67 protein-coding genes are annotated in these 91368 nt (G+C 67.3%); 29 read left to right on the plus strand and 38 right to left on the minus strand.

The features are described 5' to 3' along the window. The first annotated feature begins 131 nt into the window (after positions 1 to 131). Positions 132 to 773, plus strand: a complete 642-nt coding sequence (locus tag ACZ6QQ_RS23540; RefSeq protein ID WP_465879068.1) for a M15 family metallopeptidase — start codon at positions 132 to 134, stop codon at positions 771 to 773. A gap of 1058 nt (positions 774 to 1831) precedes the next feature. On the opposite strand, the gene ACZ6QQ_RS23545 is transcribed toward ACZ6QQ_RS23540, so the two are convergent. Further along, on the minus strand, positions 1832 to 2230 hold the full coding sequence (locus ACZ6QQ_RS23545; protein WP_465879069.1) for a MerR family transcriptional regulator: 399 nt from the start codon (positions 2228 to 2230) through the stop codon (positions 1832 to 1834). A gap of 59 nt (positions 2231 to 2289) precedes the next feature. Here ACZ6QQ_RS23545 and ACZ6QQ_RS23550 point away from each other — a divergent pair, with 59 nt between their 5' ends. Beyond that, on the plus strand, positions 2290 to 3486 hold the full coding sequence (locus ACZ6QQ_RS23550) for an MFS transporter (protein ID WP_465879071.1): 1197 nt from the start codon (positions 2290 to 2292) through the stop codon (positions 3484 to 3486). Positions 3487 to 3890: 404 nt separating this feature from the next. Here ACZ6QQ_RS23550 and ACZ6QQ_RS23555 read toward each other — a convergent pair whose 3' ends face one another. The 3 genes from ACZ6QQ_RS23555 to ACZ6QQ_RS23565 all read right to left on the minus strand — a co-directional run bounded on the left by ACZ6QQ_RS23555 (position 3891) and on the right by ACZ6QQ_RS23565 (position 8056). Continuing rightward, entirely contained in the window at positions 3891 to 6590 is a 2700-nt protein-coding gene (locus ACZ6QQ_RS23555) for an RICIN domain-containing protein (protein WP_465879072.1), read from the minus strand. 210 nt (positions 6591 to 6800) lie between these two features. Next, on the minus strand, positions 6801 to 7280 hold the full coding sequence (locus ACZ6QQ_RS23560) for a nitroreductase/quinone reductase family protein (RefSeq protein WP_465879077.1): 480 nt from the start codon (positions 7278 to 7280) through the stop codon (positions 6801 to 6803). Further along, the gene (locus tag ACZ6QQ_RS23565; protein ID WP_465879080.1) at positions 7277 to 8056 is read right to left on the minus strand and encodes an SDR family NAD(P)-dependent oxidoreductase; all 780 of its coding nucleotides are present in this window, start codon (positions 8054 to 8056) and stop codon (positions 7277 to 7279) included. Before ACZ6QQ_RS23565 ends, ACZ6QQ_RS23560 begins: the two co-directional genes overlap by 4 nt. A gap of 128 nt (positions 8057 to 8184) precedes the next feature. Here ACZ6QQ_RS23565 and ACZ6QQ_RS23570 point away from each other — a divergent pair, with 128 nt between their 5' ends. Beyond that, a complete protein-coding gene (locus ACZ6QQ_RS23570; protein WP_465879082.1) occupies positions 8185 to 8802 on the plus strand; it encodes a TetR/AcrR family transcriptional regulator in 618 nt (205 codons plus the stop codon). Positions 8803 to 9339: 537 nt separating this feature from the next. Here the strand turns inward: ACZ6QQ_RS23570 and ACZ6QQ_RS23575 are convergent. Further along, positions 9340 to 9702, minus strand: coding sequence for a hypothetical protein (locus tag ACZ6QQ_RS23575; RefSeq protein ID WP_465879083.1), 363 nt, complete (start codon positions 9700 to 9702; stop codon positions 9340 to 9342). Positions 9703 to 9946: 244 nt separating this feature from the next. Next, positions 9947 to 10378 carry a hypothetical protein gene (locus tag ACZ6QQ_RS23580; RefSeq protein ID WP_465879085.1) on the minus strand — a complete coding sequence of 144 codons (432 nt, stop codon included), beginning with the start codon at positions 10376 to 10378 and terminating at the stop codon, positions 9947 to 9949. Positions 10379 to 10933: 555 nt separating this feature from the next. Between ACZ6QQ_RS23580 and ACZ6QQ_RS23585 the strand changes: the two genes are divergently transcribed. Both ACZ6QQ_RS23585 and ACZ6QQ_RS23590 read left to right on the plus strand, forming a co-directional pair. Then, a complete protein-coding gene (locus tag ACZ6QQ_RS23585) occupies positions 10934 to 11143 on the plus strand; it encodes a hypothetical protein (protein ID WP_465879087.1) in 210 nt (69 codons plus the stop codon). 533 nt (positions 11144 to 11676) lie between these two features. Beyond that, a complete protein-coding gene (locus ACZ6QQ_RS23590) occupies positions 11677 to 11937 on the plus strand; it encodes a hypothetical protein (protein WP_465879089.1) in 261 nt (86 codons plus the stop codon). Positions 11938 to 12261: 324 nt separating this feature from the next. Here the strand turns inward: ACZ6QQ_RS23590 and ACZ6QQ_RS23595 are convergent, their stop codons facing one another. Continuing rightward, positions 12262 to 12414: a hypothetical protein gene (locus ACZ6QQ_RS23595; RefSeq protein WP_465879090.1), complete on the minus strand. Its 153-nt coding sequence runs from the start codon at positions 12412 to 12414 to the stop codon at positions 12262 to 12264. A 141-nt stretch (positions 12415 to 12555) separates the two neighbouring features. Between ACZ6QQ_RS23595 and ACZ6QQ_RS23600 the strand changes: the two genes are divergently transcribed. The 5 genes from ACZ6QQ_RS23600 to ACZ6QQ_RS23620 all read left to right on the plus strand — a co-directional run bounded on the left by ACZ6QQ_RS23600 (position 12556) and on the right by ACZ6QQ_RS23620 (position 18924). Further along, entirely contained in the window at positions 12556 to 13437 is an 882-nt protein-coding gene (locus tag ACZ6QQ_RS23600) for a hypothetical protein (RefSeq protein WP_465879093.1), read from the plus strand. A gap of 433 nt (positions 13438 to 13870) precedes the next feature. Next, positions 13871 to 15940 carry a GmrSD restriction endonuclease domain-containing protein gene (locus ACZ6QQ_RS23605; protein WP_465879094.1) on the plus strand — a complete coding sequence of 690 codons (2070 nt, stop codon included), beginning with the start codon at positions 13871 to 13873 and terminating at the stop codon, positions 15938 to 15940. Beyond that, positions 15937 to 16923, plus strand: coding sequence for an NAD-dependent epimerase/dehydratase family protein (locus tag ACZ6QQ_RS23610; RefSeq protein ID WP_465879096.1), 987 nt, complete (start codon positions 15937 to 15939; stop codon positions 16921 to 16923). The genes ACZ6QQ_RS23605 and ACZ6QQ_RS23610 overlap by 4 nt, the downstream gene beginning before the upstream one ends. 4 nt (positions 16924 to 16927) lie before the next feature. Next, a complete protein-coding gene (locus ACZ6QQ_RS23615; RefSeq protein ID WP_465879097.1) occupies positions 16928 to 17551 on the plus strand; it encodes an FkbM family methyltransferase in 624 nt (207 codons plus the stop codon). Continuing rightward, positions 17533 to 18924, plus strand: a complete 1392-nt coding sequence (locus ACZ6QQ_RS23620) for a hypothetical protein (RefSeq protein WP_465879098.1) — start codon at positions 17533 to 17535, stop codon at positions 18922 to 18924. The genes ACZ6QQ_RS23615 and ACZ6QQ_RS23620 overlap by 19 nt, the downstream gene beginning before the upstream one ends. A 275-nt stretch (positions 18925 to 19199) precedes the next feature. Here ACZ6QQ_RS23620 and ACZ6QQ_RS23625 read toward each other — a convergent pair whose 3' ends face one another. The 5 genes from ACZ6QQ_RS23625 to ACZ6QQ_RS23645 all read right to left on the minus strand — a co-directional run bounded on the left by ACZ6QQ_RS23625 (position 19200) and on the right by ACZ6QQ_RS23645 (position 27259). After that, positions 19200 to 20486 (minus strand): DUF6602 domain-containing protein, encoded by a 1287-nt coding sequence (locus ACZ6QQ_RS23625; RefSeq protein WP_465879099.1) that lies wholly within the window; start codon positions 20484 to 20486, stop codon positions 19200 to 19202. A 250-nt stretch (positions 20487 to 20736) separates the two neighbouring features. Further along, positions 20737 to 22602: a UvrD-helicase domain-containing protein gene (locus ACZ6QQ_RS23630; RefSeq protein WP_465879101.1), complete on the minus strand. Its 1866-nt coding sequence runs from the start codon at positions 22600 to 22602 to the stop codon at positions 20737 to 20739. Then, entirely contained in the window at positions 22599 to 24851 is a 2253-nt protein-coding gene (locus tag ACZ6QQ_RS23635) for an ATP-dependent nuclease (RefSeq protein ID WP_465879103.1), read from the minus strand. Before ACZ6QQ_RS23635 ends, ACZ6QQ_RS23630 begins: the two co-directional genes overlap by 4 nt. A gap of 215 nt (positions 24852 to 25066) precedes the next feature. Then, positions 25067 to 26470, minus strand: coding sequence for a glutamate--tRNA ligase (gene gltX, locus ACZ6QQ_RS23640; RefSeq protein ID WP_465879105.1), 1404 nt, complete (start codon positions 26468 to 26470; stop codon positions 25067 to 25069). A 414-nt stretch (positions 26471 to 26884) separates the two neighbouring features. Then, positions 26885 to 27259, minus strand: a complete 375-nt coding sequence (locus ACZ6QQ_RS23645) for a hypothetical protein (RefSeq protein ID WP_465879106.1) — start codon at positions 27257 to 27259, stop codon at positions 26885 to 26887. Between the two features lie 1874 nt (positions 27260 to 29133). Between ACZ6QQ_RS23645 and ACZ6QQ_RS23650 the strand changes: the two genes are divergently transcribed. Together ACZ6QQ_RS23650 and ACZ6QQ_RS23655 are read left to right on the plus strand one after the other, a co-directional pair. Further along, positions 29134 to 30069, plus strand: coding sequence for a replication-relaxation family protein (locus ACZ6QQ_RS23650; protein WP_465879107.1), 936 nt, complete (start codon positions 29134 to 29136; stop codon positions 30067 to 30069). Between the two features lie 124 nt (positions 30070 to 30193). Then, positions 30194 to 30532, plus strand: a complete 339-nt coding sequence (locus ACZ6QQ_RS23655; RefSeq protein WP_465879108.1) for a DNA-binding protein — start codon at positions 30194 to 30196, stop codon at positions 30530 to 30532. A gap of 124 nt (positions 30533 to 30656) precedes the next feature. Here the strand turns inward: ACZ6QQ_RS23655 and ACZ6QQ_RS23660 are convergent, their stop codons facing one another. After that, positions 30657 to 32591, minus strand: coding sequence for a HEAT repeat domain-containing protein (locus tag ACZ6QQ_RS23660; protein ID WP_465879111.1), 1935 nt, complete (start codon positions 32589 to 32591; stop codon positions 30657 to 30659). 97 nt (positions 32592 to 32688) lie between these two features. On the opposite strand from ACZ6QQ_RS23660, the gene ACZ6QQ_RS23665 reads away from it, so the two are divergent. Both ACZ6QQ_RS23665 and ACZ6QQ_RS23670 read left to right on the plus strand, forming a co-directional pair. Continuing rightward, complete coding sequence (locus ACZ6QQ_RS23665; RefSeq protein WP_465879113.1) at positions 32689 to 32859, plus strand: hypothetical protein; 171 nt, start codon at positions 32689 to 32691, stop codon at positions 32857 to 32859. Positions 32860 to 32995: 136 nt separating this feature from the next. Further along, entirely contained in the window at positions 32996 to 34459 is a 1464-nt protein-coding gene (locus tag ACZ6QQ_RS23670) for a tyrosine-type recombinase/integrase (RefSeq protein WP_465879114.1), read from the plus strand. Between the two features lie 67 nt (positions 34460 to 34526). Here ACZ6QQ_RS23670 and ACZ6QQ_RS23675 read toward each other — a convergent pair whose 3' ends face one another. Next, positions 34527 to 34904 carry a hypothetical protein gene (locus ACZ6QQ_RS23675; protein WP_465879115.1) on the minus strand — a complete coding sequence of 126 codons (378 nt, stop codon included), beginning with the start codon at positions 34902 to 34904 and terminating at the stop codon, positions 34527 to 34529. An 81-nt stretch (positions 34905 to 34985) separates the two neighbouring features. Here ACZ6QQ_RS23675 and ACZ6QQ_RS23680 point away from each other — a divergent pair, with 81 nt between their 5' ends. Together ACZ6QQ_RS23680 and ACZ6QQ_RS23685 are read left to right on the plus strand one after the other, a co-directional pair. Continuing rightward, positions 34986 to 36509: an ATP-binding protein gene (locus ACZ6QQ_RS23680; RefSeq protein ID WP_465879116.1), complete on the plus strand. Its 1524-nt coding sequence runs from the start codon at positions 34986 to 34988 to the stop codon at positions 36507 to 36509. 10 nt (positions 36510 to 36519) lie between these two features. After that, positions 36520 to 38493, plus strand: a complete 1974-nt coding sequence (locus tag ACZ6QQ_RS23685; protein ID WP_465879117.1) for a Druantia anti-phage system protein DruA — start codon at positions 36520 to 36522, stop codon at positions 38491 to 38493. Positions 38494 to 38497: 4 nt separating this feature from the next. Here the strand turns inward: ACZ6QQ_RS23685 and ACZ6QQ_RS23690 are convergent, their stop codons facing one another. Genes ACZ6QQ_RS23690 through ACZ6QQ_RS23700 form a run of 3 tightly spaced genes read right to left on the minus strand, consistent with a single transcriptional unit; the run spans position 38498 to position 46265 of the window. Beyond that, positions 38498 to 43201: an ATP-binding protein gene (locus tag ACZ6QQ_RS23690; RefSeq protein WP_465879118.1), complete on the minus strand. Its 4704-nt coding sequence runs from the start codon at positions 43199 to 43201 to the stop codon at positions 38498 to 38500. Next, positions 43198 to 44706 (minus strand): hypothetical protein, encoded by a 1509-nt coding sequence (locus ACZ6QQ_RS23695; RefSeq protein WP_465879119.1) that lies wholly within the window; start codon positions 44704 to 44706, stop codon positions 43198 to 43200. Before ACZ6QQ_RS23695 ends, ACZ6QQ_RS23690 begins: the two co-directional genes overlap by 4 nt. Next, positions 44703 to 46265 carry a hypothetical protein gene (locus tag ACZ6QQ_RS23700; protein ID WP_465879123.1) on the minus strand — a complete coding sequence of 521 codons (1563 nt, stop codon included), beginning with the start codon at positions 46263 to 46265 and terminating at the stop codon, positions 44703 to 44705. Before ACZ6QQ_RS23700 ends, ACZ6QQ_RS23695 begins: the two co-directional genes overlap by 4 nt. A gap of 572 nt (positions 46266 to 46837) precedes the next feature. Between ACZ6QQ_RS23700 and ACZ6QQ_RS23705 the strand changes: the two genes are divergently transcribed. Then, the gene (locus tag ACZ6QQ_RS23705; RefSeq protein WP_465879125.1) at positions 46838 to 47221 is read left to right on the plus strand and encodes a hypothetical protein; all 384 of its coding nucleotides are present in this window, start codon (positions 46838 to 46840) and stop codon (positions 47219 to 47221) included. A gap of 407 nt (positions 47222 to 47628) precedes the next feature. Next, positions 47629 to 48483, plus strand: coding sequence for a hypothetical protein (locus ACZ6QQ_RS23710; RefSeq protein WP_465879128.1), 855 nt, complete (start codon positions 47629 to 47631; stop codon positions 48481 to 48483). On the opposite strand, the gene ACZ6QQ_RS23715 is transcribed toward ACZ6QQ_RS23710, so the two are convergent. The 4 genes from ACZ6QQ_RS23715 to ACZ6QQ_RS23730 form a co-directional block, all read right to left on the minus strand. Continuing rightward, a complete protein-coding gene (locus tag ACZ6QQ_RS23715; protein ID WP_465879130.1) occupies positions 48480 to 49574 on the minus strand; it encodes a hypothetical protein in 1095 nt (364 codons plus the stop codon). The two genes, ACZ6QQ_RS23710 and ACZ6QQ_RS23715, sit on opposite strands and share 4 nt — an antisense overlap. A gap of 236 nt (positions 49575 to 49810) precedes the next feature. Next, positions 49811 to 52933 (minus strand): tetratricopeptide repeat protein, encoded by a 3123-nt coding sequence (locus tag ACZ6QQ_RS23720; RefSeq protein ID WP_465879132.1) that lies wholly within the window; start codon positions 52931 to 52933, stop codon positions 49811 to 49813. A 388-nt stretch (positions 52934 to 53321) separates the two neighbouring features. Then, positions 53322 to 53768 carry a hypothetical protein gene (locus ACZ6QQ_RS23725; RefSeq protein ID WP_465879135.1) on the minus strand — a complete coding sequence of 149 codons (447 nt, stop codon included), beginning with the start codon at positions 53766 to 53768 and terminating at the stop codon, positions 53322 to 53324. Beyond that, entirely contained in the window at positions 53765 to 55219 is a 1455-nt protein-coding gene (locus ACZ6QQ_RS23730; RefSeq protein WP_465879136.1) for a hypothetical protein, read from the minus strand. The genes ACZ6QQ_RS23725 and ACZ6QQ_RS23730 overlap by 4 nt, the downstream gene beginning before the upstream one ends. Positions 55220 to 55590: 371 nt before the next feature. Here ACZ6QQ_RS23730 and ACZ6QQ_RS23735 point away from each other — a divergent pair, with 371 nt between their 5' ends. From ACZ6QQ_RS23735 to ACZ6QQ_RS23755, 5 genes are all read left to right on the plus strand, one after another. Beyond that, a complete protein-coding gene (locus ACZ6QQ_RS23735) occupies positions 55591 to 57318 on the plus strand; it encodes an OLD family protein (protein WP_465879138.1) in 1728 nt (575 codons plus the stop codon). Continuing rightward, a complete protein-coding gene (locus ACZ6QQ_RS23740; protein WP_465879139.1) occupies positions 57315 to 58964 on the plus strand; it encodes a UvrD-helicase domain-containing protein in 1650 nt (549 codons plus the stop codon). The genes ACZ6QQ_RS23735 and ACZ6QQ_RS23740 overlap by 4 nt, the downstream gene beginning before the upstream one ends. 203 nt (positions 58965 to 59167) lie before the next feature. Continuing rightward, positions 59168 to 59470, plus strand: coding sequence for a transposase (locus ACZ6QQ_RS23745; protein WP_465879141.1), 303 nt, complete (start codon positions 59168 to 59170; stop codon positions 59468 to 59470). Then, positions 59467 to 60432 carry an IS3 family transposase gene (locus ACZ6QQ_RS23750; RefSeq protein WP_465879142.1) on the plus strand — a complete coding sequence of 322 codons (966 nt, stop codon included), beginning with the start codon at positions 59467 to 59469 and terminating at the stop codon, positions 60430 to 60432. The genes ACZ6QQ_RS23745 and ACZ6QQ_RS23750 overlap by 4 nt, the downstream gene beginning before the upstream one ends. Before the next feature lie 575 nt (positions 60433 to 61007). Beyond that, positions 61008 to 61157 (plus strand): hypothetical protein, encoded by a 150-nt coding sequence (locus ACZ6QQ_RS23755; RefSeq protein ID WP_465879280.1) that lies wholly within the window; start codon positions 61008 to 61010, stop codon positions 61155 to 61157. A gap of 4 nt (positions 61158 to 61161) precedes the next feature. Here the strand turns inward: ACZ6QQ_RS23755 and ACZ6QQ_RS23760 are convergent, their stop codons facing one another. Beyond that, positions 61162 to 62064, minus strand: coding sequence for a LysR substrate-binding domain-containing protein (locus tag ACZ6QQ_RS23760; RefSeq protein WP_465879143.1), 903 nt, complete (start codon positions 62062 to 62064; stop codon positions 61162 to 61164). Positions 62065 to 62206: 142 nt separating this feature from the next. Between ACZ6QQ_RS23760 and ACZ6QQ_RS23765 the strand changes: the two genes are divergently transcribed. Further along, positions 62207 to 63112, plus strand: a complete 906-nt coding sequence (locus ACZ6QQ_RS23765) for an SDR family NAD(P)-dependent oxidoreductase (RefSeq protein ID WP_465879144.1) — start codon at positions 62207 to 62209, stop codon at positions 63110 to 63112. 482 nt (positions 63113 to 63594) lie between these two features. Next, positions 63595 to 64065, plus strand: coding sequence for a YybH family protein (locus ACZ6QQ_RS23770; RefSeq protein ID WP_465879146.1), 471 nt, complete (start codon positions 63595 to 63597; stop codon positions 64063 to 64065). 112 nt (positions 64066 to 64177) lie between these two features. On the opposite strand, the gene ACZ6QQ_RS23775 is transcribed toward ACZ6QQ_RS23770, so the two are convergent. Genes ACZ6QQ_RS23775 through ACZ6QQ_RS23790 form a run of 4 tightly spaced genes read right to left on the minus strand, consistent with a single transcriptional unit; the run spans position 64178 to position 68603 of the window. Beyond that, complete coding sequence (locus tag ACZ6QQ_RS23775) at positions 64178 to 65623, minus strand: NDP-hexose 2,3-dehydratase family protein (protein WP_465879148.1); 1446 nt, start codon at positions 65621 to 65623, stop codon at positions 64178 to 64180. After that, positions 65620 to 66342, minus strand: a complete 723-nt coding sequence (locus tag ACZ6QQ_RS23780) for a class I SAM-dependent methyltransferase (protein ID WP_465879150.1) — start codon at positions 66340 to 66342, stop codon at positions 65620 to 65622. Before ACZ6QQ_RS23780 ends, ACZ6QQ_RS23775 begins: the two co-directional genes overlap by 4 nt. A 57-nt stretch (positions 66343 to 66399) precedes the next feature. Next, positions 66400 to 67458 carry a glucose-1-phosphate thymidylyltransferase gene (locus ACZ6QQ_RS23785; protein ID WP_465879152.1) on the minus strand — a complete coding sequence of 353 codons (1059 nt, stop codon included), beginning with the start codon at positions 67456 to 67458 and terminating at the stop codon, positions 66400 to 66402. Then, positions 67455 to 68603, minus strand: coding sequence for a DegT/DnrJ/EryC1/StrS family aminotransferase (locus tag ACZ6QQ_RS23790; protein WP_465879154.1), 1149 nt, complete (start codon positions 68601 to 68603; stop codon positions 67455 to 67457). The genes ACZ6QQ_RS23785 and ACZ6QQ_RS23790 overlap by 4 nt, the downstream gene beginning before the upstream one ends. A 364-nt stretch (positions 68604 to 68967) precedes the next feature. Here ACZ6QQ_RS23790 and ACZ6QQ_RS23795 point away from each other — a divergent pair, with 364 nt between their 5' ends. After that, positions 68968 to 70212, plus strand: a complete 1245-nt coding sequence (locus ACZ6QQ_RS23795) for a methyltransferase (RefSeq protein WP_465879155.1) — start codon at positions 68968 to 68970, stop codon at positions 70210 to 70212. Between the two features lie 141 nt (positions 70213 to 70353). Here ACZ6QQ_RS23795 and ACZ6QQ_RS23800 read toward each other — a convergent pair whose 3' ends face one another. Then, positions 70354 to 71496, minus strand: coding sequence for a nucleotide disphospho-sugar-binding domain-containing protein (locus ACZ6QQ_RS23800; protein WP_465879156.1), 1143 nt, complete (start codon positions 71494 to 71496; stop codon positions 70354 to 70356). Positions 71497 to 71834: 338 nt separating this feature from the next. Between ACZ6QQ_RS23800 and ACZ6QQ_RS23805 the strand changes: the two genes are divergently transcribed. Then, positions 71835 to 75053 carry a ThuA domain-containing protein gene (locus tag ACZ6QQ_RS23805; RefSeq protein ID WP_465879158.1) on the plus strand — a complete coding sequence of 1073 codons (3219 nt, stop codon included), beginning with the start codon at positions 71835 to 71837 and terminating at the stop codon, positions 75051 to 75053. 102 nt (positions 75054 to 75155) lie between these two features. On the opposite strand, the gene ACZ6QQ_RS23810 is transcribed toward ACZ6QQ_RS23805, so the two are convergent. The 4 genes from ACZ6QQ_RS23810 to ACZ6QQ_RS23825 all read right to left on the minus strand — a co-directional run bounded on the left by ACZ6QQ_RS23810 (position 75156) and on the right by ACZ6QQ_RS23825 (position 79177). After that, positions 75156 to 75842: an alpha/beta hydrolase gene (locus tag ACZ6QQ_RS23810; protein ID WP_465879160.1), complete on the minus strand. Its 687-nt coding sequence runs from the start codon at positions 75840 to 75842 to the stop codon at positions 75156 to 75158. A 142-nt stretch (positions 75843 to 75984) separates the two neighbouring features. Then, positions 75985 to 77304 (minus strand): nucleotide disphospho-sugar-binding domain-containing protein, encoded by a 1320-nt coding sequence (locus ACZ6QQ_RS23815; RefSeq protein WP_465879162.1) that lies wholly within the window; start codon positions 77302 to 77304, stop codon positions 75985 to 75987. 172 nt (positions 77305 to 77476) lie between these two features. Then, complete coding sequence (locus ACZ6QQ_RS23820) at positions 77477 to 78499, minus strand: alcohol dehydrogenase catalytic domain-containing protein (RefSeq protein ID WP_465879164.1); 1023 nt, start codon at positions 78497 to 78499, stop codon at positions 77477 to 77479. A 48-nt stretch (positions 78500 to 78547) separates the two neighbouring features. Next, complete coding sequence (locus ACZ6QQ_RS23825) at positions 78548 to 79177, minus strand: DUF2306 domain-containing protein (RefSeq protein WP_465879167.1); 630 nt, start codon at positions 79175 to 79177, stop codon at positions 78548 to 78550. Positions 79178 to 80064: 887 nt separating this feature from the next. Here ACZ6QQ_RS23825 and ACZ6QQ_RS23830 point away from each other — a divergent pair. Beyond that, positions 80065 to 81669 carry a GMC family oxidoreductase gene (locus tag ACZ6QQ_RS23830; protein WP_465879168.1) on the plus strand — a complete coding sequence of 535 codons (1605 nt, stop codon included), beginning with the start codon at positions 80065 to 80067 and terminating at the stop codon, positions 81667 to 81669. A 313-nt stretch (positions 81670 to 81982) separates the two neighbouring features. On the opposite strand, the gene ACZ6QQ_RS23835 is transcribed toward ACZ6QQ_RS23830, so the two are convergent. The 5 genes from ACZ6QQ_RS23835 to ACZ6QQ_RS23855 all read right to left on the minus strand — a co-directional run bounded on the left by ACZ6QQ_RS23835 (position 81983) and on the right by ACZ6QQ_RS23855 (position 87473). Then, a complete protein-coding gene (locus tag ACZ6QQ_RS23835; RefSeq protein WP_465879170.1) occupies positions 81983 to 83578 on the minus strand; it encodes an MFS transporter in 1596 nt (531 codons plus the stop codon). 53 nt (positions 83579 to 83631) lie between these two features. After that, positions 83632 to 83805, minus strand: coding sequence for a DUF899 family protein (locus ACZ6QQ_RS23840; protein WP_465879172.1), 174 nt, complete (start codon positions 83803 to 83805; stop codon positions 83632 to 83634). A gap of 295 nt (positions 83806 to 84100) precedes the next feature. After that, positions 84101 to 85147, minus strand: a complete 1047-nt coding sequence (locus tag ACZ6QQ_RS23845) for a sigma-70 family RNA polymerase sigma factor (protein ID WP_465879281.1) — start codon at positions 85145 to 85147, stop codon at positions 84101 to 84103. Between the two features lie 527 nt (positions 85148 to 85674). Then, positions 85675 to 86799, minus strand: a complete 1125-nt coding sequence (locus ACZ6QQ_RS23850; protein WP_465879173.1) for an XRE family transcriptional regulator — start codon at positions 86797 to 86799, stop codon at positions 85675 to 85677. Then, positions 86796 to 87473 carry a hypothetical protein gene (locus ACZ6QQ_RS23855; RefSeq protein ID WP_465879174.1) on the minus strand — a complete coding sequence of 226 codons (678 nt, stop codon included), beginning with the start codon at positions 87471 to 87473 and terminating at the stop codon, positions 86796 to 86798. The genes ACZ6QQ_RS23850 and ACZ6QQ_RS23855 overlap by 4 nt, the downstream gene beginning before the upstream one ends. A gap of 140 nt (positions 87474 to 87613) precedes the next feature. Here ACZ6QQ_RS23855 and ACZ6QQ_RS23860 point away from each other — a divergent pair, with 140 nt between their 5' ends. Beyond that, positions 87614 to 89215, plus strand: a complete 1602-nt coding sequence (locus ACZ6QQ_RS23860) for a protein kinase domain-containing protein (protein ID WP_465879282.1) — start codon at positions 87614 to 87616, stop codon at positions 89213 to 89215. Positions 89216 to 89292: 77 nt separating this feature from the next. Here the strand turns inward: ACZ6QQ_RS23860 and ACZ6QQ_RS23865 are convergent, their stop codons facing one another. Together ACZ6QQ_RS23865 and ACZ6QQ_RS23870 are read right to left on the minus strand one after the other, a co-directional pair. Further along, positions 89293 to 90612, minus strand: a complete 1320-nt coding sequence (locus ACZ6QQ_RS23865; RefSeq protein ID WP_465879175.1) for a hypothetical protein — start codon at positions 90610 to 90612, stop codon at positions 89293 to 89295. Between the two features lie 3 nt (positions 90613 to 90615). Further along, a complete protein-coding gene (locus ACZ6QQ_RS23870; protein WP_465879178.1) occupies positions 90616 to 91170 on the minus strand; it encodes a SigE family RNA polymerase sigma factor in 555 nt (184 codons plus the stop codon). Positions 91171 to 91368 lie beyond the last annotated feature (198 nt).

A 91368-nucleotide genomic window follows, 5' to 3' on the forward strand; every position in this document is an offset into this window, starting at 1 on the left:
GCGTCATCGGCAACAACTGGTCCGCCTTCGACCTCGTCTTCTGAGCCTGCTCCGCGATCCGACCCGGTGACCCGGGCCGCCCACGGCGGCCTGGGCGCCGGGTCCGTACCGCCCCATGTCCCGGAGGCCCCATGTCCGACATCGTGCTGCCGGTCGAGCAGACCCTCGCCGAGATACCCGTCGTCGAGAACGGCGAGCCACTCGTGGACCTCGACACGGTCGACGCGCTCCGGGTCGACCGCCGCCCCGCCTTCGGCGCGCCCGGTGTCTGCCTGCGGGTCGGCCTGGTCGACCGTCTCATCGCGGCGCAGACCCTACTTCCGGCCGGCCTGCTGCTCCTGGTCGTCGACGGTCACCGGCCCCTCACCGACCATCGTCGCCGCGTCGCCATGGCCGTCGAGGAATTGCGCCAGGCACGACCGGACTGGCCGGAGGAGAGGGTACGGGCGACCGTACGGCAACGGATCCAGCCCGGCGAGTTCGGCTCACACCTGACCGGCGGGGCGGTTGACCTCACCCTGTGCCACCGGTCCGGCGAACCGCTGTGGCTCGGAACCGAGCTCTACACCAGCCCGGAGGCCAGCTCGGGCGCGTGTTACGCCGCCTCACCCTGGGTCTCGCCGGACGCGCGGGCCCGCCGTCTGATCATCCGTCAGGTGCTCGCCGCGGTGGACCTGGTCAACCGACCCACTGCCTGGTGGCACTGGTCGTACGGCGACCGCTACTGGGCGTACGTCTGCGGGACGGAGTCGGCGCGGTACGGCCCGGTCTGACCCCCCGCCACAGATTCTGAAAGGCCAGGTCCGTCTGTTGTGGAGTTGATCCTCGTGTGACCTCGCGGTGATGGGCAGCGGACGGATCGTCGCCGAGGGCTCACCGCGTGAGTTGATCAATCGCTACGCCACCCGCGAGTTGGCGCCCACGTCGTCGTGACCCAGGGTGACAGCTAGCGGTTCAACCAAGCCACCGCCGGACAGGGCGTCAAAGCCTTGCACTGACCTCAGCACCACCCCACGGCGGGGAAACTATCTGGCCGCCACTGCCGTACCGGCGCGTCGGGCGCGGCGGTGCGGCAACCCCGCTCACCGCCCCGGCATCCACGTCGGCGGTCGACCCGGGCGCAGGCAGACGGAATTCGACGAACGCCGACGACCGCAGCCAGCACCAGCACTCGGGGCGGCAACGCATCGGCCGGGACCAACAGCGCAACGACGACAGCGGCGGCTACCACCACCGCACAGCCCGCCACGAGCCAGAGACCCCAGGCCCGAATTTTCGGATAGGTCATCTTCCGAAGCGGCCTCGCGACGCATGACCATCGTCTTCCTTCACCACCACCGGCCGCTCGCGCGCCCTCTCGCTACCTATGGGGGCTCGCCCCGTGTCCGCTGCCAAGGGGTCTTGACGAATCCGATACGCATTCGGCCGATTCCTTCACACGGACATCACGACCGGACTACCTGCGTCAGACACGTCCCGAAGGTCGGGTTCGTATGCGTGAGCCAGCCAGACCCTCATCCGCTCATCTGCAACGGAGTACAGCCACGAAGACCGACGGGGCGATTCTTGGCTGTGTGCCGATCCAATCCGGCAACCCGCGGCGGGCCGACCTCACACAGCCGACCGGTCATCGTCTCGGATAGCCGGAACGGCAGGGTCGGCCGTACCCGGCGATGGAGCCGGGCGCCGCGATGGCCGGTCGCTCCCGCGGGCCGCTACTGGTCCGCCCAATCGACCCGCCAAGCACCAGGATCTCCCCGGTCGCGGACACGGGACGTAACACGGTGGCGGACAGCAGATTTCCCCGCAGATGACGGGATCAGTCCTGGCTTCAACTGTGGAGGGCGGCGAGGTTGGCGCGGGCGCGGGCGGCGACGTCGTCGGGTGCGGCGTTGATCACGGTGTCGAGCATGGCGCGCGATGCCTGTAGTTCGGTGATGCCGGCGGTGATTCGGTCGCGTTCCTGGCAGAGTTCGGTGACGAGGTCAGAGCAGATCGGTACCAGGCGTTGGTTGTCGTCGCGGAGGCAGGGCAGCACGGTGGCGATGGTGTTGGTGCTCAGGCCTGCGGCGAGCAGGCTTCGGATGCGTCGGACGGTTTCGACATCAGCGTCGGAGTATTCGCGGTAGCCACTGGGGCGGCGGGTGGGCTGGAGTAGTCCTTGTTGTTCGTAGTAGCGCAGTAGCCGCTCGTGGACGCCGGTGCGGCGCGACAGTTCCCCGATGCGCATGTGACCCCACTCACTCAAGTTTGACTCTGACATCCGTGTCAGAGTCTAGCGTCCGGTTCATGAGGAAGAGTTATCTACTTCTGGCGGCGTTGTGCGCCAGTGTGTTCGTGGTCGGGACTTCCGAGTATCTGATTGCCGGACTGTTGCCTCAGGTGGGTGGGGATCTCGGAGTATCGGTCGGGACGGCCGGGCAGGCCGTGACCGCCTACGCGCTTGGCGTGGTGATCGGCGGTCCGCTGGTGACGATCGCGACCGCACGACTGCCGCGCAAGGGCGTGGCACTGGGGTTGATGCTGCTGTTCGCCGCCGGTAGCGCGCTGAGCGCGTGGGCGCCGGTGTTTGCGGTGCTGCTGGCCGGGCGAGTGGTGTCGTCGCTGAGCCACGCCGCGTTCCTGGCGTTGGCGCTGGTGACGGCGACGCAGGTGGTGCCGGCCGAGCGGGTGGGTCGTGCGGTCGCGACCGTGGCGTCGGGGTTCACCGTCGCCACCCTGCTCGGCGTGCCGTTGGGTGCGCTGCTCGGTGAGCGCGCCGGGTGGCGGGCGCCGTTTGTGGTTTTGACGGCGCTGGCATTGGCGGGCGCCGCGCTGTTGGCAGCGGTGCTGCCACGGCAGGCCGCTCAACGCACCAGCAGCATCCGGGAGGAGTTGCGGGTGGTGACGCGGCGGCCGGTACTGGTGACGGTCGCCACAACAGCGGTCGGGTTCGCAGGTGTCATGTTGGTCTTCACCTATATCGCACCGCTGCTGACGCAGGTCACCGGGTTCACCACGCCGGTGGTGTCACTGCTGCTGTTGGCATACGGGGCGGGCAGTTTCGCGGGAAACCTGGCCGCGGGACGGCTCACCGACTGGTCGCTGAGTGCGACGGTGCGTGGCGTGTTCGGTGGCTTGGTCGGGGTGCTCGTAGTGTTCCCGGTGGCCGTTACCTGGAAGCCGTCCGCGATCGTCGCGGTGCTGCTGCTCGGGTTGTTGGCGACCGCGACGATCGCCCCGCTACAGGGCCTGATCCTCAAGCACGCCGGCGCGGCGCCGACGCTGGCTGTGTCGGTCAACGTCGGTGCGTTCAACCTGGGAGCCGCTGCGGGCTCAGCGCTCGGCGGCGCGATCGTCGCCGCCGGCGGCCTGCGGTGGACCGGGCTGGCGGGCGCACTGTTCAGCCTGCTCGGGCTGGCGCTGTCCTACCTCGCCGTTCCCCGCAACTCCTCGACGGCCGAACCGGCCGCGCAAGCGGCACCGAAACCGGCTCCGGTGTCCTGACCCGACTCCACGTCGTCGGATTCAACGAACAGGAGAACTCGTGCGCGCTGTCCGTATCGATCGCCACGGCGGTCCCGAGGTGCTCACCGTCGCCATCACGCCCGATCCACGGCCCGCCGCGGCGGGTGTGGCGCCACACGTGCTCGTCTACCCCGATCGAGTCGACACCGTCGAAGCGGTTCTCGTCGTTGATCAGCACCCGCTTGCTAGACGCCGGCGGCGTTCATCAGTCGAGCGGAGGCGAGGGCTCGATGCAGGCCGTCGCAGGATAGTGATTTCTGTCTATTCCACCGAGAGTGGGTCGAGGTCCACTCGGGCACGGGAATCCCCATGCCCGAGTAGACCTCAGCACAATCGTCAGTTGGTCACCGGCGGTCGGACTTGTCAACCGCTTCTGGTGCTGGTCAAACGCGTACGAACTGCCACTGTTGGTTGGTCCCGCTGTTGGCGGTCCACTGTACGACCTGCGCGCCGTCACCGGTTGCTGCGGCGTAGACGTCGGCCACCAGTCCGCTGGCCTGGTTGACGATGGTGTAGTAGCCGTCACCGGTGGGCCGCAGGTACCACGACTGGTTGGTGCCGCCATTTGCCGACCACTGCTGCAGTTGCAGGCCCGTCGTGGTGCTGCCGCCGTTGACGTCGAGCACCTTTCCAGAGGCGGTGTAGCGCAGGGTGTAGGCGTCCTGGGTGGCGCTGATCGTCCAGGTGGGGGTGCCGCTCTGCTGGACCGTCTTGGCGCCGTCGGCGGTGGAGTTGCCGGCGATGGCGAGGGGCTTTCCGCTGTTGCGGTTGACGATGCGGTAGGCGCCGGGAGTGGGCCCGGTTCCACCGCTTCCGCCGAGGTTCAGGTATTGGGCCGAGTCGGTGAAGGTGGTGCTGCCGGACTTGGCGGTCGACAGCTGCACGTACACGCGGCTGCCGGTGGCGGGGGTGGTGAAGGACACCGGTTGGGTCACCCGCGAGCCGAGTGGGATGGTCAGGCTGCTGCTGCCGGACGCGACGACCGTGCCGGTCGGGCTGTCGAGCCGGGCGGTCCAGGCGAAGTCCACCGAGGTGTTGGTGAGGTCGTCGTTGAACACGGTGATGTTGCGGGTCACCGTGGCGTTTCGGGCGTAGCTGGGCACCGCCTGCGGCAGCGGGAAGCTGCCGTTCGAGTCCGAGGCGCCGGAGGCGGACCAGTAGGGGAGGTCGACCGCCGCCACCGGGTTGAACGCCGCCTGCACGCGCTGGATCTGCGAGTTGCTCCACGGGTCGGGCAGATTGTCGGCGCCGTAGACCGGGCGAGTGCCCTCCTCCGTGGTGAAGTCGGTGGTTCGCACGCCCGGCACCACGCTGGCCCAGGCAGACAGCAGCGTGTACGGGCGCAGGTCGCTGGCGTCCTTGCCGCGCTTGGCAGCAGTTGCGGTGGCGAACCACGTGAAGCCCTGCTTGGTGCTGCAGGCGGGCCAGATGTACTCGCCTTCGCCGTCCGGACGTCCGGAATGGCGATTCAGGGCCTCGCCGTAGCGGCCGACGCCGTCCAGGTAGTGCGCGAAGATGGCGAAGTTGGGGTAGTTCATGGCCGGGTACCGGCTGGGCGAGTCCGCGCCAATGCCGGCGTCGATGCTGATCGGCCGGGTGCCGTCGTTGCCGTTTATCGCCGCGTACAGGTCCTGTTGGAACTGCTGCGAGTCGTTGTTGTTGGAGCTGGGCTCGTTGATCTGGCTCCAGCGGATGATCGCCGGATGGTTGCGGTCGCGCAGGGTCAGCGCACGAGCGTGGGCCACCATGTTGTCGCGTCCGGACACGAAGTCCTGGGAACCACTGCGGATGGCGGTCTCGTCGATGACCATCAGGCCCATCTCGTCGGCCACGTCGAGCATGTACGGGCTGGCCGGTTCCATGTGCATGCGTACCACGTTGTAGTTGAGACGCTGGTAGTTGTTCACCGCCGCGGGCCAGCCGCCGTTGCCGGACGACGGCGGCAGGAAACCGGGCAGGGTGTCGTACGCGTCGCCCTTACCGCCGTAGTCGACCCGGTCGTAGTCGGCGCCCTGCAAGCTGTCGCCACGGAAGTTCACCCGCACGCCGTTGAGGTAGTAGTACTCGCCGTTCTGCGTGCTCTCCCGGAACCCGAAGCGGTACGTGGCGTCACTGGTGCGGCCGTCGTCAACGGTGGCGTGGATCGCCAGGCGGTGCAGTTGGGCCCGGTATCCGGACCGGTACGGCACATTGGGCCACCAGTACGAGGTGGCGCCGAGGTCCCACGCCACGGGGCCCACCGTGACCTTCGCCGTCGAACGGGCCGCCACCGTCACGGTCCGCTGCGGCAGCTGCGGGTAGCCGAAGGAGCCCGGGCCGTCGGACGTGATCGACCCGCTCAGGGTGACGGTTCTGGTCGCGGCCGAGGAGTTGGTCACCGACACGTCGTAGCTGAGGGTGCGGTTCGCCACCGAGGTACGGACGAACGCGTCGCTGACATACACCGCCGGGTACACCCGCAGGGACGCGGACCGGTAGATGCCCTGCGGTATGGCCTCGGACCAGTCGGCCGCTATCGGGACCAGGTACTTGCCGTCGGACGACCTCAACGCACCGCGGCCCTTCACCTGCACACTGACCGTGTGGGTGGTGCCCGGCGCCGCGTATGCGCTGATGTCGAAGTTCGACGGGGTGAACGCGGTGGTCTGGGTCGCGACCACGCGGCCGTCGACGGAGAGTGTCGCCTGGTGGTTGACGGCGCCGAACTCGATCCAGGTTGACTGCGGCTGCCCCGAGTCCGGCACGGTGATGCTGCGCGAGTACACCGCCTCGGTCACGTCGGTGAAGCCCTGCTTGTACCAGCCGCCACCGGGCACCGTGATCGATGTCGTTCCCCGACCCGAGGGCGTGAAGCTCCACGTACCACTCAGATCGACCGAGGCGATCGCGGCGTTACCGGCCGCCACACCGTCAAGTCCGGCGGCCGCGACACTCTGCGTCGCGACCGGCACGGCCAAGGCCGACCCAGGAGTCGCCAGGGTCAGGCCACCCAGCGTCAGGGGCAGGCCGAGCGCCACGGCCGCAGCCAGCCCTCTGACCGACGCCGACAATCGGCCACCCCAGCGGACGTTCGTACGATGCACGGTAACCTCCTGTGACTCACCCGAGAGCCTCATGACTTCGAGTCAAGGCATACGTGCCAGATGATCATCGAATCGATTCGACGACCCGCCGACGCCGTCGACCACCCGGGAGGGTGAACACAGTCGACATGTAGATGTGATTAACCTGCAACACGGACAATGAGTCAAGGATTCGCACTCATCTATCTTGTGTTGAAGCCTGAAATTAGATCAATCTACACAAAAGCCGCAGCAAAAGACGATTCGCATCAGCCTACTGGCGGCCCAGTCGTCTAGTCGGGTCGGCCTGATGGTGCCGGGGTCGTGGGGCTGGTTGAGGTCGTCGACGATGGCTCCGATCACTGTGGCCCGTTCGGTCGGATCGGTGACCGTTGTTGCGTGCGCCGGCAGGTCTGCTCTAGTGCCGCTCTTGAGGTGGAAGGTGAAAGCGGGGTTCGCTCGTAGGTTCGCGTACCAGCCGGTCGCGCCTCCGCCCGCACCACTGCAAAGGTAGGTTGCGCCGTTGGCGCGATAGAAGAAAATCTCAATGCGACGGGGTCGTCCGGTACGCCGCCCGGTGGTGGTGATGTCCACGATTCGTTCGCGGGTTCCGGCCGCGGGTGTGATCTCGATGGCGCGCCTGATCTCGTGCGGCAGGTGCGCAAGTGGATCAGGCGCGCGGCGCTCACCATGCTGGTCTGCGGGGTTCATGCGGCTTCCTTCTGTAAGGCGGGGCCGAGGAGCAGCCCCCCGTCGATGACATACTCGGCGCCGGTGATGAAGGCCGCGTGTGGCGAGATGAGGAACAACAGCAGCGCAGTGATGTCGGCGGGCTGCCCGAGTCGCGGGACGGCGAACGGCTCGGGCGAGTAGAAGTCGGAGATCGGGGCTTGGCTGCCGGCCGCCGGCTCGGTGATGAACGGGGTGGCGACAACGCCGGGGTGGATGGCATTGACGCGGATGTTGTCGCGGCCCAACTCAAGGGCAGCGGTCTGAGTGAGCCCTCGGACCGCCCACTTGCTGGCGACATAGGGCGCGTAGAAGGCAGTACCGCCGATGCCCATGGTGGAGGCGATGTTGACGATTGCTCCTCCCCCAGCGCGCCGCAGCGCCGGTGCGGCCGCCTTGATGCCGAGGAAGGTGCCGGTGAGATTGATGTCGAGGATGCGAGCCCACGTAGCCCGGTGGGTGGACTCGATGAGGGCCGGCGGGTTCTGCACCCCGGCGTTGTTGACCAGGACAGTGAGCGCACCGAAGGCCTTCTCGGTCTCCGCGATGGCGGCGGCCCACGACTCCTCCTGGGAGACGTCGAGGTGGACGAAACGCGCCCCGCCTCCCAACTCGGCAGCGAGGCCGGCGCCGCGCTCGGCATCGATGTCGCCGATGACGACGTTGGCGCCTTCGGCGTGCAGGGCCCGAACGTGGCTGGCTCCCTGCCCACCGGTGCCGCCGGTCACGAGTACGGTCTGATTGGCGAAGCGGGGCATCTGATCCTCCGAGTACGAGCGAGAGACGACAACCCGCAGGGCCGGGTGGTGAGTCGGGCGACTCACCTTGCCGAAGCTACGCCCCGGCGAGTGGTGAGTCAACCCACTCACCTCGCTATGATGGGCGCATGACCCCAGCGCCGTCGGCCTATCACCAGCGCGTGGCGCAGGAGAAGCGTGCACTCATCGTGCAGGCCGCTACCGAGCTTTTCCTCCAGTTGGGCTACGACCGGGCATCACTAGCGCGTGTTGCCGAGAGCGCCGGGGTGTCGAAAGCGACGCTGTTCAAGCAGTTTCCAACTAAGGCGGCGTTGTTCGATGCCATCGTCATCGACTCGTGGGCCGAGAACGACGTCGCAGACGCGCCGCCCGCCGGTGACCTGACGGCCGGCCTGACGGTGCTCGGCCGGCGCTACGCGACGCTGTTGAGCCAGCCAGAGATGACGGACCTGTTCCGCATCGTCATCGCCGAACTGCCACGCTTTCCCGAACTGGCCAAGGCGCATTTCTCACGCGGCAAACTGCCATACTTCGAGTCCGTCCGGATCTACCTCATGACCGAGCGCGACGCGGGGGCCGCTGACATCGCTGATCCGGAGATGGCCGCTACGCAGTTCCTCGGGATGATCTCCAACTACCTGTTCTGGCCGAGTCTGGTGCTCCCCGACTGGACGGTGACCCCTGCCCGCACGACCGCAGTTGTGGACGAAGCCGTCCGCACCATGGTTGCGCGGTACGGCGCCTAGGTTGACCGCCCGGGCTTGTGAAGTCCTTGCCGGCCGCCGCATCGAACAGGGAATATCGAATTCTGTCGATGACAAGTCGATCTTGGCGGACAAATTCTCTACCACCGCTCCCACGCGGCTCCCACCACGGCACAGAAAACGGACATCCTGGACCAGGAGAATCGCTGCCCAGGTAGCGTTTCGGCTGCTCAGCGGGGGTGCCCCCAGCAGGATTCGAACCTGCGACACACGGTTACCAACCGTCACCCCTTCGAGCTTGTCGTCGCTAGTCATGCTATGGCGTTAAGCTGCACAAACGCCGTCGAGCGTTGATCGGGGCTTGTCACTGGTAGTCAACTCTTGGGAAGGGTTTTCGGGGGGTAAACGGGGGCAGGTTGCCCGCTGCCGCCAGCGAGCGGATACACCTACCCCCACTGCGTCGGGAAGAAGCCTGACGGTTGGCAGGCGGCCGAATCACCCCCACCGCTATGGGAGTGGAGTACCGTACCGTGACCGGCGGTGACGGGCGGCGGTGGTTGACCGCTCCGCCCCGGCCGCTCATGAGGGGCACGGCGGCCTGCCGGTGTAGGACGCGGCGATGGCCCGTACGGCGAGCTGGAGACCCTCGACGCGGCCGGCGGCCTCCTGGGCGTGGGCGGCGCGGTGGCGGTGCGCCTGGGCGGCGTACTCCGGGTCGCCGTGGACCGGCTTGTTCAGATGGGCGGCAAGGCGGGTGGTGGCTTGCTCCAGGTCGACGGCCGCCTGCCGGTAGGCGTCGATGGCGGCCCGGTGGGCGGCGATCCGGGCCAGGACGGCCGGCTGGTCGTTGGCGACAATGTGCCAGACCAGGGCGTCGGCTTCCTCGGCAGGCACGGTCCGGTGGGTCTGCGGGTCGACGGTGCCGGGCTGGTCGTGGTGCACGGACGCGATTGCGACGGTCGGCTCGCATACGTGGCCTCCGTCGATGGACTCCACATCCTGGTATGTCCACGGCCCTGCGGGTGCCGCCAGCGCTGCTCCCTGCTCGGAGAGGCGTTGGCGGCGTACGGTAAGCAGCAGCGCGGCGGCCGCTCCGCTGGCCGCGAACAGGCCGATACCGAACTTGATCGCCTCGATTTGTAACTTGGCCTTCTCGGTGGCGGTAAGCCTGCCGCGACTAGCAGCATCACGACCAAGGCCGCGATGCCGAGGGCCGCCAGGATGCCGACGACTGTGAGGACACCGGGTCCGACAGCAGCCAGGGCCATCGAAGCGTTGGTGTTTCAGTGGATGGAGCGGCCTGGGCGGGGCGTGAGCGCCGCAGGGCTACCGCCGCCGTCACCAGCAGCGTGAGGGCCGGCAGGCCCAGCCCGATGAGCACAAGGTGCCCGGTGATGGCATCCGCCAGCCCACCCCACGGCGCCCATCTCCACGGCTGGGTTTCGAGTAGCACCGCGACCGCGAGCACGGCGGAGCCAACACCCAGCGAGATCTTGGCGGACTGTCGACTCATCACCCACGCATGGTGGCTGATCGCCGCCATGCGGGTCACGCCGTAAGCAAAGCCAGCCCGCCGCCGTCGGCACGACGACCATTCGATCACCGGCCAGTCCTGCACCAGCCGCGCACACCGAACCGAGGATGACGCCGTCCGGGAACCACGAACCCTGCGCCCTCCTCCGAAGAAAAAGCGTAGGGCAGGGGCACTGTGACTCACGCGTCACGTCACGCGTGAAAGACCTGCTGCACTCCGACGGCATGGCCGACAGCCAGGTGCATCCGGTGCCCGGCCGGGGCCGCCTCCTCAACGCCAAAGCCGACGACCTGCTACTCCCGTGGCCAACGCGCTACACGACATCAAGCTCTACCCGTGGGAGATCCTGCAGCAAGGCGTAGCCCGCCCAGAACCGTCACCCCGAGCCCCATTCCGGTGACGACCAGGGAATCCGGCGTTCGGGCCACTCACGGCTGCGGCCGGGGCGGCACGCGACGTCGCTGATTGTGTGCCGTCTGCGGCGTGTCAGGAGTCAAAGGTGTCGCGGTTGGACCGTACCGTCATTGCCCAGCACCACACACACATGCACAGGCACCACGCTCCACGCTCGGCTCCCGCTCCTCGGGGCGGACGCGCGGCGCCCCGGACGAACGCTCCGGGGGCCGATCAGGAGTGCAGGTGCAGGTGCAAGTGCAAGACGAGGAACCGGAACCATCACGGCCCGTCCCGCTCGCCGAGCGGATCTGGCGGATCGTGGGGCCCGTGCTTGAGGTGGTCGCGCTGGTCGCGGCCCATCAACAGCACGAGGGCCTCGCCGTGGCGGCTAAGGCCCTCGCGGTGCTGGGGCAGTCATCGGCAGCGATGTATATATGTAGAGTGCGCCGTTGACCGCCTGAGTGAGTGGAGGGGTGGGACGTGGCGCGTCCTGCCCCTCTGCACTTACCCGCCATCACACGCTGCGGTTTTATTCCTCGTCGTGTTCGGCTGACCGAACGGTACGTCAACGCTGACGGGAAGGCCACAACCAACACGGTGTTGACTCACTCCGCACAGGGCGGTAGTCGACGGGGCGGAATCAGGCCCCCAGACAACCTTCCACCGGCGGACTCGCCACCACGCCCGACAATGGCAGAACATCAGCCCTCCGGAGCGACCGGTGCTGACACCTCTGCGGCTGCCGCGACGGTGCCCGTGACGTGATTGATCGACAGGATCCGGTGGACGGTCGAGCCGGGTGCCCTCCACTGGACGTCCGGCCAGCACCCTGAACGGCGGGGGCGGCATTCTGTACTCCTTGATCGACGATCGGCACGCCTGTCGCCTGCTGCAACGGATTGGGTCGTGGTAGCAGGCGCGGCGTGATGGCCGCCACAAGCCCAGTCTCAACGTCACCGATGCGATCCCGGACTACCCTCGCCCGCATGACTACCTACGACGGGCCCGCCGTCCTCGTCGATCAGGACGGCAACGAGCACGACACGACAGCCACTCTGAGCACCGGACCCTCAGGGCGTCTCAGTAACTGGAGTGGTCGCCTTGATCTTCCCGGGGAGATTGCCTGGCGCGCGTTCGAGGTGTCGGACCCGCTCACGCTGCGACTGCCCAGCGGCCGTGAGGGGAAGGTCCTGGTGCAGGCAGACGGTTCGGTCACCGGCTCTGGCGAGCCGCCGTTCGGGGGATGATTCGGGTTCGAGGGTCCTCGAACGACGGCTTCTCGCGGTCTTCCACTGCGGTCACCGTATCCAGTCTGTCGAGGAGGGGCTTCGCGGCGGCCAGTCCGACCGTATCGAGGGTATGGGGCCTGACGACTGAGCGGCGATCGATGGGGCGCTGGGCAGGTTCACGGCTGCGTCCGTGATTCCGTTGCTGGACCACGCCGAGCAGCAACGACGCGGCGGCCGGCACAGCGAGGCCGGAGCCGACACCGCCGAGAGCGAGCAGCCCGGCGGCGATCATTTGGGACCCGCCTGACTCGGCGGGTCCCTCATCCTCGGATCGTGGCCACTTCACAGCATCTTCGTGATCATGTAGGCGACGCCCGCCGCGCTAATCGCCTTCTGCCACCCTTTGGGCAGGAAGCCGAGGGCGGCCAGCGCGCTGGCCAGAGCCAGCCACTTGCCCAAGTCCCCGGAAGGCGCACCGCTAGATGTCTTTGGCATCGTGAAATCACCTCCTGTCTCTGGTCTTGGGATCGGCAGCCGCGATCGGCGCAAAACCGCTCCTCCTCCAAACGATTGTTACGTGCGAAGACGCCCGGGTACATCCTCGCCGCACCACCAAGCAGGTGTAATCTCCATAGCGTGGAGCCCATCACGCAGTCGGGCACGATTGAACAGCTCGTGACCGATGCGGCAACGCACGGCCACGCTGTCAGCGTGCGCCTTGTTCGCGACTGGACCGAGCTGGGACTGCTTGCCTACCCGCAACGCCGCCCCGCCGGCAAGGGTCACGGCTCCCACCCGGCCTTGTACTCCGCCAACCAGCGCAACCTATTCCTGACCCTCCTGCACCACAGGGCGAACAACAAGATCAAGAGTCTGGCCCGCATCCCGGTGGGCATCTGGATGTACTGGGGTGACGAGTTCGTTTCCACGAGCCAGGCCCGACGAGCGATGATCACCTGGCTGGGCGACCCCCGCGTCAGCAAGAAGCAGGCCAGACAAACCGCGCAGGAACTCCTCCGGCAGCTCGACAACCCCGACGCGAGCATCGCCGCAAGACGCGAGCTTCTCGATGCCCTGACCGACATCGCCTACACCGGCCGGGCGGACTACCCGCGCCTGGAACACGCGGTGCGTAACGTCTTCGAGCCCGCAGGAGGCAAGATTCGCAAAGCTGTCGGCCATCCCGCTGCTCCGATGATGGCGGACTCGATAGTCGACCTAACCAAGGCTCGTCTCGCCGCCGTCGCTCGCCTGTGCGCCGGCAAGGTAACGGACGAAGAGTTCCTGCGAGCCCGCCATCTACACCTGGTGACCTACGCCGAGTACGCCATCCAGCAGCCCAGACTTGCCGCCGAGGCACCTGCAACCGCCCCGGACATGTACGAGCCCGTCACGGCCGAAGCCGCGCTGAACAACTCATGCGGCAACCTCCTCACCACCCTGGGGCTAGCCGAACTACACCCGGAACACGCCACCCGTATCACGGCAACACCTGCACCCCGGATCAACTTCTCGTAGGAGCCGACGGTCGACCCCAATGGCGCATAGTCGCCCGGTCCTCACGGCGGCCAGTCACGCGACGATGTACGCGACGGTGATCGGCCTGCTTCTTTTGGCCGCCGTTGCAGGGCTGTCCACCCGAACTGCCCATTACGGCGCAGCGGTGGGCGCTGAGCCGCTGTGCGTTCCAAGGCACGTCACCGGTGGCCGGAGGTCACGGAGACTCCGAAAGCTGTGTACCAGGGTCACGGGTCGCCTACACCCGCAACTAGCTACAGCGAGCGCGCCACCGCCATGCTCAAGTGCTGTGTTCAACCCGTTGCCGCCGGTCTACGCTGTGCCGCGAGGCCCGCCAGGCACCCGATATCCGCACCCTGGAAGCGATGTCTCGCGTCGCCGTGACGCGCTAGACGGAACACAGGCGGCGAGTGCCAGCAACTGAGAGGCAGGTATGAGAGCAGACACGGTCCAACTCGTCCACGTCTTCGGCACCGACCGCCGGCACGTCGTGCCGGTCTTCCAGCGCCCCTACGTGTGGGAGGAGGAGCGCAACTGGGAACCTCTCTGGTCCGATGTCCGGATGGCGGCCGAGGAGGTCGAGGCGGAGATCAGTGGGGCCACGATGACCTTCGCCGGCTCGCCCCGCACGCATTTCCTCGGGGCGATCGTACTGGAGCGGCTGCCCCCGGCCCCCGGGCGGATCCTCGCCATGAATGTCATCGATGGGCAGCAACGCCTCACGACCCTTCAGGTGTTACTCGCCTCATGTTGGGCGGCGGCGCAGGAGCATGCCGCAGACAACGCCGAAGCCCTGCTGAAACTATTCCTCCACAACACCGCGCAGCTCGTCCACAAGGACCATCCTTACGAGCGGTACAAAATCTGGCCATCCCTGCCGGACCGCGACGGATTCAAGAAAGTTTTCGCAGCCGAGCTCCCAGCAAGGCGACCCGACGATCACCGCCTGCTGACGGCACGCCGGTACTTCGACGACGAAGTACGCGCCTGGCTCTCGGAGTCAAGCAAGCCCGTTGAGCGAGCGGACGCCCTTGTCATCGCCCTGCGGGAGCGGCTGGGTCTCGTGGAGATCCAGCTGGAGGCCCAGGACGACGCTCAGGTCATCTTCGAGACGTTGAACGACCGCGGCACCCGTCTTCGGGCCTCCGATCTCGTGAAGAACACCCTCCTTCGGATCGCGGAGCAACAAGGACAGGACGTAGCGACCCTGCACGCCGAGTACTGGACGTCCTTCGACACCGCGTGGTGGGGCAAGGAGGTGACGACGGGTCGAATCAAGCGAGCCCGCATCGACCTGCTGCTGTCGTACTGGCTGTCCATCCAGACCGGACATGAGGTGCCAGTCGAGCGGTTGTTCGCCGACTTCCGCCGCTGGCAGGCCAGCACCCAGATGTCCGCAGCGGAGATTTTCGCTGACCTGGCCCACCACGGTCGGGCCATGCGAAAAATGGAGAACCTTTTGGGGAACGACCCCACCGGACGGCTGCTCCAGACACTCAACATGCTCAACACCACGACTCCAGTGCCAATCCTGCTACACCTGCAAGCCCGAGAAGGGGTGAGCGCCGAACAGCGGTCCATCGCAGCGCGCGCAATCGAATCCATGATCGTGCGCAGGTTTGTCTGCGGCCTCACCACCAAGGACTACAATCGGCTCTTCCTGTCCATCCTCCAGAAGATCCGTACAGCTGACGATGCCGTGGTGGGTGATTATCCCGATCGCCACGAAGGGCGGTGCCGCATGACCTCGCCGATCACGCCGGCTGTATCCGCGCAGCAGATCAACCGCTTCGCCGTCCACGGGTACCTCGTCCTCCCCGGCCTGTTCCCGCCCGCCACCATCCAGGACCTCCGGGTCGAAGCCGACACCCTGCTGGACCACCGACTCGCCCAGATGGTCGCCACCAGAACCACCGACCCGAGGGTGACTTGGTGGCGCCTGGCCAGCGGGCAACCGTACGTCCTCAAGGTCAAGCCGGTCGTCGACCTGTCTCCGACCGCCGCCACGGTGGCCGACGACCCGCGCCTGCGCGGCGTCGTCGCGGATCTGCTCGACACCGCCGCGCCGAGGCTGATGGACAACAAGCTCATGTACAAGCGGACCGTCGACATCGCCGCCGGGTGGGCCACGCTGCCCGTACTCGGGGAGGAGGTCCGCAAGCACACGGACGCCGCCTACTACGCCGCCCGCGGCTACCCCCGCGTCCTCACCGTCGCCGTCTGCCTCGACCCCTGCACAGAGTCGGCCGGTGCGCTGCGGGTCTGGCCCGGCAGCCACCGCCGGACGGTCGAAATGATCCCGACCGACAACCAGGGGCCAGTCGTACCCGACGACGGGGCTCCCGATGACGCGGCCGTGACCCTCGTCGCCGCGCCCGGAACCGTACTGATCTGGGACGCCGCGCTGGTCCACGCCAGCGGCCCGAACACCTCCGGCCACCCCCGCCGGCTGCTCGTGCTCGGCTACAGCCCCACACCAGCAGGCGGCGGCGAGCCACGATGAAAAAGATCCTTGTCCTCGGCGGTACCCGTTTCATCGGGCGGCACATCGTCGAGAGATGCATCGCACAGGACGACGAGGTCACCGTGCTGTATCGGGGCCGCTCACCGTCACCCTTCGCCAGCATCGCCCGACACATGCTGACCGACCGGCGAGCACCGACCGCCGAGGCCGCCGCCGTCCTCGCTGAGCCGTGGGACGCGGTCATCGACACCAGCGCCCACGATCCCGACGACCTACGACCCGTGCTCCCCCTGCTCGGCGACACCGGCCTCTATGTCCTGATCTCCATCTGCGGCGTCTACCGCCGCGAGCCCAGCCGGCACGGACTCACCGAACGCTCGCCCACCATCCCGGCCGACGCCTCCCACCCGGTACGCGCCTCCGCCATCCGGAAACTGCGCTGCGAGCGGTACCTCAAACGCCGCCTCGACCGCCTGCCCATACCGCTGCTCATCGCCCGCCTGGGCCTGGTCATCGGCCGGTACGACGACAGCGAACGCCTCGCCTGCTGGCTCGAACGCGCGCTGCGCGGAGGTGACGTACTCGTCCCTATGCACGACTACCAGCCGCTCCAGCTCATCGATGCCACCGACCTCGCCCGGTTCCTGCGCGCCGCCATCGAGCGACAGATGTCCGGCGTCGTCAACATTGCCGGACCCACCACGACCGCTCGCACGCTGGTCGACACCGTCCTCACCCGTGCCGGGCGGGCCGTCACACCTTGCCGGGTCGGCGAGGACTTCGCGCTCACCAACGGCGTACGCCCCTGGACCGAAATCCCCCTCTGGCTCCCCGCCGCCAGTCCAGAGATCGGCCTCATGTCGGTCAACACCACTCGCGCCACCAAGGCCGGCCTGACCCACCGCCCACTCGGCGACAGCGTCGCCGACGCCCTCGCCTGGCAGGCCCTTCGCCGCGGGTGGTCTCAGCGCTGGCTCGATCACAACCGTGAGCGGACCCTCCTGCAGAAGTGGCGCGGGTGAACGCGTGCTCCCCTACACCCAACCCGCGCCGTACCACTCCCAATGGGGCGAGGATCGCTGGCTCGCCGACAACTACCACCTGCCCACGTACGGCGTCTTCGTCGACATCGGTGCCGGCGACGGCGTACGCGGCAGCAACAGCCTCTACTTCGAGAACCTCGGCTGGCGCGGCCTCTGCGTCGACGCCGACCCCCGCAACCACGAACGTCTCCGCCAACGCTGCTGCGCCGTGGACACCTGCGCCGTCTCCGCCACACCCGGCCTGTGGCCCTTCGGCATGTACCGTCACAAGCCGTCCTGGTCCGGCCTCCACCGCACCGGCGACGACTACCAGGAGATCCTCGTCAACTGCCGAACCCTCGAAGACCTCTTCGACCGGTGGTGCATCGACCAGATCGACCTGCTCAGCATCGACGTCGAGGGCACCGAAATCGACGTCTGGAACTCCTACGACCCGGACAGGCATCAACCCGCGATGGTCATCGTCGAGTACGACGACGACCACCCCGACCGGCACCGCCGCACCATTCACCGCCACCTCGGCCCGGACACCTACAAACTCGTCCACGAGACACCAGCGAACCTGATCCTGGAGCGAACAGACCGGCCATGGCGGCGACGCCGATGATGACCAGGCCCAGTCTGCCGATCAATCAACTACTCCCCGACGGCAAGGTGATCGTTGTCTGCGGTCGCGCCGACGACGCGCGGGCCTGGCAAGCCCTGCTCGGCCCGACCCGTTGCCTCGCCCTCGCTCTGGACGACGCACCGCCCGAGACCCGACGTCGGACACTACGCGGAGCGTCCGACCACTTGGCGTGGCAACACCACACCATTGGCGGCCTCGACGGCTCCGGCTGGCTCGCCGAGCTGGCGAACGCCTTCGACCCCGACAACACCGCGACGCTCGTCCTGCCCGATCCGCTCGATCCGCCGCATGCCGGCATCCGGAGGCGGATCGGCGTGAGACAGCCCGCGTGGCGGCTCTTCGAGGACAAGACCGTGGTCGACACGCTCTGGGACGCCGCCGGTGTACCCCGGGCCCGGTCGATCGTCAGCGACGGCACCGCCGACCTCGCCATGCTCGGGGCGATCGTCGACCAGGGCAGCGGAGTCGTCTGCTCCTGCCAGCCCGTAGGCGCCGGACCATCGGCCGGCGGCGACGGTATCTGGTGGTGGCGCGACAGCCCACCACCGGCAACCATCCCCACGGCCAAGCCCGGAACCTGGCGGGTCCGGCTGATGCCACTCCTCGAAGGAGTCCCGGTACGCCTACACGGGCTGGCCCTCACCACCAGGGTCATCCCATTCCCGCCCATGGAACTCGTGACGCTTCCCCGACCTGGACAAGGGACTTTCCTCTGCGCAGGTGCCGTTCCCACGCTCGGGCACGCCGCCGAGCTAATCGCGCAGACCGAACTGATCGGGGCTGGTCTGCGCGAGTGTCTCGGCTATCGCGGTGGCTTCTCCGTTGACGGCATCCTCACCGCCAACGGGTTCCTCCCCACCGACTTCAACGCCCGGCTCACCTCCGCCATGGAGGCGGCGCCCTCCGAACGTCGAGTCCTGCTCCACACGGTCAATCTGCTCGCGCGCGACGGAATCGAGCCCGACACCAGCGCCGTCGAGCAACTGGCGGAAGAAATCTTCACCCCTGGCGCCACCTGCACGATCTTCGGCGCCGCCACGCACGCCGACGAGAGGGCCCCTCGGGTGACGTCCGCTCGCTGGGATGGTGACCGGCTAGTCGCCGATCCGAGGGGAACGACTGGAACTCTCATCGTCACCCCATTCCCGCGCGGTTGGCTACTGACCGCGACCCTCATCACCGCCCGGCTTCCGAGCGGTGGCCAAGTCGGACCCTGGGCACCCGAGGTCTTCCGGCTCAGCGACGAGGCCCTCGGCACCAACTTCGGCCACCTCGCACCGCCATTCGACACACGGCCAACCTCTCGCCGGCCAGTAGCCAATCCAGCTCGACGTAGGCGGGTTGCTTTGTAGCGCGACGCGTCTCTCCGCTATAGGGCCGTATGAACCCGCGGACGAACGGCGATCGGGTCGCAGCAGGTGACCGCTCCAACGTAGCCAAGCGCGGATCGCGGCAGATGACTTTGGCTGGTGGTGCCCGAAGTGCAAACTATGTGAGCAGCCTTGCCCCGTGTCTCAGCGCCCTTTCGGCAACGATGCCAGCCCATTTGATGACGACTACAAGAAGGTGGGCTCGTTCGAGCTCGGTAGCGCGGCGCGCCCTTGTCGGCGACACGAGGGCATGCGCCTTATTCCTCTGCCTGCTCTCGATTGGCAAGCTGGCTGATCCACCGGCTCAGCCTTCCGGTGTTGTTTTCTGCGACCACGTACTCACCGGTCGGCAGTATGGCACCTAGAGCATCGACTGCGATGAGTCGCATCTCTGCTCCTTCCATCGCTATGAGGCCCGTGGCGACAAGCCGCTTCCGCGCATCTTCAGGATCGACTTTCCTTTCGCCGAGCCACCGGATGAGCTTCGAGTCTTCCATGCTAACGGGGTGGCCGGCACATAACCTCTGGAAGATAACGAACTCCTCCTTAGAAAGAAATGCCGGACTCCATGCTTCAGTGGCAGGCAGGGAGGCGAGATCTTTCTCTGGCGGATCCACGAAACGGAGGTGCCATCCGTTCGTCTCTGCCTTCGCGGACAGAAGGGTTCGTGGAACCTCAAGATCGAGATCATCACCCCATAGATTTGGCACCCCGAACATTTCATCAAGTCGAGTCCAAATTAGCTCGAGGAGCATCAGCATTGGGTTGACTGGCGTCGAGACGTAGAACGGCCACCATCCGTCAACAAGCCGAGAGGAGTACGGCCTTCCGTTCATCTTCGCAATCGAATAGCTGCCGGAGATGACGAGTTGCGGCAGGGATCCGGGACTGAAGCCTCGCTTGCCAACGTTTTCGCTGAGCAGATCAATGAAGGCCTTACGGAACGATGACTCGCTCTTAAACCCGTGATAACCCAGGGCCACACGAACGATCGAGTGCTGCTCGCTGACGAGGGTATGGAAAATCATCTGGTTCTCTATGGATAGGCTATCGATTTGATCGTACGGAGGCGCCACCAACCCAGTTGTCTCAGAGAATGCTCTCCGCGCCAATTGAATGGAAATTGGATCGGTCGGCATTTCGACGGATCGAAGCTTTCCGTCACTCCCCTCCAGTTCCCAGAGTGATCTCAATAGATCGAGCGACTCGGCCATCTGTGCGCTATACAGCGTTTTTTTGACCTCGATAACGGCTACAATATTTTCTATTGGCCATACGAAAGAATTCGTGTATGGAATCGACTCACCTCTGCCGTGAACGAGCATGCAATCGAGTTGGTTTGATATGTTTCCGCCGCGATCCTTGGCGAAACCCGTGACGACGCTCAACTCGATACCTTCGGGGAGAGATCGAGACAACAGATCGGATGACAGCCCTTCGTACATGTCTCCGATTGTTGGGCCGTGCTTAACCTCAGCAGCGTCCAGCTTTGGGATATTCTCATTCGTAATGCTCAAGAGTAGCTCGGCGACCGTTCGGATCATAATGGCACTCTAGTGGAGTGCATCGCCGGCTGTACATGGGTGCGGCTCACATTTGTTATCCGATACGACACCGAGCACGCACTCAATTCGGCATGTCCGGACGCCCTCCCACCAGCGCGCACCAGCGACTAGGGCTACCGAGGGTGACGGGCGCTCCCGGTGCGGGCGCGCGCGGTCGGCGGCATGAGAGTGCATTGAGCCGATATTGATAGGCGCTCTTCAGCAGTGAGGCGTGATGACGCGGCTGCCGTCAGGTCGCCGATAGGTCGTCCATCGTCAGTGGCTGGTCTGCCAGACCTGCGGCCTTGAGAGACAAGATCGCGGCGTCCACGTCCGTGGCGTAGAGGACGACGGCGAGTTCGTTTCGCGCTCGTGAGACGCAGACATACAGGAGTCGCCGGCTCCGATCGACGGTGGTGTCCTGGCCGCTGGCCTTGTTACGACGATCGGTGTCGGAAAGCTCTGCGAGTCCGAGAAGCTTATCGTAGGAGTGGGCTGGCAGTGTTCCTTCGGAGTCGTCGAGCAGGACAATGACGTTCGGAAATTCGGCGCCTTTGGTCCCATGCTGTGTGGAGTAGGGGGACTCGCGTCTAACGTATCGCAGGTATCCGTCGAGCTCATGGACGTCGCACGCCATGAATGCGTCCAGAACTTCCCGGGTTTTTTCACCGAGCACCTGGTCGCTGTGCGTCCCGTCGGGGTCGAGGTAGCGGGAGAGCAGCGGGACCGCTTCAATGAGTCCTTTCTGGTACGCGTGCCGCAGCGCCTTTCCCACCGAGCCTGCACCAGCCTCGGCTACCAGCGTTCGGAGCTCCCGCACTGCTTCGCGTGCCGTGGCAAGGCGCTGACGCGCAATTCCCGGTTCGGCGATGCCGTCTCGCAGGGTGGTGCTGTGCTTGCGCAGGATCCGCGGCGTTATGGCGGCATTCGTTGCCTCGCACAGTGGCAGAATGACGTTCACGAACGGTGCGATGGGCCAGGCTGTGCCTTCGTCGAAGCCAGCGGACAGCGCGGCTGGGGCTTTTGAAGGGTGGAAGGCGGCGTATAGGCCAGCGAAACCGAGCCGCCGAGCCGCGAGTTTATGCATGGCCACAAGAATTTTGGCGCCGCCGGGCGCATCACTGGTCCAGGCGTCATTGGATGTGCGATGCGCGAGCCACCGGCGGACGGTGTCCATGCTGGCGGTGCGGTCGGCATCTGCGGGCAGGACGAAGAAGTAGGCGTGTCCTTCCGGGGTCAGTTCGCCCGGCCGGCCCGGGATTTGCTGATCTCCGTCGCCGGCGGCCCGGACGCGGTTGACAACCTCGAGAACCTGCCGTGACGAACGGAAGTTCTCCGGTTTGTTGATCAGGGTCCAGTCGGGCTCCGCCGGGATTCGGCCTATGCCTGTGGCATAGATCTGCTGCATAGTGTCACCGAAGAATCCCAGGAGGAAGTCACCCGAAACGGTCCGGTACAGGTGGATAAGGCTCCTGACGACTCCTGTCTCCGTGTCCTGGCTCTCGTCGACAAAGATGATCGGGAACCGTGCAGCCACAACCTTCGCCAGAAGCGGCTGGCTCATCAGCATGTTTGGCACCATCTTGAGGATGTCCGCGTGCCCGATCTGCCCCTTGCCGTAGTCAGGTCCGACGCCGTAGGTGAATCTGCGAACCGATCGTAGGCCGTCGCGCTGACGCTGGTAGCGGTCACGGTCCTGCTCCGCTGACTCGCGCTTGGCGGACGTCCTAGCCCTGTCGATCTTCTCGGCGGTCTCAGCGAGCTTGGCCGTGAGCTGGCCCTCAATCCAGGCGCCTATGTCGGACTGGAACGGTGCGACCAAATCCCATAGGAAGCCGTGGATCGTGGAAACGTAGACGAGCGGATCGTCGTGAACGTCGTCGTGGATCTCGGCAGCAGCGACTTCCGTGTAGGTAATGCAGGCAACCTGCTGGGTACGTGCACGTAGCTGCTCGCGGCGTTGGCCGGCGACATACGCCAGCGCCTTGACCAGCGAGGTCGTCTTTCCGGATCCCGCCCCGGCGTTTACTACAAACCCGCTCTTACCGCGCTGGTCGAGAATCGCACGCAGGGCCCGGTCGGCGTCGGTGTCCCGGGCGTCGATGCGCCTGGTCATCCGCCCACCTCAGCTTCGATCTCAGTCAACCGTGAAGTGTCAGACGTCTCCACCGTAAGTTGATCACGCAACCAATCGAGGCCTTCTACGATGTAGCGCGGCCCGGTCCACTCTGCCGGGTTCGCGGTGATCAGCGCGAGGGCGAAGTTCGTCTTGTCGAGGTTCTTCACGCGTCGGTGGATCGCTTCGTGTAGCTGATCCAACGACATCGTTGCTGCCTTCCGCACGCACAGGCCGAGGTCTGCTTGTTTCGGGTCTTGGCACCAGGTCAGATTCTCCAAGGCGAAGGCCTCTTCAAAAGTACGGCCGGCTCGATCGTCGCGCTCGCCGTTCCACTCGACTGCCTGGCGCGTCTCGTACGCGACCCGAACGTGGCCGGGACTGCCGCCTGACGGCGGACACTTGTCCTTGTCGGGCAGGTTGAGGAGATCGGCGATCGTCCGCATGCCTGGAATCCAGGTCGCCAGCGTCTCGTTGCTCGTAACGGCGTCGTCCTTCGTGGTCATACACGACGCCCGGCATTCCTGCCCGTCGGCATCATCCGGCCCGCTCGCATCAGGCGCGGCAGCAGCATCGTCTGCTTTCGGTCCGTGGACGCTGTCGATATCGGTGATGACCAACGTCGGCAGGCCGAGGAATTCGACGAGTTCCCGGAACTTGTGGGCGAAGGCCCCACCGACTTCCAGGATTGTCAGGTGGCACGACTGCAGCTCTGGTGCCGACTGCTGGATCATCAACGGAAGAAGCAGGCGCTCGACGTTCCCCTCGACCAAAACTGCAGCATCAGCGAAGAACAGGTCGCAGTGAGTGAGCTTCAGATACTGCCGGAGGAAGTGCCGCGTGGCTTCCTCCGCGGCGCCCCTGAACGTCATCAGGTCCCTGACGTCGGTGTGGTGGATGTTGCCGTCCAGACCGGTTCGTTTAAAGTAGCGGATCGGCTCGAACGACTTCTCGTAGATGACGTGCGCGGAGTGGGTAGTGACGACCATCTGTGTGGTGAAGGCCGGGTCGGCGTCGGGAAGGATTTCACGGATCTTCCGGATGAACACCTGCTGGAGCTGGGCGTGTAGATGAGCTTCCGGCTCCTCGATGAACACCAGGTGGATCGGCGGGCGGTCGCCGTCTGCGTCGATCCACCGGTGATGGAAGTCCAGGACCTCGACGACCATGTAGATGAGGTTCTTGAAGCCCAGCCCGTTGTACTGGTCAGGCAGTGTTCGCTCCGCCCCGCCACCAGAGCCGTCGCCCGCAGGCAGCGCGTAGTGGACCCGCGCTCCGCTACTGAGAACGGTCTGCGCGTTGAATGATGCCTTCACCACCAGACGCGGATGCTGGAAGCCCGGGTAGCCGAGGTCGGAGAGCTTGTCCAGGGTCGACTCGAAGACTTCCGCGAAGTGCTGGTTAAGCCGAAGTTCCGAGTCCGCGATAGCCGCGACCGCCGCCAGGTCAGCCTCCCGCTGTTCGAGGTTTCGAGCATAAAAGCCGCTCAGCTTCCGAGAAAGATCCTCCGCCCGGCCACGACTCTCCCCATCAACCAGGTGGCGCTGGGCATCGAGGAAGTCTATCCTGATTAGGCCATCGAGCTTGCCGCCGAGCTTGCTCTCGCCACCGCTGACCCAATCCGGGCTATAGCCATCAATGAACTCGAAGTTCTCATCGCACTGGCTAGCGTCCAGGACCGCATAGGCGATCTCGTATTCACGTTGCAGCTCGCGCGTCAAGTAGTCGGTCAGTGAACGCGGCCACGGCTCATACGACGAGCCCTCCGCGCGACTGGCCGCCGTGATCTTGCTACGGCACTCCTCGAAATTCTCGACCAGCTGCTTGCCGCTCCTGGGCCGGTAGGATAGCCGAACGCCGACCAACTCCGAAGACCAGCTCAGATCGGGAAGGAAGTCGATCACCCGGTGCAGGTTGACATCGTCACCTTTCAGATCCAGCCAGATGTCAAGCTCGATACGCGGGAGTTCGTCAGGATCGTCCGACGCGGTGTCGAAAGCATCGAACGCATCCCAGCAGTCAGCCGTGAAGTCGTAAAGCTGGAAACGGCCTTTGCCCTCGCCGAGGAACAGCCTGAAGACCTGCGCCGCAGACGTCTTTCCACTGTTGTTCGCTCCGACGAAGACCGTCGTCTCCGGGTCGAGATCGATGCCGACCTTGCGCAGCCGGCGGAAGTTCCTCACCCGGAAGGTCTTGATGTACAACACCGCTCCGCTCTGACAGACGCGCCACAGGAGCGCGCGGGCCATCGAATGATAGACCCTCCTCGCGATCGGCGTTTCGCCAGATCAGCACCACCCGTTACGATGGAAGTAGAAGATCGAGGTAAAGCACCAAAACCATCGATAATGATCGCATCATTGCTACGACATTCACCCGTTCGGGTGACAATGAGCTGTCTCCGAGTCGGGCCGGGCAACGCACTCTTCTCGGCATTTGCGGGCGGCGTCTGCTACGAGAAGGGTCAGCTCAGGCGGTCGAGGGCGGCTCGCAGGCGAGCCAAGGTTCGCTCACGTCCGAGGATCTCGATCGACTCGAACAGCGGTAGCCCGACGGTGCGGCCGGTCACCGCGACCCGTACCGGCGCCTGCGCCTTGCCGAGCTTGAGTCCCCGCTCGGCGCCGATCGCCTCCAGCGTCGGCTTGAGCGTCTCGGCCCGCCACTCGCACGTCTCATACGCCTCGGCCACGGCGGCCAGCAGCACCGGGGCCTCGGCGTTCATCGCCTTCGCCCACGCTGCCTCATCGGCGACCGGCTCGTCGAGGAACAGGAAGTCGACCATCGGCACGACCTCGGAGAGCACCGCGATCCGGGTCTGCGCCAGTTCGGCGACAGCAACGAACGTGCTGGCGTCGTACGCCTCTGGCCGCCACGGTACGGTCTCGCCGCTCAACCACGGCTGACATGCCTCGACAAACGCCTCCACCGACAACGCCCGGATGTAGTCCCCGTTAAAGGCCCGGAGCTTCTTCACGTCGAAGAACGCTGGCGAGGGGTTGACGTCCTCCAGCCGGAACTCGGCGACGATGTCGTCCCAGGGCAGGATCTCCCGATCACCGGACGGCGCCCAGCCGAGCAACATCAGGTAGTTGCGCATCGCCTCGGCGAGGTACCCCTCGGCCCGGAAGTCTTCCAAGGCGACCCGGTCCCGGCGCTTTGATAACTTCTGCCGCTTCTCGTTGACGAGGATCGGCGCGTGTACCCACACCGGCGGCTCCGCTCCCAGCGCCTCCCAGAGCAACTGCTGTTTCGGCGCGTTGGGCAGGTGCTCCTCGGCCCGGATCACGTGGGTGATGCCCATGACCATGTCGTCGACCACGTTTGCCAGCAGGAACACCGGCGACCCGTCGCCGCGGGCGATCACGAAGTCCTCGATCAGCTTGTTGTCAAAGGTCGGCTTGCCGCGCACCAGGTCAACGATCACTGTCGAGCCGTCGTCCGGCGTGCGGAAGCGCAACGCGCGACCTTCCCCGGCGGGCAGGCCACGTTCCCGGCAGAAGCCGTCGTAGCCCTTGTGCTCGCTGCCCGTCCGGGCGACGACCTGATCCCGGGCGCAGTCGCAGTAGTAGGCGAGCCCTGCGGCGAGGAGCCGGCCGATGGCCTCACGGTGATGCTCGGCGTAGTCGGACTGGAACAGCGGACCCTCGTACTCGCTCGGGCCGATGCCAAGCCACTCCATCGCGTCGAGGATGCCCTGGACCCACTCCGGGCGGTTCCGCGCCGCGTCCGTGTCCTCGATCCGCAGCACCATGGTTCCGCCCGACTGTCGGGCCAGCACCCAGTTGAACAGGACGGACCGGGCATTGCCGACGTGGAACATGCCGGTCGGGGAGGGCGCGAAGCGTACGCGGAGATCGGAATTGGTCACGGATAGCAGGCTACCGAATCACCCGCGTACAGCCTGACTGATATCCGGCTCGCCGCTTTCAGGACGGCGAGGAGCCGCCCGCGCTGGGCTCCGGCGCCAAATGATCGACCTGCCGCTACCGGTTGCGGCTACTTGCGTCACCAGTGGGCCGTCCACGCAGGCCATGGTGCCAGGTGTCGGCCTGGAGTCGGACGTTGTTGATGGCCTGTTGGTCGCGTTTGGATCGGTATCCGCGGCGGGGCTCGTATGGGCTCCAATGGCCGGTGAAGGGCCGTAGGTCGCCGGGCTTGGGCTCGATGTCAAAGTGATGGTGGCGAGGGCCGGGGTTCCTCGGGTGGGGTCGAGATAGTCGGCGGAGACTCGTGCCCAGGCCCCTGGACGCGGAACCCGGCCCAGGGGCCTGAGTCGGCGGGTTCACGTGACCCCGACCAGTTGCGCCGCCGGAAGAGCAGCGGAGCGCCGTGCCGGCGGGACCCGGTGCGAGTCGATCGCCATGCGGATCGCGGTGGACCAGTCGGCGAACCGGTGGCGCGGCGGGCGGGCGCCACCGGATTGGCCGGGGGTCGTCACGGCGGCCCGGCCGGTCGCGGGCGTCTCGGAGGCGGGTGTCTCCGACGTCACGGATGTGCCGGTGCGGCTGAGTCGCTGGGCGCGGTGGGCGGCGCGGGCCGGTAGGCACGGGTAGTGCTGTCCGGTACAGAGCAGGCTCGCGCAGCGGGTCGGCCCGTCGGGCTCGGGTTGGTGGGCGGCGAGGACCCTTTCGGCCAGGCGCCAGAGCAGTACGTCCACGACGGTTCCGCGGGACGTCTTCGAGTTGCTCGACCGAGTGGCTGGTGTTCATGTTCGACCTCCTGCGGCGACGGGTTGGGCGGGGTCGTCGTCGGAGTGCCCCGGTTCCGGCGCGGCTGGTTCGACGTCGACCGGAACGATCCACGCTCATCTCTTCCCGGAGGTCAAGTCGTTCGCGACGGTGGCCGGCGCCGTCGCCCCTGTCTCTCAATCGCGGTTTGTCAGACGTGGCGAACACTTGGCGATCTCACAGCGTCTGACAGCGGCCGCCGGAGCCGACGCGGCGGGCTTCGCCAGCCTCCCGCCCCGTTCGCCGTCCGCCTCGGGTTCCGCAGTCCCGTTGCGGTCCAGACACCGAGCCGGTCCTCGATCGGGCCGCGAGCGGCACGGGCCGGGTCGCCTAGCACACGACTCTCACAGGAAAATGATCTGCGGTTTCCGCACCTCTCCGGCCCGGGTGGCCATTGACCTGCGTTGTGAGAGGTTGAGAGGGGCGCGGTGCGTCTTTCCGACACCGGGGCGTTGGGTTTCCCACCGTGGCCTGACAGTGGTGGAGCCACCGTCTCGCGGGGGCGGGCACTCGCGGGGCGACCCGCGTCGTGAGGTGGCGGCGGCACCGTCTCGGGACCGCGACAGGTCACCCTCGGTGACCAGCGTACCCGGGCGGCACAGCCTCTGACAGAGGCGGGTTCAGCACTGACAGACCGGGCGCCGTGGCGCAGGTTACGCTCCGTCTCTGTCAGCGTCTGGGCGGCGGGGCCTGTCAGACCGCTGTCAGATGCGAAAGTGTTCGCTACGTCTGACAAAGCGCGATTGGTAGGTGGCGGGACAGGCGGATCTCGCCGGGGACCGAGGTCCCACGGCGTACGGGCGGCGGTGTCACTCCCGCGCAGCCCGTACGGCTCGGACGCGACGCGCAGGTTTTGACACCGGCGGCCCTGTGGCAGAGGTGGCCGCGTCACTGGCACGGGTGGCGGTGACACTAGCGGTGACCGGCCCTTTGACACCTTTGACACCACCCGTGTCAAAGGTGCTCGTCGATGACACAGGTTGGATGCCCACACTTGTCAATAGCCATGCCTCGATGTCATAGGTGCCAGTGACAGAGCTCGTGTCATCGACGCGCACGAGTGTCATGGGTGTCCGCGCTGGGGCGCCGTCCAGTGCGCGGCGGTGGTTCGAAGCGGTGGCGTTTCGTACGGTAGACGGCGCGGTCGTGCGCCGCCGGAGCGGAGGCGCTGGCGGCGGGTCGATCCGCTGCTATGACGAAAAGCTACGCACCGCAGCCGCCGAGATCCTCGTCCGAGGACCGCCGACGTCTCACAACCAGGCTCCCCCGCCGACAGACACGGAGCGTAACTCTCACGGCGGGTCGGGCCGCCGAACCGGCAACGCTTGTGAGCCGGTGTGAGTCCGGCAAGTGTTCGCCAGGGCTCACAAACACCGGTTTGGGTATGGAGGCGGATCAGGAGCCGCTCCGATACCACGGCCCGGCCGGGTACGCCGACGGCCGCAGCGGCGTCGTCCGGCCCTGCGGCGTCGACAGCGGACGGGGCGGACGGCAGCCACATACCGCTGTCGTGTCTCTCCCGGCTCCATCCAGGAGAGAGCTCTCTGCCTGCCTGCGGCGGTGGGTACCCGTCTTCAGCCTGGTGAGGCTGTCTGCGGGGAAGCTCCAACCCGGTCCGGGGTCGGTGTCACCGTCGGTGTCTGCCGCCGTTACCGGGTCGGTCTTGAGACTGACCCGGCAACTGACCCCGACCACCTCTGTCATCCCCGCTCACCGCGCTGTCACCAGGGTCCGTCCGTGCCCATAAAGAGACCCCTCAGGTCTCTCCCCTACCCGGAAACACACACAGAAGGAAACGAGACCAGTGTCCGACCAGGTCCTGCGTACGCAGTCCACCCTGACCGCCCGCGACCACGTACTCCTCGGCTGGCTGGCCGACCACGGCGTACTCACCACCCCGCAGATCGCCCACGCCCTGTTCCCCTCGCTGGACTTCGCCCAGCGCCGGCTCCACCGCCTCCGCAAGCTCACCCTCATCGACCGGTTCCGCCCACTCAAACTCGACGGCGGCACCTACCCCTACCACCACGTCCTCGACCAACTCGGCGCCGAGATCACCGCCTCCCAACGCGACCAGCCACCACCACCCCCCAGCCACACCAAACTCCGACGCCGCCGCTGGACCGTCGCCCGCACCCTCGAACACCGACTCGGCGTCAACCAGTTCTTCACCGACCTCGCCGGCCACGCCCGCACCCACCCCGACCACGAACTGCAACGGTGGTGGTCGGAATCCCGATGCCGCGAACCCGGCGCGTTCGCCGGCCCCGACGCCCTGGTCGAACTACGCGGCTACCCCGCACCCGTCCGCCCCGACGGCCACGGCGTCTGGCGGGCGGGCGCCCGCCGGGTGCCGTTCTTCCTGGAGTACGACACCGGCACCGAACCACTCACCGAACTGGTACGCAAACTCGCCGCCTACGAGCGGATGATCCAGTACCGAGGCCCTCGCTGGCCGGTCCTGTTCTGGCTCCACTCCGCCCAACGCGCACACCACCTCCACCAGCGCCTGACCGGCGAGAAGCTCCCCGTACCCGTCGCCACCGCAAGCCGCGACCACGCCACCCACGCCGACCTCGGCCCCGCCGGGCCCCTGTGGTGGCTCCACGGCCACAACGGCCTCCTCACCCTCGCCGACCTCGCCGACGCCCTCCCCCACCTCCAGCACCCGGAGTACGGGCCCGACGCCATCGCTCACACGGCCGTCGAAACTCGCCGGGGCAACGCCGCACAGTCATAGCCCCGGACCCCGGTGGCGTCGTCGATGCGGCTGCCGCCTGGCGAGTCGCCCGGCCAGAGCAAGCGTCACGCCACCAGCCAGCACCCAGACCCAGCCGTCCACATCCGCCCGCATGGAGCCTCACGTGACCACCCACCCACGTACCCGCACCCGCCACTCAGACAAGAATGCCGACGACCGCCCGGTCTGGAACGCCGAGACGATCCACGCCCTCGGCGTCAGCACCGACCTCGCCACCGCCGCCCAGATCTTCAACCTCTCCCTGGCCACCGCCTACCGGCTCGTCAAACGCGACGCCTTCCCCGTACCGGTCATCCGCGCCGGCGGCCACTACCGCGTACCCGTCGCCCCCATCCTGACCACCCTCGGCCTCACTCCGGGCCCCCAGAATAGGACCCCCGGCCCGCCGTCAACGCCGGCCGACCCGCTCCCGCCCGACCACGGCAACACCGGAACGGACTGACACCCAACCCGCCGATCGACGTCCGCCGTCCCGCGCAAGATTGAGCGGCGGACATCTAATGGCCTCCTGTCGTCAGGGCCTGGCGAAGCCGAGATCGCCTCGGAGCAGGATCCTTTTCACGGACTCATCCGGCGATCCGCTCGCGTGCGTCGATTGTCGCGGCGAGCAGCATCTCGTCCGCGCGCATCTCGGCGTCGTCGTCGCCGATGTCGAACCCCGCTCGACGCCGCGAGGCTATGAACCGATCGAGCCGGTCGAGTATCGGCCGCGCATGCAACCCCATCGCGGCGAACACCCGCAACGCCCTGGGCCCGCGCAGGTCGTCGGACAGGTACTTCGGCAGGACCTCAAGCAGTTCGGCGGCTACCGCCGGACCTTCCTGGAGCCACAGTGCGCCAGCCGATTCCACCTGCCCGAATCCGGGAACCCTGAACAGATTCCGCAGCTGCCTGTGCTGGCGGACGGTGAGCCCGCCGTGCTCGGCGAGCCACGTCAGCATCTCCGGTGCGAAGCGGTCACGGCGAAGTTCCTCCGGACGCCCGGCGAGATACCGTTCGGCCACCGTCCGGTCCGACGTGATTTTGAGCAGCGCGGACGTAGCGCCTCGCGTCGAGTACTCCCGCAGCTCCGGGACCGCGGCCGCAGCGGCCGGGCCGATCTGTCCCAGGACGTGGATCGCCCAGTCCGGGGTGTCGTTCTCGGCCCCCTTGAGCCTGGCGATGAGCTCCGGCACCGCGGCAGCCGCCGCCGGACCGAATGCGGCCAGCACCCGCATCGGCAGTTCCGACGCACAGGAACTCGGAAGCGCGGCCAGGGTCTGCCGGGCGGCGGCCACCAGCCCATCCGGGTCAGCGCCCGCCCGGGCAACGGCCCTGATCGCCCCGGCCAGGCGGGGCTCGTCGCTGCCGGTGAGCATCAGCCGTACCAGATGCGGCACCGCCCGGTCGTCGCCGACGCTGCCCGAAGCGGTGGCGGCCACATTACCGAGGTCAGGATCGTCCAGCACCGCCGCGAGATCGTCGGCCGCCAGCCGGGACGCGGTCAACGACGCCGCCAGGGCGTGCAGCGCCGCCAGCCGGACCTCGGAAGACTCCCCCTTCAGCAGGGCGGCCAGCACCGGCGTCACCCGGCCGGGCGCGGCGCCCCACTCACGCATCGCCGCGACCGCCATTCGTACGCCTTCGCGCCTGACCTCCGGGCGTTCGGCCGGGTGTGCGAGCCGTTGCGCCCAGGCACAGCAGTCGTCCTCTCGGTCGAGGCGGGTCAGCGCTCTTGCCCAGCGCTGACCCGCCGTCTGCGCGAGACGGGAACCCGGCGCGTCCAGAACACCCGCGCAGGCTTCGAGATCGGTACGGATCGCGGCGTCCAGCGCTGGCCAGGCCGCTGAATCCTCTTTGCTGAACACCGCGATGTTGGCCAGCAGCCGGACGGCCGGAACGGAATCCGACCGCAGGCGTTCCAGGATGACTTCATGTTGCGGGACCTGGCGCCAGGGCATGGCCTCCACGAGAGCGGTCCGGACGACCGGATCGGTCGAGGCGGTCAACGCCGCCATGGCCCGATCAGCTCCGGCGGTGTTCACCAGCAACGTCGCCGCGCTACGCCGCACCTGCGGGTCCACGTCGTTCAGGGCCGGCTCGGCGGCGTCTGCCACCAGAGGCCAGTCGGAGTTCTGAAGGCACAACTGGCCCAGCAACTCGAAGATCGTCCGGCGCGCCGGCACGCGGGGGTCGATCGTGAAGATCAACAGTTGCCGGGTCATCGGCCCGTCCCTGTCAGCCCGGACAAAGTAGAAAATGTGTTGCCGCTCATCGTTGCCGGGGACCAGGACATCACCGGAGGCGATATCCCGCTCCAACCATTCCCAGGTGGTCGGCGACGCCGCCGGCGCCGGGCCGTTCACTCTGTGAGGCGCGGGGCGCCCTTCCCGTACGTCACGGGACGGATCATGCCGAGGAATGTTCCAGTGCGCAACGCGCGGGCTTGTACGGCACACGTTTGAGTCGATCCTGCTCATCTGGACGAGGTCGTCGACGCTGCCGGCGGCCAGGTTGGCCACACCGCGTTTTAGACCGAACCACACGTTCTCGGTCGGATTCAGCTCCGACGCCCAGCGGCGGCCGGGAGGCGACGAGCCGGCGCATCTTGACGGACGCGTGCGCGGGAAGACCGTCGCAGACGAGCACCAGCTGCCCGCCCAACTGCCGGTATACGGCGTCCAGCAGATCAGCGAACTGGTCCTCACCGAAGCCTTCCGGTTGGCCGTGCCCGCAGTCAGGAGCCACTACACAGGCGCGCGCTGGCTCGGTCGGTCCGCCCCGCCGTGACCGCACACGGCGCGTTCAACGCCGTGACGACTTGATCCGTTGCGCGAGGCACGCGTCCATGTCCACCAACGAATCCGCTGCTCACCCGAGCACGACAACCAGCGAACACCCATCCCACAAGGAGAGCTCGACTCCCATGCCCGACGGATCGATTTTCAAACGATGCGGCTGCCGCGACACCGAAACCGGCAAGCTCATCGGCACCCACTGCCCCAAACTCCGGCGCGTCAACGGCTCCTGGAGTTCCGACCACGGCCACTGGCACTACCAACTCGAACTCCCCCGGACCGCCGGCGCACCCCGCCGTCAACTCCGCCGAGGAGGATTCGACACCCGCACCGAAGCCGCCGACGAACTCGACCAGGCCCGCTCCCTGCTCACCCTCGCCCGCCGCGACCGCGCCCGCGGCATCGAGATCGGCGACATGCTGCAAAACGCCGCCCGAACCTGCGGCCCCCTACCCGACCCCGACGAAATCCGACGGCGCCTACGCGCCGGCGGGCCGCTCGCCGACGCCCCCACCGTCGCCGAGTACCTGACCACCTGGCTCACCGGCCTCCAGATCGACGAGAACACGATCCTCAGCTACGAATCCCACGTCCGTAACTACCTGATCCCCCACCTCGGGACCATCCCCCTCGACAAACTCCGCCCCCACCACATCAAGAACATGTTCGCCGCCATCGAACAACGCGCAGCCGAGGTCCACGCCGCCAAGACAAGCCCCGACCCGAAGGTCCGGGCCACCGTCAAGGGCATCCGGGCCTGCGGCCCCGCCACCCGCCGACTCATCCGCGCCACCCTGCGCAAAGCCATCAACGACGCCCTCGCCGAAGAGATCATCGTCGGCGTCACCAACCCCGCCACCCTCGTCAAAACCCGAGGCGACCGCCCACACCCCATCGTCTGGGAACCCGAACGCGTCGAACACTGGAAAACCACCGGCAAGATCCCCGGCCCGGTCATGGTCTGGACCGATGAACTCCTCGCCCAGTTCCTCGACCACGCCGCCGAACACGACCCCGACCTACACCCCCTCTTCCACTTCATGGCGTACCGCGGACCCCGCCGCGGCGAAGCCTGCGGCCTACGAGACTCCGAAGTCCGCCTCGACAAACGAGAAGTCACCATCAACAACCAGATCGCCACCCACGGCCACCGGACGCGGCAGAAACCACCCAAGAGCAGAGCCGGCAACCGCGACCTCACCATCGACGCCGACACCGCCACCGTCCTCACCGCCTACCGCGCCCGTCGCGCCGCCCAACGCCTCAAAGCCGGACCCGCCTGGCCCGACACCGGACTCTTCTTCGTCCGCCCCAACGGACACCCCTGGCACCCCAACCTCGTCACCCAACGCTTCAACAAACTCATCCGACGAGCCGGACTACCACCCATCCGCCTCCACGACCTCCGCCACGGCGCCGCCACCATCGCCCTCGACGCCGGCATCGACATCAAAGTCGTCTCCGAACAACTCGGCCACACCACCACCACACTCACCCGCGACACCTACCAAAGCGTCACCAAAGAACTCCACCACAAGGCCGCCACCGCAGTCGCCGAGAGAATCAACGAGAAGCGACGCAGAACCGCCTGAAGAGGCACTTGGATCTACGGGGATTCCTGCACCGATTACCGGCGTTCCTGGCCAGGTGCACAAGGGCTCAGCAGAGTCGGCGACCGGGGCGAGGTCCGGGACGGTGGGACCGGATCGGGACAGTAGCGCCGCCGTCGTTGCTGCTACTGAGCCGCGCAGCCCAGGCCTTGGCCCGCCTGTTGGCGTGCAACAGCCACGCCAGATCCTCACCTGCCGTTGGCGCACCAAAGATGAGCGAAGCCACGAGTTCTTTGCAGCTTGTGGGTTCGCTCATCTCCTCAACGAGCGTCACGAGATCGTCAAGTCGATCGTTGATGGGAGCCGGCAAGGAAAGGCCGATGCGTTTCTCAAGCCACTTAGGCAGCGTCATGTTGACGCTAATTCGTCGCCGCGTGGTCATGTACCTGCCCCGCACATCGAGGTAGTCTATCACCAAGACGCGCACCTAAACATCTTTACCACATTTTGACTTGGCAATGTACGATCACACATCCGGCGAATGGGCCGGCAGGAGGTGGCATTACTGATGGCGACGCAGATCGACAACGGTCCGGTCTTTCGGCCTCGGCTCGTGAACCCCGCCAACTTCCTCTTCGCAACCCGCGACACTGGCTATAAGACGACCGGCCTGGCGATCGCGGAGCTGATCGATAACTCCCTGCAGGCTGGAGCGCGGCAGGTCGGGGTTGAGGTGGCTGCCAAGCGGAGCCCCGAACAGCAAATTGAAATCATGGTCGTTGACGACGGCGTGGGCATGGATGCTGAGACACTCACGGAGGCGCTGAGCTTCGGCGGGACGAGCCGGTTCAACGACCGGAGGTCGCTGGGACGCTACGGCATGGGGCTGCCGAACGGTGCCCTCAGCCGAAGCCGGCGCGTTGAGGTCTACACGTGGCGACCTGGTGTCGGCGTCCTCTGGTCGAGGCTAGACATCGACGAATTGGCCCACTCTGGTGATGCTGCGCTGCCTCCCGTCGAGCACATCGACCGGCCGGCGTTTGTGCCCAGCACCGGCTCCGGTACGGTGGTGCGGCTGACGCGCTGCGACAGGGTGGAATACAAGCGTTCTTCTGCACTCGCGCGGCGACTCAAGGAGGATCTAGGGCGGATCTACCGACACTTCCTTGCCGATGGCGTGAGCCTGCAGGTGAACGGGCAACCTGTGGCAGCAAACGATCCCCTGTGTCTGCAACCTGTGTCGAAGATCACCGGCGGCAGACGATTCGGCGACGATCTACTCTATGAGGTCCCGGTAGATTCCAGGACCGGCATCATATCGGTTACTTTTAGTGAACTTCCGATCGATCGCTGGCACGGGTTATCGACGGAGGAGAAGCGGGTAATGGGCGTTACAGCTGGCCCGCCGGTCTCTATCGTCCGGGCGGGCCGCGAGATCGATCGTGGATGGTTCTTCATGGGCGGTAAACGTCGCGAGAACTACGACGACTGGTGGCGGTGCGAGATCAGGTTCGATCCAGTCCTCGACGAACTATTTGGGATCACCCATGCCAAACAGGCGATCTCGCCGCGACCAGAACTGTTGGAGATTATCTCACCAGATCTGGAAACGATCGCTCGCGCGCTGAACGGCCGAGTCCGAAACCGATTCATGCTCGTCAAGGCGACAGAGCCGCTGAGCGCGGCGGAACGGCAGGCAGCACGCGCTGAAGCCTCACTGCCATCCTTGCCGCACGGGCGCCGGCCAATCCCTGACGAACTCAAAGACTTGGTGGATGGCCTGAGCCGACACGAGGCGCCGTACCAGATTGCAGCCGCAGAATTGCCAACGATGGGCGCGTTTGAGGTCGTCGTGCGAGATCGGCAGATCATCGTGTTACTCAACACGAAGCATCCCTGGTATCGCGATCTATATGGTCCGCTCGCGATGAGCGACCTAGGCAGAGACCGCGATCTTGCTCGTCAGGTTGCTCTGACTCTTCTGGCCTCCGCCCGCGCCGAGGCAACGCTCCGGCGTGGTGCCGAGCGGTGGCATGCACAGACCCTGCGCCAGGCGTGGGCCGACATACTCGCCACCTTCATGAATGCCTAACATGATCGAGATGTGGTACTCACTCCCCTGCCCGCCAGGGTGTCAACCCGCTGAGCGGCGGGCCTTTGCCGCGCTTGGCCGCGCGCTGGCAACCGATGACGCTTCGGCACGTCAGGCCGCACGGGAACGCTGCCTCGCGAAGGACAACGCCGCGCTCACAGCCGCCACCCACGTTCTGATTGATCTTGTCGGCCAAGGCTGGAACGTACGGGTCGATGACCACCAGGTGGCCATCGCTCCGCCGCTTGGAGTCGCCGATCCGGTCGAGGAAAAGGGTCGAGTACGGCGACAGGAACTCATCAAGCGAGATGAGCAGCTGTCCATCCCGTCGGTGCGTCGTTTCATCGCCGCCATGGAGAAGCCGCGGGAGTACGAGGGTAAGTTCGTATCGATCTTCAGCCTTATGAGAGATGGCAAGGAACTTTCGACGGCTCTTCAGGCCCTCGAGATCGACGGCGACGCGGATCTTGCTCGGTTGCGCGGAGTGATCGACCCGTACGTACAGGTAGTGTCCAGTAGTGAGCGCTGCGCGCAGACCGGGTTCAGGCTTATGGATATATGGCGGTACTTTCGTCATACCTGGTCTAATCAGTACACAAGCACTCCCGGGCGCACCATGATGATTCTAATTCGGGACCGCGCAGCCTCATTCCACCCGGTAATCGGGATCGCCGCACTTGGCAGCGCTGTTGTACAACTAGCGGAACGCGATGACTGGATCGGTTGGCAACCGACGGTGTTCCTGGAAAATCTGCGTGCGGCCCCGACTCTGCGGATGGCTCGGTGGATTACCGCCCGGCTGCAGACAGCCCTGGAAGAACTGTATATCGATGATTTGGTTAAGGACGGCTTGTACTGGCCGTCGCTATGGGAAAACCCTGCCGCCGATGCAATCGAGCGATTGCTGAAGGAGGCGGAAACTCGCCGCCGAGATCATCACCGGTTCGTCAAGGCGACGGACTTCAAAAAGGTTCACGATGCCGACGATGTCAAAAGCTGGCGTCGACGTGCCGAATCCGACCTCTTCCGCAGCAAGCGTTGTCTGGCACTGGCCGATCTTCTCAGCGCTCGACAAGCGCTCGCGCCCTACCTATACCCAAAGGCCAGCCGCACCGGGCTGTCCGACGCGCTCGACAGCCCGAAGGCCCGGCGGGCGATCATGTCTGTACTGCGTAGGGCGAAAGCTGATGCTGTAGGAACCGAGATTGCCGATCTCACCGTCTGCGGCGCTGTCGCTCCCTATAATGCATTGCTGGGGGGCAAGCTCGTCAGCATGTTGGCGGTCAGCCCAACGGTCGTCAAGGCCTACCACCGGCGCTATTCGACCTATGCCAGTGAGATCGCGTCATCAATGGCTGGTCGGCCGATCCGTCGGCGGTCAAACCTCGTTTTCGTCGGAACGACCTCGCTCTACGGCTCGGGCGCTAGCCAGTACAACCGGATCCGGATCCCGCCCGAAGTCCTCGGCGGACTCTCTCCTATCGAGTTCCGCCAGCTTGGCCGGTCGAAGTCGTTCGGCACCTCGCACCTATCGGCGGAGTCGGTGCGAGCGTTGGTGCGTCTTGCAGAGCAGACCGCACGTGGTGCGCGGGTCAACAGCATCTTTGGCGAAGGGGTAAACCCGAAGTTCCGCAAGGTCCGTCACGGCTTCGACCTCCTGCAGTGGCCGTCGGACACCCTGCTGCAGCATGGGCGTCAACGCATCATCTACGGCATCAGCTTGGTGGACAACCTTCTGCCCTACCTACTCGGTAGCGACGCGGAGCCGAGCTACAAGTTCCGTCGTCGTCAGAGCACCGCGGACGTGGACGCCATCTCCGCATGGTGGATGCGTCGGTGGTGCCACCCACGCAGCAAGTCGACGGCGGTGCTGGAGGCGGTCGCGGCGCATCGCCTAACCAGACCGGTCAGGCACGGTGCACGCGTTACACTGCCAGATTTGCCACTTGCCGCCGGTGAACATGAGCAGTTGGAGCTGTACTGACTGCCTAGAAGAGGCGATCGTGTGGCACCGGGTCAACATCGATGATGCGCTCGTAGTAGGGACGAACTGAGGTTCGTGTGTACGGCGTCTGGTGGGCGTTCTGCACAAAGCAGGTAAGGGGAGCCATCGTTCTTACTGCCTCGGCTAAGCGTTCGGCCTCAGGACCGCTGGTCTTTCCGACCAGGGCTTTCTGGACCGCACGGACCTGGTCGACTTGGGTCTGGCTGAAAAACAGCCTCGTCGCCGTAGCGCCAGACACTGCATCGGGCAGATCCTTGGGGTACTGCGTGGCAATGACGACGCCCGCGCCGAACGCCCTGCCCTCTCGCATGAGAGGCTCCAGGAAGGGTGATTGGACGAGACGCCATGCCTCGTCCAGCACGACAAGCCGCTTCAGCACCCGCGGCTGTGGCCGTCGGATGAGCTGGTTGTAGAGGGCCATCAGCAGGAATTCCGCCACCGCATTCTTGACCTCCTCGCCGGGCAGTTGGCTGAGGCGGACCACGGAACGCCCGTCGAGCAGCTGCTCGAGCGTGGCGCCGTCTCCATCGCCGGCGAACAACCCAAGATCAAAGATGGGCGACAGGCGCCCGATGAGCGCATCGTGGCCTTCACGTTCGAGCACCTCAGGGATGGCGTCAAACGGTAGATAGCTCTGGTCCGATGCCGGCGTGAAGGCTTTACCGTCGAGCCCAAGGATCGTATAGGTCTCTTTCATTGCTTCACGCAGGTGGTACGCCTGCTGATCCCCAAGGCGATAGATCCGCTTGAGGATGCCGACGAGTTGATGCACGTGCGACATGGGGTTTGCCCGCCCTGAGGTGGGATCGGTTGGCGGTACCAACGGGTTGAAGGGCAGCCCCCCAATACTGGCGTCGAACATGGACAGCTGCTCGGTACGCGTGTATTCCGCGCCCGCGTAGTCATCTTTAAAGTCGAGAATCAGGGCTGGTAGACTGTTTGGCGCCGCCATGAGTTCGCGCAGGATCGCTTTGGTGGCTTGGGTCTTGCCACTGCCTGTCTCACCAGTGATTGCAATGTGGCCGTTGGCCAGCGGACGGTCGGGACGCTGCGGGTCGTACCAAACCTCGACCGGCCTACCGTACTGCCCGGCAGCTTCACCAAGAAACACGCGCGGCCGGTCAGCCGACGACGACGCTGCTGCTGCTACCGAGGCCTCAGGGGCTGCGACTCTGTTAGACGCCGACCTCGCAACGGTCGTCTCGGCGGAAGCAGAGACTGAACGCCCCACTTCAGGAGGTAAAGGGCTGTCCGATTCCGCTCTTGGTGGCGTCTCTTGTTCCGGCGGACTGGGCACCTCACGTATGGGCGGGATGCCCTGCTGAAGCGCGCCTACCTCGGATTCGTTCAGTTGCGTCACGGTGAGCGGGAACGTATGACCCTTGGTGGACCGGGCGCTCACACGCCTGGGCGGTCGTAGTGACTCCGTGTCCACACCGATGGAGACCTCGACGAGATGCAGCTCGATAGTGAAAGGCACCTCGCCTTCGAACAGCCGTTGCGAGGCACTCGCCCAGGCCCGTCGTTCGTCGGTGTCGTGGCTGCGTTTCGCGAGTTCGCGATACACGTGCGCTCGGAGGATCTCCCGGCGAGCTGGCGTAGTGATGAGCTCATCCGCCCGGTCGGGATTGAACACGTCACGAAGCAGCATGCCGGTGGACAGGGCCTGATTGACTGCCGGCCCCGTGGCGGTGTCACCATCAATATGAAACTCAGCCGAGGTGTCCTGCATCGTCTTCACCTCGAAGACGGTGATGATGCACCCTTCTTCGCTGTACTCGATCCCGAGCAGGTCGGCTCTTCGGGCGTCTTCGTGCAGGTGCAGCCACCTGCGGGCCATGTCATCATCAAGGCTGATGAGCAGACGCTTGCGATCCGCGGGCCGGTTCTTCTTGAACCACCGCGCCACGATGAGCGTTCCAAGCAAGCCCTTGGTCCGGTTCTGGTCAACTTGGCGCTCGAGGTCAGGCGTGAGTGTCAAGGCACCCACGTCGAGAAGTTCTGTTAGCTCCTGCAGGAGTTCGTCAAGGTCAGCGTCACTGACGGCAGTGTTGTACTGACGGACGACCTCGCGGAGCGCTCGTCGAAACGGGTCTGTGGCGTCGGCGAATGCAACTACCTCACGGGTGCGATCGCGACCGCTGAAGACTTGGAGCTTCCCGAGCATGAGGTCTCGGTCGACGTGCCGATCGGCCAGGACGAACCACGGTGCCGTTGCCGCTACGGCCTTGAGGCGTTCCCGCACGTCGCCGTCCTGTCGCACGGCCAGGCGTGACGCGGGTGCCTGCTTGGCAATCAGTTGGGCAACCGTGAAGTAGGCGGCGAAGGGCCCGCCTGGCGCGGGTTCTAGGTCCACAGTCTTGGCAAATACGCGGTACTTAAGTCGCTGAGGCATCGCGAGGGGCTGGACCGGCTGCTCGATGAAGCTGAGCGCATCCTGCATGCCCGCTGATTGGTCGAATGCTACCAGGACGTGTGCGAGCATGCCTACCGGTGGCTTCACCGTGTCGGCTGGCAGCGCGCGCACTTCGAAACTGAAGCGCCGATCTTCTGCGGTTGCGTGGAAGAGTTGTGCTACCCGCGCCTCGTCGTCGTCATCAAGTTCGAGCGACTGGATTCCAGCGTTGCGGCCCTTGTAGAGCACGGTGAGGTGAGCGCCCTGGATCTTCTCGCTGTACGCCAGGTCGGTCAGCAGCTTCAGGTAGGGCCCTGGGCCGGGCGGGTCCAGCAACGCAAGGCGGAGCCCGTGGCGCGCTGGAGGGTGTGCTTCAAGGAACGCCTCGACGATGCGACGAATTTGCGCATAGCCGTCTTGGCCCACGCTGCGTTCTTGCTTGACCGCGAAGTACGGAAGATGCCCGATGTCGCTGACGTGAGGCAGAACCTGTGGCGTGTCAGGCGTCAGATCTGGGAGGCAAAGACTGGTCAGAAAGTTAGGTAGCTTTCCCGCCGAGTCTCTCACCAGTTGGAGGTCGCGTGCGCTGAGTCGATCACGCTGAGCGACAACGATGCGCGCGAATTCGGAGTACCGCCACAGGTATAGGGGATGCAGGGGCGTGAGCATCGCGATCGCAGTCAGGCCAGACCCAAAGGCAATGGTATCGAGCTTCAAGATCTGGGAGATAACCTGGTTTACATCTTGGGTGTACTCTGCAAAAAGCTTCCCGTACGTGCTGCCGATGCACGTTAATAGGTCGTGATACCGCTCGACGTAGTCGCAGATCGCGACCCGTGAATTCCGCGCCGCGGCCACCGCAAGGGGCTCGACTGTCAGTCGACCCGCATACCCCACGATCTTGTCTCGAGCCTTGTCGAATGACTCGAACCGCGCACGTAGTTCCCGGCCGGCGTCGTCGTCGAGGCTGTCGAGGAACTCAAGGATCTGTTGGCTGGTCCATTCTGCCTTGAGGTCATCTTCACCCCGGTAGCCGCGGATTCTCTCCCAGATGTCGCCGTCGTTCCCGTCGATCCAGCCCCCGTAACGACCGACGCCGACGAGCCGGGTGACGATGTCGACGACTTCGCCGGAGACCTGCCCCTGGACGATGATCCCGGAGGGAAGCTCGTCCTCCCATCGTTCCGTGCCGACGGGAGTTCCCCCGCTGTCGAGTTCGCTGACCCCTGCAGCCGACTCTACGGCCGCGTCGAGATCATCCTGAAGAGACGCGTCACCGGAAAGCAATGCGTCCGCAGCGACAGTCGAGGCCGAAACCGGCGTGTCGAGCGGCCGATTGCCGCTCCCATCATCCGCGACGCCGTCCGAGGGGTGAGAGCCTTGGGTGCTGCCATCTGGCGGTATGATGGGGCCAGTTTGCGGTACCGCGTCATGGCCTGCTGGCAGGGGCGGGGGTTGCCACCGGCGGACCGAGAAGAGATCTTCGGCGTCAGCGACGGTGAGCTGATCCGCCGACTCGCCGCGGCGCAGCTGCCGAAGGAGGCGAAGACTGCGCCGAAGAGCCGCGCGTCGGTTCGGATCGGCCTCCTTAGCGATGTTCTCGGCGATTGCACGCCGGTCTTTTTCCGTCAGCGCTTGGAGCCGACCGACCAGATCGCGGTTCCTCTGAATACGATTGGCGACCGCCCGGTCGCTCGCGTCGTCAAACAGCTTCGGGTCTGCCAGCAGGCCTAAGCGCGGAAGTTCCCGGCTCGACTTCAGTTTGAACTTCATCGCCTGGTCAGGCCCGTCTGGCAATGAGGTGTAGTAGTCGAGAAGTTGGCCAAAAGAGATGTTCCGGTCGCCACCGAGCCTTTTCCACCAACTGATGAGTACATCGTTGGCGCCAGCGAGCTGCTGCTGTGCTTGCCTGATAAGTAGACCCTTGAGCTCGACCGGGCCGATGGGAGCGAAATCTTGCAGCGAGGAAAGCCGCGCCTGATCGCCGGTCGCGATCACCACGATCGTCGCCTCAAGGCTTCTGTCATTACGCCATTGCTCGGCTTGCTGGACACTGCTGGTGAACTTATCTGCTGGCATGCCGACCTCGGTGGCCAGATCCAGGGCACCACTGGACAGCAACGCAATCCGCAAGTCGGACGTGTCTAGGATCCCGCTCAGCTGAGCTAGCACAGTGCGTGCATTAAAATGCGGTATGTCCCGGACAAGGACGCCCACCGATCCGTATAGCTCAATGACCTTGCGACACAGCAGCTCGCTGACTAGCTGTTCTCGAGGGTCGACCATCGTCATAGCAGCGCCAAACTCTTTGGGTCGGTAGTGATGACCGTCTGTCCGTCGGCGAACGCCTTCGCGAAGCCAGCTTCAAGCATTGCCCTGCGCAATGCCTCGACGTTGAGTCGCAACTCCTCCTCGCTTACGGAAGTTGGCGTCCCGAACGGCTTCTGTGCCAGGTTGTTGCATCGCACGATCTGGTCATCAGAGCGCTGGCCAACTACGATTCCATAATTCGTGCGAATTTCGTCAAGAAACTCCGGAAAGTCAAGCGGCCTTTCTGGATCGACAGTGGCCGCAACGAGCGTTTCGAGGAATTCGGCGTTGATCCCATAGCGCTTTTGCTGCTTGCCGCCACGGCCGGCGACGGACCAAGGGGTGAGGTAACCAGCGCGGCGGCCAAGGTCCGCCAGGAAGCCTCGCGGATGGTTTTTCTCTTCCGCGGCAACTTGCCAGAACGCCTCGGCGATGGCTTCCAATTCGGACACTTGGTCGTCGTGACGGTACGCATCGAAGCCCTGCCGGACCCGGTCCTGAACCTTGGTTGGGAGGCCTGCGATCACTTGTTCAGCCCCGAGGTCGCTGACCTGCGGCTGAAGCCTTTCTCGAATACGAAGCAGCATCAACGCCTCGATCGTGTCGCCCGCAGCCCGGAAAGATGCTCGCGATGCATTACGCAGGGATGTGCGGGAGCCATCGAACATGTCGAGCAGGATCGGGGATCGTGGAGCGCCTTCTACAGCCTCGGAGTAACGGGAGATCAGATGGACGTGTACGGCGAAGCAGGCGAATGTCACCAGCCTTCGAAGGGAATTCAACTTCGAACCGCTGTTTCGCTCGAAACGGGCGAGACGGTCGAATGAGCGGCGAAGATGGGTGAGGGTAGGTGAAGCAAGAGCAGGTGTGCTCGCCTCATCAACGATCATGGGAGCATAGGCGTGCTGCATCGCAGCTTCGGTTGCGGTGTCAACGGCCTGCGGTTTAGCGAGCTTCGCCATCGGCATTGCCAGCATCGACCACGGGTCCTCGTCAGTTGACAGCAATTTACGGATGTGGGTGGCGGCATCCGCTTCATGCCCAGCCGTCAGTAAGCGCGCCAGAAAGATTCCGCAGCGATGATCCGATGGGTCACGGGTGAGGAGTGTTTCGTTCGACAGGGTGTATGAGGAGCGTGCCGCTTCGCCGAATACGGCCTTGTCTGTGCCCAACACACCTTCGGCAAGGTTCCGCAACGTGCTCAGTGAGTCTCGATCGATGACTTCACCATCTCGACCGGTGATCGCCTCGCCGTAACGCTCAAGGATTGCGCTATTCGGATTGCGTTCGACTTTTTCACGTGTCTTCTGATTCAGAATTGATGGCCGAAGAAATTCGGCTAGTGCGTCCGAGTCATATGCGCGTCCCGTCAACGCCCGTCCGAGGCCGTTGGCTACGTGCACGGGTTTGATCGAGTTGTTGGTGGGAACAAATCCAAACTCGGCGATGTAGAGGTCATTCAGGAACGTCTTCAGGTCCGTTGTCACAGTCGGTACCTCGCCGGATGACGTTGAATTTCGAACCTCGCTTCGATATTTTTCTCCACGTTGCGGATTCGCACATCGACAACTTCTGTCTTGCTCGGCCCCACGGAATTGTGCACGCTGTCGACAAATCGTGTGATGCGCCGAGTAGCGCTCCGCGACCAACTCGTTCGCCCGAGACCCCACCTGGCCTCGGTAAGCGTTAGGTACAACGCGCGATCGACCAAGAGGCTGGCGACCGCCACGCCGTACTCGTCTGTAGCGGTGAGAGCGAAGGTCCGGACGAGACGCTGCTCATCGGGCAACCACTCGTTCACCCACGGAGCCAGCTTGGGTGGGTCTACCTCGAATCGGCCATGGTGAACCTCGTGCAGGGAGAGGAACGTGCTTGGGGCCCTGACGTCGAAACGGTGGCTTTGCCAGAGGACGAGGCGTTCGCGGTCGCTATCGGGGCAGTCTGGCTCGTAGAACCTGTTGATTGCTAGAAGCAGTTGCCGGACAACGCCCCCGCCTGCTCCGTTACCGTCCGTGACCATCCTGTCGAAACTGCGTTCGTCGCTCGGCAAGAGATCGAGAAGCGACCGACCGTCGCGGTGCTCAAAGAAGAACCGCCGCTTGAGCGCGCGATACTCGTTATCTCGGTCATCCGCCGGCATCGGCTGTATGGCAGACGGGCGGAGCCCGTTGATCCACTCTTCTGCCTTTGTGGTCCCCTGCCAGAGCTCCGTGTCGCGCCGGGGGTGCGTTACGGCAGCGGGGTCGAAAACCTCCCGGACAGCATCGAACAGCGGTCCGACGCCGCCTTCGAAGGCAAGCTGCGCGTAGTGGTATCGGTGCGAACCCTGGCTCGCGAGCCGGACCGCAGCCGTTGCCCCTCCGGCGATCAGGAACGCCACGAAGCCGACCAACTGCCGCATTGTTGCGTGGTGGCCTCGCCGTGCAACCTCCGCAAGCATCAAGGCGATCCGCTCTCGAACCTGAGGATGGCGCAATGCCTCGCGGTTGACGACGGCCGGGTCTGTTGGTGACAAGCTGGCATAGAAACGATCATCGGTTAGACGGGCGATGACCTTGAGTGTGATGGGCGCAGCAAGCACATTTCGCAGGCTAAGGTCGAGGACTCGAACGAGGCCCTCAACATCCTTCACAGGCTCCCGGCCATATGACGCCGCCTGCTGCACCTGCCGAAGCGCTGCCTTGAGTGGCTCGAAGTCGACAGCCAACGGATGGCGACGCAGCACGAAAAGCGGCCACTCATTGATAGCTAGCACCATGGCTCGACGGTCGCGGTCGCAGTCGCGCCAGCGAGAGAGGATGCTGTCATCGGACAATTCGTTGGCATCGGTAAGAACAACCGCCCCGGCCGCCTCTAACGCTGGCCTCAGCCGCTCGATGAGGTGCGTCTTTCCGTCACCGGGGTTACCCGTGATGATGATCTGATGGTGGGCGCGAGCCAGACCCAGGACATGATCGTTGAGACCGAGGTCCACATCGATCCAAGCGAGTTCTTCGGCGGTCAAGCGGTCCGCATAGCTGTTGGTGCTGCGGTACAGGCGTTCCACGAACTCACTGGTCTGAAGAGAGGTCGGCGAGGTTCCGAGGAACCCGGTGGCGTCCCTGCCGCCCGAAACTGGCGCACTCTCACCGCCCGGTGTCACCCAGCAACCGCCCGTTCCCAGGTACATGCTGAGAGGTCGGCCAACCGCTGCTGATGCACAGGCTCATGCGGACGGGGCATCGAGGTCACCACCATAAGCTTCTCGTTGCTACAGAGGGCTGACTAACGAGGGGTCGACCGCGCAACCGCGGTCAGCACACCCCGACAGAGTAGTACCTGACACGGTATCGCCCACGTCTGACATTCGGTGCAAGCGATCTAGACGCCCTGGGATCGGTCAGGGGATTTACAGATTAGGCCTTGAACCAGTCGATTAGATTTAATAAGTCTGGTTTTGGGAGAAAGGGTGTTTTTGCGTTTTTCGCCATAGTTCTCATGATCGGTGCCCCACGCGGCCTCAACAGAGGGCCTCGGTGCCGCAGTGTTGGGCCGGATGGCATCACCCACCAGTACCAGGGAGGCAGGACCCGTAGGCTGTGCTCTGGCGACCGTCAGGCTCGAGATCGGAGACCACCCGTGGGAAGAGCGCTGGCTGCACAAGAAGTCAACGTTGCGCGCGAGTGGGTCGCGGGCAAGAAGATCGAGTCTTTCCGGGTGTACGGCGTCAACTCGTTGAAAACCTTGGCGCCCTCGCTCGACGACCTCGTCGGCGACCAGATCGTGGACCTGGTCGCCCAAGACGACGCTCGGCGGGTCGACGTGGTTTGCCGCGTCCACGTCATAGCCGTCGACCTTGAGCGGACCGGGAAAATGGCGGCGTTGCGCGAGACCACCGCATGGAGTCCGGCCGCCGGGACACCTATGCCGACCGGACGAATGACCTTCGAAGACGGCACCGGACTTGACTTCAGGGAGCCGGCGAAGACGAAGCGAATCACGTTTGCCGTGCGTCGTCGCTGACCGCAACTCCTTACTGGCCGAAACACCACCCCACGCCAGCACGCAGATCAGAAGCTTCCTGCCGGCCTTCTCAGTACCCGCCTGCAGCGGTCGGGGGCGGGAGATGAGCGTCAAGGCTCACAGCCCAGCCGATGACGCGCGTCCGGCCACTTCCTCTTCCTGTCTGCCTCCCCTACCCGACCAGAGGCCGTCGCGAAGCAGCCGCCAGCCTTCCTCGTAGCCGCACAGAGGTGTGCAAGCATCGTTGCATGGATGCCCTACCCGGCTCCACGAGGCCGCCCGCTTCGGTACAGGGGTGTTGGACCTGCTCGAGAAGGCCGAAAGGATCTGTGCAGGTTCTGGCCCCCCCAGAGCAGGTGAGAGCGGCCTGGCGTCGACTCATCCATGCTTTGCGGTCTGGCGGCCACGTGCCCAAGGGCTGGCATCTGGTTCACCGCGGCCGCAACACCGGTGACTTGGTTATCGAGCTACGGCGGGGCCGCCACCCGAGCAAGCAGTACCTGCCGGCAAGTCGCTCATCAGTGCCGGTCCCCGAGTTACTGGTGGATCCTCATCCGGTCATCGACCGGTTGCGTGAGCAGCCCAGCCGCCTCCCGGAGTCCGATGAGAACCGCTCCCGGACGCTGTTGCTCCTGCAGGCGCTGTGTCTGGAGGCGGAGAAGCGGGAATGGGCCGTCAGGTTCGGTACGGACGCGCTGCTGAGCGTGGTCGTCGACGAACAGCCGCTCGATGTGCGGGTACGGGAGGAGAAGTGTGCCCGCTGGATGCTGCGCCTAGTGCTCACGGTCACCGACGCCGACGCCGGTGTGGCCGAGTGGAAGGACTACGCCCGCAAGCGGCTTGAGGACGAGTTGCCCGCCGTCCTGACGGACCTGCGCCAACGTGGCCGGCGGCTACGTGACCGCCGCGAAGCTGCAGCGCGGGCGGAGCAGGTGCGGCTGCAGCAGGAACGCGACCGGGTGGTGACGGCGCACCGCGACCAGATCCTGCGGCAGCAGGTGGCTGCGTGGCTGCTGGCCGAGGACATCCGCTCCTACTGCGCAGATCTCGTCAACGGCGGCATGCCGATCGACGACCCGTGGCTGGCGTGGGCACACACCTACGCCGATGACCTTGACCCGCTGGCCGACCCGCCCGGAATTCCCAGCGATCCACCGTCATCGGTGGCCGTGGCGACACCGAGACAGCAGCACGTCGGGAGGACTGCCTCTGCGCCGCCCTATCAACCGTGGCATCCGAACCGCCGCTGGTACCACGGCTAGTAGTGCCAGTGGCCCGCAGTCAGGTACGGCAGCAGGTCATCGCGCTCGGGCTTTGGCGTCTTCGGCATGCCCTCCCGGCTGAGCCGGGGATCCACCTGGTCGGCATGCTGCAGGATCCACGTCGCCCAGGCCCGCACCTCCTGCGCACGGTCGGGCTCCAAGTCGTCAGCGACCGCCGCTAGCGCTGCCGCGTAGGCGCGGGCGTCGTCGGCGAACTGCCGCTCGCCGATACGAGCCTGGATGGTCTTGCGGCGGTGGTCCTCGGTAAACTGTCGTTGGGCCTCATCTTCGCGCCGCTGCCGTTCCCGTCGGCGCTCCTGTTCGCGGCGCTCCTCGGCCTCGCGACGCGCGATCAGGAGGTCGGCCCACCGCTCGATGTGGGTGAAGATCTCGCCGAGTTGCCTGTGCAGGGGCTTGTCGGCGGTGTCGGTCCAGGTGTCGTAGCCGCGGCGCCGCGCCGGATGCACGTCCTTGATCGTCAGCTGTAGCGGCTTGCCGCGCTCCCCGTAGAGCTGGAGCGGGAACTCGTCACGGTCGATCCGCAGGATCAGCTGGCCGCTGTCATAGTGGTCCCGTCGGTTGTGCCGAAACAGCGTCTCGTACCCGCGGAACTCGGCCTCGGTGATGATGGCCTGCCAGATCTGGCGCATCCGCTGCACGGGCCGACGCTTGTTCGGCATCAGGTAGGGCCGGTGCTGGTAGATCATCCGCTCGGGGAAGTCCAACGCCTCGGTGAGGTCCTGCACGATCGGGTGTGGGCGGCGCACCGTCGAGGGGACCGGGACGATCCGGCCGAGGAACTCCTGGGTGCGGGGCCGTGGACGCGGAGGCGGAACCCACTGCCGGGTTGGCTGATCCGGTGGCGCCAACGCGGGCGACTCGACGCCCCGGCGGTCGACCTCCACAAGCAGCAGCGACATGCCACCCGGAAACGACCAGCTGCGCAGCCGGTGCGGACCGGCTCGCAGCAACCGCAGCTTGGCTACCTTCGCCGCGTGTCGCCACGCGGCCAGGGATTCCTCGTCCAAGCCCTCTAGCTTGAGCCGGCCGTGCGCCGCTCTCACCCGGTCGAGCACCAGCTCCGGTGTCACCTCCATCACCGTCTCCTTAACGATTCCACTCGCTGTGCGGGACGCGTTCATCCTGGCCAAATTGCCGTAGCGAATTCGCCTCCGGGCGCTCAGGCACGGGCATGGCCGAGTTCCTCGATGCACTCGTCGGTTGACTAGCCAGAGCCAGTGGTGCGCTGGGCATCGTCGCCAGCTGGCTGGGGCTGATGCTTGGAGGCTTCGTCCGCGCTCGGCGCGCGAACAGCGGCCGTCGGCGCCTACGGCCCCAGTTCCGAATATCGAGGATAGGGCAGACCGAACCACTCCGCGAACGGTGGAAATTCGTTGACTGCCGTGCCCACCTCGGGGGTGGGCTCAGGGGCGCGCCACGGCGCTGCGGTTCGCCCATCAGGCTCTAGCCCGTAGCGGCGCAATTGCTCCGCCTCGACCCCTTCCAAGCTGAGTTCGAGATCAACGAGGCCGGCACCTGCCAGGCACGCGTCGCGAAGCGCTCGATCCGCCTCCTTCGCGCGCCCGTCATTCTCGAATACATCGGCCAGCGCCGACAACACTTCCGTCGTTGGTTGCGCCACGCCACGCAGTAGTTGTTCCGCCTCAGCAGTGCGCCCGGTTTCGCCGAGCATGCCGGCCAGTTCGACGAGCGCGTGCAGGTCCTCGGCGGCTGTCTGACGAAGGAGCGCTTCGGCCTGCTCGGGCTGACCGGCTTGCCGCAGGAAGTGCGCGAGCCGAACCGGCGCCTGGGGTTTGCCAGCGGCGGTCAACCGCCGAAGCACCTCGTTCACCTCGTCGTGATGCCCGAGGTGCATGAGTTCGTAGGCAACATCGAGAAGGACCTCCTGGTCGTCGGTGGCCGCCCGCTGCTGTAGGACATCCGCCGCATCCTCGGTCTTGCCTAGGCGGTCTAGCAGGTTGGGCAGCAGCAGATTCGCGTGCTTGTCGCCGGCGTCGGCGGCCCGCCGCAGCCAGCTTTCGCCTTCTTCGAAGAGCTCGGGATCGTCGTCGAGTTCGATGCCGTCCTCGATGAGCAGTCCGGCGAGCCGCTGCATGGCCCAGGCATGGCCCTCTTCGGCTGCGTGTCGCAACAAGTCGTCCACTCCGCGCCACTGGTCGGCCTCGATCAGTAGTTCGATGCAGTGCTGGAGGGTATCCGCGGGGATCCTCTGGACAAGGGTCGAGCGTAGTGTTCGGCTCTCCTCTGCGCGGCCGAGTTCATCCATGAGGCCGGCGAGCAGAATCGCGGCGATCGGGCTGCCTTTGGCGGTCTGCTGGTGCAGCAGGGTTTCCAGATCGCCTTGCTGGTCTTGCTCGTACAGCACGTTGGCCAGCACGACGAGCGCAGGGGGATCGCCTTGTTCGGCGCGTCCCGTCAACAAGCTGCGGGCCTCGTCGCTGCGTCCGCTGTCGGTGAGTAGGTATACGAGCCGAACAAGAGCATCGAGATCGTTAGGGTTTTCGACGAGCTGTCGCAGGTGCCGCTCGGCGTCGGTGGGGTCTTCGTGCACCTCCTGACCCGAGGTCGCGTCCCACACGTACCGCTGTGCGAGCGACTTGATGGCGCCCTTATGGCCGAGTTCGGCGGCCCGCCTTACCCAGGGGTCGCTCTCGTCGTGCCGGCCGAGCCGGCTGAGGAGAACGCCGATGGCCATGGCCGCGCCGGGTGAGCCCTGATTGGCCGGCGACGCGCAGAGCGTTACCGCGTCGCGGTAGAGGTGGCGTTCCTCGGCTTCCCTGGCCAGGCGTAGCTGGTCCTCAAGCGGGCCTGGGTCGGCGAGCAGGACGGCCCACAACTGTGGGGGCAGCGGATACATATGTTGCTCGGGACGCAGGTGCTGAAGGAGATAGTCGGCGAGCACGTAGCCGTCGGGCTCGCCGAGGTCGGGCTGAGACCGCACCGGCGTCAGCGGAGCGATGACGCCCTTGACCATCCGGGTGACGTAGGCGATAGCCGCGGCGAACCAGGGCGTCGTACGGGCCCGTTGCTGTTCGTCGAGATAACCTGCCGCCGCGTGTTCGAGCATGGTCGCCGACAGCGGGGCGGCGCGACCGGCGGCGCGGGCATCGGCTGCGGCGAGCATGAGCGCTCGGGCGTACGGATCGGCATCCCGGTACGCGGCGATGAGGTCCGGGCCGGCTGCCAGTGCTTGGGTGATCCGGTTCGAGGATCCGGCGGTCGCGATGGCCTCGCGGAGGCGTGAATCGGAGCGCGACCGGGCCAGTTCGACATCGGCGGCTAAGAATGTCGGCGGTACGTCGATGCGGACGGCTCGGGCCAGCAGTGTTCGAACTTCATGGTGCGGATCGGCGTCGCCCGGGTTCGGCTGCGCGGTGAAGCGTTGCCAGTACTGCGGCCACAGGGTGCCGATCACGACCACAGGCGCGTTCGATCGCAGTATCTCCATCAGGGCGACGGCCGCCGCCTCGCCGTGCGGGGAGCTGAAATATCGCTGCGCCTCGTCGAGCCAGATGACTGAGGGTGGACTCGCTGGCCGATCCCGCAAGGCGAGCGCGGTAGTGGGGAACTCCAGCGCCCAGTCCGGCAGACACGTCAGGACCGCCTCGTATGCGGTGCGCGTCTTTCCGGTCGACGAGCCACCGACGAGGACGACGAACACCCCGTTAATGGGCATGGGGTGCAGCAGGCGGCGAAGGTGCGCGTCATGGCTTCGACCGACGTAGTCCGGCAGCGTCGTCGCGACCTGCTCCGCCGGGCTGATCGAGCGGTGCACGCCCAGGTCGAAGGGCTCCCAGTCGACTACCTGGCGCTTCGGCGCTCCGGCCGCGCTCCGCCGCTCACGCAGGGCTTCGCGCCGCTGCTCACGCAGTGCCTCGTTGACATCATTGATGGTGTCCATGGCCTGAGCCAGGACATCACCGGGCGTGAGGAATTCCGCGAAACGTCGGCTGATCTCGGGATAGGCGTCCAGGTAGGCGGACAACTGATTGGCGTCCCACAAGGCCCAGCCCTTGAGGCCGAGGCGCTGCCCGTATGCGGTGAGTAGGTCGTTGACACGGTCGATGCCGCCGCGCCCCGCGACGCTGGAAAGGCGGACGTTCGTGGCAACAATCAAGTACTGCGGGATCCGGCCGTTGGTGACTCGCCGTCGTCGCGGATCAAGCCACTGGTCCAGTTCGCTCGTGAGGGTCTGGCACAACCATTGAGCATCGGCGGCACCGCCAGCGGTCCGGCGGCACTTCGCCTGGAGGACGCCGTAGCCGCACCAATCAGGCCGAAACGACACCTCGCCGTCGAAGGTGGCCTCGCGGCCACCGTCCGGTCCCGCACCAAAGGCCTGGACCGCCGGGCCCAGCACTCGCATCGCGAGCGCCCTACACAACTCCTCGAATCGCCGCTCGTCGAGTCTGCTCAGCTCGTATGCCACAGAACCATCATGAACCTAAGCCCTGACGCGCTCTGTCCTGGCTGGACGGGGCGTAGCTCGAACGAGGCAGTCCTCATGTCCTACGCCCTCGAGGCAGCACGAACTACGAGCCTGTAGGTGGGTGGCCCCTCGACTTCTTTGGCCGGGAGAAGCGGCCAGACTCGTCGTGCGTGATCAGCCGTGCGATGTGATGGGCGGTGCAACGCTGGTTGCGAGTGCAGCGCCGACTTCTGCGGTGCAGGTAGTCCGAAGTGGAGCGCAGACGCCTTGGTGCCGCGACATCTAGACATCCCGGACAGCCGGTCGAGTTGGGCTGCTGCGTCGCTGCTTAACGCTTGCTGCCGCCGGGAACTGGCGACGGAGCCCGCCCGACCGGCCGGAGCTGCTGTCAGTCATCGGGTTCGAGGAACCCGAACCCGGACGCCAGGTACCGCAGTGTGTGCTCGACGAGGTCGTCGACCTCGGCGACGGTGAGGTTCAACGGCGTGGTCACCGTCGCCGACATCCACGGACTGAGCTGCTCGGGTGGGCTGCCCCAGTCGGCGAGATCAAGCATGTCCAGCAGCCCGACGGCCCGTCCGCCAGGCGGCGACGCCCACGGCCGTTCAGTGCCCAGGTGCACTTCGAGACGGCTCGGTCCGGCAGGTGTGGCGGTGTCGGGATGCGGGGTGGCGGCGAGCGGCAGAGACTGGGACGCGGCCAGCCACGCAGCGGTCAGGTAGTGGTGCAGGTCGGCCGGGTTTAGCCGGTGAGGCGGGTCGACCGGCGGGGCGTCCGGGCCGGTGACGTGCTCGGGCAGGGCGGTGAAGTCGATGCGCAGGTCGATGATGCTCACGACGGTGTCACGCAGCCCGTCGGCCAGCTGAAACCGCGCCCACACTCCGAGCGCTGGACGGCCCTCGGTGCCAGGGACGAGCCGGCGGTAGCTGGCGAAGCGCCGGTTGTTGTAGCCCTCGGCCTCGGGAATCCGGTCCCAGTCACCGCCGGCGTCGAGCCCGAACCGGGCGGCGAGCGCGGCGATGACCTCGTTGAGCGGTCCTTCGCGCAGCGCAGCGCGGCGCGCAGCCGCCGCCGTCCGTCGCCGTCGATCGCGAACGCTGCGATGTCGGCCCAGCGCATGGTGGCGGCACACCGGAGCCGCAGGTCCATCATGTCGCCGCCAGCGGTGTGCCAATCGCGGGTCATGCCGACGTCGAAACTGAACGCCGTCTGCGGCTGCCACAGCCAGCCGCCGGGGTCACGGACCAGGCGGCCAGCCTGCCAGTCGCCGCCGTCGAGGAGCACCTCGTCGGCATCGGTGGATAACAGCGGCGGAGTGTCCGCGGTGACGACCGGGTAGCCGACCGAGGACAGCTGCCCGGCACCGCCGGCGGCGCGGATGGTGTCCCACAGTGCGGCGGCGACCGCGACCGCCGGTCGGCCGCGCCCGGCGCAGATCACCGCCTCGCCGCCGACCGGTACGTCAGATGTCTTGCTGGATGGGGCGGTGAAGTGCTGTACCCAGCCGGGTCCGTCGTCGTAAACCTCGCTGCTCGGCTCGCCCAGAACGGCCGCACCACCGGCGGCCCGGTACGCCGCCTCGAACGCCCTACGACAGCCGGGCTCGCCTTGGCCGACCGTGAACCGGCCGCCGGACAGGGCGGCGTGGACATCATCGAGCGTGCCGATCGCCTTGAGCAGCACCTGACCCGGCGAAATGGACTCGGCGAAGCGTGCCGCGACATCGGGATGGGCATCGAGGAACGCGGAAAGCTTGTTGGCGTCCCACAGGTCCCAGCCCTTCAGGCCGAGTCGGTCGGCGTAGCCGGCCAGCAGGGTCCGGACCCGGTCGATGCCGCCGCGCCGCGCGACGCTGGTCAGCCGCACGTTCGTTGTGACGATCAGGTACTGCGGGACGCGGCCGTCGCTGACCCGTTTGCGGGCGGGATCGGCCCACAGGTCCAGCTCCCGGATGATCGTGCGGCTCAGCCAGTCCGCGTCGTTGCGCCCGACGTCGTGCTGGCGGCACTTGGCCTGCAGTATGCCGTAGCCGTCCCAGCCGTCCCAGCCGTCCCAGCCGTCCCAGCCGTCCCAGCCGTCCCAGCCGTCCCAGCCGTCCCAGCCGTCCCAGCCGTCCCAGCCGTCGCTGCTGGTCGGGTACGGCACCGGGCCGTCGAACGCGGCTTCCCGGCCGCCGTCCGGTCCGGGACCGAAGACCTGCAGGCCAGACCCAAGCACATGAACCGCCAACGCCCGGCACAGGTCCTCGAACCGCCGTTCGTCGATCCGGGTCAGGTCGTATGCCACCGCACCATCATCCGGCACAGATGCGGCAGTTCCTGAGGGCGACGCGGGTAGCACCGCGCCGCAGGCAAGCGCGCCACTGACAGCCGCCGCACCGGATCGGGTGAACACCGGCCCGGGCCGACGGGGTCCGCACGTTGCTGCCGATGGCCCGAGCGGCGGCGCTCACGCCGGTGTGCTGAGGGAATACCGGTGGCGTCGGCGACGAGTTAAGTGCGTCCGAGCCAGAAAGTCAGCGGCGGCATCCCGGGTGAGTGCGGCAAGATAGAGCGGCTCCAGGCGGTCCATGGACACGTCCTGTTGAGCGAGGCAATAATCCGGCGAGTTGCGGTCGGAACGGCTCGACCGACCCGACAGAGCATCAGTTTCGAAAGGTGGACGGCGTCGTGCGCGCACTCAGGGTTCGCTTGCAGCGCTTCCGCGGCTTCGTCGACTTGGAGCTGTTCCCGGCCGAGCACGCCGTGGTGGTAGGAGAACCGAGGGCAGGTTGCACCGATTTGATCACTGCCTTGCGGCGGGTGCTCGATCCGCGTAGCACCAACGCCCGTCCCAACCTGCTCGACGTGCACCGACCGGTCCCGACGCCGGACGCGGAGGATGAGCTGACCGAAGTCGAGGTCACGCTGGTCGAGCTCGACGATGCGGTCGCCCAGGAGCTCGACGACCGGTTGGAGCTGATCGATCCGGACACCGGTCTGCCGGCGGAGGAGGCCCGTGCCGACAAGGCGGTCATGGGGCTGCGGTTGTGCTACCGGCTGCGCGTCGACCAGGCCAGCGAGACCGCCGAGCACTGGGTGGAGTATCCGAAGAGCGGCCTGCGGGCACCTCGCGCCGAGCGTGACCTCGTCGCGGCGATCGTGCTAGACCGGCGTGCTCCGCTGCAGCTGCGCCCGGACGGGACGTTCCGGCGCCTGGTCTCCGACGCCGACAATCCGGACCTGCTTGCGGCGCTGGCGGCGTTGAACACGGATCTGGCCGACGCGACCGACCGGCTGACCGGCAGCAACAGCATCCGAAAGACGATCGAGGAGGTTCTCGGAGCCGGCGCGGCGCAGTTGCTGCAGATGACCGGCACCGCCCCGGCCGGCGACATCGGCTTCGCCGCCGATGACGGCTCCGTCTCGGCGATTCTGCGGGCTCTACAGCCCACGCTGGCCCTCGACGCCGCCGGCCCACTGCCGCTCACGGCGCACGGCTCCACCACAACTGGGGTGCTGGCCGCTGCCGAGGCGGTGGTGTCCGCGTCGGCACCTGGCGCGATTGTGCTCGCTGACGACTTCGGCGATGACCTCGACGCGGCGTCTGCGGAGTACCTGGCCTGCTTGCTGCGGCGCAAGGCCGGGCAGGTGTGGCTGTCCACCCGCCGCCCCGACGTGGTCCGGGCGTTCACACCTGAGGAGATGATCCGGCTAACCCGCAGCCACGGTCACCGTCAGGTCCATCAGTTGGCGCCCAGCACCGGCCGCAAGGAACGCTCGGCCCGCCGCCAACTGCACCTGCTCCTGCTGCCGGCGATGACAGCCCGAACCGTGGCGCTGCTGGAAGGTGCGCACGACTTAGACGGCTACACCGCCGTCGCCGACCGCCGGCTGCGCCGGAGTGACGTGGCACCGCCGGCCGCGTCCGGTGTGCGGATGGTCGCCCCGGCCAACGGCGACGGCGGCAAGGATGAATTGCCCAAGCTGGCCCGCCTCGCCAGTGAACTCGGCTTCCACGTGCGCGTGGTGCTCGACAACGACAAGCCCGGCGCCGACGCCGCCCTCATCGCCGAACTCACCGGGGTGGTCGAGCAGGTGATCCAACTGCCCGAACGCACCTCGGTCGAACGGGCACTGACCCACGGGGTCGAACCGGCCCGGCTGCGGACAGCGCTGCGCCAGCTCGCTGACGACCACGACTTGACCGGCATCGACGTTGACACGATCAACGACAAGGATCTCGAAGGCAAGATCATCAAGCAGTTGAAGGCGAAGGGTGGGCTGCACCAGCCGTATGTGGAGGCGCTGCCGCCAGGTCAGGCACCGCCACTAGCCAGAAAGGTCCTCAACACGCTGTGCAAGCCAGTCGGCGCGGTCGGACTGGTAGAGCTGGCGCTGCCGTGACCCATCAGCCTGACCCGACGCAGCGGCAGGTCGTCGACGCCGAAGATCCCGTCCTGCTGGTGTGCGGCGGTGCCGGCACCGGCAAGACCACAACGGCCGCGGCAGCTGTCCGAGCACACCTGCAACGCCTCGACGTCCATCACGCCGCCACGGCCGTCCCGCGCCAGCGCACCCGCCGGCCGACGGCTCGGGCGCTGTTCCTGTCGTTCTCCCGCTCGTCGGTGGCACAAATACTCGACCGCACCGCTGAGGTCCTCGGCCCTTACCAGCCACGAGTTGAGACCACCACCTTCCATGCCTTCGCCTGGCGGATGCTCGCCCGCTGGGGTGGGACGATCGGGCTGGCCGAACCGAGGATGCTCAGCGAGACCGAAGCCAAGCTGTTCCGCGTCCGCGACACGGTCCGCTACCGGGACATGCTGCCCCGCGCCCTTGAGCTGTGCGCCGTGCCGGCCGTCCGCGAACACCTTCAGGCCCGCTGGTCGATCATCGTCTGCGACGAGTTCCAGGACACCGACGACCGGCAGTTCGAACTGCTGACCACCATCCGCGGCGACGCCCGGCTGTTGCTGCTGGGCGACCCCAACCAGTGCATCTACAGCGAACTGCCCGACGTCGTCGGCGTCGGGCCGGAACGGCTCGACGCTACCCTTGAGCTGCCCGGTGCCCGGCGCATCGACCTGCCCGACGTGTCTCACCGCGACCCCAGCAACATCCTGCCGGCCGCGGCAGCCGCGATCCGTCGCCGCGAGTTCGACCATGACGCCGTCACCGCCGCCCTGGACACCGGACGACTACACATCCGGGCGGGCCTGCCGACCGATCGGGAGGCGGAGGTCGTCGCCCGCGTCGTCGAGCAGCTGCGGGCCGAAGGGCACACCGTCGGGGTGTTCAGCCATCACGTCGACGCCACCACCGGCCTGTCCGACCAGCTCACCGGACTCGACATCGCCCACGAGGCCATCGGCCTGCCGGAATGCCTGAGCTCGGCCCTCGACGCGCAGCACGCGATGGTCCAGTTCGCAGGCGATGTCGCCTCCTGGGCGCGGGTGCTGCAACGTCTCGCGGTCTTCGTGACCAGCTCGGTACGTGGCAAACAGGTTCCGGACCTGGCTCGGATACTCCTTGGCCAAGTCCCTGCGCCCGCGACCCTTGAGCGGCGTCTGAACAACCTCCGCCAACACCTGGACGGTGCCGGACCGTCCGCCGCTGTGGTCCTCGCCGCCGAGGCGCACGACACTCTTGGACTGCCCCGCGGCGGCCGTCACTGGCAACGCGCCGCTCAGCTGCTGCAGCCGCAAGTCGTACGTCACCTGCGTCGGCACAGCGACCCGGCCGAGGCGTTGGGAGCCCTCGACACCGCCATCGCCGCGTACCGCACCGACCTGCTCACTCACGTCACCAATGAGCCGGCCGCACCGGTGCAGCTTATGGGGCTGTACCAGACGAAGGGACGCGAAGCCGACTCCACCGTCGTCGTCCTACGCAGCAACGACTTCTACGGACCGGAGCGCCACGAGCCCTTCGAAACCGGCTCTCGCCTGCTGTACGTGGTGCTAACCCGCGCCCGCCACAAGACCATCGTTCTGCTCTTCGGTGACGACCCAAAGCCGCTCGTGGCACCACTGGTCAAGCTGGCCCGCTGAGCCGCGTCCGCGCCCAACCGATCAAGTGATGCCGGTCCGGGGACCAGACTGGCCCGACGAGTGGGCTGACCTCATTCGTAGCGCCCACCCGGACTGCACCGGATCAACAAGCCGGCTATGGGGCTTGGGCCTGACCCGGTTTGACGGACATCCCAGCTCAGGGGGCTTTGAGCCCTCTCGGGAGGATGTTCATCATGGAAGGCATGGGTAAGAAGCCGCGCCGGCCGCGTAGGGCGTTCACGCCGGAGTTCAAGGCGGAGATCGTCGAGGTGTGCCGGCGGGGTGACCGGTCGATTGTCCAGGTCGCGAAGGACTTCGACCTGACCGAGACTGCGGTACGGGACTGGGTCAAACAGGCTGATATCGACTCCGGCGCCCGGTCGGACGGGATCACCAGCACGGAGCGGGAAGAACTCGCCCGGCTGCGGCAGGAGAACCGCCGGCTGCGCGAGGACGTCGACATACTCAAGCGGGCCACGGCTTTCTTCGCGAAGGAGACCCGGTGAACGTGTACCCGTTCATCGAGGCGGAGCAAGCGCGGCAGGACGGCGGGAACGTGAAGCGTGCCTGCCATCTGTTGAAGGTCTCCCGGTCCGCCTACTACCAGCACCGCAACACCGGCCCATCCCTTCACGCCAGGGTCGACGTCGACCTGACCGAACAAATCGGCCGCGTCCAGGAGGCGTCGGCCGGCACCTACGGTGCCCCGAGGGTGCACGCTGAACTCCACGCCCAGGGCCACCGGCACTCCCGTAAACGGATCGCCCGGCTGATGCGCACCGCCGGCCTGTGCGGCCGGGCTCCGAAACGGTGGCGCACCACCACGGTGCCCGACCCGACCGCGACACCACACCCGGACCTCGTCAGGCGGGACTTCACCACCAACCCGGGCGGGGTTGATGCCCGCTGGTGCGGCGACATCACCTACATCAACACGTGGGAGGGCTGGCTGTATCTGGCCACGGTCATCGATCTGGCCTCCCGCCGGGTCGTCGGCTGGGCCACCGCCGATCACCTACGTACCGACCTGCCCGCCCAGGCGTTGTCCAACGCCATCAGGTCACGGCGTCCGGCCGGTCCGATGATCTTTCACAGCGACAGGGGGTGTCAATACACGAGTGCCCAGTACGCCCGCCTCGCGAAGCGGCACAACGTCCGTCTCTCCGTCGGGCGCAAGGGGCAGTGCTGGGACAACGCCGTCGCCGAATCGTTCTTCGCCACCATCAAGACCGAGCTACTCGACCGGCGGGCCTGGCCAACCCGGGACGCCGCCCGCACGGCGATATTCACCTGGATCGAGGGCTGGTACAACACCCGCCGAAGGCACTCCACCCTCGGCTACCTCAGCCCCCGCCGCCTACGAGGCCTCCGCCTACCCGGGCAGGTCATTCAGCACGGTAGCGTGAGATCAACTTATCGACCCTGTCCGTCAAATCGGGTCAAGGCCAGGTCCCGAAGCATGTGGTGAACACGAACAGTGTCACTGAGCAGGACTTATGCTGCTCTGCTGATCTTCAGCAGGCGATCACAGCGGCGCGCACGAGCGACCGGAGCAGGTAGCCCGAATAGAGAGAAGCCGCAGGTCATCAGCCTGCGGACGTCAACGGAGCGTCGGGTTAGGAAACCGATGCTCTATCCCCTGAGCTACGAGGGCGCGGGGCTACAAGGTATCTGTCTGCGGACGGTAGCCGTCGACAGGGAGCGGTAGGCGTCGTTGGTCGTTGGTAGTCGTCGCAGTCGGACCAGGGACCCCACGCACACCCCCACGAACCGGTCAGTGATCTTGTCGTACGGTCACGCCACCGGACAACGGCGATCGTCCTCAACACCCTCACCCTCACGGCCATGCTCGGCCTCATGGTCTGGATCTTCCAGGACGGCAACCTCCGGCCCCCTGGCATTCACTCCGACCGGTCTCACCCGACACCGCGATGCCGCTGCTGATGTTCGCGGTCGCCTCCGGCCTGTCGATGGACTACGAAGTCTTCCTCCTCGCCCGAATGAAGGAAGGAGTACGACCGCACCGGCGACAACCACACCTCGATCGTTACCGGCCTCGCCAAGACCGGACGGATCGTCACCGCCGCGCCGATGGTGCTCTCCACCACCTTCTTCGCCTTCGTTACCAGCGGGATCACCTTCATGAAGACCGCCATAACCTGGTGTTCATCACTCGGCCTTACGGGCCGGTGAGCGGCTACGCGAGCGTGTACGTGTGTTCGGGGAGCTGCGGCGTAAGCAAGCACTGGAGGAAGGTGGTGAGGACCTGCCGTTGGTCGTCGGCGCGCCAGACCACGGCCAGTTCGGCCAGCGCCAGATCGGTCACCGGCCGGCATTCGATGCCGGGCCGCCGGTAGAGGTCGACGTTGCCCTCCGCCAGCAGCGCCACGCCCAACCCTGAGGTAATCGCCTCGAAGACCTCGTCCGGCGAGGCAGCCTCGCCGCCGAGGATCGTCTCCCGACCGCAGCGGGCGTCTGCGGCGAGCCAGAAGTCGCGCAGCGGCCCGGCGGCAGCCGGCAGGGCGATGAACGGCTCCGCCAGCAGGTCGGCGAAGGCGATCTCGGTACGGACGCTCAGCCGGTGATCCGAGGGCAGGGCCACCCAACGCCGCTCGCGGGCCAGGACACGGGTACGCAGACCGTCACCCGGCACCGGCAGCCACACGAAGGCGACGTCGCTGGTGCCGTCGGCCAGCCCGGCGGTTGGTTCGTCCCAGCCGACCAGCCGCATCGAGACCGTCCAGTTCTTGGCCACCTCGCGGAACCTCCGCAGGGCTGGCCGTTGCAGGTTGCGACCGACGGCGGTCTGCATGCCCACCGTGAAGACCTGCCAGTCGGCCAGGGCTCGGGCGGCTTCAAGCCCGCGGGTGAACACGGCTATGGCCTCGCGGGCGGCCGACAGAAACGCCTCGCCTGCGGGCGTCAGCCGTACTCCGCGGGTGTCCCGAAAGAACAGGAGAAATCCGAGCCGCGTCTCCAGGGCCCGGATCTGCTTGGACAATGCCGGTTGGGATATGAACAGCCGCTCGGCCGCCCGGGTGAAGTGCAACTCCTCGGCGACCGCCACGAAGTAGCGCAGTTCCCGCAGGTGCGCGTCCATGACCAATGGCTATCACAGATGGTCAGGCCCTCCAACTCGCACGCCGTAGCTCATAACCACCGGTTATCACGACGGGTCTTGGCGCCTACCACGCCAATGTACCGAGACTGGCAGCCAACACGGATCACAACGGAGGGAAGCGATGTCTGAGGCAATCGGGCGGCCGTCGAGACGTGGTCTGCTGGTGGCAGGTGCCGCCGGCATCTCCATGGCCGGCCTCGCCATGGGATCGGCCAGGGCAAACACCCAACATCCACCAGAGCCGGGGCGTGGCCCGGCAAACCCGAACGGCCGGTTCGCCGACAAGGTCGTGCTGATCACGGGTGCCACCTCCGGTATCGGCAAGGCCACCGCGTACGCGATGGCACGCGAAGGCGCGCACGTGTTCTTCTGTGGTCGCCGAACCGCACTGGGCCAACGCAACCAGCATGAGATCCGGCAATTCGGCGGCGAAGCCACGTTCCTGCGGGCAGATGTCCGTCGGGAGCAGGACATCGCCGCGTTCGTCGCCGCGTGCGTACGCCGGTACGGGCGTATCGACATCGCCTTCAACAACGCGGGTGTGGAGACGCCCAGCCCGGCTCCGCTGCACGAGCAGTCGATCGAGGTGTTCGAGGACGTGTGGCGGACCAACGTCGCCGGTGTCTTCCTCGCCATGAAATACGAACTACCGCACATGCTGCGACAGGGCGGCGGCATCATCATCAACACCGGCTCGATCTCGTCGGAGGTCGGCTTCGCCACGATCGCGCCGTACAACGCCAGCAAGCACGCCGTCGCGTCGTTGACCAAGGTGGCCGCGCTGGAGTACGCCGACAGGAACATCCGGGTCAATGCGCTGGCGCCCGGCGCAGTAGACACCCCAATGCTTGAGCGCGCTGCGGCCGGGTTCGGCGTGACGTACGAGCAGATCGCCCAGGACTACCCGATCAAGCGCATCGTCAGTCCGGACGAGATCGCCCGAGTGGTGATGTGGTTGGCCTCCGACGACGCCACGGCCGTGATCGGGACGAACATCGACGCCTCGGGCGGGTACCTCACCGGCTGACCCCCGCCACGGGCCGGCAACGACCGACCAGCCACAGTCGGGACGGCAACAGAACGGCGACTGCCACGACAGCCCGGCCCACAGGCGCACAGGATCGACAATCACCACCGCACACCCGACCTGATCCACACCGTACGCATGGTGGTCATTTGATCACTTTCAGCCCCTCTCCCTGCTCCTGACGCGCTGGCCACGGGTGCCGGAGCGCATCGGCAACCCCGAGCACACGGCGACGAGCACCTTGCCTTGATCTAGCGCACGGCAGGAGAAGATTTTCGGCCGTCGCCGGACCCATAGTGGGTGGGCCCCGTCCAGCCGACCGGTACGGCGTACACCGGTTGTCCGGACGGGCGCCGCCCCATGCCCACTACGGGCCGACCAACCAGTTCCTCCAACCGAATGCCGTCCCGCACCACGGTTGGAGCGCCTTGGCGAGCACCTTCGCCGCCCCGTTCATCTACATCGTTACAGGGAGGGATCGCGTGAAGAAGCTCGCCACCGTGTTTCTGGCAGTAGTCCTGGGTGGTTTTCTGGTGGCACCGGCGCAGGCCGGCCCGAGGCACCAGGACCAGGCCCATTGGCGCCCCGGCTGCGCGCAGCGGTTCGACCAGCTCGTCCGCCAGCGGGATGTGGCCTTCCAGGCCCGTGACCTGCGCCGGCTGATGCCCACCTACCGGCAGGATGCCGTGGAGGTCGATCCGAGCGGGACCTACCTGCCCGGCAAGGCGAGGATCGAGGCCCACCTGACGAACCTCTTCTCCCTGGACTTCGAGTCCACCTTCGTGGAGTACAAGCGGATCGTCGACGGCTGCGAGACCGCGCTGCTGGTCCTGGAGTCCCGGTTCACCGGCGCCGCGATCGGTGGCGAGATGCACTTCCTGACCACGCAGACCTTCACGTTCGAGCGCGGCGAGTGGCGTCTCCTGCTCGCCGCCAACACCCCACTGCCCTGACGGAACACCGCCGACGATCCCGCGTGCCGCGCAAGATCCAAGCCACCGCACGCGGGATCATCGGCGCCCAGCCGGGTGGCCACGGAGTGACGGCCGGGGCCGCAGGCTGGGTCTACAGGTCGACCGCTCGGGAGTTGAGTACCGACAGCAGGGTACGGGCCTGCACGTTGACATAGTGGCCGTGCCGGACGAGCGAGTTCAACTGGCCGCTGGTGACCCAGCAGAAGCCCGGCGGCGGTTCGGTCGGCGCCTGCTCCGGCTCCGCGTCGATGATCAGGTAGCGGCTCTCGGCGTGGTAGAACCGGCCGCCCTCCTCGGAGTGGACCGCGTCGTAGCGGATCGTGCGGGCCTGCGCGTCGAGTACGAGGTCGAGGAACGGCGGACGACTCGGGCCGGTCAGGTGGTTGTGGTAGTTCGGGGTGAGCTGCACCGTCGGGCCCAGCTCGACCGTGTTGAGGAAGCCGCCCTCGACCCTGGCCTGGGCCAGCAGGTGGGGTACGCCGCCGAAGCGCCGTACGAGGAAGGCCGCGATACCGGTCCCGAGCGGCTCGAACAGGGGCTGGGTCCAGCCGGCGACCTCGCGGTTGCCGGCCTGGACGGCCACCGCCATCACCCGGAAGTACCAGTTGCGTACGTGGTCGATGGAGGAGTCGTCGCGTACCCAGTCGCGGACCTCGTTGAGCGGGATCAGCCGGGCGGAGACCTGGTGCCGGGCCCGCTCGGCGGTGATCCAGGAGAGCAGGTCGGTGTCGGAGTGCAGCGCGCCGGAGTCGGCGTGCCAGGCCGGTGCGCAGGCCAGCACCGTACGGGAGTCCATGTTGACGACGTTGTCGAGGCGCAGCAGTTCGCCGATCTGGCCCAGGGTGAGCCAGCAGAAGTCGTCGTCGAGCGGGACGTCCTCGTCGGTCTCGACGATCATGTTCCGGTTGACCTTGCGGAAGAACCAGGAGCCGTGCTCGGACTGCAACACGTCGGCCAGCACCCGGCCCCGGTCCCGCCGGGTGAAGTGTTCCAGGTATTTCACCTCGCCGCCCTGGTGCACCCTGGTGTAGTTGCTCCGGGTGGCCTGGACCGTCGGGGACAGTTGCAACAGGTTCGGGTTCCCCGGCTCCATTTTGGCCTGCATCAGGAAGTGCAGTACGCCGTCGAACTCCTTGGTCAGGATGCCGAGGATGCCGATTTCCGGCTGCACGATGATCGGCTGCTGCCACTCCGGGAACGGCCCATCCTCGACGGTCACGTGCAGCCCTTCGACGGTGAAGAACCGGCCGCTGCGGTGCCCGAGGTTGCCCTGGTCCGGGTCGAACGACCAGCCGTCGAGTTGGTCGAACGGGATGCGGTCGACCTGGAAGTGGTGGGCCTGCTTGCGGGCGGCGAGCCACTCGGGGAACTGCGCCGTGGCGATGCCCGCGCCGGTGGTCCTGACCTGGGCGGAGTAGGCGAACCGGCCGGGCACGGTGGTGTCCTCGCGGGGCCGCAGCCGCGGGTCGGGCGGGAGGACCGTCGTGCCCCGGGCCGCCGGGCCCGGCAAGCCGGTGCCCATGTCGAGGTCGGTCATCGTACGTCTCCTTCCCGCCATCCGACGAACAGCCCACGTCCGGCCTGTACGTCGCTGATGTACTCCGTCTTGCAACCGGCGTTTGCGAACGCGGCCTCGTACTGTTCACGCGTCCAGAGCCCGAACACGTGGTTCTCGGTGAAGTGCCGGATGCCTCGCCGGTCGGCGACCGTCCAGTGGCTCTCGATGTGGGTGGCACCGTCCCGCTCGCGGCTGTGCGACACCCGGGCCACCGTCATCTCGGGTCGGCGGATGACGTCGCCGGCGATGTAGCCGTCGAGGTAGTTTTCCGGGAAGTACCAGGGTTCCACGACCAGCACGCCGCCGGGGGCGAGGTGGGCGACCATGCGGGTGAGCGCGACCCGCAGCGCCGCCACCGACGGCAGGTACGCGACCGCGGTGGACAGCGAGATCACCGCGTCGAAGCGCCGCCCCAGGTCGAAGTCGCGCATGTCCCGCAGGTGGACCTCGACGCCGGGCAGTTTGGCCCGGGCGACCGAGATCATCGGCCCGGACAGGTCGAGGCCCTCGACGTGGTCGAACGCCTCGCGCAGGGTCAGCAGGTGCTCCCCGGTTCCGCAGCCGACGTCGAGCAGCGATGTCGCGTCCGGCCGGCGGGCGCGGACGATGTCGGTCACCAGTTCCGCCTCGCGGTCGAAGTCCTGGCCGCGGGCCCGGTAGGTCAGGTCGTAGACCCGGGCGAGGTCATCTCCGAACATCGAACCCCCTGTGTCGGTGCTGTCCGGCCCGGGGCGACCGGGCGTCGGGCGCGGCGGTCACGCGGCCAGCTCGATCCACGCGTCGTCCCCGACCACCATGCGGCGTCCGGTGGCACGGGAGCGGATGGTGGCCGAGCGACCGATGAGCGAACCTCGCAGACCGGGTACGTCCGAGATGGACGCGTCGTCGAGCACGATCGAGTCGGCCAGGTTCGTTTCCCGTACCAGGCAGTTGTCGCCGATCGCGGTGTACGGTCCGATGGTGCTCGCCTCGATGACGGTGTTCGACCCGACGACCACCGGTCCCTCGATCCGGGAGCGCAGCACCCGCGCGCCGGGTCCGATGGTCACCTGGCCGATCAGCTCGCTGGCGTCGTCGACGACGCCGAGGATCGCCGACCGCAGTGTCCCGAGTTGGTGCCGGTTGCATTCCAGCACGTCCTCGGTGCGCCCGGTGTCCTTCCAGTAGCCCTGGTACTCGATCGCCGTGACCTCGGCACCGTTGGTGAGCAGCCACTGGATCGCGTCGGTGATCTCCAGTTCGCCACGGGCGCTGGCCGGGATCGCGGCGACCGCGGCGTGGATGGCCGGGGTGAAGAAGTAGACGCCGACCACGGCCAGGTCGCCGGCCGGTTGTTCGGGCTTCTCCACCAACCCCCGGACGTTGCCGTGCCGGTCCAGTTCCACGATGCCGAACTGGCGCGGGTCGGCGACCTGGTACACCAGCACCTGGGCGGCCGGGCGGCGGGCGGTGAACTCCTCGGTGCTGCCGAGGATGCCGTCGGGCAGGAAGTTGTCGCCCAGGTACATCACGAAGTCGTCGTCGCCGAGGAAGTCGCGGGCGATCCTGACGCAGTGTCCCAGCCCGAGCGGCTCGTCCTGGACGATGTAGGTGACCCGTACGCCGAGGCGGGAGCCGTCGCCGATGACGTCGCCGATGGCGGAGGCCCACTCGCCGACGACGATGCCGATGTCGGTGATGCCCGCGTCGCGGATGTTCTCCAGGACGTACTCCAGCACGGGCTTGTTGGCGATCGGGATGAGCTGTTTGGGCATCGAGTGACTGAACGGTCTCAGGCGGGTACCCGACCCGCCGGACAACACCAGTGCCTTCATGACAGTCGGGCGCGGCGGTGCTCGACGGCCTTGCACAGTTCGCCGGCCACGGTCCGGACGTCGGCGTCGTCGAGTCCCTGGTGGATGGGGAGCAGCAGGACGCTGGCGGATGCCTGCGCGGTGCCGGGCAGGACCGCGTCGGACCGGAAGAGCGGCACGGTGTGCAGCGGCTCGTATCGGAAGGTCGTGTAGATGCCGCGTTCCAGAAGGTCCTGGGCCACCTGGTCGCGGATGGCCGGGTCGAGCTGGACCCAGTAGAAGTAGTAGGTCGTCTCGTGCCCGGCCGGCAGCGGTGGCGAGATCCGGATGCCCTCGACATCGGCCAGCAGCCGGTTGTACGTCTCGGTGATCTCGCGGCGCCACTGCACGAAGTCCGGCAGTCGACGCAGTTGCACGCTGCCGATCGCGGCGGTCATGTCGTTGCCGATGACCCGGCGGCCGACGTCGTGGATGTTCAGGTCCCACCACCGCCGGGACACCTTGGACGCGGTGGTGAAGGCGCTGCGGTCGTCCACGCCGTGGTAGGCGAGTCGCATGGCACGCCTGCCGAGTTCCGGGTCGCGTACGTACAGCATGCCGCCGTCACCGGTGGTGATCACCTTGCGGGAGTCGAAGCTCCAGGTGGCGATGTCGCCGAAGGTGCCGACCCGCTTGCCGTCGACGGCGGAGGCGACCGACACGGCCGCGTCCTCGATCAGCGGGAGTCCGCGATCGCGGCAGAAGGCGGCGATGTTGACGATGTCGCCCGGATGGCCGCCGTAGTGCAGCACCAGCACCGCCTTGGTCCGTACGGTCAACGCCCGCTCGATGTCGGCGACCGACGGGTTGAGCGTGTACGGGTCCACGTCGCAGAAGACGGGGCGGGCGCCGGTGGAGGCGATGGCGTTGGCCGCGCCGACGAAGCTGACCGACGGCAGCACCACGTCGTCGTCGGGGCCCAGGTCCAGCAGTTCCATCGCCAGGAACAGGCCGGAGGTGGCCGAGTTGATGAAGATGAGACGGTCCGGGTCGACGCCCAGGTGCTCGGCGAACTCCGCCTCGAACTTCTTGGTCCGGGGGCCGTACCCCAGCCAGTTGCCGGCGAACACCTCGCGTATCGCGTCGAGTTCCTCGGCGCCGAGGTTGGGCTGGGATATGTTGATCATCTTTCCTCCGACGGTGCGGACGTCCCCCGGCCCGGCGCGAACCTCCGCCGAACTTCCGCCCCGGCCCATCGGGCTCCGCGAGGAGCGAGCCAGGCACGGAAAGACGTCATAGCTGACAAATTCGCGCCGCATTTGCACTGGTCACACCAAACAATGCATATCGTCGGGCTTCGTTGCGGAGCGTCGCATCTCCCGTATTGCGCTATCGGGCGCGCACCCTCGGAGATGACACGGACATATCTGCTGGTACAGGCTTTCGCAGGTAGCGGGATCAGATCTTGGTCCTACCCGGACCCGGCGCGCGGCGAGCAACGGCTGACCCGACTCGTCCCGGTTCGCCACGACTTCCGAGGGGGGTTGCCTCGTGCTTGGCAACGATGTACCGCCGACCGTAGGTACGTGCCGCGTCTGTGGCGGCGCCGTCCAGGAATGCCTCGATTTCGGGCAGCAGCCCGTCTCCAGCGCGTTCGTCGACCCCGAGCGGACCGACACGGAGGTCTTCTTCCGGCTGGCGGTGGGCTTCTGTACCACCTGCACGATGGTGCAGCAGCTCGAAGAGGTACCCCGGGACCAGATGTTCCGGCTGGACTACCCGTACCGGTCGTCCGGCTCTGCGGTGATGCGCAAGCACTTCGAGCAGACCGCCCGGCAGCTGCTGGAGACCGAACTGACCGGGCCGGACCCGTTCGCGGTCGAGATCGGCAGCAACGACGGCATCCTGCTCCAGGACATCGCCAACGCGGGCATCCGGCACCTGGGCGTGGACCCGTCCGGCGGGGCCGCCGCCGTCGCCCGGGAGAAGGGCATCCGGGTACGGGTCGAGTTCTTCGAGGAGAAGACCGCGCGCGCGATCCGGGCCGAGGATGGCCCCGCCGACGTCATCTTCTCCGCGAACACCATCAGCCACATCGCCTACATCGGCTCGATCTTCCGGGGCGTGGACGCCCTGCTCGCGCCGACCGGGGTGTTCATCTTCGAGGACCGCTACCTCGGCGACATCATCGAGCACACCTACTTCGACCAGATCTACGACGAGCACTTCTACCTCTTCTCGCTCCAGTCGGTCCAGGCGATGGCCGCCACGTTCGGCTTCTCCCTCGTCAACGCCGAGCGGCTGTCCGTACACGGTGGGGCGGTGCGCTACACGGTGGCCCGTACCGGGTCGCGGGAGCCCGAGCCCGCCGTCGCCGAGTTGCTCGCCCGGGAGGACGCCCTCGGTCTCGGCACGCCGGTGACCTACGAGCGGTTCGCGGCGAACATCAGCAAGACCCGCGACGACCTGGTCGCGCTGCTGCACGACCTGCGCTCGAAGGGTCACACGATCGTCGGCTACGGGGCCACCGCGAAGAGCGCGACCGTGGCGAACTACTGCGGCATCGGGCCGGAGCTGGTCTCGGCCGTCTTCGACTCGACCGTGGAGAAGCAGGGACGACTGACCCCCGGCTCGCACATCCCGGTGCTGTCGCCGGCGGAGTTCGGCGACCCCTACCCCGACTACGCGCTGCTGTTCGCCTGGAACCACGCCGACGAGATCATGGCCAAGGAGCGACGTTTCCGCGAGAACGGTGGCCGCTGGATCCTCTACGTGCCGGACGTCCACATCGTCTGACCGTCGGCGGCGGGACCCTCGGCCGGGCTCGGTGGACGGCACACGTGACCCCCGGTCGAGGGAGAGGCGGCGCGCAACGGCTCGCGGCGGGACGACGGGGGTGATCGGCGGGTCGGTCCGGTCGAACGCGGTCCTCAGGCGTCAGCTCGGCAGCGCCGCCGCCACGACCAGTTCCGGCAGCCGGTCGACGATCTCCGCCGGGGTGGGTTGCGCGGCGACCTCGGCCGCGACGCCTTCCGCCGCGCGGGCGAACCCCGCCGTGCTCAGCAACTCTCGGGTGTACTCGGTGACCGTGCGCGCGGTGGCGTGTTCGGGGCCGAGGCTCAGCCCCGCCCCGGACGCCACGACCGCCTGGGCGTTGTCGGCCTGGTCGTCGAACTGGGGCAGGACCAGTTGCGGCACGCCGGTCGCCAACGCGGTCAGGGCGGTGCCCTGTCCACCGTGGTGGATCACGACGTCGCAGGCTCCGAGCACCTGGGCCAGGGGCAGCCGGCCGGCGTGCCGGACCGCGGTGGGCAGCGGCGGCCAGGTGCTGACGACGTCGTCGTCCACCGCGACGACGACGTCGAGCCCGAGCCGGGCCAGGGCCTGCAGCACCGGTACGACGAGCCCCGGCACCGTGTCCGCCCCGAGCCGGGGCACCAGGGTTCCGACGGTCAGGCAGACCCGCGCCCGCTCGCGCGGCTCCAACACCCACCGAGGTACGTAGGCGTCGCCGTTGTACGGCACGTACCGGATGCCGTGGTGGTTGCCGGTGTGGGGCAGCCGCAGGCTCGGCGGCCACGGGTTGATCACCCGGACCGGGTCGGGCAGCGTGTCCCGACCGAGTTCGGCCAGCACATCACGCAGTTCGGCCGCCGCACCCGCCCGGTACTCGGGCATCGCCGGGATGCCCCAGTGCATCTCCACCTGCGCGATGCCGTACGACGCGGCGGCCAGCGGTCCGGCGAACTCGGCCCGCTCGCTCACCACCACGTCCGGTTGCCAGGACTCGACCAGCTCCCGTACGTGCGCCAACCGGGCCTCGGCGAGCTGCCCGAACGCGCGGCCGTGCGCGTACCGCCGGTCGTCCGGCCCGTGCCCGGTCACGGCGGCGGCCAGTTCGACGAAGTCGACGTCCGGCCCGCACGAGGACGCCGGCAACCCGGACCGCAGTACCACCGGCATGAACCGGTCCGAGGTGGCGACCAGCACCTCGTGACCGGCCAACCGGCCGGCCCAGGCCAGTGGGACGAGCGGGAAGAAGTGGCCGGACAGCGCCACGGTGGTGAAGAGGATCCGCACGGGTGCCTCCCCCGGTGAGGGGCCGACCGGGTCGGCTGCGATGGCGGACCCGGACGAGCCGGGCCCCTGGAGCAGGTTCGACCGACCGTCGGCCGGGCCAGGCAAGCATGTACCGGCAACCGGCCCCGTGACTTCTTCCGCCGTGCCGTCCCCGGCGCGGTGGCACCCGGCGTGCCCGATCACCGCCGTCGATGTGGGTCGCCAGCTCGCGCCCGGGCGTCCGGGCCGTTCCCGTGGCCGGGCACGCTCCGGATTGATCGAGCACGATCGGATAAGACAACCCGGCCGCACGCCGCTAGACAGGGGAGCAACAGAAGATCGAGAGTAGGGAGTCGTTGGTGCGAGGGAGCAGCAGCAACCGCGGACATCCGTACGCCGGACCGCGCCGCCGCCTGGCGACGGCCGTGATGGCGCTGTGTCTGGCCGTTGGCGGCGTCGGCTACCAGCCGGCTCCCGCCTCGGCCGGCTCGGCTGCCTCGGCCGGCGCGGGGCGCACCGACAGGATCCTGGTGTTCCACCAGACCGGCCCCTACCTCCGCCACGCCTCCATCGAGTACGGCCTCGCCGCCATCCGGGAGATGGGTGAGCAGCACGGCTTCACGATGGAGGAGACCCAGGAGTCGGCCGCCTTCACCGATGCCAACCTGGCCCGGTTCGACGCGGTCATCTGGCTCAACGCGATCGGTGTGGTGCTGAACCGCGACCAGCAGGCGGCCTTCGAACGCTACGTGCGCGGCGGCGGCGGGTACGCCGGGGTGCACGGCCCCGGCGGTATGGAGACCAACTGGCCGTGGTTCTACAACGACCTGATGGGCAGCTTCTACGAGTCGCACCCGGCCCAGCCCGCCTATCCGGAGACCCAGCCGGCGCGCATCCGGGTCGAGGATCGCGGGCACCCGTCGACCCGGGCGCTGCCGGCGGAGTGGACGTTCGCCGAGGAGTGGTGGAACTTCTACCAGAGCCCCCGGCAGGACGTGCACGTGCTCGCCTCGCTGGACGAGTCCAGCTACGACCCGGGCACCGGCGCGATGGGGGATCACCCGGTCACCTGGTGTCGGGAGGTGGCCGGTGGCCGCTCCTGGTACACGAACCTGGGACACAGCATCGAGAGCTACGCCGACCAGGCGTTCCGGGGGCACCTGCTGGGCGGCATCACCTACGCGGCCGGCTGGGCGGCGGGCGACTGCTCGGGCCGGAACACCGACAGCGACAACGTCTTCGAGCAGGTCACCCTCGCCGAGGGTGGGGCGCTGACCGGTGAGGCGACCGCGCTGGCCGTGCTGCCGGATCGACGGGTGCTGCACGCCGCGCGTACCGGCGAGGTACGGCTGACCACCCCGGACGGAACCACCACCGTGGCCGGGAAGCTGCCGGTGTACGCCCACCGGGAAAGCGGCCTGTACGCGATCGCGCTCGACCCCGACTTCCGCACCAACCGGCAGGTGTACCTCTACTACGCACCGGCGTTGAACACCCCGGCGGGCGACGTGCCGGCGGACGCGAGCCCGTCGGTCCGGGCCCGCTACCAGGGCTACAACCAGCTCTCCCGGGTCACCCTGGGGCGCGACAACCGGCTGGACCTACGCGGTGAGCAGAGGATCCTGCGGATCCCGACCGAGCGTGGGCGCTGCTGCCACGCGGGCGGCGACATCGGCTTCGACCGGGCGGGCAACCTGCTGCTGTCGACCGGCGACGACACCGATCCCTCCGCCTCGGACGGGTTCACCCCGATCGACGAACGGCCTGGCCGCAGCCCGGTCTTCGACGCCCAGCGCACCTCGGGCAACACCAACGACCTGCGGGGCAAGCTGCTGCGGATCACCGTGGAGCCGGACGGCGGCTACCGGATCCCGGCTCACAACCTGTTCCCGGTCGGCACCCCGAAGACCCGGCCGGAGATCTACGCGATGGGCCTGCGCGACCCGTCCCGGTTCACCGTCGACCCGGCCACCGGCTGGATCCAGCTCGGCGACGCCGGCCCGGCGGCCGGTGCCGCCGATCCCGCCCGTGGTCCGGCCGGTCGGGCGGAGTTCAACCTGCTCAAGGGTCCGGCCAACCTGGGGTGGCCGTACTGCGTCGGGGCGAACCAGCCCTATCACGACCACGACTTCGCCAACGGTGCGTCCGGTAGCGAGTTCGACTGCGCGGCGCCGGTGAACACCAGCCCCCACAACACCGGGCTGACCGCCCTGCCGCCCGCACAGGGCGCGTGGATCAGCTACGACGGCGGCTCGGTCCCCGAGTTCACCACCGGCGGTTCGTCGCCCCCGTTCGGCAACGGCGGCGAGGCGCCGATGGGCGGCCCGACCTACCGCTTCGACCCGGGGTGGGCGTCACCGACCAAGTTCCCCCGCTCGTACGACGGGCGGACCTTCGCCTTCGACCGCGACCGGGCCTGGATCAAGGAGATCGGGGTCGGTCCGGACGGCCGACGGGGAGAGATCCTGCCGTTCGGCAACCAGTTGCGGCTCACCCGGCCGACGGACCTGGAGTTCGGTCCGGACGGCTCGCTCTACGTGCTGGACCGTGGGCGGTCCGGGACGGACTCGGCGCTCTACCGCATCGACTACGCGAAGGGCCGCCGGGCGCCACTGGCCACCGTGACCGTCGACCGGGACAGCGGGCCGGTGGGGCAGGTGGTGACGTTCCACTCCGCCGGCTCGTACGACCCGGACGGCGGCTTGTTGCGCTACTCCTGGGACTTCGACGGCGACGGGCGTACCGACCGGACCGGGGCCGGGCCGGTGACCTTCCGCTATCCGAGGCCGGGCAGTTACCAGGCGCGGCTCGTGGTGACCGACCCGACCGGACGTACCGGCAGGGCGCTGGTGGCGGTCACCGCCGGCAACACCCGTCCCACGGTGAGCCTGACCGCGCCGGTCGACGGCGGGCTGCTCGCCGTCGGCGACCGGGTGCCGTACCGGGTCTCGGTCGGCGATCCGGAGGACACCGGGGCGTGGTGCGACCGGGTCGTCGTCGAGTACCGGTTGGCCGACGGCCCGCCGGTGAGCCGGGCCACCGGCTGCGAAGGGGTGATCGACACCCCCCGGACACGAACTCCGGGTACGACCCACGGCGTGCTCACGGCCAGCTACACCGACCGGGGTGCCCCCGGTGCGCCTCGGCTCACCGGCACCGCCCGACACGTCCTGCAACCGACGACGCGCGAGGCCGAGTCCGTGGTGGAGGCGTTCGGGGTACGGGTCGTACCGCACGGCGCGGCCAGCGGCGGCGCGTACGTCGGCGACATCGATCCGGCGGACTGGATAAAGATCGACCCGGTGAACCTGCACGGCATCACCGGACTCGGGCTTCGGGTGTCGTCCACCGCGCCCGGCGGGAAGATCGTCGTCCAGAACCACGAGGTGGGCGGGCCGACACTGGCGACCGTGGACGTCCCCGACACCGGCGGTCCGGACGTCTTCGTCGACCTGCCGATCGCCGCGCTGACCGACACCGGCGGCACGGAGCCGCTGTACCTGGTCTTCACGGGCCCGAGTGGCGGGCTGTTCAACGTGGACAGCATCCGCTTCGACGGAACAGGTGTGGGCGGCTGACCAACCGTCAGAGGACGCCGGGCCGGCGGAACGCTCGCTGGCCCGGCGCCCCTTCCGGGATTGCCGACGCTCGTCGACCTCCGGCAGGGCTTCCTGGTCGTCCTATGTCTTCGACCGGAGCGCCTCAAGGCGGTCGGCCAGTTCCTTCGGGCGGCTCAGGGCGACCGGGTGGCCGCCGTCCATCTCGTCGGCGGTGATGCCGATGCGGTCCCTGACCAGCCGCCGGAGGAACTCGACCGGGAAGAAGTGGTCGTCGCGGCAGATCAGGGCCCGGGTCGGCACGTCGGGCCACGCGTCGAGCGGCCACGGCTTCCCGAACGGCGTACCGGACTGGTCCCGGGCGTTTTCGGCGGACGCCTCGACCAGCTCCGCCGACAGGTCGTTGAAAAAGATCAGGTTCGGGTCCTCGTCCTGCTCCGGCGTCCAGCCCCGCTGCTCGGCCTGCGCCTGCCGCGCCTGCGGGTAGCCGCTGCGGACCCACCACTCGCCGGGCGACTCGCCGGGCGTCGGCACCATGGGCGTCAGCAGCACCAGCAGGTCCGCCGGCACCCGGTCGCAGACCAGGGTGCCGGTGTACGCGCCGAAGGACTGGGCCACCACGACCAGGTCGGTACGATCACCGATCGTCGCGACGGTGACGTCGGCGTATTCGGCCAGCCCGGCCGAATCGTCGTCACAGGGCAGATCGACCACCAGCACGTCGTGGCCCCGGTCCCGCAGCTCGGCCGCCAGTAGCTGCCAGTACCACGGGCCGTTGCCGGCCGGCGGAATCAACACGTACGTCGCCATGGTCAGCGATCCTCCGGGGTCGACGAACGGTCGGGAACCACGCCCAGCCGACCATGCTACCCAATCGCTATACCGAAATGCCCCGGGAACGCCACGGGAAAGGTGACCCGAGGCGCCCCGGAGGCATTCGATCAGCGACGGGTCAGGCGCGGTTGCGGTGGTGCGCCGTCAACCGCTCCAGGATCGGAATGATGTCGTGGGAGTTCGGCGACGAAAGCCACTCCTGGTGCACCCGGGCCGCGCCCTCCCGGTACGAGGGGTCCTCCAGTACCTGGATGAGTTGCTTACGCATGTCGTCCACCGACTGGGTGGATCGGTCGAGGGCCACACCGGCACCACGGGAGGCCATGTACGGACCGGTCACCGGCGACTCGATGCCCCACATCTCCACCGGGATGATCTGGGGCACCTGGAACGGAATGGCCGACGCCCAGGTACCGAGGCCGCCGTGGTGGATGAATGCCGAACAGGTGGGCAGCAGCAGGTCGAGCGGGATGTATTCGACGATGCGCACGTTGTCCGGAATCCGGGGAACGCCCTGGAGCTGCGTCTCGTTCAACGTCGCCACCAACTCGACATCCATGTCGGCCACCATGTCGAACATCTGCGTGACCAGGGAGCGGACCGCCGCTTCGAGTTCCTCGACGCCCTTACCGAACTCGCGCATCGAGGCGCCCAGGCAGAAGGCGACACGCGGACGGGTGGGCTTGTCGTACAACCACTCCGGCAGCACGGCCGTACCGTTGTAGGGCTCCCACCGCAGCGACACCGACGACCGGGTGGTCGGCAGGCGCATCCCGGCCGGGGTCGGGTCGATCGTCCACTGCCCGAAGCGGAGCTCGTCGTCGACCTCGAACCCGTACGGCTCGGCCACCGGTCGCACGTACCCGGTCAACGGGTCCTCGCCCAGCGTGGAGCCGGGCAGTTGGCGGGCCTTCTGCCAGCGGTCGTAGCTGGCGGCGAACATGTCGTGACCCCACAACAGGCGGGCGTGTGCCGCGCCGCTGGCCCGCGCCGCCACCGCGGCCGAGGGCCAGCAGGGCTCCCAGATGATCAGGTCGGGCTGCCAGCCGCGGGCCAGCCGGACGAGGTTGTCCACCCCGGAGTCCTGCACGGCGGTCGCTTCGTCGGCGGGGTGGAAGTTCCAGATGCACGGCAGCATCCACATCCGGAAGAAGTCCCAGGCGTACGCCTCGTCCGGATTGTCGATGGCCAGTTGGTCCGCCAGGTCACCGTACTGCTCCGCCGACAGCGCCCTGAGTTCCGCGCTGCCCGCGCCGACCGTCTCGGGTAGGTCGTCGCCGAGCGACACCGCCGTCAGGCCGGCTTCGGTGATGTTCTTCGCGACCGCCGGACCGGACACGATACAGACCTCGTGTCCAGCGGCCTTGAAGGCCCAGGCGAGCGCCACCGATGGATAGAGGTGCGCAATGGCGGGCCAGACGGCGAACATGACTCGCATGTGGTTTCTCTCCTTATGCGACATGGCTTTGGTAGGACCAGGTCGGCGCGACGCGGCCCCGAAAATGTGCGGCGTGGTGGCATCGCCGGGCGCCGCACCACCCTACTTTATATCGATGATCCTCGTTGCATAACACGTTTCGCCGAGCCACGTCGACCCGGCTCGTTCGACATCACCAGGTGACCACGGCCCGAAAACGCACCTCGCCGTTTGCCACCCGTTCGAGCGCATCCGGAATCTGCTCCTTGGCGTAGGTCTCGACCACCGGTGTGCACCGGCCCCGGGCGACCAATTGCAGCGCCTCGGTGAGGTAGCTCAACCCGCTGTGGGTGGCACCCATGATGCGGTGCCGCTGCGAGAAGAACGGCTTCATGCGATCCGGCGCGAGATTGAATCCGCCGGAGGAGTCCAGGCCCACCAGCACGAGCCGACCGTCGAGCCGCAGACCGTGCAGACTGTCCGCGGCGGCCTCAAAGGAGCCGCTGGTGTCCAGGATGACGTCGGCGCCCCCCACGTCGCGCAGTTCCTCACCGCTGCTCACGACGATGTCGGCACCGAACTGCTTGGCGGCCTCGTGCTTGTCCGGCGAGCCGGTGATGGCGATGGTCTCGTACCCGCTGGCGTGGGCGAACTGCACCGCGAGATGTCCCAGCGCGCCGATGCCCAGCACGGCGATCCGCTCGTGCGGCTTCGGTTCGCTCTGGCGCAGCGCACTCCAACTGGTGTAACCCGCGCACATGATCGGCGCGGCGAGCTCGTACGCGAGTCCTTCGGGCAGCAGCACCGTGGCGGCGGCGGCGGCGACCAGGTACTCGGCGTGCCCGCCGGCAACACTGAACCCCGTCGTACGGGGAGCGGCGCAGTTCATCGCCGCCTGCCCCGAGACCGGCAGGTTGAGCCGGCAGTAGTCGCAGCGACCGCAGGTGGCCTGCACCCAGGTGGTGCCGACCCGGTCGCCGACCGCCCGGGAGGTGACCCCGGCGCCGACCTCGACGATCTCACCGACCGGCTCGTGGCCGGTCACCGCCGGGGTGATCGCCGGGAAGGGGATGACGCCACGGGTGGCCAGCACGTCGTTGACGCAGATACCCGAGGCGCGCACCCGGATCAGCACATCTCCTGGACCCGGTCGGGGAGTCGGGATCTCCTGGATCTCCCACCTGGCGTTGACCTCCGGGACGACCGCTGCCTGCATGTTTCCACCACTTTCGTTGTGTGCTTGTCTGGCCGTACTCTGACGTCGCTAGCGGGTTGGCGAGCTCACCCGGATCGGTGCCGCCGACCTCTTGTTCCGGCGGGCGGTCCACTCCAGCCACCACTGGGCAGCGAGCAGATTGAGCAGGACTCCGATCCAACTCGCCGTTTCGAGCAGCAGAGGCATCGATGACTGATCGAAGCCGGGCAGGTGTGGAATGGTCAGCACCATGACCCGGCCCTCGATGATCTGCATGCACAGGGCGAAGCTGTAGATCATGAAACGGCGGTGCGACTGGTACCGGCGCAGGCGGGCCATCCGCCAGCCGTAGACGCTGGCCGCGAGCCAGAGCAGCCCGCCGATCGCGTTACCCGCCGGCCCGGCCGCGAACGGCGTGATCACCAACGCCAGCAGCGCGGACGGGATCACGCCCACGAAGACGTAGGCCCGGCCCATGTAGCGGTGCGCCACCGGGAAACGCTGCCGGAAGCGGGGCCACAACTGGAACGGCACCGTCGCCATCGCCACCACACCGAACAGGACGTGCGCGACCAGGACGCCGTAGTGCCACGAGACGTCGTCGCGCAGATTCACCCGAGCCAGACTGGGATCGAAGGTCAGGTACGGCGGGACGAACAGCACGATGAACAGGTACGCGATCACCGCGGCGGGCAGCACCCAGGGACGGCGCCACCAGGACCGCGGACGTGTGGAAGGTGAACCACCCTTGCCGGCCGTCGCCGGCTCCGTCGGCCGAGGTTCGGATTCCCTCGTCGAAACATCGATCCCCGATGGCTGCGTCACGGTTTTTCCCCCGTTCGTCTGAGGTACTTCAGCCACAACGAAGAATCTCCGCCGATGATCTTCGTATGATCAACTCCTACTTCCGCCGTGCGTGACCCTGCCGAGGTCACCCGGACGGCCCACCAAGAATGACAAATTGGGCGAGCCAGCGCTCCTTCGATCGTGCTCAATTTATGGACGTCCGAGTGGTACCGGGCAGCGGATCCCGCCGGCAACGGGCGCGCGCGCGTGGGGAGCCGATGCCGGGTCCACCGCCACCGTCGGCGCGGACCCGGCTGAGCCGAGTGAGGCTGAGCAGCAGGCGGAAATTCCCGCCACGGCTCGCCGGCTCACGGAATCGAAACGTCAACGCCGCAAGCGGAGAGATGCGGATGCATCCCGAATCGAAAGACGATGGCAACGTCGGGCCCGACGGGCCTGGGTCGGCCCGCTTTCCGCGAGCCGGTCCCACACAGCTACCCGGCGTCAGCCCACGACTTGCGTCTACTCCACGGAGGAATCGCATGCCCACTGTCCCAGCCACCGTCACCGAACGCGAGGCCACCCGGACGCCTGATTCTGCCCGGCGACAGGTTGCATAAGGGCCGTTAGGAAATTCGCGCACATTCATGCCGCCGTTTCGGCGGAACCTTTCCAGAGCAGTTCCCGAGGGCGTACGGAGATGGCGATCCATCACGTCCGCCGAGGGTCCGTCGTGGCGTCAACCACATCACCCAAACCCGCCGGCTCATCCCTGCGGAGCTCGACTAGTGGAGGAGCACATGTACGACTATGTGATCGTCGGCGCCGGGTCGGCCGGATGTGTACTCGCGGCACGGCTGAGCGAGGACCCCGGGGTGACGGTGTGCCTGGTGGAAGCGGGCCCGAAGGACAGCTCGCCGAACATCCACGTACCGGCCGCGTTCGGCAAACTGTTCCGTACGGAACTCGACTGGGACTACGACACCCACGAAGAGCCGTTCCTGGACCGCCGCCGTATCTACCTGCCCCGGGGTCGGGTGCTGGGCGGATCGAGTTCGATCAACACGATGATCTACGTACGCGGCAACCGGCTCGACTTCGACGAGTGGAACCAGCCGGGGTGGGGCTTCGACGACCTGCTGCCCTACTTCAAGCGCTCCGAGGACAACGACCGTGGTGAGTCCGCGTACCACGCGGTCGGCGGGCCGCTCGCGGTGTCCGACGGTCGATCGAACAACCCGATGGCGGCGGCCTTCGTCGACGCCGCCAGCCAGGCCGGACACGCCGTCAACCCGGACTTCAACGGGTCCGAACAGGACGGTTTCGGGTTCTTCCAGGTGACCCAGCGCGACGGCAGGCGGGAGAGTTCGTCGACCGCGTACCTGCACCCCGCGCTACACCGGCCGAACCTCACCGTGGAGTCGGACCTCCAGGTGCACCGGGTTCTCATCACCAAGGGCCGCGCGACCGGTGTGGTCGGCCGCCGGCTGGGCGAGGAGATCACGATCGAGGCGCGGCGGGAGGTCATCCTGGCCGGGGGTGCGTACAACTCGCCGCAGCTACTGATGCTCTCCGGTGTCGGTCCCGCGGGCCTACTGAGCGCACTGGGCATTCCGGTCAACCTGGATCAGCCGCTGGTCGGCCAGAACCTGCACGACCACACCTTCGTGCCGCTCGTCTTCACCCACCCGCATCCGATCAGCCTGCTGGCCGCTGCCGAGCCGGCCAACGTTGCCCGGTTCGCGGCCGAGGGGCGGGGGCCGCTGACCTCGAACGGCCCCGAGGCCGGTGGCTTCGTCCGGACCAGAGCCGACCTTCCCGCCCCGGACGTGGAATATCTCGCGGCGCCGGTCATGTTCGTCGACGGCGGTCTGGGCACCCCCACCCATCACGCCTTCTCCTTCGGTCCGTCCGTGCTCACCCCGCTCAGTCAGGGCAGCGTGATGCTCGCCTCCGACGATCCGACGACCAAGCCGAAGATCGTGCACAACTACTTCGCCGAGGAGGCGGACGTGCAGGCCGCGATCGCGGGTATCCGGATCGGCCTGGAGATCGCCCGCCAGAAGGCGTTGGAGTCCTACACCGAGGCGTCGTACCGGCCGCCGGCCTCCGAGTCCGACGCCGACCTGCGCACCTACATCCGTCGGTACGCCCACTCGATCTACCACGCGGTCGGCACCTGTGCGATCGGCTCCGTGGTCAACACCGACCTTCAGGTCGAGGGGATCGACGGGCTTCGGGTGGTCGACGCGTCGGTCATCCCCAGGGGAATCCGGGGTAACCCGAACGCCGCGGTCATCGCGATCGCAGAGAAGGCGGCCGACCTGATCAGCGGCGCCACGCCACTGCCCGCGGCGAACGCGGCGCTCGCCGGTCAGCCCGCCGCCGCGAGCCGGGCCGGGTAACGCCGGTCAGCTCGCAATCGACGCGACGAGCGGGGAAACCGGCTCGCCGTACCTGCGGTGACCAGCTCATACAACGAGGGCCCGGCCGCGACGAACATCCGTCGCAGCCGGGCCCTCGTTGCCGGTCGGCCCGTGGCTCCCGGACGCCGTACCCTGCCATCCCGGCACCAGGACAGGGGTTGGGGCGCACCGGCGGGCACCGGGAACGCACCGACATCGCACGGAGCCCGGATCGGCCGCCGTGCCGCCGGGAGGCCGGCTGGAAAAATCGGCCTCCCGGCAGCGCGACGAATCCGGGTTCAGCACCGGCCGGTCAGCCGCCGACCTGAACCGCCGGCGCGTCGGCGTCCGCCTCTTCGGCGGGCTGCTCCGCACCGGTCGGCGGCGCGTGCCGCAGGGTGGTGATCGCGATCACGGCCAGGCAGACGAGCAGGATGGCGCTGACGATCGCGACGGCGTGCAGACCGCTGGTGAACGCGGCACGAGCGCTTTCGAGCACCTCGGCACCGACCGCGCCGGGAAGCTGCTCGGCCACGGCGACGGCACCGACGATGCTCTCCTCCGCGCTGCGCGTCGCCTCTTCCCCGGCCGCGCTCGGCAGGGTGCCGGTCAGCACGTTGCCGTACACGGCGGTGGCGATGCTGCCCATCACCGCGAAGCCGAGGGCCATGCCGAGCTCACCGCTGGTCTCGGAGATGGAGGCGGCGGAACCGGCCTTCTCCGGCGGTGCGTTCCTGAGCACGAGTTCGGTGCTCAGCGCGGCCTGCGGCCCGCTGCCGGCGCTGCTGATGACGACGCCGATGATCAGGAGGAGCACTCCGCCGCCACTGTCCACCTGGGTCAGCAGCAGGTACCCGACGGCCGCGATGAACAGACCGCCCGCGACCACGTAGGCCGGGCGGACCGTACGGGCGATCGCTGGCGCGATCATCGCGGTGGCCACCAGGGCGATGCCGGAGGGCAGCATCAGCAGACCGGCCCGCAACGGGTTGAGGCCCTCGACCATCTGCAGGTAGAGGTTGACGACCAGGATCGTTCCGCCACCGATGGCGGCGCCGAACAGCGCGATCACCAGGGCTCCGCTGAACGACTTGTTCCCGAACAGGCTCAGGTCCATCAGCGGCTCGGCCAGCCGGCGCTGCCGGAGCGCGAACAGCGCACCGAGGGCCAGGCCGACCACGACGACCGCCACCGGGATCGGCTGCCAACCATCCTTGGCGAGCTCCTTGATGCCGTACACGATGGCCAGGAGCGTGCCCAGGGACAGCGCCACGCTGAGCAGGTCGATCCGGCCGGTCGCGCTTTCGTCGCGGAATTCCGGCAGCAGCACCGGACCCGCGACCAGCAGCAGCACCATCACCGGAACCGCCAGCAGGAACACCGCGCCCCACCAGAAGACCTCCAGGATCGCTCCGCCGATCAGGGGACCGATCGCCATACCGCCCATGAAGCAGGCCACCCAGACCCCGATGGCCGCTCCCCGCTGCGCGGGATCGTGGAACATGTTGCTGATCAGTGCCAGGGTGGACGGCATCAGGGTCGCGCCGGCGATGCCCATCAGCGCCCGGGTCACGATCAGCATCTCGGGCGAGGTCGAGAGCGAGGCCGCCACCGAGGCGACGGTGAACAGCGCCGCGCCGATCAGCAGCAGTTTGCGCCGGCCGATCCGGTCGCCGAGACTACCCATCGTGATCAGGAAGCCGGCAATCATGAAGCCGTAGATGTCGATGATCCACAACTGCTGGATGCTGCCGGCGCCGAGGTCGGCGCTCAGATGGGGAAGCGCCAGGTGCAACACGCTGAGATCCAGTGACAGCAGCAGCGTGGGCAGGGCCAGCACCGCCAGACCCAGCCACTCCCGTCGGCCGGCCTTGGGGCCGGCTTCCGGAGTTGCCGTATTCGCGTCCATGGAAGACCTTTCTGTGGTGATCGAGCAAGTGAGTACGGGGGCGCGAGCGGGTGTTACTCTTCGTAACGGTCGTGATGGTTGTAGATGGTGATGAGCTGCCTGCGGCCGTCGAACAGACCGAGCAGGTCCGTCCGACCGTTCGGCCCCACGAAGACGTACTCCTTGTCGCCCTTGACCATTGGCAGTTCACGTCGAGGGGCACCAGCGCGTCCGTGTTCCTCCCCCACCCACGGGGATTGCTAGAAACGGGCATAAGCTGACGAAATCCCACTGCATGGTTGAGCATGTGGTGCTATCCCATCCCGCACCATCTCCCTCGGGCGTCGTTCTGACGTGGCCCTACTTGAGACGGTCATGGTCGGAAAAACTCATCGCTGCGATGGAAAGACGATCGGGAAACGGATCGGCGGGATCGACAAACGGGCACACAAAGCCGCGTGACCAGCGGTTTCGCTGGTCACGACCGGGCTGGGCGCGGGTGGATCGGACGGTCCCCATGGGACACCGCCCGACCGCTGTCCGTCAGGCTGTCAGCGGCAGCCCGAAGGCGGGGAAGACCTGCGGTTGGAAAGTGGTGATCTCCGTTACCACACCGCCCTCGATCCGCAGCACTTCGAGGCCCAGTGCCCGGTACGTCGACTCCCCCGGCCCGCGTACGTAGGAGGCGGCTGCCGGTTGCCGGTTGGCCCGGGTGAACACGTGCCGCCAGCCCGGCCACGCCCCGGGACCGACCATCGCCGGAGCCCAGCTCGCGATGATGGCCGACCGCCCCTCGAACCAGGCCGGCGTGGGCGGCATCGTGAAGCGGGCATCCTCCCGCAGCAGCGCCGCCAGCCCCACCAGGTCGGCCCGCTCGGTCGCCTCGACGTAACGCTGCAACACCGCTCGTTCCTCGTCGCTCGGATCGGTGGACGACGACCACTCGATCCGTCGCTCGGGCAGGTGGAGCTTCAGCGTGGCCCGAGCCCGTTGCAGTGCGCTGTTGACCGCCGCGACGGTGCCGTCCAGCAACGCCGCGGTGTCGTTGGCCGACCAGCCGAGCACGTCCCGCATGATCAGCACCGCCCGCTGCTTGGGCGGCAGATGCTGGATGGCGGCGAGGAAGGCCAGCTCTATCGTCTCCTTGGCGACGACCGCCGCGTCCGGTTGGACCTCGGACGGGGCGACCGGTTCGAGCAACCGATCCGGGTACGGCTGCAACCAGGGCACCTCGACCTGCGGCAACGGCAGTCGGTCCGCACCCGCGTGGCCGCCACCGAGCGGGGCGAACGACCGGCGCGGCTGGCGCGGGTGGCGGTCGAGGAAGTCCAGGCAGGCGTTGGTGGCGATCCGGTACAGCCAGGCCCGGAAGGTGGATCGCCCCTGGAAGCTCTCCCGCCTGCGCCAGGCGCGCAGGAACGTCTCCTGGACCAGGTCCTCCGAGTCGTCGAACGAACCGAGCATGCGGTAGCAGTGCACCTGCAACTCGCGCCGGTAGCGCTCACTGAGATCGGTGAACGCCAGTTCGTCGCCCATCCGTACGGCGTCAACGACGGTGCTCTGCTCGGACCTGCTCGTGTCCGCTCCGATGCCGCTCACGAAACGCCCTCCATCGCTTGACAGGTGCCTGCCGGTTTCCGGGCCGCCGACCAAAGCGCCCGCCCGGATGTGATCCGGCACGGGCAGAGAACGTGGGTAACACAATGACCGCCGTTTATGGTCGATCGCCGCTGCCGGTGGTATCACCCGACGGGCACCAGCCTATCGCAGGGTGGGCACGGGTGGACCGATGAACGCGGCGCCACTCGGCGCGTCTGCTGCCGAGGATGGTGCCGACGAGCCGAGACCGCATCCCGAGAGATGCGGTTCGGACCGTCTACCGGACAATGTGGCGGGAGGACTGCCGGACACCGGGCGTAACCCGCCCCCGCACGACACCCCGATTTCACCGTCGCAAAGGGTTCATGTCGGCATTCGTTCCCTTCAGGGTGTCTACCAATGACCTCGGTCGACCTGTTCGACAGGGGCTTCCGTCGAACCCCCGATCTGGTGACGGGTTATTCCGCCGGTGCACGAATCGCGGGCCACGGGGCATGACCGGTTCACCTCCGCACGGATCACGGATTCGGGACGTCGGGGCTCAGCCGCAGGGCGGGGAGACGTTCGGTGCCGGCGTCGATGACGGCGTGGGTGAGCGACGGAGGTAGCCCCGTCTGTCTGGCGAGGCTGCCGGTGGACACCCGTTGCCGGTCGAGGATTTCGACGGCCCTGCCGAGCAGCGACGGCTGTTCACGGGGGCCGAGGTCGCCGGGCTCCGGATAGCCCCACTGGGCGAGCAGGCTCATCCCCCGCCGGTAGGTGTGGTCGCGGTAGATGCCGAGCTCGTGTCCCCGGTAGATCAACGCTTTCAGGCTGATTCCCCACCGGCGCTTCAGCTCGTGCAGCCGGTCGAAGTCGAGCCGCGCCGGCAGCTCGGCCCGCAACACCGCGCCGGGAGCGAGGAACTCGGACGCGAACGCGGTGGCCTCCCGCTCCAGCAGCTGGCTGCCCGGCTCGGCGTCGTGGTGCATCAGCAGGTGGCCGAGTTCGTGCGCGGCGTCCATCCGGGAGCGGGCCTTGTCGTCCTTGTCCGGGTTGAGGAACACGAACGGACGCTGCCCGTACCAGTGGGAGAAGGCGTCGACCCGTTCGGAGACGTCGGGCAGGGCCAGCACGATCACCCCGTACGACTCCAGCAGTCGCACCGTGTGCGCCACCGGCGCCGCCCCGAGGCCGAATGCCGCACGCGCCGCCGCGGCTGCGTCCCGTACGCCGTCCGGGCCGGCCGGCTCGGCCAGGTCCAGGTGCGGCAACCGCAACTCGGGCAGCAGCAGGTGCCGCTCGACCACCTCGACCACCCGCCAGGCGATCTCGCCGAACGCCTCCGCCTGATCCCGCTCGGCCTGGGTGGCCGTACGGAGGCTGCGGAAATGCGCGTGCCCCGGGGTGACCGGGGCGGGGAACCCGGCGGCGAAGAACTCGACCGGCATCGACAGCGCCAACGCCAGCCGGGCCAGCACCGCCGCCGACGGACGGGCCTGCGCCAGCTCGTACTGGCTGACCGCGGCCGCGGTCACGCCGACCTGCCGGGCGAGTTCGTTCTTGCGCATGCGCCGCCACCGACGGGCGAGCGCCAGGGCGTGGGGCTCGAAACCTGCGGCGGCGGCAGCAGCCGGAACCGGCGGTCGTAGTGCCCTCGTCACGCCGACCGGCCGGACACCCGGCCAGGCCGCAGGGCGAGCAGGTCAAGCTCGGGGATCGGCAGTTCGTCATGCCGCGACTGCGGCACCACGACGCGGCCGTCGGCGACCGGCAACGGCGTACCGACCACGGCCGAGGCGCCCAGCCACGGGGTGACCTCGAACCACGGCGAGCCACCGTCGCGGTTGTCCCTCGGCAGCCCGATGTACGCCACCGCCTCACCGGTGGCGACGTCCCCGGTGTGCGCGATCCGTACGTGCCGCTTCGGTGGCACCACGCCCGCGAACACCTCCGGGAACTGGCCCTCGTCGTCGAACGCCAGCTGCCGGTCGCGGCTGTTCTCCACCGCACCGCCCAGCCGCGCCTCGCTACCCTCCCAGCGGATCGACTCGATCCCGCCCTGCAACGAGTACAGCCGCACCACGTAACCCGCGCACAGGATCTCCAGCGAGTTGTCGTCGAGTCGGGCCCGAACCCCGTCGACACCGTTGAACTCGGCCTGACCGAGATGCACCAGGTTGCGCCACACCGTGGTTCCGAAACTCATCGCGTCGTCGCCGAGCTCCGGCTCGTGCCGATCAGCGGCCCGCCGGTACACCTGCTGGATCAGCCGACCCAGCCGGTCCAGCACCCCGCGCTCGTCCAGCACCGCCACCGCGTCACCCAGCAAGCTCATCCCGAAAACCTAGCCGATCCGGCAGTTGATATTGCGAAAATCAAGCGGGCAACACGCCACGGGGCACCGGTACGCTTCGCGACCGTCCACCTTGTCCGGGAGACCGCGCGATTGTGCCCTGCGAGCGGGCTGCCGGTTCGATGTGTCAAGGTGGGCGCGTGGCCGGGCGTGTAATAGGTGATCGTTATGAACTGCAAACGATGCTGGGCCGGGGCGGGATGGCGGTGGTCTGGCGCGGCGTCGATCTACGGTTGGGCAGGTCAGTGGCGGTGAAGCTACTGAATCCGGCCGGCATTGCCGACCCGAGCATGCTCGAACGGTTCGACCGTGAGGCGCGTACGGCAGCCCGGCTGACCCACCCCAACATCGTGGCCGTACACGACGTCGGCAGCGACGGTGACGAGCCGTACCTGGTGATGGAGTTGGTCGACGGGCCCAACCTCGCGACCATGCTCGCCGACGGCCCGCTCGGGCTCGACCGGGCCCTGGAGATCGCCGGGCAGGTCTGCGGCGCGCTCGCCACGGCACACGCCGCCGGGGTGGTGCATCGCGACATCAAGCCGGCGAACATCCTGCTCGACCCGACCGGTGCGGTGAAGGTGTGCGACTTCGGCATCGCCCGCCTGCTGCACGGCGGCCAGGCGACGTTGACCGCGCCGGCCACCACGGTCGGCACCAGCCACTACATGGCGCCGGAGCAGGCCGCCGGCAATCCGGTGGACGCGCGCACCGACCTGTACGCGCTGGGCTGCCTGCTGTACGCGATGCTCACCGGTCAGCCACCGTTCACCGGGGACAACCCGCTCCAGGTGTTGTGGCAGCACCTGCACGACCCCGTACCTCCCCTGTCGTCCGTGCGTCCCGGGGTTCCGGCCGGCCTCGATCGCCTGGTCGGTCAGCTGTTGGCCAAGGATCCCGCCGACCGGCCGGTCACCGCCACCGACGTACGCCACCGCCTGGCCGCCCTGCCCCCCGTCGAGCTTCCCGCCGCCGCTCCCAGCACGTCCGGCCACCACTCTCCCGGCCAGCCGTCGGACGGACAGCGGTCGGCCGACGAGCAGCAGACGGTGGTGGTCGGCGGCGTTGCCGCCCCGCCGTCCGCGCCCGGTCCGACCGGCCCGGTACGCGCCGCCGCCTCGGTCGCGGACCGGACCCGCACGCTGCCCGCTCTCGACGAGGGGCAGGTCACCGACCGGCACGGTGCGGGAGCCGGTTCCCGGCGACTGCGGGCGGCGACCCTCGGCGCGTTCCTGCTCGCCGCCGTCGTGATCGGCGTCCTGCTCACCACTCGTTTCAACGCGGACGACGGTCCGGCGGGCGACGCCGCGCTCCCCGGCACGTCAGCCGGTGTACCCGCACCCACGACCGTCCCGACCACCGCTGCCGCCAACCCGGCCAACAACCCCTCCGCCCGTTCCGCCGCCGCTTCCAGCACCGGTTCCGCCAGCCGCGGGGCGGGCATCGTGACCGCGCGTCTGCTCGCCGTGCAGACGACGCTCGATCTTCAGGTGCGGGCCGGAGGGGTGGAGGCCGACGTGGCCGAGGACCTGCAGGACAAGCTCGACGACGCCGCGCAGAAGCTCAACGAGGGCGAGCCGAGGGAAGCCGCGAAACGGGTCGCCGACGTCCGCGACAAGCTGGTCGACCTGCGTGAGGACGGCAAGATTCCGGCCGGGGCGTACGACGAGCTGCGGACACTGCTGGACCGTCTTGCCGAGAGCCTGCCGTCCGGCAGGAACTGACCGGGGCGGCAGCGGGGCAGCGAGTCGCCGATCCCCGTACCCGGTGAAGGCGGCACGGGGATCGGCGGCGACGTCGGTCAGCGGCATTTCCAGACCACGGCCTGGATGACGTTGTCGGCGTCCTCGCTCTGTCCGGTGATCGTCCGCCCGTCGTCGCTCACCGTCAGCACACGGTCCCCGGACATCAGCTCGTGCGGCTCCACGAAGGGCAGCTCCACCATCATGGTGTCGGTTATCAGCGCCAGGCGCCCGTCCGGCAGGGTGCCGCCGACCCAACCCGAGCGGTTGCCGTCCTCCGGAGCGAACGATCCGGTCGGGAAGTCGACGAACTCGTTCGTCGGCAGGTGGTAGCGGGCGGCGGTCATCTTCAGGTCACCGGCGTCGTCGTACCTGACCGCGGTCCCGGTGATCCAGCCGTTGCGGATGCTGTTCGGCCGGAACTCGTCCACCGGCTGGCCCGCCACGGTCGGCTTGGGCAGCTCCCGCATCGACCCGTCGGGGAGCCACAGGTAGCCCACCGCCCGGAACCCACCCGACCTGGTCGGCGACTTCGCCCGAGCCGGATCGTCGGTGGCGCCCGGCGCGAGCTGCCCGCCGTCGCGTCGACCCGCACTCAGCAGGCCGACCATGGTCCCGTCCTCGTCGATGCCGGTGACCTGGCCGGTCCAGTCGGCGCCGGGCAGCGGCAGGTCGACCGGCTGGGCCGACGCGCTGGGCCAACGAATCGGTTTCGAGTCGCCCGCGTCGTCCCGGGTCCCGACGATCTGCCCGGCATCGTTGATCGCCCGCGCCCCCGAGGTGCCCTTCGCGGGCAGCGGGCTGACCTTCCCGTCCCGGTAGACGTACGCGTGCTGGCCGTCGTCGAGCCAGCCCGAGCCGACGGCGACGCCAGCGGTGTTGATGTCGGTCAGGGACTGGTCGGCGCCGGGTAGGACGATCTGGTGCGGTACCCCGTTGTCCCAGATCAGGATCGGGTAACTGGCCCGCCGCTCCTTCGGGTAGGTCCGGCCGGCGATGAACCGTCCGGTCGGGTCGGCGCCGGTGACCAGGCTCATCGGCTCCTTGTTCGGCAACGGCAGCCGTTCGACGAAGCAGCCGGTCGGTGGCGCGGGCGGTGCCGGCCGGGCGGCGGCTGTGGGGGTGGCCGAGGCGGCCACGTCGGCCGCCTGGTTCTTCGGTACGGACGGCTCCGGCCGCAGCGCGGTCAGCGCGACCGGCACGGTTGCCACCATGGCCGCCACCAGTACGACCGCACTCCCTCCGCCGAGCACGCGCCGGGTCCGGCGGCGGCGTCCCCCCTCGACGATCGCCCTGCCGAGGTCCACCCGACTCGGGGTGGACGGCTCGTCGTCGAGCCGACGCAGCAGGGCAATCGCGTACTCGTCTTCGTTCTCCATCTCTCATCCTTCCCGTGTCATGCCGACGGCCGCCGGTGTCGGACGGTCGACAACCGTTGTCGCTGCGACGAGGTCCCGGTCGCCGAGCAGCCGGCGCAGTGCCTTCAGCCCGTGCGAGGTCTGGCTCTTGACCGTGCCGGGGGAGCAGCCGAGCGCCTCGGCCACCTCGTTGACCGGCAGGTCGTGCAGGTAGCGCAGGACCAGGACGGCCCGCTGCCGGGGCGGTACCCGGGCCAGCGCGGCGTGCAGGACGGTCCGGTCCTCGGTGGGTTGGTCGGTGCTGCGGCGTACGTCGGGCGGGTCGCCGAAGAGGCGGACCTTCCACCACCCCTTGCGCTGGCTGTCCAGGAAGGCGCGGACGAGGATCACCCGTACGAGTGCGTCGAGCGAGTCGGCCCGCGAGGACTTCGCCCAGCTCACGTAGAGCTTGGTGACCGCCTCCTGGACCAGGTCGTCGGCCTGGTGCTCGTCCCCGCAGAGCGAGTACGCCATCCGGCGCAGTACGGGCAGCCGGGCGGTGACGTACTCGATGTATTCGCGTTCCGATCCTTCGCGCATCCGGCGACTACCTCCCTGGGATCCCCTCTACTGACGGGCGCCACCGGGATTCGGTTGTACGGGACCGGCCGGATCCACCGGCGGCTGACAACTGGAGACGGCAGCGGGGGGGGGGGGGGGGGGGGGGGGGGGGGGGGGGGGGGGGGGGGGGGGGGGGGGGGGGGGGGGGGGGGGGGTGGGGGGGGGGGGAGGGGAGGT

The organism is Micromonospora sp. NPDC049529, from assembly GCF_055586685.1.

Excerpts from the sequence above, each read along its gene's own strand:
- ACZ6QQ_RS23625 (WP_465879099.1), bottom strand. The coding sequence starts at position 20,486 with ATGATCCGAACGGTCGCCGAGCTACTCTTGAGCATTACGAATGAGAAT.
- ACZ6QQ_RS23610 (WP_465879096.1), top strand. The coding sequence starts at position 15,937 with ATGAAAAAGATCCTTGTCCTCGGCGGTACCCGTTTCATCGGGCGGCAC.
- ACZ6QQ_RS23685 (WP_465879117.1), top strand. The coding sequence starts at position 36,520 with ATGTGGTACTCACTCCCCTGCCCGCCAGGGTGTCAACCCGCTGAGCGG.
- ACZ6QQ_RS23565 (WP_465879080.1), bottom strand. The coding sequence starts at position 8,056 with ATGCCCCGCTTCGCCAATCAGACCGTACTCGTGACCGGCGGCACCGGT.
- ACZ6QQ_RS23620 (WP_465879098.1), top strand. The coding sequence starts at position 17,533 with ATGGCGGCGACGCCGATGATGACCAGGCCCAGTCTGCCGATCAATCAA.
- ACZ6QQ_RS23775 (WP_465879148.1), bottom strand. The coding sequence starts at position 65,623 with ATGACCGACCTCGACATGGGCACCGGCTTGCCGGGCCCGGCGGCCCGG.
- ACZ6QQ_RS23630 (WP_465879101.1), bottom strand. The coding sequence starts at position 22,602 with ATGACCAGGCGCATCGACGCCCGGGACACCGACGCCGACCGGGCCCTG.
- ACZ6QQ_RS23680 (WP_465879116.1), top strand. The coding sequence starts at position 34,986 with ATGGCGACGCAGATCGACAACGGTCCGGTCTTTCGGCCTCGGCTCGTG.
- ACZ6QQ_RS23670 (WP_465879114.1), top strand. The coding sequence starts at position 32,996 with ATGCCCGACGGATCGATTTTCAAACGATGCGGCTGCCGCGACACCGAA.
- ACZ6QQ_RS23865 (WP_465879175.1), bottom strand. The coding sequence starts at position 90,612 with ATGGAGAACGAAGACGAGTACGCGATTGCCCTGCTGCGTCGGCTCGAC.
- ACZ6QQ_RS23855 (WP_465879174.1), bottom strand. The coding sequence starts at position 87,473 with ATGAGCTTGCTGGGTGACGCGGTGGCGGTGCTGGACGAGCGCGGGGTG.
- ACZ6QQ_RS23570 (WP_465879082.1), top strand. The coding sequence starts at position 8,185 with ATGACCCCAGCGCCGTCGGCCTATCACCAGCGCGTGGCGCAGGAGAAG.
- ACZ6QQ_RS23790 (WP_465879154.1), bottom strand. The coding sequence starts at position 68,603 with ATGATCAACATATCCCAGCCCAACCTCGGCGCCGAGGAACTCGACGCG.
- ACZ6QQ_RS23690 (WP_465879118.1), bottom strand. The coding sequence starts at position 43,201 with ATGACGATGGTCGACCCTCGAGAACAGCTAGTCAGCGAGCTGCTGTGT.
- ACZ6QQ_RS23860 (WP_465879282.1), top strand. The coding sequence starts at position 87,614 with ATGTGTCAAGGTGGGCGCGTGGCCGGGCGTGTAATAGGTGATCGTTAT.
- ACZ6QQ_RS23780 (WP_465879150.1), bottom strand. The coding sequence starts at position 66,342 with ATGTTCGGAGATGACCTCGCCCGGGTCTACGACCTGACCTACCGGGCC.
- ACZ6QQ_RS23550 (WP_465879071.1), top strand. The coding sequence starts at position 2,290 with ATGAGGAAGAGTTATCTACTTCTGGCGGCGTTGTGCGCCAGTGTGTTC.
- ACZ6QQ_RS23760 (WP_465879143.1), bottom strand. The coding sequence starts at position 62,064 with ATGGACGCGCACCTGCGGGAACTGCGCTACTTCGTGGCGGTCGCCGAG.
- ACZ6QQ_RS23810 (WP_465879160.1), bottom strand. The coding sequence starts at position 75,842 with ATGGCGACGTACGTGTTGATTCCGCCGGCCGGCAACGGCCCGTGGTAC.
- ACZ6QQ_RS23635 (WP_465879103.1), bottom strand. The coding sequence starts at position 24,851 with ATGGCCCGCGCGCTCCTGTGGCGCGTCTGTCAGAGCGGAGCGGTGTTG.
- ACZ6QQ_RS23605 (WP_465879094.1), top strand. The coding sequence starts at position 13,871 with ATGAGAGCAGACACGGTCCAACTCGTCCACGTCTTCGGCACCGACCGC.
- ACZ6QQ_RS23815 (WP_465879162.1), bottom strand. The coding sequence starts at position 77,304 with ATGCGAGTCATGTTCGCCGTCTGGCCCGCCATTGCGCACCTCTATCCA.
- ACZ6QQ_RS23595 (WP_465879090.1), bottom strand. The coding sequence starts at position 12,414 with ATGCCAAAGACATCTAGCGGTGCGCCTTCCGGGGACTTGGGCAAGTGG.
- ACZ6QQ_RS23830 (WP_465879168.1), top strand. The coding sequence starts at position 80,065 with ATGTACGACTATGTGATCGTCGGCGCCGGGTCGGCCGGATGTGTACTC.
- ACZ6QQ_RS23785 (WP_465879152.1), bottom strand. The coding sequence starts at position 67,458 with ATGAAGGCACTGGTGTTGTCCGGCGGGTCGGGTACCCGCCTGAGACCG.
- ACZ6QQ_RS23545 (WP_465879069.1), bottom strand. The coding sequence starts at position 2,230 with ATGCGCATCGGGGAACTGTCGCGCCGCACCGGCGTCCACGAGCGGCTA.
- ACZ6QQ_RS23590 (WP_465879089.1), top strand. The coding sequence starts at position 11,677 with ATGACTACCTACGACGGGCCCGCCGTCCTCGTCGATCAGGACGGCAAC.
- ACZ6QQ_RS23560 (WP_465879077.1), bottom strand. The coding sequence starts at position 7,280 with ATGAACCCCGCAGACCAGCATGGTGAGCGCCGCGCGCCTGATCCACTT.
- ACZ6QQ_RS23765 (WP_465879144.1), top strand. The coding sequence starts at position 62,207 with ATGTCTGAGGCAATCGGGCGGCCGTCGAGACGTGGTCTGCTGGTGGCA.
- ACZ6QQ_RS23820 (WP_465879164.1), bottom strand. The coding sequence starts at position 78,499 with ATGCAGGCAGCGGTCGTCCCGGAGGTCAACGCCAGGTGGGAGATCCAG.
- ACZ6QQ_RS23540 (WP_465879068.1), top strand. The coding sequence starts at position 132 with ATGTCCGACATCGTGCTGCCGGTCGAGCAGACCCTCGCCGAGATACCC.
- ACZ6QQ_RS23835 (WP_465879170.1), bottom strand. The coding sequence starts at position 83,578 with ATGGACGCGAATACGGCAACTCCGGAAGCCGGCCCCAAGGCCGGCCGA.
- ACZ6QQ_RS23745 (WP_465879141.1), top strand. The coding sequence starts at position 59,168 with ATGGGTAAGAAGCCGCGCCGGCCGCGTAGGGCGTTCACGCCGGAGTTC.
- ACZ6QQ_RS23870 (WP_465879178.1), bottom strand. The coding sequence starts at position 91,170 with ATGCGCGAAGGATCGGAACGCGAATACATCGAGTACGTCACCGCCCGG.